Raw genomic sequence first — 111,418 nt, 5'->3', positions numbered from 1 at the left:
GGTCAGCGCGCCCGCGAGACCCAGCACGATGACGATCACGGGCTTGACCATGATCACCGCGATCATGATGCCGGCCCAGCGGCGGACGTGGCCCCACAGGTTCTTGTCGACCAGGCCGGCGTAGACGACGACACCGAGCAGCGCGCCGACGTAGAGCAGGACGGCGCGCAGGTACAGCTCCAGGTAGAGGACGCCGGCGGCGACGATCGACACGAACGACACCAGGATCAGCATGATCGGGCCGCCGCCGATGTCGTTGCCCTGCTTCAACGCGTCGGAGAAGGTCCCGAAGAACGTGTCGGTCTGGTCGCCGGTGCCCTTGGCCAGGACGTCGGTGACGGCGTCGGTGGCCGACACGACCGTGTAGAGGATCAGCGGGGTGAACGCCGAGGCCAGGACGGTGAGCCACAGGAACCCGACGGCCTCGGAGAACGCGGTGGTGAACGGGACGCCGCGCACGGCGCGCTTGGCCACCGCCAGCAGCCACAGGACCAGGGTGAGGAACGCGGACGCGGCGAAGACGACGGCGTACTGCTTGAGGAACGTGCCGTTCGTGAAGTCGACTTCGGCGGTGTTCTTCACGGCGTCGCTGAGCGTGTCGACGGTCCAGGCGGCGGCGTCGGCACAGCCCTTGGCGAGGGAGGAGAGGGGGTCGAGGGTGCTGGGGAGCGTGTCGGGGGTGGACCCCCCACTACCGGAGGCGCCGCGTTCGCCTCGTTCGCAGTACTTCTTGGCGGGGCCCGCGATGAGCGAGCAGGGGTCGTCTTCCGTCGGCGTCGGGCTGGGGTCGGCGAAGGCGCGAGTCGAGAACAGGACGGCGGCCGCCTGAGCGGTGGCCACCAAGGCAGCGAGTTTGAGCGCGCGGTGCTGGCTACCGTGCATAGGTGAAGCCTCCGAACTCCTGGACCGCCTTGCTCATCTCATCGGAACCAGAGACAGGGCTGTCCCCCGGTACGGGGGTCGGCCCGCTCTTCTGGCTGGTCTCCGCGACTTTCCAGTCGCTGCCGTCCCAGCTCAGTCGCATGGTTACCGTGAACCAGCTGTTCGTCACCGGATTGGTTGTCTTCTCACCAGTGAGTCCGAACAGTCCGTTGCACCACACCTCTACGGTTGCGACGTTGTCGCCGAAAGATGTCACCTTCGTGCCAGCCGGCAGTGTTCGGTTAACGAAGGTGACACCCGCCGGGGCCTTACCGTTCTCGTCGAGACCGATCTTCCTCAGGAAAGTCGCTGAGTAGTCGGCGTCGAAACCGGTCTGGAGACGGCCGACCGACCCGGAGTCGGCGAGAGCCTGCACAATCTCGTGCCGTCTGGCCTTGTCGAACATGCCGTCAGAACCCAGCGCCACCGCGTAGTTCGCCGCCGCGCTCTGGGCCCCCTGCTCGTCATGGGCGAAGCCCGCCCGTACCGGCTGGGTGCCCGACGGTGCCGTCGCCGATGTCTTCGGCTTGTCCGCGTCGCCGCCCTCCGAGGATGCGGAATCGCCTCCTCCACGGTTCGCGAAGGCGATCGCCGCGATGAGCAGGACGACGACGCCGACCACGGTGACCAGGCTCCGCGAGGAGGAGCGGCCGCTGCGTCGGGGAACGCCCTCCCCCTCCGGAAGCCGCACGCGGGTCCCGCCGGTGCCGCCGTAATCGCCGGACGACTGGTGATCGTCTCCGAGACTCATGCCGCGTACGCCCCCTCGACGTCGGGTCGGCCGTGTACGTACGACGGTAGCCGTGCTGGTTCCCGCTCGGGCGCGGTGTTATGACTCGACATCAGGGAAACGCAACCTCAGCCGGTTGGCACGACGGGCGTGTGGGGTGGAGGGGGACGGACGGATGGGAGCCGGGCTACACGGCCATCCCGTACACGATGGTGAAGAGCGTGCCGAGTGAGCCGATGATGAACACGCCCGTCAGCCCCGCGATGATCAGGCCCTTGCCCTGCTCCGCGCTGAAGGTGTCCCGCAGGGCGGTCGCACCGATGCGCTGCTTGGCGGCGCCCCAGATGGCGATGCCGAGACAGAGCAGAATGGCTACGGCCATCACCACCTCGATCATCACCTTGGCCTCGTTGCCCAGGCTGCCGAAGGGGCCCCAGTCCGGAGCGATCCCCCCGATGATGGTGTTGATGTCTCCCTCGTCGGCCGCAAAGAGCATGTAAGTCACCGCCCCTGTCGGGTAGTTCCGTGCCCTCTGCGGACATGCAGAGGTCAAGCCTCATTGTCGCCGACGATGAGGCCGTCGCATGTCGCCTTGGCGTCATTGTCTGGCGGGTTTCGTGCGAACAGCTTGCCACCGCACGGCGCCGGCTGGTCAGTCGGCTCCGAGACGGCTTCTGGTGGTCGTATCGTCACTCTGTGTATCACGGCGGGGCATGGCTGGCAACGATGTGTAAGCGAAACCTGCGAGGCGGTTCGGTCGTTAGGCCCTGATTCGGTGTCAGTGCCTGGCGCGGAGCCCGGGGGCTGACGGGGGATGGCGGACGACGACGGGGTCGGGCGGACGACATGGCCGGGAAACGTCACTGAACGGCACGCCCATGGGGGATGGTTGGGGCATGCGCAAGATGTGGGTCGGTGCCGGCGTCGCGGTCGCCTCGGGGATGGGCTTCGTGATGCTGCTCGTCGTGGGCGTCTACCTCGTCGCCGGGAACCTGGCCGGCGGAGCGGGCGGCGGGGCGAAGAAGCTCGCCAAGGGGAGCGTCCCCGCGGCGTACCAGCCGATCGTGCAGAAGTGGGGCAACCTCTGTCCCGCCATCAACCCCGCGCTGCTCGCGGCGCAGTTGTACCAGGAGAGCGGGTTCAACCCGAGGGCCCGGAGCGCGGCGGCGGCGCAGGGCATAGCGCAGTTCATCCCCGGGACGTGGGCCACCCACGGCATCGACGGGGACGGGGACGGGGACCGCGACGTGTGGGACCCCGCGGACGCGATCCCGTCGGCCGCGTCGTACGACTGCTCCCTCGCCTCGTACGTGAAGGACGTGCCCGGCGATCCGACCCGCAACATGCTGGCCTCCTACAACGCGGGGGCCTACGCGGTGATCAAGTACCAGGGCGTGCCGCCGTACAAGGAGACGCAGAACTACGTCAAGGTGATCACGACCCTGGAGAAGAGCTTCGCCGCGCCCACCACGCGGGTCGACCCGTCCGAGCAGGCCGCCGGGGCCATCGCCTACGCGCAGAAGAAGCTCGGGACGCCCTATCTGTGGGGCGGGAACGGGACGGCCGACCAGGGAGGGCGGTTCGACTGCTCGGGGCTGACCAAGGCGGCGTACGAGAGTGTCGGGATCAAGCTGCCGCGAGTCGCCAACGACCAGTACAACGCGGGGGCGCATCCCGCGCGGGACGAGTTGCTCCCCGGTGACCTGGTGTTCTTCTCGGACGACCTCACCAACTCACGGACCATCAGACACGTGGGGATCTACGTGGGCGGCGGGTACATGATCGACGCGCCGCGGACGGGTGCGGTGATCCGGTTCGACCCGGTCGACACGCCCGACTACTTCGGGGCCACCCGGGTGACCGAGGATGGCGCGAAAGCGCTGCCCACCACGGTGTGAATGGGAGGGTTTGGACACAGCGTGAAACCCTGCCCTGAGCTGCGGCGACGTGTCTCTCTTCGATAACGTCTGCGTGATCATTCAGTGGAGTGTGGAACGTATCAATGGGGACCGTGCGTTCCTGTTGACGTGTAGCTGACCACGGGGGTGGCAGAAGAGGCGCGCGCTGGGTGCGTCGGAGGACATGACGAAGGGGCCGCAGCACCATGGCTGGACTCGCCGAATCCGGGTCGAACCCCGACGTCGAGCTGCTCTACGACATCAACGGCCTGGCCAAGGACGCACCGCACTGGTTCGACCGGGTCATGGAGTTCGTCGGTGAGTACGGACTGCTGTTCGCGATCGTGCTGCTGGTGCTGGGGTGCTGGTGGGGTGTGCGGCGGCGAGGCGGTGAGGACGCCGCCTCGAACGTGGCCGCGCTGCTGTGGGCGCCGCTGGCCGCCGGAGTCGCGGTCCTGGTCAACGTGCCGATACGGGGCTTCGTCGAGCGGCCCCGGCCCTTCAAGTCCCACGAAGGGCTCGAAGTGCTCGTGGAGGGGAAGAACGACTTCTCCTTCGTGAGTGACCACGCCACCCTCTGCATGGCGCTCGCCGTCGGACTGTTCGTCGCCAACCGGAAGTTCGGGATCGCCGCGATCGTGCTGGCGCTGTTCGGCGGCTTCGCCCGGGTCTACATGGGCGTGCACTACCCGACCGACGTCGTGGGCGGGTTCGCCCTCGGTACGGCGGTCGCGCTGCTGCTGTCGCCGATCGCCATGGCCCTGCTGACGCCGCTGACCCGGGCCGTCGAGCGCTCGCCCCGGGTGGGGTGGCTGGTCAGCGCGCGAGGACGGGACGGCGTCGCGGGGCGCGGCGCCGTGATCCCGGGGGCGCGCAGCCGCGAGGAGAGTGCCGAGGCCGCCGGGGAGCGGGACCTCGCGGCCTAGGGGGTGTCGTTTGGATCTTGCCGTGGGTCGCGGGGTCCGGCAACAGGGCGCCGTCGCCCGGAGCCGGCCTGATCCGAACGACACCCCCTAGGAGGCCTCCGGCTCCTACAGCGCCTGCGGGTAGGTGAAGACGCGGTCCGGGTCGTACTGGTGCTTCAGACGCGCCAGACGCGGGGCCGCGTCCTTGTAGTAGGCCTTCCGCCAGTCCGTCAGACGCGGGTCCGTGTAGTTCTGGTAGGCGGCGCCCGAGGCGTACGGGCGCATCGCGCCGTAGGTGGAATCCAGCCAGGACTGGGCCGCCTTGCCGTTCGTGCCCGGCCCCCACGAGGCGAGGTACTGGGCCAGCATCCGCGAGCGCCGGTGCACGAACGCGGTGGCCGTGGGGGAGACGCGGTTCACCGCTCCGCCGAGCGCCGTGAACGCGACGCTGCCGGCGCCGCCGCGCACCTGAGTGAGGTGCGAGAGCAGGGCCTTGACGCCGGCCGCCGGGATCGAGCGGTCGAAGAAGTCCGAGCGGGCGGCGTACGTCTCGCGGCCGAGTGAACCCTGCGGCGAGTGGCCTGGGGTGGCGCCCGGGAGGTGGCAGCGGGCGTCCGTCGAGAAGGACGAGCAGCCCGCGTACATCTCCATCGACTCCGCGTACGTACGGCGCTTGAGGGAGACGCTGCTCGCCGGTGCGCCGATGCGGTCGGCGAGGCGGTCGACGGCGTTCTGGAGTTCACCGTAGGTGCCGAGGGAGAAGGCGGCGACCGACACGGAGGCGGTGTGGCCGGGGGCGGCGGCCAGGTGGAGGGAGGACCAGATCTCGTCGGGCTGGTCCGGGCCCCACTCCTGCCAGGCGCGGAGGACCGCGGCGGCCTTGCGCCAGGGCCAGGTCAGGTACGCCGACACGGCCCGGGGGGCGGGGTGGGTGCGGAAGTGGAACTCGGTGACGACGCCGAAGTTGGCGTTGCCCGCGCCGCGCAGGGCCCAGAAGAGGTCCTTGTGGTCGCCCGTCGCGTCGGCGGTGATCTCCTTGCCGTCCGCCGTGATCAGCGTGGCCCGGGTGAGGCTGTCGCAGGTCAGGCCGTAGGCGCGGGAGACGACGCCGTGGCCGCCGCCGAGGGTGAGGCCGGAGATGCCGACGGTGGGGCAGGAGCCGGCCGGGACGGTCACGCCCTTCGCCGCGAGGGCGCGGTAGACGTCGATCAGCTTGGCGCCGGCGCCGACGACCGCCTCGCCGGCGGAGGCGCGGACGCGGGCCAGTTTCGACACGTCGATGATCAGCCGGCCGTCGCCGGAGGACCATCCGGCGTAGGAGTGGCCGCCGTTGCGGATCGCCACGGGGACGTGGTGGGCGCGGGCGTAGGAGAGGGCGGTGCGGATGTCGTCGGGGTGGGCGGCGTAGGCGACGGCGGTGGGTTTGAGGCCGTCGAAGCGGGTGTTGTAGAGCTGGCGGGCCGTTTTCCAGGTGGGGTCGCCGGGGCGGACCAGGGGGCCGTCCAGGGACTTGGCGAGGGCGGCCCAGGTGGCGGGGGTGGGGGCGCCGCCTCTGCCGAGCTGGGTCTTGGTGGCCGTCGTCGTGGTCGCCGTCGTTGCCGTGGTCGTCGTGGTCGCCGTGCTTCTGGGCGTGGTGCCTTTGGGGTCGGTGCCGGGGGGTTGGTCCTTGCCCGTGCAGGCGGTCGTGGCTGCCGTCAGGGCGGCGGCTGTGGTGGTGGACAGGAATGTGCGCCGGTGCATGTCGCCTCCGCGTCCCGTGGGGGGTCGTGGAGTCAGACGGGGGTGCGGGGGGTGGGGTTCCCGGGGGCGGGGTGTGGGGGGTACGGCGGGTACAGGTGTACGGCGGCGGGGGTGGGAGCCCGGCGTGGGTGCGGGCGTGGGTGCCGGGTGGCCCGGTGTGGGTGCGGGCGGGGGTGGGTGCGCTGCCCGGCGTTGCGGGGTGCCGCTGCGCCCACCCGTGCCGCCCCAGCGGCACGACTGCCCGCAGCTACGGCAGCGCGACTGCCCGCAGCTACGGCAGCGCGACTGCCGCAGCTACCGGCGGCTGTTCGCGGCTACGCCGTGGTGGTGTGGGTGTGGGCGTCTGTGCGGGCCTGGCTTCTGGCTCTTCTGGCCGGGCCCCGCCAGCCGCAGGTGCAGCGGGCCAGGCAGAAGGGGCCCTGTTCGACCGTTGTCGTGAGGTGTTCCGAGGTGTCCCCGGGGGCTTCGAGACCGTCCTGCTGCGCCACGCCCACAACGTTACCGGGGTCGCCTGCCCCTCGTTAAGCGGGACGGCACGGGACTCGGAACGGGCGCGACGGCTGGGGATGGCAGGTGGCGATGGTCGGGCGGGAGAGGGAGCTGCGGAGTCGGCGCGCGGGCGGGGGGCTCGCGCTCGCCGGCGGTGTGGTCTGCGTCTGCCTGACCGCCGCCGGGTGTTCCGGTTACGGGGAGGCGGCGTCCGCCCAGGGCGCCGGGGGCGGTGATCCGGTCGACGTGCTGCACCGGGCCGCCGACCGGCTGGTGGCCGCCGGGAGCGCCAGGACGCGTACCGCGATGCAGATGGCCAGCGGTGGGACCCGGGTGACCATCCGGGGCGAGGGCGTGTACGACTTCGAGCAGCGGCTCGGGCAGTTGAAGGTGCGGCTGCCCCAGGACCCGGCGGGGTCGAGCGGGCATCGGCCGATCACCGAACTGCTCGCCCCGGGAGCCCTGTTCATGAAGAACCGGGGAGCAGGCGTCCCCGACGACAAGTGGGTGCGGGTGGAGACCGACTCGCTGTCCGACGGGAACCTGGTGACCGGCGGGGCGACGGATCCGTTCGCCGCCGCCGAGGTGCTGCGCGGGACGCGGACGGCGACGTTCGTGGAGCGCACCGAGCTGGCCGGGACCCCCGTGCGGCACTACCGGGGCACCGCCGATCTCGCGCGGGCGGCGCGCGGCGCCTCGGAGGGCAACAGGAAGGCGCTGGCCGCGGCGGCCGAGGGGTTCGCCACCGCGCGGGTGCCGTTCGACGCCTACCTCGACGACGAGGGCCGTGTCCGGAAGGTCCGGCACCGCTTCAGCTTCGCCAACGGGCAGGGGGACGGCACCGGCATCGTGGACGTCGCCTCGACGACGCTGCTCTACGACTTCGGCACCGCCGTCCGCGTACGGCTTCCCGAGGAGCGGGACATCTACGCCGGCAAGATCGCCGCGGGGCCGCACGGCAAGAACTAGCCCTTCCGTGCCATGCGCGGGGAGTATGCCGCTCCCTACTCTAGGAAGTCGGTGACGGCAGAGACGAGGTGACGCGTGTGGCTTCGGTCGGCGGTACGGCGGTTCAGGACCACGTGGCCCTCGCCGAGATCGAGCTGTGCGGCGAGCTGATCATCGCGGCGTCGGCCGCCCGGGAGCGGCTCAGCCTGGAGAGCATCGACGAGGTGCTGCGCGTGGCCGAGGAGCGCTCACGTGCGCAGTAGCCGGCCGATGGCCTTCGTCGCCTCCTCCACCTTGGCGTCGATCTCGGCGCCGCCCTTGAGGGCCGCGTCGGCGACGCAGTGGCGCAGGTGCTCCTCGAGCAGCTGCAGCGCGAAGGACTGCAGGGCCTTGGTGGAGGCGGAGACCTGGGTGAGTATGTCGATGCAGTAGACGTCCTCGTCGACCATCCGCTGCAGGCCGCGGATCTGGCCCTCGATGCGGCGCAGCCGCTTGAGGTGCTCGTTCTTCTGCTGGTGGTACCCGTGCACCCCGCGGTCGTGGTCGGTCACGACGTCCGTGCCGTCCGTCTCGACCTGGTTCACCGCCTGGTCCACGGCGGGGGAGGGCGCACCCGCGCCGGCCTCGGTGGTCGTCATCGCGTCCTCCTGGAGAGCTGGGGAGTCGGTGGGGATCGGGTGGGTCGGGCGGATCGAGCGGATCTGGAGGCTTCGGGAGGATCCGGGAGGGTCGGCCGGATCCGGGTCTTCCGCGTCTTCCGGGGGTTCAAGGGCTTTCAGGGGGATTGCGGACATATACCCCTGGTGGGTATATGGTAACGAACTTTCCCGGGTAGGGGGCCCTTGCCGGAGCGGCCGACGTCGCCCCCCTGCTCATCACTCTGCCTGATGGGCGACACTGGGGGACGGCCCGTTAGCAGTGGCCGGATGATGCGCCTAGCATCAGCCTGACCGAAACCGATGCACCCCGAGGACCCCACGTGCGCTTTCGTCTGACCCCCAGGGAGACGAGCTTCTACGACATGTTCGCCGCCTCCGCGGACAACATCGTCACGGGCTCCAAGCTCCTGATGGAACTGCTCGGGGCGGACGCATCCGCCCGGGCCGAGATCGCAGAGCGTATGCGGGCCGCCGAACACGCGGGTGACGACGCCACGCACGCGATCTTCCACCAGCTGAACTCCTCGTTCATCACGCCCTTCGACCGCGAGGACATCTACAACCTCGCCTCGTCCCTCGACGACATCATGGACTTCATGGAGGAGGCCGTCGACCTGGTCGTCCTCTACAACGTCGAGGAACTGCCGAAGGGCGTCGACCAGCAGATCGAGGTGCTGGCGCGGGCCGCCGAGCTGACCGCCGAGGCCATGCCGAACCTGCGGACGATGGACAACCTCACCGAGTACTGGATCGAGGTCAACCGGCTGGAGAACCAGGCCGACCAGGTCCACCGCAAGCTGCTCGCCCACCTCTTCAACGGCTCGTACGAGGCCATCGAGGTGCTGAAGCTGAAGCAGATCGTGGACGTGCTGGAGGAAGCGGCCGACGCGTTCGAGCACGTGGCGAACACGGTGGAGACCATCGCCGTCAAGGAGTCCTGAGCCGTTCATGGACACCTTTGCTCTGGTCGTGACCATCGGGGTCGCGCTCTTCTTCACGTACACCAACGGATTCCACGATTCGGCCAACGCGATCGCCACCTCCGTGTCGACGCGGGCGCTGACGCCCCGCGCGGCGCTCGCCATGGCAGCGGTCATGAACCTGGCCGGCGCGTTCATGGGATCCGGGGTCGCCAAGACCGTCAGTGAGGGGGTGATCCAGACCCCCGAGGGTTCGAAGGGGATGGGGATCCTCTTCGCGGCGCTCGTGGGCGCCATCGTATGGAACTTGATCACCTGGTACTTCGGGCTGCCCTCGTCCTCGTCGCACGCGCTGTTCGGCGGCATGGTGGGCGCGGCCCTGGCCGGGAGTACGACCGTGTACTGGCACGGGGTCGTCGACAAGATCGTCGTTCCCATGTTCGTGTCGCCGGTGATCGGCCTGGTCGCCGGTTACCTGGTGATGACCGCGATCATGTGGATCTTCCGCCGGGCCAATCCGCACAAGGCCAAGCGCGGGTTCCGCATCGCGCAGACGGTGTCGGCGGCGGGCATGGCGCTCGGCCACGGTCTGCAGGACGCGCAGAAGACGATGGGCATCGTGGTGATGGCCCTGGTCATCGCCGACGTCGAGGACTACGGCGACCCCATCCCGGTGTGGGTGAAGCTGGCCTGTGCGCTGATGCTGTCCGCGGGGACGTACGCCGGTGGCTGGCGGATCATGCGGACGCTGGGACGGAAGATCATCGAACTGGATCCCCCGCAGGGGTTCGCCGCGGAGACGACGGGGGCGTCGATCATGTTCGGCTCGGCGTTCATCTTCCACGCGCCGATCTCGACGACGCACGTGATCACCTCGGCGATCATGGGCGTGGGGGCGACGAAGCGGGTCAACGCCGTGCGGTGGGGGGTCGCGAAGAACATCATCATGGGGTGGTTCATCACCATGCCGGCGGCCGCCGTGGTGGCCGCGGTGTCGTTCTGGATCGTGGACCTGGCCGTCCTCTAGCGCGTGCCCGCGCCGCAGGTGGAAGGGCCCGCCCCCGGATTTCCGGGGGCGGGCCCTTGTGCTCCTCGCGGTGGCACCGCCATGCAGCACCGCGAGGGGATCGAGAGGGGACCGGGAGACTCCTAGCCGAAGCGGCCGGAGATGTAGTCCTCCGTCGCCTGGACCGACGGGTTGGAGAAGATGCGCTCCGTCTCGTCGATCTCGATCAGCTTGCCGGGCTGGCCCACCGCCGCCAGGTTGAAGAACGCGGTACGGTCCGAGACGCGCGCCGCCTGCTGCATGTTGTGCGTCACGATGACGATCGTGAAGCGCTCCTTCAGCTCCCCGATCAGGTCCTCGATCGCCAGCGTGGAGATCGGGTCGAGGGCGGAGCAGGGCTCGTCCATCAGCAGGACGTTCGGCTCGACCGCGATGGCCCGCGCGATGCACAGGCGCTGCTGCTGGCCGCCGGAGAGGCCGGAGCCGGGCTTGTTCAGGCGGTCCTTGACCTCGTTCCAGAGGTTGGCGCCCCGCAGGGACTTCTCGACGACGCCGTCCAGCTCGGACTTCTTGTACTTGCCGTTCAGGCGCAGGCCCGCCGCGACGTTGTCGTAGACCGACATCGTCGGGAACGGGTTCGGGCGCTGGAAGACCATGCCGACCTCGCGGCGCACGGCCACCGGGTCGATGCCGGTGCCGTAGAGGTTCTCGTCGTCCAGCATCACCTTGCCGTCGACGCGGCCGCCGGGGGTGACCTCGTGCATGCGGTTGAGCGTGCGCAGGAAGGTGGACTTGCCGCAGCCGGAGGGGCCGATGAAGGCCGTCACGGAGCGGGGCTCGACGGTCATCGAGATGTCCTCGATGGCCAGGAAGGAGCCGTAGTAGGCGTTGAGGCCGCTGACATCTATGCGCTTGGCCATGGCAATCACTGCTTCTTTCGGGTCAGGTCGCTGACTGTGTGCCGTCGGTCGCGTCAGCGACCCGTCTTCGGTGCCTTCCAGCGGGCGATGCCGCGGGCCGCGAGGTTGAGGATCATGATGAACGCGATGAGCGTCAGGGCCGCCGCCCAGGCACGGTCGTGCGAGGCGTCGGAGCCCGCGCCGTACTGGAGGTAGATGTACATCGGCAGCGACTCCTGCGGGTCCTTGAAGGGGTTCGCGTTGATGAAGTCGGTGCCCCACACCAGCAGCAGCACGGGGGCCGTCTCGCCGGTGATGCGGGCGACGGCCAGCATGACGCCGGTGACGATGCCGCCGATCGAGGTCGGCAGGACGACCTTGATGATCGTGCGCCACTTCGGCACGCCCAGGGCGAGGGAGGCCTCGCGCAGCTCGTTCGGGACGAGCTTGAGCATCTCCTCGGTGGAGCGGACGACCACCGGGATCATCAGGATGCACAGGGCGAACGAGCCGGCCACGCCGGACGGGCCCATGTCCAGGATCAGCACCCAGAGGCTGAGCACGAACAGACCCGCGACGATCGACGGGATGCCCGTCATGACGTCCACGAAGAAGGTGACCGCCTTGGCGAGCCGGCCGCGTCCGTACTCGACCAGGTAGATCGCGGTGAGCACACCGATCGGGACGGAGATCAGCGTGGCGAGGCCGACCTGCTCCAGGGTGCCGAGGATGGCGTGGTAGATGCCGCCGCCGGGCTCGGCGTCGCCGACCACGCCCATCGAGTGGGTCAGGAAGTAGCCGTCGAGGACCTTCACGCCCTGCTCGAGGGTCTCCCAGATGAGGGAGAGCAGCGGGATCAGGGCCAGCAGGAAGGCGACCCAGACCATGCTGGTCGCGACCCGGTCCTTGGCCTGCCGGCCGCCCTCGACACGCGCCGAGATGCCGTACGAGCCGGCGACGAAGAGGACCGCGGCGATGAGGGCCCACTGGATGCTGCTGTCCAGTCCGGCGGCGGCGCTGATGCCGAGGCCGAGGAGGACCGAACCGGCCGCGACGGCCCAGGGGAACCACTTGGGCAGGGTGGCGGCGCGCAGCGAGCTGCGGTTCCCGGGGGTCAGGGTTGCGTTGCTCATGCGTTGGCCCCCGAGTACTCCTTGCGACGCGCGATGATCATGCGGGCGCCGCCGTTGACCAGCAGCGTGATGACGAACAGGACGAGGCCGGAGGCGATCAGCGCGTCACGGCCCATCTGGGTGGCCTCGTTGAACTTGCTGGCGATGTTCTGGGCGAAGGTGCCGCCCCCCGGGTCGAGCAGGCTGGGGGTGATGTCGAAGGTCGGGGAGAGCACCATGGCCACGGCCATCGTCTCGCCGAGCGCGCGCCCGAGGCCGAGCATCGAGGCGGAGATGACCCCGGAGCGGCCGAAGGGGAGCACCGACATCCGGATGACCTCCCAGCGCGTGGCGCCGAGGGCCAGGGCGGCCTCCTCGTGCATGCGCGGAACCTGCCGGAAGACCTCGCGGCTGACGTTGGTGATGATCGGCAGGATCATGATCGCGAGGAGGATGCCCACGGTGAACAGCGAGCGGCCGGCGCCGCCGTTCCACTCGAGGATCCCGGTCCAGCCGAGGTACTCGTCCAGCCAGCCGTAGAGCCCGTCCAGGTGGGGCACGAGGACGAGGGCGCCCCACAGGCCGTAGACGATCGAGGGCACGGCGGCGAGCAGGTCGATCACGTAGCCGATCAGGCCGCCCAGCCTGCGCGGCGCGTAGTGCGTGATGAACAGCGCGATGCCGACCGAGACCGGGACGGCGATGGCCATGGCGATGACCGACGACACGACGGTGCCGTAGGCCAGGACCGCTATGCCGAACTGCGGCGGGCTGCCGGTCGGGTTCCATTCGAAGCTGGTGAAGAAGTTCGCCTCGTCGTCGCTGATGGCGAGGACGGCGCGATAGGTGAGGAAGGCCGCGATGGCGGCCATGATGACCAGCACGAGGATGCCCGACCCGCGGGAGAGCCCGACGAAGATCCGGTCGCCGGGGCGGGTGACGCCGCGGGCGGCGGCCGGGGAGGCGGAGGCGGGCTGCTGGGGTGTGCGGGAAGGGGCTGGCTTCTGGGTGTCCGTTGTCATGTCCATCGGGTTCTCCGGTCTGCGGAGCCGTCGGGGTCGGCGGCTCGGGCGGAGCCCCGGTCGGGGGCCCCTGGCGGCGGTGCACCGGACGGTGCGGCCCGGTCCCCGGGAGGACCGGACCGCACTCGGGTCAGCTCAGGCCCGAGATGGTCTCGCGGACCTTGGTGATGATCTCGGTGGGCATCGGGGCGTAACCGGCGTCCGCCAGCAGGCCCTGGCCGTCCTCCGAGGCCATGTAGTTCAGGAAGGACTTGGTGGCGGGCAGGGTGTCCGCCTTGTTGCCCTTGTCGCAGGCGATCTCGTACGTCACCAGGACGAGCGGGTAGGCGCCCGCGGCGTCCGGGGTGTAGTCCAGCTCCAGGGCGAGGTCCTTGCCGGTGCCGACGACCTTGGCCGCGCCGATGGCCGCGGTGGCGTTCTCGACGGTGGCCTTGACCGGCTCGGCGGCCGCGGTCTTGACGTCGACGGTCTTGATGCCGTCCTTGGCGTAGGACAGCTCGAAGTACGAGATGGCGCCGGACGTCTGCTTCACCTGTCCGGCCAGACCGGAGGAGCCCTGCGCGGACTGGCCGCCCTTGGCCTCCCAGGACTTGCCGCCCTCGTACTTCCAGTCGTCGGGCGCGGCGTTCTTCAGGTACTTGGTGAAGTTGTCCGTGGTGCCGGACTCGTCCGAGCGGTGGAAGGCCTGGATCTTCAGGTCGGGAAGCTGGGCGTCCGGGTTGAGCTTCTTGATCGCTTCGTCGTTCCAGTTGGTGATCTTGCTGTCGAAGATCTTGGCCATCGTCGGGGCGTCCAGGACGAGGGTGTCGACGCCGGGGACGTTGAAGCCGACCGCGATCGGGCCGCCGACCATCGGCAGGTTGATGGCCTGGCCGTCCTTGCAGACCTTCTTCGAGGCCTCGACCTCGTCCGGCTTCAGCGCGGAGTCCGAACCGGCGAACGCGGTCTGGCCCTGGGTGAAGGCGGTGATGCCCGCGCCGGAACCGGTCGGGTTGTAGTTGATCTGCACGCTCTTGCAGGCGGCGACGTACTGCTTGACCCAGGCGTCGATGGCGTTCTTCTGGGCGGAGGAGCCGGACGCCTGGAGCTGGCCCTTGGCGTCGTCGCACTTGATGTTGCTGTTGGCAGCGGCGGCGGTGCCGGCGTCGCTGCCGTTGCTGTTGCCGCCGGTGTCGTCGGAGCCGCACGCCGTGAGGGCCAGGGCGCCGGAGACGGCGAGAGCACCGAGAGCGAGGGCCCGCCGGTTCATGCGCTGAAGCTTCACTTGAGGGAGTTCCTTCCAGGAGCCGCCGTCCTGAATTCGGCGGCGTGCGAGGAGTGGTAAGGCCGAAATTAGGCAGATCAGATGAAGGCGCCGAAGGGCATAAATGAACGCGGGGTGAACCCCTGAGGACGGTGCGGTGAGGTCACGGAACGCTTACGTCGAGGGCACGGACGGGTTCCGGGGTGCGGCACGGAGCGGCGCGCTGCGGGGGTGGGGGCGGTGGCCGGTGCCTGGTAGTCGGTGGCCGGTGCCCGGCGGCTGGCGCTCACTACCCGGTGGCCGGTGGCCGGTGGCCGGTGGCCGGTTCAGGGTCAGTGGCTGGTTCCGAGGGGGCGTGTCGCCAGCAGCGCGTCGACGAGGTCCCGGTCCCGGGGCTCGGTGAGGCGGGCGCGAGCCGCGTCCGGGGGCAGCCACAGGATGCGGTCGACCTCGTCGGAGGGGGTGAAGGCACCGGCGCCCGCTGCCGCGGCCCAGTAGCGGACCTCCTTGGGGCGGCCGTTCGCCTCGTAACGCGCGGTGGGCAGCTCGGTGCCCGGCGCGGCGGCGTACCCGGTCTCCTCCGCGACCTCGCGCAGGGCGCCCGCCAGCGGGTCCTCGCCGGGCTTGAGCTTGCCCTTCGGGTGCGACCAGTCGTCGTACTTCGGGCGGTGCACGAGGCACAGTTCCAGGCCCGGGGGCGCAGCCGGGGGCGCGGGCGCGCGGCGCCACAGGACGCAGCCGGCCGCGCGGACCGTGGTGTCGTCGTCTGCGGGGCTCACGGCGCGCACGCCTCCTGTTCCTGCCGTCCTGCGGCGGTTCCTACGGCAGCCTGATCGGTTCCTTGCGCCAGCTGTGCTGGAACGCGTACCTCGCCGCCTCCACCTCATGCCGCTGGTCGGCGTGGAGCACGCCGAGCGCGTACGCCGTCGCCGGGGCGATGCGCGGTGTCCGGGCGGCCTGGGCGGCGGCCGCGGCGGCCTCCGCGGCGTCGCGGTGGCGGTCCAGGGCCTCACCGGCGGCGATGAGGCGTACGTCCGCCGCGTCCTCGGCGCTCCCGGTGTCCGCGCCGGCCAGCGCCTCCAGGGCGTAGCGGTGCAGGCGCAGCAGGAGGCGGACCTGGTGCCACGGGGCGTCCTGGGGGTGCGGTGCCGGGTCAGGGGAGAGGCCGTGGACCAGTGCCTGGGCGTTGTACGGGCTGCCGGCGGCGACCAGGGGCAGCGCGGCCACGGCGTCGGCGAGGCGTTCCCGGGCCGCGGCGGCGAGCGGGCGCAGGTCGTGGGACGCGGCACCGGAGTCGGAGGCGGAGACATGGACGGGGGCGGCGGGGGCGGCGGGGGCGCCGCCGCGGCCCGGGCGGCCGGGGACACGCAGCGGGACCTCGCTGGCCAGTAGGGCGACCTTGTCCGCCACCGCGTGGAAGCGGCTGCTGCCCAGCGCCTGGAGGGCCGTGGAGTGCGCCCGGGTGCGGGCCAGGGTCAGCTGCCGGTCGAGCAGCGCGCCCGCCTTGGCCGCGCCCACCGTCAGGTTGCCGCGGTCCGGGGACGGCGGGCGGGCCACGGCGGGCGTCCCGGCCGGCACGGCGGCGGTGGCCCGGCCGACCGGGCGCGGGGCGGGGAACGCCGCCGAGCCGGACAGCCGGTGGAGGGCCTGGAGCAGCCGTTCCAGACGGGACGCGTACGCGTGCTCCAGCGCCAGGGTGCCGGACAGCCAGGCCAGCTCGGGGCGCATCTCCTCCGCCCAGTCGGCGTCCAGCAAGGGCTGGAAGGTGTGCAGGGTGCCGCTGATGCGGCGGGCCGCGCGGCGCAGGGCACGGGCCGCGTCCAGGTCGTCCGCGGACGGAGCCGCCCGGCCCGGGCCCCGGCCGGACGTGCCGTCCAGACCCGTGGCCGTACCCGCACCCGTGGCCGTACCCGCACCCGTGCCCGCCGTCCCCGGGCCCGACTCGCGGTGCCTGCGCAGTGCGCGCAGGAACTCCGTGGCCTGGGCACGCAGGTAGTCCGCGAGGGCGTTGGTGTCCGCGGGCGCGTGGAGGACCGAGTTCGTGCCCGCCCCCGTGCGTGTGCCTGCGCCTGTGGCCGCGTCGGCGGCGGTGCGCGGGCCCGTGCTGCCGGTGTGGGGGACCGGGTTTCTGGTCGCGTTCGCGTTCGCGGGTCGGGGCGGTCCGGCGGTCGCCGTGGGGTCCGTCGGGTCAAGGTGTCGCTGTGCCACGCCGGCGCCTCCGGGCGTCTATGAGCATCTCCTGGACGTTGCGCAGGGGCTGGCCGTCCGTGTCCGTCGCGTGCCGGGTCCACTCGCCGTCCGGGCCGAGGTGCCAGGAGGCGGTGACATCGGACATGCCGTTCTCGAGCAGCCGGTTAAGGGCCGCTCGGTGGGCCGGGTCGGCGACCCGGACCAGGGCCTCTATCCGGCGGTCGAGGTTGCGGTGCATCATGTCGGCGCTGCCGAGCCACACCTCGGGCTCACCGCCGTTGCCGAAGGCGAAGACGCGCGAGTGCTCGAGGAAGCGTCCGAGGACGGAGCGGACCCGGATGTTCTCCGACAGGCCCGGCACCCCCGGCCGCAGCGCGCAGATCCCGCGCACCCACACGTCGACCGGCACGCCGGCCTGGGACGCCCGGTAACAGGCGTCGATCACGGCCTCGTCGACCATCGAGTTGACCTTGATGCGGACATAGGCGGGCCGACCGGCTCGGTGGTGCTGGATCTCCTTGTGGACGCGGGAGACCAGGCCGTCGCGCAGTGACTTGGGGGCCACGAGCAGGCGGCGGTAGGTCTCGCGACGGGAGTACCCGGAGAGGCGGTTGAACAGGTCGGAGAGGTCCGCGCCGACCTGCGGGTCCGAGGTGAGCAGGCCCAGGTCCTCGTAGAGGCGGGCCGTCTTCGGGTGGTAGTTGCCGGTGCCGACGTGGCTGTAGCGGCGCAGCGTCTCGCCCTCCTGCCGGACGACCAGCGAGAGCTTGCAGTGGGTCTTCAGGCCGACCAGGCCGTAGACCACGTGGCAGCCGGCCTCCTCCAGCTTGCGGGCCCACTTGATGTTGGCGGACTCGTCGAAGCGGGCCTTGATCTCCACCAGGACGAGGACCTGCTTGCCGGACTCGGCCGCCTCGATGAGGGCGTCGACTATCGGCGAGTCGCCGGAGGTCCGGTACAGCGTCTGCTTGATCGCGAGCACGTCCGGGTCGGTGGCGGCCTGCTCCAGGAACGCCTGCACGGAGGTGGAGAAGGAGTCGTACGGGTGGTGGAGCAGCACGTCCTTGGTGCGCAGGGCGGCGAAGATGTCCGGCGCCGACGCGGACTCGACCTCGGCCAGGTCACGGTGGGTGCCGGCGACGAACTTCGGGTACTTCAGCTCGGGCCGGTCCAGGCTGTGGATGCGGAAGAGGCCGGTGAGGTCCAGCGGGCCGGGCAGCGGGTAGACCTCGGCCTCGCCGATCTTCAGCTCGCGCACGAGGAGGTCCAGGACCTCGCGGTCGACGGACTCCTCGACCTCCAGGCGGACGGGCGGACCCAGGCGCCGCCGCATCAGCTCCTTCTCCAGGGCCTGGAGAAGGTTCTCCGCGTCGTCCTCCTCCACCTCCAGGTCCTCGTTGCGGGTGAGGCGGAAGGCGTGGTGCTCCAGGACCTCCATGCCCGGGAACAGCTCCTCCAGGTGGGCGGCGATCACGTCCTCGATGGGGACGTAGCGGCCCGGGGAGGCCTCCAGGAAGCGGGAGAGCAGCGGCGGGACCTTGACGCGGGCGAAGTGGCGGTGGCCCGTGACGGGGTTGCGGACGACGACCGCGAGGTTGAGGGAGAGGCCCGAGATGTACGGAAAGGGGTGGGCCGGGTCGACCGCGAGGGGGGTGAGGACCGGGAAGATGCGGTGCCGGAAGAGGGTGAACAGGCGGGCCTGCTCCTTCTCCGCCAGCTCGCTCCAGCGGACCAGGTGGATGCCCTCCTCGGCCAGGGCCGGGGCGACGTCCTCGTGGAAGCAGGCGGCGTGCCGGGCCATCAGCTCACGGGAGCGGGCCCAGATCATGTCCAGCACCTCGCGGGGCTGGAGGCCGGAGGCGGAGCGGGTGGCGACGCCGGTCGCGATGCGGCGCTTGAGGCCGGCGACGCGGACCATGAAGAACTCGTCCAGGTTGCTGGCGAAGATCGCGAGGAAGTTGGCCCGCTCCAGGAGGGGCGTGTTCGGGTCCTCGGCGAGTTCGAGCACCCGTTCGTTGAACGCGAGCCAGCTGCGCTCGCGGTCCAGGAAACGTCCCTGCGGGAGCCGGGCGCCGCCGTCCTGGGACTCCTCCGACTCCTCGTACGCGTCGAGGTCGGCGTCGATGTCCGGCTCCAGGCCGGAGACCGCGGCGGCCACGGTGTCGGGGCGGTGCGCCGCGATCGAGCCCACGGAGGGCTGCGCGTGCTGCGTGTGCTGCGTGGGCTGGACCTCTGCCTGGCTGTTCGGCTGCCTCATGAACCCATTCTTCCGCGCCACGCGCCGGTCAGGCGCGTCAGAGGGCCCGAAGGGCCCGGAAGGCTGTGGCTCGGTCGGCTTCATTCGCCGAGCCTCGCAAGGCTGTCTGAATCGATGGTTACGAGGACATGACGTGTGGGATAGCGGCGCCCCTCCGGAACTCGCGCACGGGTCGGCCGTGCGCCCGCGGGGCCACGTGTGCGGGTCGGCCCCTCCCTCTCGGAGTGTGCGTACGGCGAGGTCGGCGGCGCCCTGCAAGGCCCGCCGCGACCTCGCCTCGCCCGGGCCGCGCCCGGCCCGCGCCCGGTCCGCGCCCGGCCCGCGCCCGGTCCGCGCCCGGCCCGCGTACGGTCCGCGCACCGGCCCTGAGATCGTGTGAACCGATCGGGCGGGCTCGTGCGATGAGGAGATGTGAGCGAAACGAGAAGCGACGGGGAGCTGCTGCGGGCCGTCGCGGCGGATGCCGACCGGCGTGCCTTCGAGGAGCTGTACCGCCGGTACGCGCCCTGGCTGACCGCCCGCATGCGCGGGCGCTGCGCCGACGCCGCCATGGTCGACGACGTCGTGCAGGAGACCTTCCTCGCGGTGTGGCGCGGCAGCGCGCGGTACCGGGAGGAGGGCGACGTGGCCGGCTGGCTGTGGCGGATCGGCTCGCGGCGGCTGATCGACGTGCTGCGCGGCGACGGTGCGCGCGGGCGGCTGAGGCAGACGCTGGCGCGGCTGCGGCACCGGGACGAGGTCTCGGCGGAGGAGCGCGTCCTCGCCGGGGTGGAACACGGTGACCTCGCCGGCGCGCTCACCAGACTCTCGCCGGAGCTGCGCGCGGTGCTCCAGGCCACCGTCGTCGACGGGCTGACCACCCGTGAGGCGGCCGTCCTGCTCGGCATCCCGCCGGGCACGGTCAAGACGCGGGCGATGCGGGCCCGCCGGCAGCTGCGGGAGGCGCTGGCATGACGATCGACGACAGCCGTCGCCAGGACGGCAACACCTGGCACGTGGACGAGGACGACCTGCGGGCCTACGCCCGGGGCGAGCTGGCGGCGCCCGCGCTCTGGTCCACCGACGCCCACCTGACCGCCTGCGCCGCCTGCCGGGGCACCCTCGCCGAGGTGAGCGACGCCGCCGCACTGGACGCGGGCTGGGCCCGGCTCGACGCCGAGCTGGACGCGCCCCGGCCGGGCCGGTTCGAGCGGCTCCTGACGCGGTGCGGCGCGGGCGACGGCACCGCGCGACTGCTCGCGGCCACGCCCATACTGCGCCGGTCCTGGTTCGGTGCGCTCGCCACCGTGCTGTTCATGACCTTCCTCGTGGCCGTCTCGGCCGGTGCCGCCGGCAAGCCCACGGTGTTCCTGGTCTGCGCCCCGCTGCTGCCGCTGGTCTCGGTGGCGCTCGCCTACGGGCCCGCCCTGGACCCCACCCACGAGATGGCCGTCGTCTCGCCGATGCACGGCTTCCGGCTGCTGATGATCCGTACGGTCGCCGTGCTCGTCGTGGCCCTCGGCGTGGGCGGCCTGGCCAGCCTCGCGCTGCCCGGTTTCGGTCCGGGCGCCCTGGCCTGGCTGCTGCCGGGGCTGGCCCTCACCACGAGCGGGCTCGCGCTCACGCCGCGGCTGGGTCCGGTGGCCGCGCCCTCCGTGCTCGTGGGCGCCTGGGCCGCCGTCCTGCTGGCCGCGGACGCGGCCCGCGCGTCCACGGACGGTCCGCTGGCGCCGTTCACCGCGGCCGGGCAGGGCGTGTCCGGGCTCCTGGCGGTGCTGGGCGCCGGGCTGCTGTTCCTCTTCCGGGACCGGTTCGACGTCTCCGCCCGCGGCATGGCGTGACCCCGCCACCCTCCTGATCTCTTCCACGTTCCACTTGCACGCACGGGAGTGCCGTATGACCCCCACAGTTTCCGCGTCCGGGCTCAGCCTCCACTACGGGCGCACCCGCGCCCTCGACGACGTGTCGCTGCGGCTGACCCCGGGCGTCACCGGGCTGCTCGGGCCCAACGGCGCGGGGAAGACCACCCTGCTGCGTGTGCTCGCCACCGCCGTGCCCGCCGACCGGGGCGCCTTCACCGTCCTCGGGCACGATCCCGGGACCTCGCGCGGCCGGCAGGAGGTGCGGCGCCGGCTCGGTTACCTGCCGCAGACGCCGGGTTTCCATCCGGACTTCACGGCCTTCGAGTTCGTCGACTACGTGGCGATCCTCAAGGAGCACGCGGACCGCCGGGAGCGGCACCGCGAGGTGCGGCGCGTGCTGGAGGAGGCCGGCCTCGGCGACGTGCGCGGACGCCGGGTCAAGAAGCTGTCCGGCGGCATGCGGCAGCGGGTCGCGCTGGCCGCCGCGCTGGTGGGCGACCCCGGGTTCCTGGTGCTCGACGAGCCGACCGTCGGCCTCGACCCCGAGCAGCGGATGCGGTTCAGGGAGCTGATCGCCGAGGCGGGGGAGGGACGGACCGTGCTGCTGTCCACCCACCAGACCGAGGACGTGGCGATGCTCTGCCACCGGGTGATCGTCATGGCGGCCGGGACGGTGCGGTTCGACGGGACCCCGGCCGAGCTGACCGCGCGGGCCGCCGGGCGGGTGTGGAGCAGCGCGGAGAAGGATCCGGGCGCCAAGGCCGGGTGGCGCACCGGGACGGGCTCCTTCCGGAACGTGGGGGATCCGCCGGCCGGCGCCGAGCCCGCCGAACCCACTCTGGAGGACGGCTACCTGCTCGTCCTCGACGGCGCGGGCCCGGCGGGCGCGACCGGCTCGGAGGTGGCCGCGTGAGCACCGCACTGGCGGAGGACACCGTGTCCGGACAGGCGGCGACGCTCGAGCGCGGGGTGCGTCCCGTGCTCGCGCTGGCCCGGTTCGAGGCCCGCAGACTGCTGCTGAGCATCCCCGTCGTCATCGCCTTCGTGGCGTACGTGGCGTGGATCGTCTGGCGTACCCCGGACTCCTGGGACGGCTACCCCGCCCTCCAGGACGCCGACCGCGCCACCCAGTCCATGCCGATGCTCGTCGGCCTGGCCGTCCTGCTGTGTGCCAACCGTGCTGTGGTCCGTTCCGAGCGGCACGGCACCGAGCAGCACTTCTCGGTGCTGGTCCTGCAGCCCTGGCGCCGGGCGGCCGCCCACGCGCTGTCCGTGGTGCCGGCCGCGCTGCTCACCGCCGTGTGCGTGGCCGGTCAGTTCGGCTGGGAGGCGCTCAAGCCCGGCGCGATCGGTCATGGTTCGCCCGCCGAGCTGGCGGTGGGGCCGCTGACGGTGCTGGCGTTCGGTGTCCTGGGGGTGCTGATGGGCCAGTTGGTGCGGTCGGCGGCGTTCGCCGCGCCGCTGCTGGTGGTCGTGCTGCTGCTCACCCTCGTGCTCGGCACCGCGCCCGTCGGCGGGGACGGCCTGGCCTGGCTGGCGCCGGCCGTCTCGGGGTCCGGCCCGGACACCTTCCCCTCCGACCTGCTGGGGCGGCCCGCCGCCTGGCACGCCCTGTACCTGGCGGGCGCGGCCCTGTGCGTGGCCTTCCTCGCGACGGCCGTCGCCGGTGGGCGCGGTGTGTTCGTCCGGGCGGGCCTCGTCCTGAGCCTGGCGGCGGCGGTGACGGGCGGGGTGCTCCAGGCCGAGGGCGTGTCACCCTCTCCGGAGCTGACCGCGGCGCGCGAGCGCGCTTCGGTGCGCCCCGAGCTGACCTGCGTCGAGCACGGCCGGTCGAGGTACTGCGCCTTCCCCGAGTGGGAGCCGCGCACCGGCACCTGGGCCGGGGTGGTGGACGGCGTCCAGTCCCTGGCGGGCGGCACCGCGCACGACCGGCCCCTCCTCGTACGGCAGCGGATCGACGCCCGGTACGGGCCGGAGGCCGACACCGCGATCCCCGCGCTGACCGGCGCCCACCAGGTGACCGTGGGCACCGCCTGGGGCGGGAACCGGGTCCCCGAGTTCTCCAGTGCCGTCGCCGCCGTCCTCGTCGCGGGCTCGGAGGCGGCGGGCACCGAGATCTGCGACGGGCGGATGGTCACCGTCATGTGGCTCTCCCTGAGCTGGCAGGACGATCCGATGGACGCCCTGCGCCGGGTCCGCCTCGACGACAGCGTGACGGGCTCCGCGCTCGTCCTGTCGCCCACCGACGGGCTGACCATGACGGAGGGTCAGACGGACGTCGTGCGGCACCTGCTGGAAGACCCGCCCGCCGGTGTCGGGGCGCGGGTGAAGGAGCACTGGGCCGAGCTGACCAGGCCGGGCGTCACGACCGCCCGCGTCGCCGGGCTGCTGGGCGTCGCCGCACCGAAGAAGGCGGACTCGTGCGAGGACTGACGGCGGTGCGGGGAGTGTCGGTGGCCCTGGTCGGGCCGCTGTGGCGGACGCTTCCGTGGCGCGCGTCGGCGGCGGCGGGGACGCTCGGCCTGCTGATCGCCGGCACCCCGCTCGCCGTCGGAGCCGAACCGGCCCCCTGGCAGACGCTGTTGCTGCTGCGGTGCGCCGCCCTGACCGGCGCACTCGGCCTGGCCTTCCTGCTGGACGACCCGGCCCGCCACCTCACCACGCCCGTGCCGGTCCCCAGGCTCGTCCGGCAGGCGCTGCGGGTGGCGCTGGTCGCGCCGTTCGCCGCCCTGTGGTGGGCGGTCGTACTGCTCCTGGCCCCTTCGGCGTCCCGCCCTCCGGTCGGCGAGGTCACCCTGGAGGCCGTGGCGGTGGGCGTCCTGGCCCTCGCCGCCGCCGCCCTGGCGGTACGGGTGACGGACGAGGAGCGTCCGGGGCCGTTCGTCGCGGCGTCCTTGCTGGTCATGGCAGTCCTCGCGCCCCTGCTCGCCCCGGAGGGCTGGGCACTGTTCGCCCAGGCCGACGACCCGCGCTGGCCCGCCGCGCACGAGAGATGGGCGGTGCTGGCGGCGGCGGTGGCGGTGGTGGGGGCGGTGTGCGGACCGGAGCCGCTGGGCCGTCGGGCCGGCGGCCGCTGAGGGGACCGCACGCGGATCCCGAGCGGTCCGGGAGCAGACCCGGAGCAGACGCGGAGCAGACCCGGAACAGACGCGGAGCAGACCGGGAACGGTCCGGGAGCCGACCGGGAGCAGGCCCGAGCAGTCCTGAAGCGGCCCGGGTGCGGCCCGGGAGCGGCCTGGGAGCAGGCCCGGAGCGGTCCAAGAGCGCACCGGGTGCGGCCCGGGAGCGGCCCCGGATCAGTCCCAGAGCAGACCGGAAGCCGTCCGGGAGCGGCCCCGGAGCAGCCCCGAAGGGAAGACCGGAGCGGGCCCGGCGGCTCACGTCTCCGTGCGGTACATCAGGTCCGTCTCGTGGGTGACGAATCCGAGGCGCTCGTAGACGGACACGGCGGCCTTGTTGTCGGCGTCGACGTACAGCATCGCGGTGGGCAGGCCCTGCCCCTCCAGGTGCCGCAGGCCGACCGTGGTCAGGGACTTGCCCAGGCCGCCGCCCTGGACGTCGGGGCGGATGCCGAGGACGTAGACCTCGCCGAGCCCCTCCTCGGCGTGCACCTTGGTCCAGTGGAAGCCGATCAGTTCGCCGCCCCGCTCGGCGAGGAAGAAGCCCGCCGGGTCGAACCACGGCTCGGACGTGCGGTCGTCGAGGTCGCGCTGGGTGAGTGAGCCCTGTTCGGGGTGGTGGGCGAAGGCGGCCGCGTTCACGGCGAGCCAGGCCGCGTCGTCCTGGCCGGGCACGAAGGTGCGGACGCTCACGCCCTCCGGCAGCACCGGGTCCGGCAGGTCCAGGCCGGCCAACGGGCGCCGCATCTGCCGCAGTTCCCGGAACAGGGAGAGGCCGAGCACCTGGGCGAGGTGCCGGGCGGCGGAGTGCCCGCCGTGCGCCCAGATGCGCAGCCGCTTGCCGGAGGCGGCGAGCAGCGCGGAGCCCAGGGCCCGCCCGTGCCCCTGGCCCCGGTGCGAGGGGTGGACCACCAGCTCCGCGGCGGGCGGCTCCACCGGGTCGGTGCCCTCCAGCTGGGCGTAGCCGACCAGTTCACCGTCGCCGACGGTGAGCAGGAGGTGCGCGACGCCCTCCCGAGCGGGACCGCGCAGCTGAAGCCTGCCCTGCTCGGACACGGCGTGCTGCCCGTCGTTCCGGGCCGCCGCGGTGAGCAGGGCGAGGACGGCGTCGGTCTGCTCGGCGGTGAGTTCGGCGAGGGTCTCGATCGAGCGGGGGCGGCCGGGCCGCACGGTGTCGTCGCTGGTCATGCGTACGAGGGTAAAGGGCGGGCGCGGCAAAGCGGCGGCAGCGGACGGGAGCGGGGAGCGGCGGGCGGACGAGGGCGAAGTTAAACCAGGCTGTAACCCGGAAGCCCCTGTCGCGCTACGCGCGTTGACCATAGGCTGCTGCGCCGACGAGCCGTCTCCTCAGCGGCTCGCGCCACGCACACCCACAGGGGGGCGCATGCCAGCCACAGCACAGTCGCACCAGCCGCGTCGCAGACGCCGTACGAGCCGTCTCCTCGTCGCCGCCGCCACCGTCGTCACCGCCGGGGCGCTCGCCGCGGCGGCGCTGCCGGCCTCGGCGAGCGCGGGCGGGCACGACCGCGGACACGGCGGCCACGGACACGGTCACGGCCAGGGCCGCTACCAGGACGTCCAGCTCCTCTCCTTCAACGACCTGCACGGCAACCTGGAGCCGCCCGCCGGCTCCTCGGGCCGCGTCACCGAGGTCCAGCCCGACGGCACGAAGAAGACGATCGACGCGGGCGGCATCGAGTACCTGGCCACCCACCTGCGCGAGGCCCGCAAGGGCAACCGCTACTCCGTCACCGCCGCCGGCGGCGACATGGTCGGCGCGTCCCCCCTCCTCTCCGGCCTCTTCCACGACGAGCCGACCGTCGAGGCGCTGAACAAGCTCGACCTGGACGTGACGAGCGTCGGCAACCACGAGTTCGACGAGGGCGCCGGGGAACTGGCCCGCCTGCAGAACGGCGGCTGCCACCCCACCGAGGGCTGCTACACGGACCAGCGGTTCAAGGGCGCCGACTACCCCTACCTCGCGGCCAACGTCCTCGACGAGAAGACGAAGAAGCCGATCCTCAAGCCCTACTGGGTCTGGAAGCGCGGCGGCGTCAAGGTCGGCTTCATCGGCGTGACCCTGGAGGGCACCCCGAACATCGTCTCGGCGGAGGGCGTCAAGGGCCTGAAGTTCCAGGACGAGGTCGAGACGATCAACAAGTACGCCAAGGAGCTGCAGCGCCAGGGCGTGAAGTCGATCGTCGCGCTCATCCACGAGGGCGGCTTCCCGGCCTCGTCCGACTACAACTACGACTGCGACGCCCCGGGCGCCGGCGCCGGCGTCTCCGGCCCGATCGTCGACATCGCCAAGAACATCACCCCGCAGGTCGACGCGCTGGTCACCGGCCACACCCACAACGCGTACGTGTGCACGATCCCCGACCCGGCGGGCAACCCCCGCATGGTCACCTCGGCCTCGTCCTTCGGCCGCCTCTACACGGACACGACGCTGACGTACGACCGCCGCACGGGTGACATCGCCCGTACGTCGGTGAAGTCCGCGAACCACGTGGTGACCCGGGACGTCCCCAAGGCCCCGGACATGACCCGGCTGATCGGCAGGTGGAACACCCTGGCCGCGCCGATCGGCAACCGCCCCATCGGCTACGTCTCGGCCGACGTCAACCGCGACGGCACCGAGTCCCCGCTGGGCGACCTGATCGCCGACGCCCAGTTCGCGTACGGCAGGGCCCAGGACCCGGAGACCGACCTGGCCCTGATGAACCCGGGCGGCATCCGCGCCCCGCTGACCTACGCCGCCTCCGGCGCCGAGGGCGACGGCGTGGTCACCTACGCCGAGGCCTTCACCGTCCAGCCCTTCGCCAACACGGTGAACCTCAAGGACTACACGGGCGCGCAGCTGATCCAGGTGCTCAAGGAGCAGGTGAGCGGCCCGAACGAGGCGGCTCCGAAGATCCTCCAGATCTCGTCCGGCCTCACCTACACCCTGGACCTGACCAAGTCGGGCGCGGACCGCGTCGTCACGGACTCCATCCGCCTGAACGGCGCCCCCGTCGACCCGTCGGCCACCTACCGTGTCGCGTCCAACAGCTTCCTCGCGGGCGGCGGCGACGGCTTCACGACCCTCGGCCAGGGCACGAACGAGCGCGTCGGCGACGACGACCTGGCGGCCTTCGAGCAGTACCTGACGGCCAACTCCTCGGCCACCGACCCGATCGCGCCCCCGGCGGCGGACCGGATCACGGTCGTGCGGTAGCCGGACCCTGCGGTCCCTCCGGCTCCGGCCGGTCCCCGTCGGCGGCACCCGTCTCCGGCGGGGGCACCGGCGCCCCCGGCAGCCGCACGGTCGCCACCGTCCCGCCGCCGCCCTCCCCGGCCGGACCCGGCCCGGCCGGAGTCAGACTCACCGTGCCGCCCGCCTGCTGCACCGTCCGCGCCACGATGGACAGGCCGAGCCCCGAGCCGGGCAGCGCGCGGGCGCTCGGGGAGCGCCAGAAGCGGTCGAAGACGTGGGGGAGTTCGTCGGCGGGGATGCCGGGGCCGTGGTCGCGGACGGTGAGGACGCCGTCGGCGAGGCGTACGCCGATCGTGCCGCCGTCCGGGCTGAACTTCACCGCGTTGTCCAGGATGTTCACCACCGCCCGTTCCAGCGCGGCCGGTTCCGCCCGTACGTACCACGGGCTCACGTCCGCCTCGATCGTCAGCTCGGGGCCGCGCAGGCGGGCGCGGCGCAGGGCGGACTCGACGACGTCGTGCCAGGCGAGGATGCGGGTGCGGCCCTCCTGCTGGCCGGTGTCGGGGCGGGAGAGTTCCTGGAGGTCGCCGATGAGCGCCGCTAGCTCCGTCATCTGGGCCTTCACCGAGGCGAGCAGGGCCTTGCGGTCGGCCTCCGGGATCGGGCGGCCGGTCTCCTCGCTGCGGGTGAGCAGCTCGATGTTGGTGCGCAGCGAGGTGAGAGGGGTGCGCAGTTCGTGGCCGGCGTCGGCGATGAGCTGCTGCTGGAGGTCGCGGGAGCTGGCCAGGGACGAGGTCATGCTGTTGAAGGAGCGGGAGAGACGGGCGATCTCGTCGTCGCTGTCCTTTTCCACGGGGATGCGGACGGCCAGGTCCTCGGTGCGGGCCACGTGCTCGACGGCACGGGTCAGGTCGTCCACGGGCCGCAGACCGGTGCGCGCCACCCACAGGCCCGCCGCGCCGGCGCCGACCACTCCGATGCCGGAGACGAGGAGCAGGATCAGCGCCAGGTCGTTGAGCGTGGACTGCGTGCCTTTGAGCGGTACGGCGGCGATGAGCGCGGCGCCCGCCGTTTCCTGCGTGACCGGGTTGGTGATGGTCACCGGCAGCGTCAGGACGCGCAGCTCGGTGCCGTCCTCGGCCGTGCCGTTGCGGTAGCTGCCCTCCCGGGGCGACCCGTTGCCGATCACCTCGTGGTCGGCCTCGGTCACCTTGATCTCGCCCACCGAGGTGGTGAACAGGCAGACCGTCCCGTTCGCCGTGACCACCTGGGAGTAGGTCGTCCGCAGCCCGTTGACGCCTTCCCGGGGAGTCTGCGAGCAGTTGTTGAGCGCTTCCCTTGCCTGGTCACGCTGCTGCGGGTCGTTCAGCATCGTGGCCTTCTTGAGGTCGCTGTCGACCTGGTCGTACAGCCTCCCCTGGACGATGAACCAGCACGTCACCGAAACCGCCGCCACCGCGAACGCCACCGCCGCCGCCACCAGCAGCGACAGCCGCGCCCGGATGGGCAGGGCTCTGACCCGGCGGGCGAGGCCCGTCACTCCGCGCCGCCCTGCCGCAGGACGTAGCCGACGCCGCGGACGGTGTGCACGAGACGCGGCTCGCCGCCCGCCTCGGTCTTGCGGCGCAGGTACATGACGTACACGTCGAGGGAGTTCGAGGACGGCTCGAAGTCGAAGCCCCAGACGGCCTTCAGGATCTGCTCCCGGGTGAGGACCTGGCGCGGGTGCGCCATGAACATCTCCAGGAGGGTGAACTCCGTGCGGGTCAGTTCCACCGGGCGCCCGGCCCGGGTGACCTCGCGCGTCGCCAGGTCCATGGTCAGGTCGGCGAAGCCGAGGGTGTCGTCGTCCTCGGCGGCCGCCTCCACCGCCGCCGCGTAGGAGCTGCGGCGCAACAGCGCGCGGATACGGGCGAACAGCTCGTCCAGCTCGAACGGCTTGACCAGGTAGTCGTCCGCCCCGGCGTCCAGGCCGGTCACCCGGTCGCCGACCGTGTCGCGGGCCGTCAGCATCAGGATCGGGGTCGTGTCGCCCGCGCCCCGGATGCGGCGGGCGGCGGTCAGGCCGTCCATGCGGGGCATCTGGATGTCCAGGACGACCAGGTCGGGCCGGTACGCGGCCGCCTTCTCCAGCGCGTCGGCGCCGTCGACGGCGACCTGGGTGCCGTAGCCCTCGAAGGCGAGGCTGCGCTGGAGGGCCTCGCGGACCGCCGGCTCGTCGTCGACGATCAGGATGCGCTGGGTCTCACGGTCGCGGTCGCCGTCTGCGGGGCTCATGGGCTCGGGTCCTCGGATGCGGTAGGGATCGGGCGCGGCAGGCTGCGGGTCTGCCGGCGGACGCTTTCAGCGTCGCACGTCTTCGTACCCCGTCAGCCGCTCGCACCGGCTCGCAGGTCGGGCAGGTCGGCCTTGACCGTGTTGACCGGGATGGCGAAGCCGAGGCCCACGCTTCCCGCGCTCGCGGAGGACTCGGTCGCCGAGTACATCGCGGAGTTGATGCCGATGATGTTGCCGTTCATGTCGATCAGCGCACCGCCGGAGTTGCCCGGGTTGAGGGAGGCGTCGGTCTGGATCGCCTTGTACGTCGTCGTGGACGAGCCGGTGTCGCCGTTGAACTCCTGACCGCCGAACTCGAACGGCCACTGTCCGCCCTGCCGCTGCTGTTGCTGCTGCCGGCCCTCGTCCGTCGAGACGGTGACGTCGCGGTCGAGCGCGGAGACGATACCGCTGGTCACGGTGCCGGTCAGACCCTCGGGGGAGCCGATGGCGACGACCTGGTCACCGACCCCGACGCCGTCGGAGTCGCCGAGGGTGGCGGTCTTGAGGCCGGAGGCGTTGTTCAGCTTGATCAGCGCGAGGTCCTTCTTGCTGTCGGTGCCGACGACCTCGGCGGTGTACTGCTTGCCGTCGTTCGTCGTCACCTTGACGGACGAGGCGCCGGACACGACGTGGTTGTTGGTGATGATCTCGCCGTCACCGGTGATGATCACGCCGGAACCGGTGGAGGAGCCGGCGTTCGAGGTGGCGCTGATCTCGACGATGCTCGGGCTGACCGCCTTGGCGACCCCGGAGACCGTGCCCTTCTGGCTGGAGGGCACCACGTTGGTGCTGGTGGAGCTGGAGGCGACGGTGTCGCTGCCGGTCAGCTCCTGGATGCCGAACGCCGTTCCGCCGCCGACGGCCGCCGCGACGATCGCCACGGCCACGAGCAGGGCGGCGGGACGCCGCCGCCGGGCGGAGCGCTTCCCGTGCGGCGGCTCGAACGGCCCGCCCGGCCCGGGCTGCTCCGGCCGCATGCCGGTGGGGGGCTGCGTGGGGGCCGCGGGCGGCTGGGCCGGCGGGGGCGGCCATTCCGGGCTGACGGGAGAGGAGGCGTGCTGGGGGGTTCCCTGGTACGGGTTCGCGTGCTCGTACTCGCCGTTGTGGCGGAGGCTCTCGGTCATGTTCATGAGCTTCCCGCCCGCGGATGAGAGCGGCCTGAGTGCCGCCTGAGAAGCCCGGCAGAACCTCGTATGCCCGATATAAAGCCGCCCCTCGGCGAGCCGCCGGTCGGGGAGCCGCCGGTCGGGGAGCCGCCCGCCGGGGGAGCCGCCCCTCAGGAAGCCACCCCTCGGGAAGCCGCCGGTCGGGAGGCCGCCCGTCGGCAATGCGCCCGTCGGGAGACGCCCGCCGGGAGACGCCCATAGAGAAGCCGCCTGCCAGGAAGCCGCCGGTTGGGAAGCCGCCGGTCGGGAGGCCGCGGGTCGGGAGGCCGCGGGTCGGGAGGCCGCCGGTCGGGAAGCCGCCGGTCGGGAGACCGCCGGTCGGGAGGCCGTCGGTCGGGAGGCCGCCCGTCGGCAAGGCGCCCATCGGGAGACGCCCCTCGGGAGACGCCCATAGAGAAGCCGCCCGTCGGGAGAAGCCCCTCGGGCGGGCGCCCGCCGCGGAGACGGCTACGCGCAGCCGCAGGACTGCCGTACGACCAGCTGTGACGGGAACACCTTCAGCCGCTCGCGCCGGGAGCCCGCCACCCGCAGACCGTCGTCCAGCACCAGGTCCACCGCGGCCCGCGCCATCGCCGACCGGTCCGAGGCGACCGTCGTCAGCGGCGGATCGGCGAGATCCGCCTCCTTGATGTCGTCGAAACCGGCCACCGCCAGCTCGCCGGGCACGTCGATGCGCAGCTCGCGGGCCGCCCGCAGCAGGCCGATCGCCTGGTCGTCGGTGGAGCAGAAGATCGCGGGCGGCCGCTGCGGCCCGGAGAGCAGCTCCAGGCCCACGCGGTAGGCGTCGTAGCGGTTGTACGGCGCTTCGAAGAGCCGCCCCTCGGTGGAGAGCCCGGCCTCCTTCATCGCGCGCTTCCAGCCCTCGACGTGGTCGGAGACCGGGTCACCCACCGACGGGGTCTCGGCGGTGCCGCCCATGCAGGCCACGTACTCGTACCCGTGCTCCAGCAGGTGGCGCACGGCGAGCTGGGCGCCGCCCAGGTCGTCGGTGACGACGGCGACGTCGTCGATCGCCTCGGGGCGCTCGTGCAGCAGCACCACCCGGGCGTCCCAGGCGTCGATCTCGGCGGCGGCGTTGTCGTTCAGCGCGTGGCTGACCAGGATCAGGCCCGAGACCCGCATGCCGAGGAAGGCGCGCAGGTAGTGGACCTCGCGCTCGCCGACGTAGTCGCTGTTGCCGACGAGCACCATCTTGCCGCGCTCGGAGGCGGCCCATTCGACCGCGTGCGCCATCTCCGCGAAGAACGGCTGGCGCGCGTCCGGCACGATCAGGCCTATGAGATCCGTGCGCCGCGACGCCATGGCCTGGGCGACCCGGTCCGGCCGGTACCCCAGTTCCTTGATCGCGGCGAGGACACGCTCGCGCGTGGCCGGGGCGACCGGCCGGGGTCCGTTGTTGATGACGTAACTGACGACGGCGGTGGAAGTCCCCGCCAGTCGCGCCACATCATCCCGAGTCACCTTGGCCACGCGCGGAGTCTACGCGGATGGAACCCGCTCCGGGCAGGGCGTATCACACGTTGGATGCCCGTGCGCCCGCCGCCTCGGCCGCCGTGTCGGCCCGGTCCCGGTCGGCTCCCGGCTTCGCCCGGTCGGACCGCGCGTCGTCGTCGGCCTTCTCCGCCTTCTCGCCCTTCTCGGGCTTCTCCGGCGTCACGAAGCGGTAGCCGACGTTGCGGACGGTGCCGATCAGCGACTCGTGCTCGGGGCCGAGTTTGGCGCGCAACCGCCGTACGTGCACGTCGACCGTGCGGGTGCCGCCGAAGTAGTCGTACCCCCACACCTCCTGGAGCAGCTGCGCACGCGTGAACACCCGGCCGGGGTGCTGGGCGAGGTACTTCAGCAGCTCGAACTCCTTGAAGGTCAGGTCCAGGACCCGGCCCTTGAGCTTCGCGGAGTAGGTCGCCTCGTCCACCGACAGGTCGCCGTTGCGGATCTCCATCGGGGAGTCGTCGCCGCCGATCTGCTGGCGGCCCATGGCCAGCCGCAGCCGCGCCTCGACCTCCGCCGGACCGGCGGTGTCCAGCAGTACGTCGTCGATGCCCCAGTCGGCGGTGACGGCGGCCAGGCCGCCCTCGGTGACCACCAGGACCAGCGGACAGCTCAGGCCCGTGGAGCGCAGCAGCTGGCAGAGGCTGCGGATCTGGGGGAGGTCGCGGCGGCCGTCGACGAGGATGACGTCCGCGCCCGGGGTGTCGACGAGCGCGGGGCCCTCGGCGGGAGCGACGCGCACGTTGTGCAGCAGCAGGCCGAGAGCGGGGAGCACCTCCGTCGACGGCTGGAGGGCGTTGGTCAGGAGCAGCAGAGAACTCATCGCGCCCCACCTGCCTGGGACGGTTCGTGGTCGTGCCCGGTTCGCTCGCCCATAACGTCTGGTTCCTCCTGGGTCCCTGCGAGGACGTTTGCGGCACTGCTTCGTACAGGTCGTGCGGGTGCGGGTCCCGTGCCCGTGGGGCCCGCCGCGCGTCCGCGAGGTGAATGCCCGGCGACCGCCCGGCATCGCTCCCGGAAGCACAAAAGGACCCGGGGGCTACGTTGCCCGAGTCCTCTGCCCAGCAGAATAGCCGACATGAGCAACCGACCGCCGGGTCATGTGGCGCGTTCCACCCGTGGTCCAGCCAATCGTCCGCATCCCGAGACGCCCCGGGGAGCGCCGCGCCGCACACCCGCGCGCACCTTCCTCCGTACGGCCGACGGGGTCCCCATCGACGCCGTGTACGAGCCGGGACCGGCCGGGCGGGACCCCTCTGACCTGGTGTTCGTCGTCGCGCACGGTTTCACGGGCGACGCCGACCGGCCGCACGTGCGACGCATCGCGGCGGCGTTCGCGCGGCACGGTGCCGTCGTCACGTTCTCCTTCCGGGGCCACGGCGCGTCCGGCGGACGGTCCACCGTCGGGGACCGCGAGGTGCTCGACCTGGCGGCGGCGGTGACGTGGGCGCGCGGCTTCGGGCACGCGCGCGTGGCGACCGTCGGCTTCTCCATGGGCGGCTCGGTGGTCCTGCGGCACGCGGCGCTGTACGCCGGTGACCCCGGGGCGGGCACGGACGCCGTCGTGTCGGTCAGCTCCCCCGCCCGCTGGTACTACCGGGGCACGGCGCCGATGCGCCGGCTGCACTGGCTGGTGATGCGCCCCGCCGGGCGCGTGGTGGGCCGGTACGGCCTGCGCACCCGCATCCACCACCGGGACTGGGACCCGGTGCCGTTGTCGCCGGTGGAGGCGGCGGGACGGATCGCGCCGACGCCGTTGCTCGTCGTGCACGGCGACCGGGACGGCTACTTTCCCCTTGATCACCCCCGGATGCTGGCCGAGGCGGCCGGTGACCACGGTGAACTGTGGCTGGAGCCCGGCATGGGCCACGCCGAGAACGCCTCGGACGAGGCCCTGCTGCACCGCATCGGCGACTGGGCGGTGGCGCGGGCGGGCTAGCCTGACGTTGTTCACCGCCGATCGACGACGACGCCGACACCCACACGTCGCCGACGCCGATCGGCTCCGGCGACGAAGGAACCAGATGGCAAAGGTCACGGTGCGCTACTGGGCCGCCGCGAAGGCCGCGGCGGGGGTGGCCGAGGAGCCCTGCGACGCGGCGACGCTCGCCGACGCGCTCGACGCGGTGCGCGAGCGGCACCCCGGCGAACTCACGCGCGTGCTGCTGCGCTGCTCGTTCCTCGTCGACGGTGACCCCGTCGGCACGCGCGGGCATGAGACGGTACGGCTGGCCGACGGCGGCACGGTCGAGGTGCTCCCGCCGTTCGCAGGAGGGTGAGCGATGACCGACCAGCCGTATCAGCCGTACGGACAGCAGCCGTACGGGCAGCAGCCGTACGAGGGAGACGACGGGCAGGCGTGGCCCGGGCAGCAGCCGTACCAGCCGTACCCGTACGAGGGCTACGGGGAGCAGCCGGACCCGAACGCCGGCCAGTACACGCAGCAGTGGCAGGGGCAGACCTGGGAGACGCAGATGCAGCCGCCGGTCTCCGCGGAGGAGACGGCGTACCTGCCGCCGCACGCCCAGCCCCAGCCTGAGCCGTACCCGGCGCAGGGCTACGGACAGCAGCAGCCGTACCAGCCCCATTCCCAGCCGCAGCGCGCGCCGTACCAGCCCGAGCCCCAGCCGTACGCGCCGCAGCCGCAGCCCCAGCCCCAGCCCCAGCCGTACGCGCCGCAGCCCCAGCCGCAGCCGCAGACGTACGCGCCGCAGCCCGAGCCCCAGCCGTACGAGCCGCCCGCGCCCACGCCCGGACCCGCGCCCGCGGCCTCCGCCCCCGCTTCCGCGCCCGGGGACTCCGACGAGCCGGGCTACGGTCCCGCGACGGTCGCCGGGAACACGCGGATCACGGACGCGCAGCGGGCCCGGGCCGAGGGGCGTTCGCCGGTCATCGACCCGGGCATGCAGCCGGCCGGCCTCACCGCGCTGCTGGGGCTGCTGCTGTCCGGCGCGGCGGCGCTCGGCACGTACGCGCTCCTCGTGCCGCTCGTCGTGCTCCAGGCCGTCACCGCGGCCGGCTGGTTCCGGCTGAACGGCATGTGGCCGGCCCGGCAGGGCATCGCGCTGGGCTTCGCGGGCGCGCTCGCCGCCGACGTGGCGATGCTGGCGTCGGACCGCTCCCCGGCGGCGATCCTCGGCACGCTCGGGGTGTGGGTGCTGCTCTCGCTCGTCCTTCAGCTGCGCTCGCACGCCGACCCGGACGAGCGGATGTACGGCCTGATGGCGACCATCGCCGCGGCCGCCCTGGCCGTCGTCGCGGGCGGGTACCTGGCCGCCGACGCGGACGCGGTGACCGTCGGCGGGATCGCCGTCGCCGTGGCCGCCGTGGCCCGGGCCCTGCCGCTGCCGGCCCCGGCGTCGGTGGTGGTCGCCCTGCTCGCGGCGGCCGGTGCGGGGATCGCGGCCGGTTCGCTGACGGACTTCGGGGCGTCGGGGGCGCTGCTCGGCGCGGGCGCGGCGGTGTGCGCGCTGATCGGTCTCCGGGTCGCGGCCTACGACTACCCCTCCCGCTTCGTCCACTTCACGGCGGGCGTGGCCCTGCCCCTCGCGGCGGCGGCCCCGGCCGTGTACCTCCTGGGCCGGGCCCTGGCCTAGGGGGGTCTCGTTTGGATCTTGTCGTGGGTCGGCAACAGGGCACCGTCGCCCGGAGCCGACCTGATCCAAACGACACCCCCTAGCCGCGCCGGTACGGCACCCCCTGTCACAGCTGTTCGACAAAATCCGGGGGGTGCCCACGGCCCGCGTTACGCTCGCGCTGGACGGCCGCCGGTCGTCGGTCCGTCGCCGTCGAGCGTCCAGGGTTGGGGAATCACCGCATGCGCGCACTGCGAATACTGTTGATCGTCGTCGTGATCCTGGGCGGCCTCTTCGTGATCGCCGACCGTGTCGCCGTGAACTTCGCCGAGGACGAGGCGGCGGACAAGCTGCGCAGCACCGAGAACCTGGCCTCCACGCCGGACGTCTCCATCAACGGCTTCCCCTTCCTCACCCAGGTCGCCGGCGGCGAACTGGACGACGTGGAAGTCGGCATCGACGACTACGAGGCGTCCACCGGCAACGGCGACGAGAAGATCCGCATCGCCACCCTGCGCGCGCACATGAAGGGCGTCGAGTTCTCCGGCGACTACAGCTCCGCCACCGCGGCCAGCGCCACCGGCACCGCGACCGTCGGCTACGACGAGCTGATGAAGGCCACCAAGTCCGAGCCCACGCAGATCGCGCCCGGTGTCGACGCCAAGGTCGTCGGCCTCTCCGACGGCGGCAACGGAAAGATCAAGGTGTCGTTGCAGGCATCGATCCTGGGCGTCGAGGTGCCCGAGCCGATCGACGTGCTCAGCTCGGTCAAGGTCAAGGACGACGACGTCGAGGTCGTCGCCGACGGACTGCCCGAGATAGGCGGCAGGCAGCTCGCCGAGTCCCGGATCCGGGCCATCACCGACTTCCAGCAGACCATCGACGAACTGCCGGGCGGCATCGAGCTGGACAAGGTCGAGGCGGCGAAGGACGGCGTCGAGATCACGGTGAAGGGTTCGAACGTCAGGCTGGCCGGGTAGAGCTGGCCGGGTAGGACGTGGGTCGGCCGCCCGCAGGCGGCCCCCCGACGCCCCGTCCGCGGCGCTCTCGCCGCCATGACGGTGCCCGGCGTCGTCCGACAGGCGAGACGGCACCGTCCGTTCCGCAGATGCGCAGACGCCCGCCCCGGTCCGCGGGGCCCCCGGCGCCTGCCCGGATCCCGCTCCGATCCCACACTCCGGACGATCCCGTCTCATCATGCGACACGTCGGTGACACGACCCGCCTCCGATCCCTACGATCGGGACCTATGAAGCGACAGGCGGATCTCACGAAGCGGCGGGCAGTGGACCTGTGCCGCGTTGCCGCCATGCTCTGTCGCACCTTCTGAGGTGGACGGCGACGCCGCCGTCCGTGTCCCCTCATCCCTCACCCCGCCCTGCCCTGGGCATCCGCGCGCCGTGCCGCCGCCCGGCCCGGGCGCGCACCCCCTCGCACCATGCCCCGCCGCCAACTGCCCCGGAGGAGAGAACATGAGCCGCAGCGACGTCCTGGTCGACGCCGACTGGCTGCAGGACCACCTGGACGACCCGAACATCGCGATCGTCGAGGTGGACGAGGACACGTCCGCCTACGAGAAGAACCACATCAAGAACGCGATCCGGATCGACTGGACGCAGGACCTCCAGGACCCGGTCCGCCGCGACTTCGTCGACCAGGAGGGCTTCGAGAAGCTCCTGTCGGCCAAGGGCATCGCCAACGACACGCTGGTGGTCCTCTACGGCGGCAACAACAACTGGTTCGCGTCCTACGCCTACTGGTACTTCAAGCTGTACGGCCACGAGAACGTCAAGCTCCTCGACGGCGGCCGCAAGAAGTGGGAGCTGGACGCCCGCGAGCTGGTCGCCGGCGACGAGGTGCCGCAGCGCGCCGCCACCGACTACAAGGCCAAGCCGCAGAACACCGCGATCCGCGCCTTCCGCGACGACGTCGTCAAGGCGATCGGCGCGCAGAACCTGGTCGACGTGCGCTCGCCCGACGAGTTCTCCGGCAAGCTGCTCGCCCCGGCCCACCTCCCGCAGGAGCAGTCGCAGCGTCCGGGCCACGTCCCGTCCGCCCGCAACATCCCGTGGTCGAAGAACGCCAACGACGACGGCACCTTCAAGTCGGACGACGAGCTCAAGCAGCTCTACACCGACGAGCAGGTCGACCTGGCGAAGGACACCATCGCCTACTGCCGCATCGGCGAGCGCTCGGCCCTGACCTGGTTCGTGCTGCACGAGCTGCTGGGCGTGGAGAACGTCAAGAACTACGACGGCTCCTGGACCGAGTACGGCTCCCTCGTCGGCGTGCCGATCGAGCTCGGCGCCAACAAGTAAGTCCGCCCCCTCAACCCCTCAGGAGTACGACATGTGCGGAGCGAAGGCCGGCGGCCCCGACGCCTCGACGATCAAGCCCGGTGAGACCACCATCCAGGGCCAGGTGACCCGCGACGGCGAGCCGGTGACCGGCTACGTCCGTCTGCTGGACGCCACCGGCGAGTTCACGGCGGAGGTCCCGACCTCCGCGACGGGCCAGTTCCGCTTCTACGCGGCCGAGGGCACCTGGACCCTGCGCGCGCTCGTCCCCGGCGGCACCGCCGACCGCACGGTCGTCGCCCAGCAGGGCGGACTGGCGGAGGTCGCGATCGCCGTCTGACGGCCCACGCGCCGCGCGACGGCCGAGGGGCCGCACCCACCGGGTTGGACGCCTGGGGTGCGGCCCCTCCGGCATGCCGGGCCTACGCTGGAGACATGTACGCGCGGCGGCGCCACGTCTACTTCGCCATGATGGGGACCTGCATCGTCCTCTTCGTCCTGGCCTGGGCGGTCGTGCGCCTCTGGTCCGTCCCGGCGGCCGTGGGCCTGTGCGTCGTGGCCATGGTCATCCCGCCGGTCGCCGCGATGTTCGCGAACCGGCGCGGCCCGGACGACCGCTGGTGGGACGACCCGTCGGGCGACGCCCAGTCCGACGAGTGGTGGGACGAGCTGGACGGGAAGAAGCGCCCGCACTGAGCGCCCCCTCCGCGCGGCGCGGCGTCAGTAGACGAGCGCCTGCGTGTCGTCGGCCAGCGCCTCCTGCACGAACACCTGCGCGCCCGCGATCCGCACGCCCTCGATGACGTCCTTCTCGGTGAGGTCGCGGCGGGCGGCGCACTGGGTGCACAGGGTCACCCGGCCGCCCGCGAGGAGCGAGTCGAGCAGGTCGGGCAGCGGCGCGGCGTGCGGCAGGTCGAACTCGGCCGCGCGTCCCGGCACCGCGAACCAGGCGGACTCACCGGTCAGCCACAGCGACACGTCGACCCCACTGGCCACGGCCACCGCCGCCACCGTGAACGCCTGCGAGCACCGCTCGGGCGCGTCCGCCCCCGCCGTCACCTTGATCACGAGCTTCTTCGCCATGCCGGAAGCGTAGCCCGCGCGGGCGGCGTCACACCCCGAAGGCGATCGTCACCAGCAGCGTCGCCACGCACAGCACGGTGAGCAGGCCGCTCACGGTGGCACCGTCCAGCCGGCCGCGCCGCCGGTGCCGGGCCCCGGCCCCGTGCCTCGGCGCGGGCCTCGGCGGGTGGTCCGGGTGGAACGGCGGCATCGCGAAGCCGGGGGAGAGGGGAGCCCGGTCCCGCCGGGGCGAGAGCCGCTGCGCCCGCCGGCACTCCTCGTAGGGCAGTCCGCCGTCGCAGGTCATGCCTCGTGCTCCTTGCGCTGGTGCTGGCGCAGCAGGACGTTCGCGTCCGTCACCGCGCTGTGGTCGAACGCCGCGCGGGCGGCTTCCCGCCGGTCGGCGAGCCAGGCGCAGGCCGCGCAGTCGGGGACCGGCCGGGGCGGCCGCTCGGGGTCTCCGGGGGCCGGTGGTGTGGCGAGCGTGCGGTCGTTCGCGGCGCGCAGGCTCGCCCCGAGGCGCTCCCGGTCGGTCGCCGGGCGCAGCGCGGCCGGCTCCGCCTCCCACTCCCGGCCGCCGCCGAGGGGGCGCAGCATCACCCGCGCCCCGCTGCGGCCCCGGTACTCGCCGACCCTGGCGGCCGCGGTGTCGTAGAGCACGGTGCCGGGCTCGTAGGCGGCCGGTTCAGTTCTCACGCGGTTCGCTCCCTTACGTCAACATCTATACGGAATGCGACAGTTGCCATACTCTGCGTAGTGGTGCGCAGTACGAGCATGACCCACGACGGGGGTCGCCAAGCCCGGAACGGCCGCTAGTGCCACACCGGGCGCTCCAAATTCCACAAATTCCACAGCCGGGAGGGGTGCGGTGCCGCAGCGGAGGGCGATCACGGGTCGCAGTCAGGAACCGAGGGCGCGGTTCGCGGAGGAGCTGCGGCTGCTCCGGCAGGGGCGGGGCGTGTCCCTGCGGGGCATGGCGGAGGCGGTGGGGTGGGACGCGTCCCAGTTCGGAAAGATGGAGAACGGCCACACGCTGGGCGGCCCGGAGATCGTGGAGGCGCTGGACCAGTACCACGGCACGGGCGGCATGCTGCTCACCCTGTGGGAGCTGGCGGTGGCGGACCCGACGCAGTTCCGGGAGCAGTACCGGCGGTACATGATCCTGGAGGCCGAGGCGATCAGCCTGTGGTACTACGCGGTGAGCGCCCCGCCGGGGCTCCTTCAGACCGCCGGGTACGCGCGCGAGGCTCTTGCCGCAGGCTGGCTGACGGTCCCCGAGCTTGAGCAGCAGGTCGAGGCACGTCTCGGTCGCCGGCAGTTGTTGGAGGGCGACACCCCACCGCCGTTTCGCGTCATTCTCTCCGAGGCGGTGCTGCGTACGTTGCTGCGCGACATGGGTGCATGGCGTGAGCAGTTGACTCACTTGGTGGAGATGTCCGAGCGTGCGAACATCACCCTCCACGTGCTGCCGTTCACTGCCGGGCGGCACGGGCTGACCAACACCGACGTGATGTTTCTGCGGCTGCCGAACGGCCGCGTAGTGGCCTACATCGAGAACGATTTGCGCGGTGAACTGGTCGAGGAAAACGCCTCGGTTGAGCTGCTTCAGCGCAGGTACGATGCGACGCGTGACCTGGCGCTGTCACCGGCCGAGTCGCGCGAGTTCATCCTGCGGACGTTGGAGGAAGCGCCATGCGAGCCATCGACCTGAGCACCGTGTCTTGGCGCAGGAGCAGCTACAGCAACTCAAGCGGCGGCAACTGCGTCGAGGTCGCCCCCGGCCTCCCCCTCGTCCCCGTCCGGGACAGCAAGGACCCCGCTCGCGGAGCCCTCCTCTTCGCCGCCCCCGCGTGGGTCGCCTTCCTGGACGGAGTCCGGCGAGAAGAGCCGGGAAGGGCCGCGTAAGCTGAGGTCGGCCCTGTTTATGCCCCCCGCTCAAGGAGCACCCCGTGGAGATCTTCTTCGAAGCCCTGCTGGTCCTGGTCTGCGTCGGCGTCCTCGCCTTCGCCGGTCTGACCGTGAAGAAGCTGTACCAGGGCCAGCGCTGATCACCGACGCCAGGAAGTACCGCTCATGATCGAGATCCCGTCCGACCTGCACAAGGGCCTCGTCCCGCTCGCCTTCCTGCTCGGCGACTGGGCCGGTGCGGGCGTGCACGACTTCCCCGGCGCCGAGAAGTGCAACTTCGGCCAGGAGGTCTCCTTCACCCACGACGGCCGGGACTTCCTGGAGTACCAGTCGCACACCTGGGTGCTGGACAACGACGGCAACAAGGTCCGTCCCCTGGAGTCCGAGCACGGCTTCTGGCGCATCGACGCCGACCGCAAGGTCGAGGTCACGATGGTCCGCGACGACGGCGTCATCGAGATCTGGTACGGCGAGCTGGCCGACCAGAAGCCCCAGATCGACCTGGTCACGGACGCGGTCGCCCGGACGGCGGCTTCTGAGCCGTACACCGGCGGCAAGCGGCTGTACGGCTACGTCAAGAGCGACCTGATGTGGGTCGGCGAGAAGCAGACCCCCGAGGTCGAGCTGCGCCCCTACATGTCGGCGCACCTGAAGAAGGTCGTCACCCCGGAGGACGTCGAGCGCTGGGCCAAGGCCCTGCCGGACGACATGCCGGACGACGGGATCGCTTTCTTCAAGTAGTCCTAGACTCGTGGTGTGGTGAGCACCGACTGGAAGAGCGACCTCAGGCAGCGCGGCTACCGGCTGACGCCCCAGCGGCAGCTGGTGCTCGAAGCCGTGGACACCCTCGAGCACGCGACCCCCGACGACATCCTCGGCCAAGTGCGGAAGACGGCGTCGGGGATCAACATCTCCACCGTGTACCGCACGCTGGAGCTGCTGGAGGAGCTGGGGCTGGTCAGCCACGCCCATCTCGGGCACGGTGCGCCCACCTACCACCTGGCCGACCGGCACCACCACATCCACCTGGTCTGCCGGGACTGCACCGACGTCATCGAGGCCGACGTGTCGGTGGCCGCCGACTTCACCGCCAAGCTGCGCGAGCAGTTCGGCTTCGACACCGACATGAAGCACTTCGCGATCTTCGGCCGGTGCGAGAGCTGTTCCCTGAAGGGTTCAACTACCGAGTCGTGAGCGAGTCGTAGGCTGGGCGTATGAAGAGCCCCCTGCTGTCCCTGCCCGGCGCCGTTCCCGCCGAGGGTGTGGACGAAGGCGTCGCCGCCCACTACGGCGACCTGTTCCGCGAGCAGCGTGCCCTCGCCGACGGCACCGGCTTCGTCGACCTCTCCCACCGCGGTGTCGTCACCGTGACGGGCGACGACCGGCTGAGCTGGCTGCACCTGCTGCTCACCCAGCACGTCAGCGACCTGCCGGCCGGCCAGGCCACCGAGGCGCTGATCCTCTCCGCGAACGGCCACATCGAGCACGCCCTGTACCTCGTCGACGACGGCGCGACCGTCTGGGCCCATGTGGAGCCCGGCACCCAGGAGGCGCTGATCGCCTACCTGGAGTCGATGAAGTTCTTCTACCGGGTCGAGGTCGCCGACCGCACCGCCGACACCGCCGTGGTGCACCTGCCGGCCGGTTCGATCGCCCAGGCCCCCGACTCCGCCGCCGTCCGCGAGACGCCGTACGGCCGTGACCTGTTCCTGCCGCGGGAGGAGCTGGAGGCGTTCGCCGCCCAGGCCGGGCCCGCGGCCGGGATCCTGGCCCACGAGGCGCTGCGCGTCGAGCAGCACCGCCCGCGTCTCGGCTTCGAGACCGACCACCGGACCATCCCGCACGAGCTGGGCTGGATCGGCACGGCCGTGCACCTTCAGAAGGGCTGCTACCGCGGGCAGGAGACCGTCGCCCGGGTGCAGAACCTCGGCAAGCCGCCGCGCCGGCTGGTCTTCCTGCACCTGGACGGCAGCGAGGTGCACCTGCCGCCGAACGGCGCGGAGATCCGCCTCGCCGACGACGGCCCCGACGGCCGGAAGGTCGGCTTCGTCACCACGTCCGTACGCCACCACGAGCTGGGCCCGGTCGCCCTCGCCCTGGTGAAGCGGAACGTGCCGGTGGACGCCCGGCTGACGGCCGAGGACACGGCGGCCGCGCAGGAGACGGTCGTCGAGCCGTAGCGAGCCGGGCCGAGGAGGGCCGGGCCGAGAGCCGGTTCAGACCTCCAGGAGGACCGTGAACGGGCCGTCGTTCGTCAGGGACACCCGCATCTGCGCGCCGAAGCGGCCCGTCGCCACGGTCGCGCCCAGGGCGCGCAGCCGCGCGACGACCTCGTCGACCAGCGGCTCGGCCACGTCGCCCGGAGCGGCGGCGTTCCAGGTGGGGCGGCGGCCCTTGCGGGCGTCGCCGTACAGGGTGAACTGGCTGATGACCAGGAGCGGGGCGTCGAGGTCGCTGCACGACTTCTCGTCGTGCAGGATCCGCACCGACCAGAGCTTGCGGGCCAGCTGCGCCGCCTTCTCCTCGGTGTCGTCGTGGGTGACCCCGACCAGGACGCACAGGCCCTCGCCCTCGATCGCGCCCACGGTCTCGCCGTCCACGACGACGCTCGCGCCGTCCACCCTCTGCACCACTGCACGCATCCCGTCATGATGCCGTGCGTCCCCGGAGCCGGTACGGGCGGGCCCGTGCGGGGTTTCGTATCGCTCCGTAACCCCCCATCTGGGGCCGATCGGGGCCGATCGGGGGCACTCGGTCACATAGCGGCCATGCGGGGTGGCACCATGCTTCCAGGCGCCGGGCGAGGGGACGGTTGAGGCACATGAGCACACCGAGTACGGGGCAGTCGTTCGGGACTGCCGCGTTGACACGTCCGGGTGGCCCCGGGGGTCCGGTCGGACCGGGCGGCCCGGAGTCGCCCAGGCCGCCCGTGCAGCGCACGGACAGCCCCGCGCTGCCGGGGGATTCCGCGGAGCACGACCTGACCGCGCTGAGCCTGCCGGAGCTGCGCACGCTGCGCCGGGACGCCCAGCGTGAGGAGGCCGACCTCAGCTACGTACGGCGGCTGTTGCAGGGCCGTATCGACATCCTGCGCGCGGAGCTGGCGGGGCGCGGGTCCGCGTCGCCCTCGTCCGTGGTCACCACCGCGGCGACCGGGTCCGTGGTCGAGCGGCTGTCGGAGATCCTCGCCGACGCGCCGGCGCGGCAGCGCTCCTCCGCCCGTCACGTGACGCTGGCCACTCCGCGCAGCGAGGAGTGCCGGCGGCTGGCCGCGGAGATGCTCGGCGAGGTGGAGCTGTCCGACCTGACGGCCCGCACCGATCTGGAGCTGACCGCGGGGATGGGGCGGCTCGTGCGCTACGAGCAGCAGGTCTCCCGGAGCCGGCAGCGGTTGCAGCGCACCGCGGACGGCTGCGGCGCGGAGATCGCACGCCGGTACCGTGAAGGGGAAGCACAAGTCGACGACCTGCTCGTGTGACACGGGGGCGGCCTCGCGCCGCCTCCGGGGTCCGGTGATCCCGGGCCGTCGCCGCGGGGGGTCGCCCGTTCCGGAAGGCCACCGCCGATGCCCGCGCCCCAGTCGCCCCAGCCGTCGCAGCAGCCGCTTGCGAACCAGTCGTCACCCACCTCCGCCCTCTCGCCCGTCGTGCCGCCCGTCCTGGCCGAGGTCGTCCGGTCCGGGTTCGTCGAGGGGCGGCACCGGGGCAGCCTGGTCGTGCTGGGCGCCGACGGAGCGGTGGAGCTGGCGCTGGGGGAGGTGACGGCACCGGTCTTCCCGCGTTCCTCCAACAAGCCGATGCAGGCGGCGGGCGTCCTGCGGGCCGGTCTCGACCTCGCGGGGGAGCGGCTGGCGCTGGCTGCCGCGAGCCACTCCGGAGAACCGTTTCACCGGGACCTGGTCCGCAAGATGCTGGCCGAGTACGGCCTGGACCCGGCGCTGCTCCAGTGCCCGCCCGATCAGCCGCTGGACGCCGAGGAGCGCGACACGTACCTGGCGTCGGGCGCCGTGCCCGACCGCGTCACCATGAACTGCTCCGGCAAGCACACCGCGATGCTCGCGGTCTGCGCCCAGCGGGGCTGGCCGCTGGAGAGCTACCTCGACCCCGAGCACCCGCTCCAGCGGATCATCCACAAGGTGGTGGAGGACGCGGCGGGCGAGCCGGTCGCCGCGGTCGGCACGGACGGGTGCGGGGCGCCGCTGATGGCGATCAGCCTGGTCGGCCTGGCCCGCGCCTTCCGCTCCTTCGTCACCGCCGAGGCCGGCTCGGCCGAGCGCCGGGTCGCCGACGCGATGCGCGCCCACCCCGAGTACGTCGCCGGCAGCCGCCGCGCCGACACCTGGCTGATGCGCGAGGTGCCCGGCACCCTCTCCAAGATGGGCGCCGAAGCCGTCCAGGCGGTGGCCCTGCCCGACGGCCGCGCCCTCGCCTTCAAGATCGAGGACGGCGCGGGCCGGGCGCTGGGCCCGGTGCTGGCCCGTGCGCTGGCCCTGCTGGGCGTGGACGGCCCGGTCGTCGACCGCATCGGCCGGGCGCCCCTGCTGGGCGGAGACCGGGAGGTGGGGGAGGTCCGGGCGGCCTTCTGACTCTCCGGACGCCGCTAATCCCCGCGACGCCGACGGGGGCGCCGACCTACGGTGAGCGTATGAGCCGCCGCACCGAGATCGACGTACGCCCCATCACCGAGGCCGAGTTCCCCGACTGGAACCGGGCCCTGAACACCGGGTTCCTGCAACCGCCGCTCGTCGCCGCCGAGCAGTTGGACGCCCGGCGCCTGGAGTTCGTGCCGGGCCGGTCGCTCGGTGCCTTCGACGGGGAACGCTGCGTCGCCACCTTCCGGTCCTTCGACCAGGAGCTGACGGCCGTCGGGGGCCGCCCGGTCCGTGCCGACGCGGTCTCCAACGTCACCGTCACCCCGACCCACCGCCGCCGCGGCCTGCTCACCCGGATGATGGCGCAGGACCTGGCGGCGGCGAAGGAGCGCGGAGACGTCGTCGCGACGCTGATCGCGGCGGAGTACCCGATCTACGGCCGGTACGGCTTCGGGCCCGCCACGACGATGACCGAGTGGACGGTCGACGTGCCCCGCGCCGGTCTCGACCCGCGCCGGGCGGTCCCGGAGGACGGCGGCCGGATCGACCTCGTGGACGGTGACGAGGTGCGCAGGCTCGGACCCGGGCTGCACGAGCGGCTGCGCCGGGCCCAGCCGGGCGCGGTCAGCCGGACGGAGCGGTGGTGGGAGTACCGGACGGGCGTGGCGAACTTCAGCGGCGCGCCGTGGACCGAGCCCTACTACGCCCTGTACCGCTCGGCGGACGGCGAGGTCGAGGGCATGGCCTCGTACCGGACCGACGACCGCTGGGACGCCAAGCAGCCGTTGAACACGGCGACCGTCGACTGGCTGATCGGTGTGACGCCGGCCGCCGAGCGCGCGCTGTGGCACTTCCTGTGCTCGATCGACTGGGTCCAGACGGTGAAGAGCGGCTGGCGCTCACCGGACGACCTGCTCCCGCACCTGCTGCCGGACCCGCGCGCGGCCCGGATCACCACGCAGGCGGACTGGCTGTGGGTGCGGATCCTCGACGTCGCGGCGGCGCTGGAGTCCCGGACGTACGAGGGCCGGGGCTCGGTGGTGCTGGAGGTCGCGGACGGCGGAGGGCTGACCGGCGGACGCCGGCGGCTGGAGGCGGGCCCGGACGGGGCGTCCTGCACGCGGACCACCGAGAGCGCCGATCTCGCCCTCGACGTGGGGGACCTGGCGGCGCTGTGGCTCGGTGACGAGTCGGCCGTGCGGCTGACCGCGCTCGGCCGGGTGCGGGAAGAACGAGCGGGCGCCGCCCGTGTGGTCGACGCCCTGCTGCGTACGTCCAGGCGGCCATGGTGCCCGGACATGTTCTGAGGTGACCCCCTTCCGCCGGTGACGGGTGGACGTGCGCATCCGTAGCGCGTGCTGACGTGCTGTCGTGCTGGTGGTGCTCTTCAGTTGTGGTTGTGGTTGTGGTTGTGGTTGTCGTGCGTGGTGCCTGCCGACCGGCCGGGCTCCCGGCTCCCCTCCGGAAGGGGGCCCGGCCGGTCGGGACGTCGGTTCAGCCGGACTGGGCGAGCAGCATCACGAGGATCACCGCACCGACACCGCCGATCACGGTGTTCTTCGCCTTGATGCCGATGGAGAGCGCGACGAACGCGATGATGCCCATCGGCCCGTACCTCCATTGCACGAGCTGCTCGAACCCGATGGCCAGAGCGGCGACGACGATGGCGATGAGCGGCATGGTGGACCCCCTGTCACCGTGGTGGCCAACCCTTGTGAGGATCGACCACGTTGCCCAAGTTGGCTGCCAACTTACCGCTACGTATCTCCACTTGGAAGAGACTCGTAACCACCTTTCGGTGAACTACCGCAGGATGGCGAGAAGTTGTGGGTGGCGCGAAGCGCTGCGGGACGGGCGGGCCGAAGTCGTGTCCCTCCGGCCCGCCCGTCCCGGGTCACAGTGCGGAACCCGCGACCAGGAGAGCCAGCAGCACCGCTCCCGCGGAGCTGACGGAGGGGCTCTTGGCCTTGATTCCTATGGTGAGCAGGAGCAGGCCGACAATTCCGGTGACGCCGTACCGCCACTGGACGATCTGCTCGAAGGCGATGACGAAGACCGCGGAGACTAGGGTCAGGACGGGCATGGTCTTCCCCCCTTCGGGAAGTTCGGGCGGCCGGAAGTCCTCGGATTCGCGTCTTCGGGAAGGTAAACTTCCGCCAACCGGGATAAGTTGGCAACCAACTCTAGCTATGTTGTTCCCACTTGGCTTCCATCTGTAAACAAGTTTCAATCAACTCCCGGTAGGTAGGCCGAAGTTGTAGCGTTTGGTCGTGACTCAGGAGAACGTGTCCGTGAACGGCAGCAGAAGGCTTTCGTCCCAGGAGATCGCCGACGTCCTGCGGGAGCGGATCGGCGGGGGAGACCTCAAGGCGGGTGACCGCCTGCCGACCCAGGCCGAACTGGCCGAGGAGTTCGGCGTGGAGCGCGGCACCGTACGCCAGGCGCTGCGCGCGCTCCAGGAGGACGGGCTGCTCACCAACGTCAGCAAGGGCAGCCCGCCCCGGATCGCCGAGCCCGCCCCCGTCCGGGGCGATGAGCCGCAGCCGACGGCGGTCTCGCTCGGGCCGCGCCTGGCGGAGGCGTTCGCCGCGCCACGGGTGCGGATCGACGTCGTGTGCCACACCTCGGAGACCCTGATGATGGCGCTCAGCGAGCCGCTCCGCCTGATCCACGAGGGGCGGCTCCAGCCCGAGGCGATCGAGTTCCGGGTGCTGGTGCCGTCGAGCGCCATCGCCCTGGCCTTCCCCGTCCTGGTCGGGGAGGACGCGCACGACCCGGTCCACCGCCGCTGGCTGGAGATGCGCGACGCGCACGCCCGGGTGCTCCGGCACAACCTGCACGGCGTGCGGAAGGTCAGCCGCCAGGTCGACGTGCGGGTGGCCTTCCGCACCCTGCCGTTCACCCCGCCGACCAAGCTCTACCTGCTCAACGGCGAGGAAGCCCTCTTCGGCTACTACCGGGTGACGCGGCGCGAGGAGGAGTACGAGGGCCGGACGCTGGAGATGTACGACGCGCTCGGCTCCCAGTCGCTGCTGTTCTCGTTCCGCAGGCGCGCCGGTCACCGTGAGGCGATGTTCGTGGAGGAGTCGCAGAACTGGTTCGACGCCCTGTGGGACACCATCTCCATGGAGATGGCGCTCTCCTAGTGACGTCCGGGGCGGAGCGGGGGGAACCGGTGGGCGAGCGGGCCGGACGCGTCCAGGAGGGCGGACGGCCCGAGTCCCTGCGGGACCTGGTCATGGGCGCCCGCGTCGTCCTGTGGGACTTCGACGGCCCCGTCTGCAGACTGTTCGCGGGACACCCGGCCGACGACGTGGCGAGGGAGCTGGTGGACTGGCTGGCGGACGTCGGCCACGACGGGTTGCTGACCCGGGAGGAGCGGGTGCACCCGGACCCGTTCCTCCTGCTGGCCGCCGTCGACCGCGAGCGCCGTCACGGTGACGTGGTCGCCGAGTTCGAGGAACGGCTGACCCGGGAGGAGCTGCGCGCCGTCGCCACCGCCCGGCCGACCCCGTACGCGGACCCCCTGATCCGCACCTGGGCCGCGCAGGGCGTCGGCCTCGCCGTCACGACCAACAACTCGCCCCGCGCGGTGAGCGCGTACCTGGAGGCTCGCGGCCTGCTGGGCTGTTTCACCCCCCACGTCAGCCCCCACGTCACCCCGCACGTCTACGGCCGGACCCGCGACCCGCGCCTGCTCAAGCCCGACCCGTACACGCTGGAGCGCGCCCTGCGCGCGTGGGGTGTCGCCCCCGCGCACGCCCTGATGGTCGGGGACTCCCCCGCCGACGTGGCCGCCGCCGGGAAGGCCGGCGTGCCCTTCCTGGGCTACGCGCGCAACGACCGCAAGGAGCAGCAACTGCGGTCCGCGGGCGCGGAGGTGCTCGTCCACTCCCTCGAAGAGGTGCTGCGGACGGTGCGGGACGCCTCGGCCCCGGGGAACTAGACCCGGCGCCCGGCGCGCTGCTCGCAGGCGGCCAGGGCGTCGGCGGCCCGCAGGACCGGCAGGTACGAGGACATCACCGCGTCGGCGCCGCCCCGCGCCATCCGCAGCGCGCGTCCCGGGTGGCGGGTGAGTCCGAGGAAGCCGGTCCCGGCCGACCGGGCGGCCTCGAGGTCGGTGAGCTGGTCACCCACGAGCAGGCAGTCGGAGGCGGGCAGGTCCAGGTGGCGCAGGGCCCGGTGCACGCAGTCCGGGTGCGGCTTCATGAGCCGTGCGTCGTGGGGTGCCCGGCCGAAGACCCCGGCGAACACCGGGCCCGGCCCGTGGGTGCCGAGGTACTTCCGGATCGGCTCCTCCGCGTTGTTGCTGACGACGGCCAGGCGTTTGCCGCGGCCGAGGAGCAGGTCGACGAGGGCGTCCAGGTGCGGGGTGGGGAGCGCGGTGCGCACGGCCCGCCGCTCCAGGGCGGTGACGGCGGCCTCGGCGAGTTCCAGCGGGAGGGCGCCGGCGGCGGGTGCGGAGCGCTCGTACATCTCCCGGAGGGGACGGAGGACGCCGTGGGCGTCGTCGCACGTCTCGACCGCGGGGTCGAGCGGCCCCCAGTGCCGCCGGGCCGTCCGCTTGATCCGCTCCGCGGTGACGGCCGTGGTGGAGCCCGCGAACAGGTCGCAGACCGGACCGTCGAAGTCGAACAGCACCGCTCGGGCGGAGCCGAACGCGCGCAGCGCCGCGACCGGGTCGTCGAGGTCGTCGAGGACGTCGAGGCCGTCGAGGCCGGGGCCTGTGTCGGTCACCGAGGCAGTCTCCCGCACCCGGCGCGGAGGCGTCGCCGCGACGCGGACGGGTGCGGCGCGATGCCGCGTCCGGTCCACGTCGGCGCGCTCGACGGCCGGCTGGGGTGGTCCCGCGCAGGCTCTAGGCTCGCCCCATGAGCACCCCCGGTCTGCGCGAGCGCAAGAAGCAGCGGATGTATCGCACGCTGTCGGACGTCGCCGTCGCCCTCTTCCTGGAGAGGGGCTTCGACGCGGTGTCCGTCGCGGAGGTGGCCGCCGCGGCCGAGGTCTCCAAGCCGACGCTCTTCCGGTACTTCCCGGCCAAGGAAGACCTCGTCCTCCACCGCATCGCCGACCACGAGGACGAGGCGGCCCGGGTGGCGGGGAGGGGTCCGGCGCCGGTCGAAGCGCTGCGGCGGCACTTCCTGGCGGGGCTGGAGCGGTGCGACCCGGTGACCGGACTCAACGACCATCCCGCCGTACTCGCCTTCCACCGGCTGCTCTACGGCACCCCGTCCCTGGTCGCCCGCATGCACACCCAGCTGGAGCGGTCCGAGGCCGCGCTCGCCGAGGCGCTCGGCGGCGACCTGGAGGCCAGGCTGGCCGCCGGGCAGATCATCGCCGTGCAGCGCATCCTCGCGCTGGACAACTGGCGGCGGATCGCCGACGGGGAACGGGTCGAGGACGTACGGCCGGACGCGGTGGCGGCGGCCGAGCGGGCGTTCGCGGGGCTGGCGGCAGGACTGCCGCAACGCATGACGAAGTAAATAATGTAACCGAGTAACGCCTTTCCTCTATGCTTGCTGGAATGACGTCGACCGATCTCGCCCTCCAGCGCGCCCTCGATGGGGAACGCGCCCACCACGAGCACTGCCGTGCCGTCCTCACCGCGATGGTCGAGGGCGCCCAGGAACACGTCGTCACCGGCGAAGACGTCTCCGCCTCCGGTGCCGACGCCGAGGTCCTCGGGTACCGGCTGCGCAGCCGGGCCAAGGAGATGCGCGAACTGCCCGAGGGGCCGCTGTTCTTCGGCCGGCTGGACTTCACGGAAGCGGAAGCGGAGGGGGAAGGGGAGGGGGAACGGGACGGAGCGGCGGAGGTGGAGGCGGAGGGCGGGGACGCCGTGCGGGCGCTGCACATCGGCCGGCTGCGGATCACCGAGCACCCGGCCGCCCCGCCCCTCGTCGTCGACTGGCGCGCCCCCGTATCCCGCGCCTTCTACCAGGCCACCCCCGGCGACCCCCGCGGCGTCGCCGTCCGCCGCCGCTTCGGATGGGCACCGGGCAGCCGGGGCGACCGCGCCGACCTCACCGGCATGGAGGACGAACACCTCGGCCGGGGCGAGTCCCGGGCGAGCACGATCGTCGCGCGGGAGATCGAACGCCCCCGGGTCGGACCGATGCGGGACATCGCCGCCACCATCCAGCCCGACCAGGACGACCTCGTCCGCGCCGGACTCGGCGACACCGTCTGCGTCCAGGGCGCCCCGGGCACCGGCAAGACCGCCGTGGGCCTGCACCGGGCCGCGTACCTGCTCTACACCCACCCGCAGCGCATCCAGCGCGCGGGACTGCTGATCCTCGGCCCCAACCCGACCTTCCTCGCCTACATCGCCGAGGTGCTCCCCGCCCTCGGTGAGAGCGGCGTACGGCAGTCCACGCTCGCGCGGGAGATCGCCCGGCACCCGGTCACCCGCACCGACGACGCCCGGACCGCCGCCCTCAAGCACGACGCCCGGACGGCCGAGGTGCTGCGCCGCGCCCTGTACGCGCGCGTGGACCCCGGCGCCGCGGACGACCTCGCCGTACCGGACGGCTCCTACCGCTGGCGCGTCCCGGCCGAGGCGCTGGCCCGCATCGTCGCCGACGTACGGGAGGAGGAACCGCCGTACACCGTCGGGCGCGAGCGGGTGCGGGCCCGGATCGTGCGCCACGTCCAGAGGCTCGCCGAACGGCGCGCCGGGCCGCAGACCAACGCCTGGCTGCGCCGCGTCGAACGGGCCCGTCCGGTCGGCGCGGCTCTCGACGCGGTGTGGCCCCGGGTACGTCCGGAGGAGGTGCTCGCACCGCTGCTCGGCGACCCCGCCGAACTGGCGCGGGCGGCCGAGGGCCTGCTGGACGGCGACGAGCAGCAGGCCCTGCTGTGGCCGGGCCGGCCCCCTCGGTCGTGGAAGTCGGCGCGCTGGTCCGCCGCCGACCAGGTCCTGCTCGACGAGGTCGCCGGACTCCTCGACCACCCCGAGGGCTACGGCCACATCGTCGTCGACGAGGCCCAGGACCTCTCCCCGATGGAGTGCCGGGCCATCGCCCGCCGCTGCGCCTTCGGTTCGCTCACCGTCCTCGGTGACCTCGCCCAGGGCACCACGCCGTGGGCCGCGCGCTCCTGGCGCACCGTCCTCGCCCACCTGGGCCGCCCCGGCGCCGCCGTGGTGCCGCTCAGCACGGGGTTCCGGGTGCCGAAGGAGGTCGTGGGCCTCACCAACCGGCTCCTGGCACGGCTCGACGTGGACGTACCGCCGGCCCGTTCCCTGCGCGGCGACGGCGAGCTGACGCTGCGCGAGACCCCGCCCGACGCCCTGCCGGACACCGTCGTGGACGCCGTACGGCACGCACTCACCCGGGAGGGCTCGGTGGGCGTCGTCGCCGCCGACCCGGACGTGCCCCGGCTGCGGGCGGCCCTCGACGCGGCCGGCGTCGCGGCGTCGGGGGACGAGACGCCGGGCGCCCGGGTGGCCGTGGTCGCGGCGAGCGTGGTCAAGGGCCTGGAGTACGACCACGTCGTCGCCGTCGAACCGGCCGAGATCGCGGCGGCACTGGGCCCGGGAGGCCGGGGCCTGCACCTCCTGTACGTGGTGCTCACCCGGGCCGTGTCCCGCCTGGACGTGATCCACGCGCGTCCGCTGCCGTTCTGAGGCGCCGCGCCGCGCCGCCCCGGTCAGCGGCCGGTGATCACGTCCGCGACGCGGGTGTACCCGTCCGAGCCGTGCCCCCGGGCGACGACCCGGCGGGCCTGCCCCTCGATCACCCGCATCAGGCTCGCGTCGATGCCGTGCGCCTCGGAGGCGTGGACGACGTGCGCCATGGTCGAGACGGCCGAGGTGATCGGGTTCAGTTCGCCCGAGTACGTACCGGCGTCGGTGTCGGCGGCGAACTCGGTGAACAGCGGCGGCAGGATGGCCGCGATGCCCTGCGCGAACGGCGCCAGCTCCGCACCGGTCACGCCCTCCGCCCGGGCCACGGCGAGGGCGTGCGTGTAACCCGCCATCGCCGTCCAGAAGATGTCGAGCAGCGCGATGTCGTAGGCGGCGGCCCGTGCGGGGTCCTCGCCCAGGTGGGTGTGGGTGCCGCCGAGTGCCGCCAGCACCGGCCGGTGCTCCTCGTACAGCTCCCGGGGGCCGCTGTGCAGGAACACCGCGTCGTCCGTGCCGATGGTCGGGGTGGGGGTCATGATGGCGCCGTCCAGGTAGCGGACGCCGTGCCGGGCGGCCCACTCGGCCGTGTCCCGGGCGCGGCCGGGAACGTCGGCGCTCAGGTTCACGACGGTCCGGCCCTTGAGCGCGGAGGTCACGGCCTCCTGGCGCAGTACGGCGTCCGAGGCGTCGTAGTTCACCACGCAGACGACCGTCAGCGGCGAGGCGGCCACCGCCTCCTCGGGCGACGCGGCGGCGACCGCGCCCCGGGCGGTCAGATCGGTGTCCCGGCCCGGCGTGCGGTTCCAGACGGTGGTCGCGAGCCCGGCGTCCAGGAACGCGGCGGCCAGCGTCCGGCCCATCGGGCCCAGACCGACGACGGTGACGGCGGAGGACCGCCCGGTGTGTGCGGACATGCTTCAACTCCCGTAATGTGACGAACAATTGCTCATGAATGGGGGCACCTCATGGCACACCGGCGCCACGACCCGAACGTCTGCGGAGTGACCGCCGCGATCGCCGTGATCGAGGGCAAGTGGAAGACCACGCTGCTGTGGCTGCTGGAGTCCGGCCCGCACCGTCCGGCCGAGCTGCGCCGGAGGGCGCCGGGCCTGACCGAGAAGGTGCTGACCCAGGCGCTGCGCGAGATGGAGGCGGACGGCCTGGTGGACCGCCGGGTCTACGACGTGTTGCCGCTGCGGACCGAGTACTCCCTGACGGCGTTCGGACGAGATCTCGCCGAGGCCCTCTCTCCCCTCTCCGACTGGGGCCACCGCCGCCTGGACCGGCTGACGGACCCCGGAACCGCCGCCCGCGCGACCTCCTGACCCCCGCCTGCCCCCACAGTCTCCGACGGGTCCGGCACGGTGCCCAGTACGCACAAAAAAGTGGGTACGGCGGCCGGGGGGAGGGCCGGGAAAACACTATTGCAAGCAGGTTGCTTGCAATAGTTAGCGGGATGTCGCATGCTGGAGTCATGGCATCGCTCAACGTCGGCAATCTCGGTGAGTACCTGCGCGAGCAGCGGCGCAACGCGCAGCTGTCGTTGCGGCAGCTCGCCGACGCCGCGGGCGTTTCCAACCCGTACCTGAGTCAGATCGAGCGCGGGCTGCGCAAGCCGAGCGCGGAGGTGTTGCAGCAGGTCGCCAAGGCGCTGCGCATCTCCGCCGAGACCCTGTACGTCCGTGCGGGGATCCTCGACGCCGAGCGGGACCGGGACGACGTGGAGACGCGTGCGGTCATCCTCGCCGACCCCTCGCTGAACGAGCGGCAGAAGCAGGTGCTGCTCCAGGTCTACGAGTCCTTCCGCAAGGAGAACGGGTTCGTGACCGAGGCGGACTCGGGTACCGAAGACGATGCCGATGCCGCTGTCGACGGGGCTGCATCCGTACGAAACCCTCATCCGTAAGCAATTCCGGAGGACCATCACCATGGCCATCACCGACGACCTGCGCAAGACCTTCAGCGACCCCACCCCGCTCTACTTCGCCGCCGGCACCGCCGACCTCGCCTTCCAGCAGGCCAAGAAGGTGCCGGTGCTGGTGGAGCAGCTGCGGGCCCAGGCCCCGGCGCGGATCGACGCCGTACGCAACACCGACCCGAAGGCCGTCCAGGAGAAGGCGACGGCCCGCGTCAAGGAGACCCAGGGGAGCCTCCAGGCCAAGGCCAACGAGCTCTTCGGTTCTCTCGACGCCGACTTCAAGAAGCTCGGCGAGAGCGCGCAGGACCTCGCGCTGCGCTCCGTCGGCGTCGCCGCCGAGTACGCCGTCAAGGCCCGGGAGGCCTACGAGAAGGTCGCCGAGCGCGGCGAGCACGCGGTGCGCACCTGGCGCGGCCAGGCCGCCGACGGCATCGAGGACCTCGCCGTGGACGTGGAGGACCTCGCGGTGGCCGTCGAGCCGTCCAAGCCGGCCCCGGCGAAGCCCGCGGCGTCCACCTCCGAGCCCGTCCGCGTCACCGAGGACAAGTCCGCCGCGGCGAAGAAGACCACCCCCGCCCCGCGCAAGGCCCCGGCGAAGAAGCCCACCACCGCCAAGAAGACGACGCCGCCCGCCAAGTAGTGGGGCGCGTCACGAGTGGGGAGCGGCCGGGCACCCTCGGGGTGTCCGGCTCGTTCTGCGGGTACGGTGACCGCGTAATGAAGAACCGAGTCTGGTGGTGGACGTTGTGCTGATGCAGGGGTTCGCGAACTTCCTGGGGCTGCTGAACATCGCCCTGATGGTTTTCACCGGCTTCGCGTTGATCGACGCCGCCACGCGCCGTGAGGACGCCTACCGCGCGGCGGACAAGAAGACCAAGCCGTTCTGGCTGATCATCCTCGGGCTCGCCTTCGTGGTGAGCCTGATCTTCCCGATCCTGGCGTTCCTGCCGATCATCGGCCTCATCGCGACGATCGTGTACATGGTCGACGTGCGGCCCGCCCTGCGCGGCCTGTCCGGCGGCGGCCGCAGCAGCCGCCGCGGCTCCAGCAGCGACGGCCCGTACGGGCCGTACAACGGCGGACGCTGACGGACCTCCCCGCCCGCGGGATCACGCTGACGGGCCTCCCCGCCCGCGGGGTCACCGGGACCGGGCGGCTCAGGCCGTCCGGTCCAGCAGGACGACCGCCACGTCGTCGGCCAGTTCGCCGCCGTTGAGTTCGCGGACCTCGTTGACGGCGGCCCGCAGCAGCTCCTCGCCGCCCAGGCCCGCGGCGCGCTGGCGGCGGACCATCTCCACCATGCCGTCCTGGCCCAGCCGCTCGCGGCCCTCACCGATCCGGCCCTCGATCAGGCCGTCGGTGTAGAGCATCAGGCTCCACTCGGCGCCCAGCTCCACCTGCATCCGCGGCCAGCGGGCGCCCGGCAGCAGCCCCAGCGCCGGGCCGTTGTTGTCGTAGGGCAGCAGCCGCGCCGGCACGCCCGGAGCGGCGATCAGCGGGGACGGGTGTCCGGCCAGGCACAGGCCGGCGCGGCGGCCGTCCGGGGAGATGTCCACGGCGCACAGGGTCGCGAAGATCTCGTCGTCCGAGCGCTCGTGCTCCAGCACCTGCTGCAGCGTGCCGAGCAGCTCGTCGCCGCAGAGCCCCGCGAGGGTCAGCGCCCGCCAGGCGATCCGCAGCTCCACCCCGAGCGCCGCCTCGTCCGGGCCGTGCCCGCAGACGTCGCCGATCATGGCGTGCACGGTGCCGTCCGGGGTGCGCACGACGTCGTAGAAGTCGCCGCCGAGCAGCGCGCGGGAGCGGCCCGGACGGTAGCGGGCGGCGAAGCGCAGCGAGGAACCGGCCAGCAGCGGGGTCGGCAGCAGACCGCGCTCCAGGCGGCGGTTCTCCTGCGCCCGCAGCCGGCCCTCGGCCAGCCGCCGCTCGGCCGAGTCGGACCGCTTGCGCTCGACGGCGTAGCGGATCGCGCGGCTCAGCAGGCGCCCGTCCAGCTCGTCGCGGAACAGGTAGTCCTGCGCGCCGACCGCCACGGCCTCGGCGCCGCGCTCGGCGTCGCTGGAGGCGGTCAGGGCGAGCACGGCGTGCCGGGGCGCGAGCTCCAGGACGTGCCGGAGCACCGCCAGCTCGTCGGTGCCCGCGCCGGCACCCTCACCGTCGCCGGAGCCCTCGCCGCTCGGGCGGGCCGGGGCGGGCGCCGACAGGGCGAGGTCCAGCAGGATGCAGTGGACGTCGTCGGTCAGCAGCCGCCCGGCCTCGGTGAGGTTGCGCGCGGTGCGGACGCGGATCGGCTTGCCGGCCTGGTCCTGCAGCTCGGGGACGATCGGCGAGCCGGCCGGGTCGTCCTCGATCAGCAGCACCGTCAGGTTCGTGGGGACCGCGTTGTCCTTGCGGCCGCCGACCGTACGGCCGGTGCCGGTGCCGGTGCCGGTGTCAGGGCCCGTGCGGTCGATGCCGGTGCTGGTGCCGCTGCTGGTGTCCGTGGGCTTCTCGCGCTTCTCCGTGGTGGTCTCTCGGGCGGGTGCTCGCTGGATGGTGGGGTTCTCGGCCGGGTTCGTCCCGGACGGGGCCTGTTCCGTGGAAGGGCCGCTGTCCGGGAACGCGACGGGCGCCTGACCACACTCCACGGCCGGGATCGCCCTCTGCCGCGGTACGGGTACGGGCATCGTCTTGGTTTCCTTCCCTCCCCCCGAGGGCATGGCGGGGCGAGGGACCTCGACCCACCGACGGGGACCATAGCGGGTGACCGCACCGCTGCGGAATGGTCCAGAACACGTCGGACGGCCGTCGGCCACTGTCATATGGCGCGTTTTCCCCCGCAGTTGGACAGGACGTCCGGACCCCGGGGATGACGAACGTCACGCGGGTCGGGGCGCGGGGCGTGGACTGGGTCACGTGGGCCGCCTCACGTGCCCGGCACGGGGCACGGGGCACGGGGCGCGTAATCCGGGTCACTCCTTCGGCGCGGTGGCCTGTTCCTGCGCCGGGTCCGGGCGGACCACGCCGAGGATCGGCATCGAGCCCGCGCCCGCGACGGTGATCGAGCGCCCCGGGCGCGGGGCGTGCACGACCGAGCCGTCGCCGACGTACATGCCGACGTGGCTGGCGTCGTCGAAGTAGATGATCAGGTCGCCGGGGCGCATGTCCTCGATGTCGACGTGCTCCAGCCGCTTCCACTGCTCCTGCGAGGTGCGGGGGATCGTCCGCCCCGCCGACACCCAGGCCTGCGAGGTGAGGCCGGAGCAGTCGAAGGACTTCGGACCCTCGGCGCCCCACTGGTACGGCTTCCCGATCTGGGCGGTGGCGTACTCGACCGCCTTGCGGCCCCGCTCGGTCGCCTGGGTGCCGAGGTCGTCGAGGATGCCGGAGCCGAGCCAGGCGGTCTGGGCGTCGGCCTGCGCCTGCTTCTCCAGGCGGGCCAGGCGCTCCTTCTCCTCCTTCTCCAGCTCGGACTCCAGCTTCTCGGCCGCCGCGACCTGCTTCTCGATCTTCTTCTGGGCGGTGGCCTTGACCTTGCGGTTCGCCTCCAGCTCCTCGAGACGGGCGGAGGCGTCCGCCCTGTAGGTCTTCAGGTCCTCCTGGGCGCGGGTCAGCTCGCCCAGCAGACCCTTGGTGGCGCGCTGCCCCTGGATCACCCGGCCGGTGCCGTCGAGGAAGTCCTCGGGGTCGTCGCTCAGGACCAGCTTGGCCCCGTCGGGCAGGCCGCCGGTGCGGTACTGGGCGCGGGCCGCGGCTCCGGCCCGGTCCTTGAGGCGGTCCAGCTTCTTCTGGCCCGCGACGACCTTCTTGCCCAGCTCGACGATCTCGGCGTTCTGCTTCTCGGCCTTCTCCTCGGCGGCGTTGTACTCCTCCGTGGCCGAGGCCGCCGCGCGGTAGAGCCCGTCGAGTTTCTTGCGTACGGCTTCCAGGTCCCTGCCGGGCGTGGCGGCGGGGGCCGTCGGCGCGGGGGAGGCGGCGGAGGCGCCCGGCGACGTGGACGGTGAGGGTCCCGGGTCGGCGAACGCCGTACCCGGTGCCGCCAGCACGGTGACCGTGCAGACCACGGTCACGGCGGCGGTCGTCCAGCCATGCTTCCCCGTGCGCATACCTCGCCCCCAACCTGATTAACCGTCAGTAACATAGGCCGCTCGGGGGATCGTGCCATGCCGGCGCGGAAAGCGACAGAGGCCGTGCTGTCCTCTTGTGTCCCCTCGTACGCCTCCGGCGGTGTCCTCGGCGGTGTGACGAGCGCCGCACGGGAATCGTTCCCCGGCCGGGGTGCGGCCGGGGGGGGCCGGTTCCGGCTCGGGATCCGGCTCCCGTTTCGGGGTGCGGTTCCGGTTCGGGGTCCGGGCCCTGCCTGGTTCCGGCGCCGGTTCGGGGTCCGGGTCCCTGCCTGGTTCCGGTCCCGGACCGGCTTCCGGCCCCGGTTCCGGCTCGGGAGTCGTGCCGTCCGGCCCGCCGCCGGTTCACGCGCGGGGCGCCAACGCCTCCCACCGCACCGTCACTTCGCCCTGCCGCCACCGCACCGGCCCGTCCGACACCGGCCAGTCGGCCGTCAGGTCCCGCACGGCCCGTATCCAGCGCTGGCGGGCGCCGTACGAGGCGTAGGGCGCGGCAGCCGCCCAGGCGCGGTCGAAGTCCCGCAGGAAGGCGTGCACGGGCTCGCCGGGGACATTGCGGTGGATGAGCGCCTTAGGCAGCCGTTCGGCCAGGTCGGAGGGGCGTTCCAGGGAGCCGAGCCGGGTCGCGAAGGTGACCGTGCGCGGCCCCTCGGGCCCCAGCGCCACCCACACGTGCCGGCGCCCGATCTCGTCGCAGGTGCCCTCGACCAGTAGCCCGCCGCGCGAGTGCCCCGAGTGCCCCGAGTGCCCCGAGTGCCCCGACGGGCTCGACGCGGATCCCGCCCTCGGTGACGGCGAGGGTGACGGCGTCGAGGCCGACGCGAGCCGCGCGCACAGCCGCTGCCAGACGGCGGCGACCTCGCCCTCGTCGTACTGGCGCAGCACGTTCGCCGCGCGGATCAGCAGCGGGGGCCCGGCGACGGGGACCTCGAAGCCGCCGTGCCGGAAGTCGAGCCCCTCGCGCGCGTACGGCTGGGCCGCCGCCACCCGCGCCGGGTCGATCTCGACGCCCACCACGCGCGCGTGCGGCGCGACCGTGCGCAGGCGGTGCAGCAGCTCGACGGCGGTCCAGGGGGCCGCGCCGTAACCGAGATCGACGGCGACGGGATCGGCGGCCCGGCGCAGTTCGGCGCCGTGCGTGGCCGCGATCCAGCGGTCCATGCGGCGCAACCGGTTGGGATTCGTCGTGCCGCGCGTGACCGTGCCCACGGGGCGGGTGGCGGCGGCACGGGGTGGCATGCCTACGAGGGTATTGCGTCCGGCCCTCCGGCATTCGTCCACGGGACGGTGGTACCCGCACCCCGGAGGCAGGGCGCCCGCCGCTCGCCGCCGCACGCCGGGGACCCGTCCGGTCATCGAACGGTTGAGCGACAGGAGGTAATGATTCGGCAAAGGTCGGAAAAACGGAATGGAGCACCGCCCGCCCGGTGTTCCCACCCCTTGGAGGGCAGTCCAGGTCCTCCGACCGGCATGCCCGCAGCGAGGAGGAACGGCTCGTGAGCCAGTACGTCAGCAGGCTCGGGCGCCGCTCACCGGCGGCCTCCCCGCGGCTCCGGGTGCTGCGCAGGCCCCGCCGCGTCGCCATGCTCTCCGTGCACACCTCACCGCTCCACCAGCCCGGCACCGGCGACGCCGGCGGCATGAACGTCTACATCGTCGAGCTGGCGCAGCGCCTCGCCGCGATCAACATCGAGGTCGAGATCTTCACGCGGGCGACCACCGCGGCCCTCCCGCCGGCCGTCGAGCTGGCCCCCGGCGTCCTCGTCCGGCACGTCGACGCGGGCCCGTACGAGGGCCTGGCCAAGGAGGAGCTGCCCGCCCAGCTCTGCGCCTTCACGCACGGCGTGATGCAGGCCTGGGCCGATCACCGGCCCGGCCACTACGACCTCGTGCACTCCCACTACTGGCTCTCCGGCCACGTCGGCTGGCTCGCCGCCCAGCGCTGGGGCGCCCCCCTGGTGCACGCGATGCACACCATGGCCAAGGTCAAGAACGCCAACCTCGCCGAGGGCGACACCCCCGAACCGGCCGCCCGCGTCATCGGCGAGACCCAGATCGTCGCCGCCTCCGACCGCCTGATCGCCAACACGGCGGAGGAGGCCGACGAACTCGTCCGCCACTACGACGCCGACCCCGGCAGGGTCGCCGTCGTGCACCCCGGCGTGAACCTCGACCGCTTCCGCCCCTTCCCCCGGGGTACCGTCCCCGGCCCCGGCCGGCAGGGCAACGCCCGCGCCGCCGCCCGCGCCCGCCTCGGCCTGCCCCAGGACGCGCTGATCCCGCTCTTCGCCGGCCGCATACAGCCCCTGAAGGCGCCGGACATCCTGCTGCGCGCCGTCGCCGTACTCCTCGACGAACGCCCCGAGCTGCGCTCCCGCATCGTCGTCCCCGTCGTCGGCGGACCCAGCGGCAGCGGCCTCGCCAAGCCGGAGGGCCTGCAGAAACTCGCCGCGCGGCTCGGCATCGCCGACGTCGTGCGCTTCCGCCCGCCCGTCGGGCAGGAGCAGCTCGCCGACTGGTTCCGGGCCGCGTCCGTGCTGGTCATGCCGTCCTACAGCGAGTCCTTCGGGCTGGTCGCCATAGAGGCTCAGGCGGCCGGTACGCCGGTGCTGGCCGCCGCGGTGGGCGGGCTGCCGGTCGCGGTGCGCGACGGGCACACCGGCCGGCTCGTCGAGGGCCACGACCCCGTCGCGTACGCGCGCGTGCTGCGCGACTTCGCCGACAACCCCGACCTGACGCCCCGCATGGGCGACGCCGCGGCCCGGCACGCCCAGTCCTTCGGCTGGGACAGCGCCGCCGCCGCGACGGCCGACGTCTACACGGCCGCGATCCAGTCGCACCGCCGTCGCGTACGCTCGCATCATGGCTGAGGCACCGGACAAGGCAGCACAGGTCGTCGAGGGAGCGCTGAAGGACGCCGAGCTGGAGTGGGAGAGCCCCGAGCCCGGCAACTTCGTCGTCAAGCTCCCCGGCACCCGCAAGCTGTCCACGACGGTCTCCCTGCTCGTCGGCCGGCACTCCCTCTCCCTGAACGCCTTCGTCATCCGCCACCCCGACGAGAACGAACCGGCCGTCCACCGCTGGCTGCTGGAGCGCAACCTCAAGCTCTACGGCGTCGGTTACGCCGTCGACCGCCTCGGCGACATCTACGTCACCGCCAAGCTGCCCCTGGCCGCCGTCACCCCCGACGAGATCGACCGCATCCTCGGCCAGGTCCTGGAGGCCGCCGACGGCGCCTTCAACACCCTGCTGGAGCTGGGCTTCGCGTCCGCCATCCGCAAGGAGTACGCGTGGCGGACCTCCCGCGGCGAGTCCACGCGGAACCTGGAGGCGTTCCAGCACCTGATCGAGCGCTCCGGCGACTGAACCCCGCCCGGCCGCCTCGGCGGGTTCCGGCGCCTCAGCTCCGGGCGCCGCTCGACCGGTACCGCCCCGGCGTGACCCCCACCAACCGCTTGAAGTGCCGGGTCAGATGGGCCTGGTCGTAGAAGCCGGTGGCACCGGCCACGTCCGCCGGGGACCGTCCGGCCAGCAGCAGCCGCCGGGCCCGGTCGACCCGGCGTGACATCAGGTACTGGTGCGGCGCGATGCCGTAGGCGCCGCTGAACGCCCGTACGAGATGCGCCGGGTGGGCGGGCACGAGCGCCGCCGCCTCGTCCAGGCCGATGCCCGCGACGATCCGCTCGTCGAGCAACTCCCGCAGCCGCCGGGCGAGTACGGGATCCCGGCGCGCGGCCCCGCCGTCCCCGGCCGGGCGCAGATGGGTGCGCAACCGCTCGCCGATCAGCGTCAGCCTGCTCTCCGCCTCCAGCTCGTCCCCGGGCAGCGCGAGCGCGGTGTGCAGTTGCCCGACCCGCCGGCGCAGCACCGGATCACGCAGGTCGGGGGTGTCGACGGCCGGTCCGATCAGCTCGTCGCCCAGCCGGGAGGCGTCCAGGTACAGGACGCGCTTGCGGAAGCCGTCCGGGGTGGCGGGGGAGCCGTTGTGCGGCACGTGCGGCGGCAGCAGCGACACCGTGTCGTGCGGGGTGCCGTGCTCGTGCCGGTCGAGGTCGTACCGTACGGCGCCGGCGTCGACGATCAGCAGCGTCCAGGCGTCGTGGACGTGCATCGGGTAGGCGTACTCGGTGTAGTGCGCGTGGAAGACCTCGACGACGCCGGGGACGCCGGGCCGCCAGGCGGAGACGTTCCGCTGGGCGCTGTGCTGGTCCCTCCGTCGGCCGGCCATGCAAAAAACGTACAAGACCGGGCGGGGAGCGGGACGGCAATCTCACCGTATGAGCACGCACGAAGCAGCCCCCGAGGCACCCGAGGCATCCGACGCACCCGAGGCTCCCGGAGCCGGGACCCCCGTCCGCTTCGACACCAAGATCGCCGTCCTGCTGCGCGAGGACCTGGAGACCTGGCAGCGCCTCAACGTCACGGCCTTCCTGGTCAGCGGCCTGGGCAGCCGGTTCCCCGAGGTGATCGGGGAGCCGTACGAGGACGCGGACGCCGTCGGCTACCTGCCGATGTTCCGCCAGCCGGTGCTGGTCTTCGAGGGCACGAAGGAGACGCTGACGGCCGCCCACGCGCGCGTACTGTCCCGTGCCCTGCCCCGCGCCCTCTTCACGTCCGACCTCTTCACCACGGGCAACGACCGCGACAACCGGGCGGCGGTACGGGCCGTCGCGACGGCGGACCTGGACCTGGTCGGCCTCGCGGTGTACGGCCCGAAGAACGCGGTGGACAAGGTGCTGAAGGGGACGCGGATGCACCCGTGAGCGGGCGGCGGGTCAGACGGCGCGGGCAGCGGGTCAGACGGCGCGGGCCTCGGCCTCGGGGTCGCCGGCCGCGCGGCCCGGGCCGGTCACGGGCGTCCCGGCCAGGGCCGGTGCGTCGGAGGCGACCGATGTCTTGGACAGGGCCGGTGCATCGGGCGCGGCCAGGGCCTCGGACGGCGCCGGCGTCTCGGACAGGGCGGGACTCTCGGACCCGGCCGGGCTCGCGTCGTCGGGCAGGCCCCGCATGAGCCCCCAGTACCCGGCCGCCGCCACCGTGCCGACGACGGCGCAGACGCCCCACAGCCACTCGGCGCCCCAGCGGTCGATGACGAAGCCCGACATCAGCGGGGCGACCAGGGAGGCAACCGCCCAGGACATCGTGTACATGCCCTGGTAGCGGCCGCGCCCGTGCACGGGGGAGAGGCGGACGACGAGCCCGGTCTGGGTGGGCGCGTTGACGATCTCGGCCAGCGTCCACACGCACACCGTGAGGGCGAAGACCCCGACCGACCCGGCGAAGGCGGTGAGCCCGAAGCCGTACCCGGCCAGCAGCGAGGAGCCGACGAGCAGCAGCCGCGGATCGCGGTGCTCGATGAACCGCGTGACGGGGATCTGCAGGACGACGATCAGGATCCCGTTGACGGCGATGGCCAGCCCGAAGTCGGCGGGAGTGAACCCGGCGTCACCCATGGCGACGGGCAGCCCCACGTAGGCCTGCTGGAAGATCACGGCGATCAGGAAGGACAGCCCGACGACGCTCATGTACCGCCCGTCGCGCACCACGGTCCCCAGGGACACGGCCGCGTCCTTGTCGCCCGCGTCGGCGCTCCCGGTCCGCTGCGGCCTGGACTCGGGCAGCTTCACGAAGACGAGGACGGCGCACACGAGCGTCATGCCCGCCTCGATCATGAACCCGGCGAGATAACTGACCTCGGCGATGAACCCGGCCGCCATGGAGGAGACCGCGAAACCGAGGTTGATCGCCCAGTAGTTCAGCGAGAACGCCCGGATACGGTCCTCGGGCCGCACGATGTCCGCCATCATCGCCTGCACCGCGGGCCGCGACGCGTTGCTCGCCATGCCGACCAGGAAGGCGACGGCGGCGATGGCCACCGGGTCCCGCATGAAGCCGAGCAGCGCGACCGACAGCGCGGTCGAGGCCTGCGCCACGAGCAGCGTCGGCCGCCGCCCCAGCCGGTCGGTCATCACCCCGGCGCCCAGCGAGGACACGACCCCGCCGAGCCCGTGCAGGGCGGCGACCAGACCGGCGTACGTCGCGGAGTAGCCGCGGTCGATGGTCAGGTACAGCGCCATGAAGGTGGCGACGAAGGCACCGAGCCGGTTGACGAGGGTGCTGGTCCACAGCCACCAGAACTCGCGGGGGAGCCCGGACACGGTCTCGCGTGCGGCACGTCTGAGTCCGGCGACTGGCATGGGTCCCCCGAGGGTGGGTGTAAGCGGCTGATGCGGTGAGCACAACTTACGAAGCCGTGGGGGCGGGGGCCACTCGTTTAACACTTCCCGTCAACCGTCCGCCCAGCGGGCGCGCCGAGCACGGGGTCCGGGGGTTCGATTACGCTCGGGAGCATGGCCGACGCACCGTACAAGCTGATCCTCCTCCGCCACGGCGAGAGCGAGTGGAACGAGAAGAACCTGTTCACCGGCTGGGTGGACGTCAACCTCACCCCGAAGGGCGAGAAGGAGGCGACGCGCGGCGGCGAGCTGCTCAAGGACGCCGGCCTGCTGCCCGACGTGGTCCACACGTCCGTCCAGAAGCGCGCGATCCGCACGGCCCAGCTCGCGCTGGAGGCCGCCGACCGCCACTGGATCCCGGTCCACCGCCACTGGCGTCTCAACGAGCGCCACTACGGCGCCCTCCAGGGCAAGGACAAGGCCCAGACCCTCGCCGAGTTCGGCGAGGAGCAGTTCATGCTGTGGCGCCGGTCCTACGACACCCCGCCGCCCGCGCTGGACCGCGACGCCGAGTACTCCCAGTTCTCCGACGCCCGCTACGCGACCCTCCCGCCGGAGCTGCGCCCGCAGACGGAGTGCCTCAAGGACGTCGTCGGCCGCATGCTGCCGTACTGGTTCGACGCGATCGTCCCCGACCTCCTCACCGGCCGCACCGTCCTGGTCGCCGCCCACGGCAACTCGCTGCGCGCCCTGGTCAAGCACCTCGACGGCATCTCCGACGCCGACATCGCGGGCCTGAACATCCCGACGGGCATCCCGCTGTCCTACGAACTCGACGCCGAGTTCAAGCCGCTGAACCCCGGCGGCACATACCTCGACCCGGACGCGGCCGCAGCCGCCATCGAGGCCGTGAAGAACCAGGGCAAGAAGAAGTAACCGCCCACGCGTAAGCCCCCTGCCCGCGGTTTCTCCGCCGGTAGGGGGCTTTTCGCTGCCTCTGGGCCGTCTCCGGCCCCGTAACCGGATGCCCGGCCGTATCAGGAAGACGGTGGCCAGGCGTCGGCCATCGTGAAGGAGACCACCGTTCCGCCGAAGTGGCTGGGACCGGAGTGCCACGAGTCGGCGACGGTGTCGACGAGCAGGAGCCCGCGCCCGTGCGCGTCGTCGGCGTCGGGGCACCTCTGTCGCACGTTCTCCGGGAGCCCCGGATTGTGCACCTCGACCCGGAGCGAGGTCCCGACGCGGAACCACTCCACCCGGACGAGCCAAGGGGCGTCCGACGTGCCGTGAACGACGGCGTTGGTCACCAGCTCGGAGAGCAGCAGCACACAGTCGTCGACCGAGCAGGCCGGCTGGTAGGGAGTGAGGAACTTCCGGAACCAGCGCCGAGACAGGGGCACGGACTCGGCGACGGGGTGCAGGGTCATCGCGCCGAGGCGTGGTGATTCCTCACACGGGTGGCGGTCGATCGCGAATGCCACGGACCTTCACTCCCCGCCGCTGAGGCCGCAAGGGAGGTGATGCCGCTCCCACCCGTCCGCGCCGACGAGCTGCCGAGCCGACGCTCTCGCCGCCGACACCGCGGCAGCCGCCGAAGGACCCATCGCGTATGACCTCATGCAGCACCCCTCATCCAGACCAGTGGAACATCTCTAGACAGGTACTGTGGTCAACATCTCTAGAGACGTCAAATCTCCAGTGTAGAGGCGGCTTTGAGGGGCTCGGGCGCTACTCGCAGCGAGCGGACGGACAACCTGTGGCCTAAGGTGTCTAGAGAAGGAGAGGAGGTCTACGGGATGGCCAACACCGGAGGCGACCGTCGCCCCAAGTACCAGCGGATCGCCGACGCGTTGCGCGAAGCGATCCGGTCGGGCGAGTACGGTCCCGGTGATCGACTCCCGGGGGAGAACGACCTCATGGCCACGCACGGCGTGGCCCGCATGACGGCCCGCCAGGCCTTGAGCGTCCTCAGGGACGAAGGCGTCGCCGAGGCCCGCAAGGGTGCCGGCGTGTTCGTCCGCGAGTTCCGCCCGCTGAGGCGTCGGGGCATCCAGAGGCTCGCCCAACAGCAGTGGGGCAACGGCCGGTCCATCTGGTCGGCCGACGTCGAGAACCGCTCCCTCGAAGTGGACCGGGTCAGCGTGACCGAGGAGGTCGCGCCCGACGGTGTGGGCGCGGTCCTGGACCTGGCCGACCAGGAGACGGTGTGCGTGCGGCGCCGCCGCTTCGTCCTGGACGGCAAGCCCGTCCTGCTGGCGACGAGCTACCTGCCCACTTCCCTGGTGGCCGGTTCCGCGATCACGCAGGAGGACACCGGCCCCGGCGGCACGTACGCCCGCCTCGCCGAACTCGGCCACGGGCCGGTGCACTTCCGCGAGGAGATCCGCTCACGCATGCCGTCGCCGGACGAGGCAACCCAGCTGAGCATGTCCGCGGGCACCCCGGCCATCCTCATCTGCCGCACCGCGTTCACGGAGGAGGGCCGCCCTGTCGAGGTCAACGAAATGACGCTGGACGCGGCCTCGTACATCCTGGAGTACGACTTCGATGCGTGAGCCCCGGGTGCTCCTGACCCGGAGCGAGTTATAACCCTCTTCACGGGCATCAAGGCGGCTCGCTCCGCTCACCGCGCGCGGCCCGGCCCCCGGCCGGGCCTGCGCTCCTGTCTCCGCCCCGCTCCAGCCCGGCCGGCGCCCGTGCCGCGTTCTGCAGCGATCAGCCGCTTGAAGTCAGGAAAGGGATTCGTCGCGGCTAGGGCGCGGTCGGCTCCACGGCTCCAGGCAGCGACTTCGGGACGAGCCTCCAAGATGCTGGCGCCAACGCCGTGATGCACCGAGCAGGACCACAGACTGCCCGACTCGCCGTCAGCTTACGGAGCCAAGGGCACTCGCCCCGAAGCAACTCCAGCCTAAAGCCTCTCCGCCGTCCTTACGTCGTCTCCAGGCCAGCATGCTGCCCAAGAACTTCGACGTCGAGAACAGGAGATCGTCGCAACTCGTCCCTGAAGAGAGTGCTCTTCAATTTCTTCAGCGTATTAGCCTTTCCACTCACCCGAAGAGTCCAGTTTCCATCCTCAAGGTCAAGTACGTGCAGTCCCCGCTTCAATCGCACGTCCGAGTACTGACTCAGATCGAGAATGTACGCCTCATACTTGACTCCCTGACGGTGCTGGTCCGAGAGCGTAGCCTGAATCAAGTGCGCGAACCGGAGGTCGACGAGTCGCGCAAGCGTTTCATAGGCTGGATGAGATTTTTGAGCAACATTGACACGGAAGTAAGTATAACCCTCCCCCCGCACATATGAAGAGAGATATTCGAGTGCCGATGTCAAAGAATCCGCACTATCGGCAGAAACATCTTGCTCAAGATCTCTCAACTTACCTCGCGCCGCCTTCCCGGCAGCATTCGCGACGTCCTCCTGCCCAACTTCACGCGCGTTGCTACGAGATCTAGCTGCCACGATTGAAGAAGCGAAAAGGTTCAGGTAGTCCCTGGGCACGCCACCTGATCCAAGAATCAACCTGCCGAGTGCTGCGCCACGGGTAATACTCGCCGGCTTGGCGATCCCTACGGTATCTGTGTAGTTAGTTAGCACGGACTCCAAGAATTTTTGGGTAGCTTCAGGATCCTCCAAAGTCACATCTAGGTCGATCTTTGAGACGTCATGTGGAATTTCGATACCAATACGCGACGAAGGCTCGAACGGCCGAGTAAGACGCTCGATACTCGTGATTTTGAGCCACCCATCGCAGTCGCGCAGCATGCCAGCCAGGTGATCCAGCAGATGCGGTTGAGACGAGATCGGAAAAAGATAGAAATCATCGAGGTAGAGATACAGTCGAACAATGTCCGCACGCAAAACGGCACGCAAGGCCTTATTCAGGTCGGCAATGACATCGCCGAGGACTACACTTCCTTCCCTTTTTCGAAGGGATGCTACTTCGTCAGCAAGATCTTTCAATCGAGCGAACGAATCTCCCTGGGAGGTGCCTGCATGCTGAACCAGCGAAGACAACACACTCTCCGCAATCATAAGGAATGCCGCGGAAGGGTCCATCAGCCGCAGAGTATGCGCATTCATCCACGTTGTTACATGTCCATCCTTCTCCGCAAGGCGCTTCGCTTCAAGGAGGAGCGCGGTTTTACCAACGCCCCGTCGACCGTAGACGAGGTGATGACGCGACGCGCCGATAGCAGCCAGGCTTGCGCGCGGGTCCTCCATGTATTTCAAACTGGGAAGCGCATCCGATGTGCGTGACCGGGCTTCCAGTAGCTGGATGAGCTGGTCAATCTTCGGCGACGCAAGGACGCTGTTTGACGTAGGAGTTCGAGGCTTCTCAACATCGGTACGATGCGGCCTGAAGGTGACAGCTAGAGACTCACCTTCCGTGTTATGGACTGAATTTAGCTCCTGCTCAATGGTTCCGGCCAGACTCTGAGCAGCCGCTATCGAGTCCTCATTCACCCAGATGAGGACCCACCGTTCCCCTGGGAACGATCGTTCTTCGACGCGCACAATGGAGATGTCTGCGTCGGTAAGTACCCGAGCGATATGCGATTCGTAGTCACTTGCCGACATCAGATATATCCATTCGTTAGAGCGAAAGACTCACAAATCTGGAGGAATTGCGCCGCAGTTACTGAAAGAGCACGGGCATCATCCTCCCAATCAGACTCTTTGATTGGGTAGATATCGTAATCGGCCTGATTTCGCAGCAGGCGGGCGTCCACAAGCTCAGTCTCGCGAAGAGCCGAATTCTCAATGGCCCCCGGAAGATTGCGTGGCAGTACGTTATGGCGCTCATGGTCGTCGCCTTTAGTATCTGCGAAAGTGATGGCGCGCGCGGCCTGGTACATCGCGTAATAGAAGCGACTGATAGCCGATCTGTACTGTGCTGCAAAAAGGAGGGCGTCACCAGCTCGAAGATGCCCTCCTGCTAGAAGTAGGCGATCCGAGACTATCTGCTGAAGCAGCTGAGCGGTAGGAAACGGATACTTGCTTCCTCCTACTGGAAGTGCAGATATAGTCGCACTCTTACTAGTGGAAATATGCAACAGCATTTGATCGGTAAGCGTGACTGTTGGCATTGGTCTGCGCTACCCCCCACCGGTGTGACCCTCACCAGCGGCCAAGGTTAGTCGGCTTTGACTCTCCACACTACCCGTCAAGCAGTCGGCTCACCCTCGCTCCGCGAGAGCGCTTAGAGGGCTCCTCCGTTGGGGCAGAGGTCGCCGATTCACCGGAGGTGCAGCTGCTCTCCAGGGCTGGACAACTCGGGAGCCGACCGCACAAGAGGAACTTGAGGTGAGCACTGACCACGCGCTGCGTGGCACAGCTCGTGCCTTCGTGAAGTTTGCCGCGCAAGCGCACCGGATCGAGCGGGGAACCAGGTGCGCGAGCACGCCTGACGAGACCGGCGCCCAGCCGTGTGCCGAAGTCAGCGCCCGAACCAGTCGCGCGTGATCGCGGCTTCCCAAGCTGAGGGCTTCAGCGCCGTCGTCACGGGCCGGCCGCCGTGGCTCGCTCTGGCGACGGCATCAATGGTGTGGCTGAGGCAAGTGGGGGTGCAGCGAGGCACACGCGCGCCCGGTCGGTCGGCGTCCTCGCCGTCGTGGCTGACTGTCGCCAACTGAGGCCCAGGCGGGCCACATCGAGGGAACCCGCCGCTGTCGAGCGCGGCGAAGCTGGGCCGTCCCTGGGCCGTCCGAGGCCGCTCGGCGGCGGCCAATGACGACTAACGACGACCACCAGGCGCACGAACCCACCGCTCCTGAGCAGCGAAAACGCAGGCCACCAAGATCCCCGGCAAGACCCAGGGCAAGAAGAAGTAGCCTCCTGTGTACAGCCCCCGTTCTCCGTCGAGGGCGCTGTTCGCTGCTCAGCGGGTTGGGCGCTTCGCCGAGCCCGCTACGTGTTCCCGCAATGTGCCGACGCGGACGAGGGCTCCCTCAGGGCGCAGTGCGGTCTCCGCTGATGCGTAAGTCCTTTCGCATGCGTGCCCGAAGTGCGGCAAGGGCGTCGTCGTAGGTTCGGCGCGCCTGGAGATAGGCCTGGTCGGTGACCAGGACTCCATCCATCACGCGGTCGCGGAGGTCACGCAGGCTGCGGAACGTGACCTCCGAGGCTTCCCGACGCGATCGGGCCCGCTGATGGTCATCTGGCACCTCAGGCCGATGCACGGCCCGAACGCCTCGCGAGCCGTGGTGCGGGGCGTCGAGGGGGCGATGTCGGGATCTCGGGGCATGTTGCCGCAGGCGTGCCGTGCCTCGGAGAGGGTGGCCAGGTAGTCCCCGTACAGAATGCGCCGCGCTTGCGCCTCGCGGTCCAGGCGCTCCCGCTTCCCCCGTTGACGGTCCAACAGCATGGCGGAGCCCGTGGCGATGGCGGCGCCGACTACGGTGCTGATCAAGGTGAGCCACTGCATGGGCCGACCGTAATCACCGTCTCGGTGTCCGCGGCCCCCGTGCACGGTCGGCTCTGGCAGGTCATCTGCTGGCCATCGACGTAGCCCGACCGTCGGTTAGGTCCCGGACGATGCTCCGGGCCGCCCCCGTACAGGCCGGGGATGCAACCATTCCTTACAGAGCTGGAACCCCCGGAAGCCGACCGCGCACTTGGGAGCGTAGAGGTCGGCACTGACAACGGGCCCGGGGATGGCGGCCGTAGAACGTTGCCGTGACCGATGGTGGGGGCAACCCCGCGCCTCGGTGGCGGAGATGTCGTCGCGCCGACGGTCGGCACCGACTGCCCCTTGTGGGAAGGTCAGAAAGCCCACCGTTTGATGACCGCGGGCGGGGAGTCCGGGGCCGCCCATACCTGGATGCGGATCTTCTCCATGGTTTCGGGACTCGCCGCTGAATCGACGTCGGCCTGAGCTGCCCGGGTCAGGTTGCTCCGGGAGACGCGGACGCGGTTCAAGCCGGGCGGGACCTCGAACGTGGCTGCGCCCGGGCCGTAGTCCGTGCAGCCCAGAACCATCAGGCGACCCGACGACACCTCCAGGCCGGCCTCGACGACGTGGTCGAACTCCGAGCTGTCGTCCTCCGGTTCCTGAGGCAGGAGGACGACCGTGACGGACACGTCGACGTTGACCACCGTGCCGATGCCCAGCGCGTCCTGCGCGACCGCCAGGTGATCGGCGACGGCCTGGCCCGTCCAGGCATCGCTGAGGTCACCGTCCGCATCCGCGTCGCAGACGTGTATCTGGAAGTAGTCGGCGAAGAGGGTCAGCTCTGTCGATGTGGTCATGGCGGCACGGTGTCACGCGGCACCGACAGCCGCCGGATCAGAAAGCCGGATCAGGGCGCCGGATCCGACGGCTCCACGATCGCGCGTAGTGCCGCCAGGTGCCCCTGGTACGCCGCCCGGCCCTGCCGCGTCAGCCGGAGCCACACGCGTTGGCGCGTGTCGCGGACGGCCTTGCGTTGGTCGACGTAGCCGGCGTCCATCAGGACCGTGACGTGTTTGCTCAGCGCGGAGGCGGAGAGGGCGAGGTTCTTCTGGACCAGGCCGAACTCCGCCTCGCCCGCCGCCTCCAGCAGGGCGCAGATACGCAGGCGGTGCGGGGCGTGGATGGTGGTGTCGAAGCCCTCCAGCGGGTCGCCGCTCCCGGCGCTCGCGCGGTCCTCCGGTGCAGGCGTACGAAGGTGAGGTGGAAGCCGACGGACACGGCCGCGCCGATCAGGGAGGCCGCGATCAGCCACGCAGGCTGCCCCGTGGTGCGGAAGGCGTACGGGCCGCCGGCCAGCAGCAGGGGGAGGCCGATCATGAGCGGCAGGTGTCGCCCGCTTCGGCAGGACGTCCGTGCGCAGGGCCACGCCGGTCCGCTCGCGCCACGCCTTCGCCGCGACGGAGAAGAGCGCCGCGTAGAGCGCGGTGATCGCCAGCAGGGTGGCCATCCAGGCGGGGCGCGGCAGCAGCCGGTCGCGGTCGGCCATGATGCCGCCGAGGATGACCGGAAGTGCCGGGTGTAGAGCGTCAGGGTGAGGAAGAACCAGGTCGGCCACGGCGTGGCCGTCAGTGCCGTGGCCGAGATCCGGACTCGGTCGGTGTCGGCGAGGGCGGCGCGGGCCTGCTCCGGCGTGAGGGATACCCCGTTGCTTTCCATGCCGGAAACAGCAGCAGTCTGTTTCCGGCGTGGAAAGTATCGGGTTTCCGGGGCGGCAAGTGACGGGTCCGCCGCCGGTGTCGGGGAGCGGTCAGTCGGACGGGGCCAGGGTGCGCAGGACGCAGAACTCGTTGCCCTCGGGGTCGGCCATGACCACCCAGCTCCGGCCGGAGCCCTGGCCCACGTCCACCTTGGTGGCGCCGAGGCCGAGGAGTCTGGTCACCTCGTCGTCGGTGCTGCCGTCGATGGGGCTGACGTCCAGGTGGAGCCGGTTCTTCGCGGACTTGCCCTCGGGCACCTGGATGAAGACGAGCGTGGGCGGCATCTGGCGGGCCCGGACCTCCTCCGCGGTCGGCTCCCAGGAGCCGATCTCGACCTTGTCCTCGCCCCGGTCGATCACCTCGAAGTCGAGAACCGCGCACCAGAAGGCCGCGAGCAGCTCCGGATCGTGGCAGTCGACGGACAACTCCGTGAATCTGCTGGTCATTTCTCCCCCATGCTGTGTGGACGGGTGCTCAGCCTAGGGGGCCGGACACGGACACCACAGCTCAGGTGCCGTTGCGGGCACCACAGCTCAGGTGCCGGTGGCCCGCGGAGCGCCGTCGTCCTGGCCGGCGACCGCGTACCCGGGCACGGACGGCCACCGCACCGTGAGGACGACGGACTCCTCCTCGGCGTACCAGGAGTGGTCGACGCCCCTGCCCCACACGACGTAGTCGCCCTGTTCGGCCAGGACCACGCTGCGGCCCGGCAGTTCCACCCGGAAGCGGCCGCTGATGAGGACCTGCAAGGCGGTGCGTTCCTCGCCGTGGACCCAGTGGGCGCGCTCGTCGCCCTTCGGGTGGACGCCCCACTTGATCTCGACGTCCTCACTGTGCCGGGGGTCGGAGGCGTCCTTGAAGTGCCCCAGCAGCCACCCCCGGTCCAGTGCCGCGTCCTTGCCCGCGTTGCCGACGTACACGCTGTCGTTCATGGCTCCGGATGCTAGCTTCCGGAGCCGCGGGACCCGCCGCCGTACGGCACTCGGGCCCTGACCTCAGGCCGGTTCCACCGGCAGCCACAGTTCGGTCGTCGCCGTCGTGAAGTCGTCCGACCGGTCCAGGACGGTGACGATCGACGGGCCGGGGCGCAGCCGCCAGGGGTTGGAGGGGAACCACTCGGCCGCGGTGGCCGCCCAGGTGGTCTGGAGGGCGTCCGGGTAGGCGCCCGCGCTGCGGAAGACCGCCCACGTGCCGGCCGGGACCTCGATGGCGTCGAGGTCGTCGGGGGCCGGGGCGCCGGCGGAGACGGCCACGCCGTGCAGGTAGGTCAGTTCGGTGCCCTCCGCGCTGTCCTGGGCCACGTCGTCGCTGACCTGGAGCAGACCCGCCGGCTCCGTGTCGCCGAGGGCCTTCAGGCGGGCGTGGGCCTCCTGGGGGAGGGCGGCGATGTGCTGCCGGATGTGCGGGTTGACGCCCTCGTGGATGAGGGGGACGCGGGTCGCGTGTCCGATCAGGCGGAACGCGGGGCGGTCGGTGAAGCGGGTGTCCATGCGGGTGTGCCCTTCGACGGTCAGGCGGAACCTGAGCTGCGGTTGTGTCCGAAGGGGACCCCCGTCACGGCGTACGTCGCGCGGGGCGGAGCCGTGGACCGACCGGAACGCGCGTCCGAACGCCTCCGTGGAGCCGTATCCGTACCGGACGGCGATGCCCAGCAGGTCGTCCTCGCCCCGTACGACGTCGGCGGCGGCGACCGTCATGCGGCGCCGGCGCACGTACTCCGACAGCGGCATGCCCGCCAGCGACGAGAACATCCGGCGCAGGTGGTACTCGGTGGTGCCGAGCTTCGCGGCCAGGGCGGGTACGTCCGGCTCCTCGCCGAGGTGGTCCTCGACCAGGTCGACCAGGTCGTTCAACGCGGTGATCATGGGGCCTCCCTTCGGCATCCACCGTGTCAGGGAGCGCCCCGGCGGCGCCCGATCACCGCGGTCCGGTCCGGTCGGTGACCGTGTGCCGGCCACGCGCACTGCGGCCCGGGCGGGCTACACGGACAGCGGGACCTCGTGGATCTCGTCCGCCTTGTGGCCGGTGCGTTCGTGAACGCGCTGGACCGCCTCGGCCGACGGGCCTTCGGAGAGGCAGTAGATCGTGCCGGAGTCCGGGTCCGCCCACGCCTGCCGGAAGTGGACGTCCTCGTCCTTCTCCACGGCGAGATCGGCCTGGTGGGCCCGGTGCAGCTGGTCCGCTGTGATGCCGTGCATTCCGCGGTGTACGTCCATGAAGTGAGCCATGGTGCGTCGCACCCCCTTCTGCTCTCTCCTTCCAGGGTGCGCCTGTGGGACGGCCGGGGCGAACCCGGCCGTCCCACCGCTCTCCACCGGCCCGCTGCCCGCCGCTACCGCGTCAGCCGCACTGGCAGGGATTGCCCGACTGACAGCCGCAGCCGCAGCCCGAGCCGCAGCCGCACGCGGCGATCAGTGGCAGGCTGCGGATCTCGGGGGGCTGCTCGGTGGGGCGTTCCTGTGCGGGGTCGGGCTTCGTGCGGGGGGAATCGGCCATGGTTCCTCCTGGAAGCGGGTGCCTGGGTCCATTGCACGCCCCCGCCGGCCGTCGCATCAACGGCGCACTGGAGTGAACGTGCGCCCCCGGCCCGCCCCCGCACGCGCGGGGACTCAGGCGCCCTCGGCCTGCGTCACGGGCTGGAAGTCCGACTGGAGGTCGTCCGCGTGCTCACCGGTGACCAGGTAGACCACGCGCTTGGCGACCGCGACGGCGTGGTCGGCGTAGCGCTCGTAGTACCGGCCCAGCAGGGTCACGTCGACCGCCGTCTCGATGCCGTGCTTCCAGCGGTCGTCCATCAGGTGCTGGAAGAGGGCGCGGTGCAGGAGGTCCATCGCGTCGTCGTCCTGCTCCAGCTGGAGGGCCAGGTCGACGTCCTTGGTGATGATCACCTCGGCGGCCTTCGCCATCAGGCGCTGCGCGAGCTGGCCCATCTCCAGGATGGTCGCGTGCAGGTCGTGCGGCACCGCACGCTCCGGGTAGCGCAGCCGGGCCAGCTTGGCCACGTGCTGGGCCAGGTCGCCCGAGCGCTCAAGGTCGGCCGACATCCGCAGCGAGGTCACGACGATGCGCAGGTCCGTCGCGACCGGCTGCTGCCGGGCCAGCAGGGTTATCGCCCGGGCCTCCAGCTCGTGCTGGAGGGTGTCGACCCTCTGGTCCGCCTCGATGACGGCCTCCGCCAGCTTCAGGTCGGAGTCGAGGATCGCGGTCGTGGCGCGTCCGATGGCCGACCCGACCAGCCGGGCCATCTCCACCAGACCGTCACCGATCGAATCAAGTTCCTCGTGGTACGCGTCCCGCATCAGGATTCCCTCTCGTACGTCCAGTTCGGGGGTTCGAGGACCGGCCTCACGCCCTCGCCGTGCCCCCACGCTTACACGGTCCGGCCCGTACGCGTCCGTTTCCGGCACCCCAAATGAACCGTCACTGGCTCCAAGGTGAACTCTGGGCGACGAGTGTTCGAGGTCGCACCCCGATGGCTGGGGCGGGACGGTTCACCATGCCTAACCTGGAGACATGGACGTGAACGCGGCGGTCGCCGCAGTGGCAGCGATCGCCGGAGTACTCACCGGCGTCATCGCCGTGCTGGCGTTCCGCTGGAGCGAGCGCGACCAGAAGCGCCCCACCCGCACCTCCCTGCACACCGACCCGGTGCTCCCGCCCGGCGTGGACACCGTCCTCTCGGTGCTCAGGTCGTCCGCGGTCGTCCTCGACGAGGCCGACGCGGTGGTCAAGGCCAGCTCGGCGGCGTACGCCCTCGGCCTGGTCCGGGGCGGCAAGCTCGCCGTCGAGCCGATGCTGCAGATGGCCCGGGACACCCGGCGGGACGGGGAGATACGGCAGGTCGAGCTGGACCTGCCCAGGCGCGGGACGGGACGCGGGGAGGCGCTCGCCGTCTCCGCGCGCGTCGCGCCCCTCGGGTCGCGGCTGGTGCTGCTGCTGGTCGAGGACCTCACCGAGGCCCGCCGCATCGAGGCCGTACGGCGCGACTTCGTCGCCAACGTGAGCCACGAGCTGAAGACACCGGTGGGGGCCCTCTCCCTGCTCTCCGAGGCCGTCATGGACGCCGCGGACGACCCCGAGGCCGTGGAGCGGTTCGCCGGGCGGATGCAGATCGAGGCGACCCGGCTCACCAACCTCGTACAGGAGCTCATCGACCTCTCCCGGGTCCAGAACGACGACCCCCTCGACGACGCCGAGCCCGTCCGGGTGGACGAGCTGGTCGCCGAGGCCATCGACCGCTGCCGGCACGCCGCCGGCACGAAGCAGATCACCATGGCCGCCGGAGGTACGGCGGATCTGCACGTGCGCGGCAACCGCGGCCAGCTCGCCGCCGCCCTCGGCAACCTCGTCGAGAACGCCGTCAACTACTCGCCCGCCCGCACCCGGGTCGGCATAGCGGCCCGCCGCATCGCCGCGCCCGGCGGCGACCTGATCGAGATCGCCGTCACCGACCAGGGCATCGGTATCTCCGAGAAGGACAAGGAGCGCGTCTTCGAGCGCTTCTACCGCGTCGACCCGGCCCGCTCCCGGGCCACCGGAGGAACCGGACTGGGTCTCGCGATCGTCAAGCACGTGGTCGCCTCGCACGGCGGGGAGGTCACGGTGTGGAGCGCCGAAGGCCAGGGCTCCACCTTCACCCTGCGACTGCCGGAGGCGGGCCTCGCCCGCGACCGCGCCCAGCAGCGGTCCGACCGCGCCGGACTCAGCGACGAGACCGAGCGGTCGTCCTCATCCCCCCATACATCCGCGTACGAAACGTTTCCCGCCCCGGAGGTCCTTCCGTGACCCGTGTGCTCGTCGTCGAGGACGAGGAGTCCTTCTCCGACGCCCTGTCGTACATGCTCCGCAAGGAGGGCTTCGAGGTCGCCATCGCGACCACCGGCCCCGACGGACTCGACGAGTTCGAGCGCAACGGCGCCGACCTCGTGCTCCTCGACCTGATGCTGCCCGGCCTGCCGGGCACCGAGGTCTGCCGCCAGCTGCGCGGCCGCTCGAACGTTCCCGTGATCATGGTGACCGCCAAGGACAGCGAGATCGACAAGGTCGTCGGACTGGAGATAGGGGCCGACGACTACGTCACCAAGCCCTTCTCCTCCCGCGAGCTGGTCGCCCGCATCCGCGCCGTACTGCGCCGGCGCGGCGAGCCGGAGGAGGTCACCCCGGCCGCCCTGGAGGCGGGGCCCGTCCGCATGGACGTGGACCGGCACGTGGTGACGGTCGGCGGCACCAAGGTCGACCTGCCGCTCAAGGAGTTCGACCTGCTGGAGATGCTGCTGCGCAACGCGGGCCGCGTGCTGACCCGCATGCAGCTGATCGACCGGGTGTGGGGCGCGGACTACGTCGGCGACACCAAGACCCTCGACGTCCACGTCAAGCGGCTGCGCGCCAAGATCGAGCCCGACCCGGGGGCGCCGCGCTACCTGGTGACGGTGCGCGGGCTGGGCTACAAGTTCGAGCCGTAGACCGGCCCGCCGGCGCGGGCGTGGGGGCGCCCGACCGGACACGCCGAAGGGCGGGCCTCACGGAGAGGCCCGCCCTTCGGCGTGTGCGCGTACGCGCAGGTGCGTACGGTGCTCAGTGGCCGGCTTCGGTGCCCGTGCCGGTCTCCTGGGAGCCGGCGTCGTCCGAGCCGCTGCCGGCCTCGTCCGCCTCGCCGGAGGCCGTCGCGCCGGCCGACGGGCCGCCCGAGGACTCCTCGCCGGCCGGAGCGCCCGAGGACGCGCCGTCGGACGGCTCGCCCGAGGTCTGCGCGGAGGCTTCCCCGGAGGGCTTTGCCGACGCGCCCGGAGCCGCCGGGACGTCGCTGGGGCCCCAGTCGGTGAAGTAGCTCTCGGCGGGAACGACGAGCGCGCGCAGGCTCACGTCGCCGGTCTTGCTGAAGGTGAAGGTGATCTTCTGCGCGTTGCCGTCCTGGAGCGCCTCGCGGCTGCTCGGGAGGACGGCGGCGGCGTTGTCCTTGCCGCCGAGGATCAGCCGGCCGCCGGCCGGGACGGTCAGGTCGCCCTTCTCGCCCTTGGCGGGCTTGAGCTCGGCGGACTTGCCGGTGCCCGGGACGGTGACGGAATCGAGGGTCTGCGGCGTCGTCCCGTTGTTGAAGAGGGTGACGGCGACCACGGCCGGGCCGGTCGACTCCAGATCCGGCTGCGTGATGACGACGGCGTTCTGGACCTCGATGTCGCCGACGCTCGTCGCGGCGTGGTCCGGCTTGATCTCCAGCGTCTGGGCGTTGTGACCGGCACCGCACGCGGCGAGCGAGGCGATCGAGAACGCGATGGCGGCGGCGGCGAGGGCACCGCGTCGAAGGCTGCTGCTCACGGCGGCGGCAACTCCTTGGACTCGAGCGGGGTGGCGGCAACGGATAAAGCCGCCCTAAGTGGCTGTCAGCGGCCTTAGGCTACCGAGCCGTTCTCGGGCCGCCGCACCCGACCCTCCCCGAAGAGGCCCGGCTTCGCCCGGCAGGCGGTAGGGCGCGGACCCGCCACGGGGGCGGTCGCGGTGCGGTGCGCCGCCCCGCCGGGGCTCGTTTTGCGGCGTGTACTCGTCCGACATTCAGCTATGAAGCCTCCGCCATACCGGTTGTGGATCGGCACGCGAAATCTTCGTGAAGGAATGCGCGGACGGCCGCGGAATTGATCACCGGCGGGTCGGGCGGCGCCCCTCGTGATCAATTCCGGATTCGACCGGAACCCCGCCACGGCCACCGAACGGAGTAGCGGGAGTCGCACACGCGGAACCGGACATATCGGGATCTTCAGGCGGGTGTCGGGGGCTCCGGTTGTGTGTGACGCGCGTGTTTCGCCCGGCCTGAAGAGCGGCTCCGACCTGCGAATACTTTCTTCCGCTCGCCCGCCGCAGCACGTTCCTGTTGCTGTTGTCAAGCCCCGAGATATGCCCTGACCTGCGAAAACGCCATTCAGAAGACGCCGTTTCCGTGTTACTCTGGATAGCCACGGAAGGGGTACCTGTCACATGACGTTCAAGGTTGGCGACACCGTGGTCTATCCCCATCACGGGGCCGCGCTGATCGAGGCTATCGAAACTCGCCAGATCAAAGGCGTGGACAAGACCTACTTGGTGCTGAAGGTCGCCCAGGGCGACCTGACGGTACGTGTGCCAGCGGACAATGCGGAGTTCGTCGGCGTACGTGATGTGGTCGGTCAGGACGGGCTGGACCGGGTCTTCGAGGTACTGCGCGCGCCGTACGCCGAAGAGCCCACGAACTGGTCGCGTCGTTACAAGGCAAACCTGGAGAAGCTCGCCTCCGGCGACGTCATCAAGGTCGCGGAAGTCGTACGCGACCTGTGGCGCCGCGAGCGCGAGCGCGGACTCTCCGCAGGTGAGAAGCGCATGCTCGCCAAGGCCCGCCAGATCCTGGTGAGCGAGCTGGCTCTCGCGGAGAACACCAACGAGGACAAGGCGGAGGCCCTGCTCGACGAGGTGCTCGCCTCCTGATCCGACTGGATCCGAGGCGAGGCGCAGACCGTCAGCCACTCGGTTCAGCGCACTGAAATGCCGCGGTGCCCGATGACATCCTTGCTGTCGCCGGGCGCTGCGGCATGTTCGTACCCGGATCCGGTCCGCGGCATCCGGACGTCCGGATGCCCATGATCCTCGTACGCTCATCCCGGGAAGGCTCTCCCCGGGTCCTGGCGTGCCGGGCCCGGGCTGCTGGCTCGACCAGGGTCACGGAAGGGTCCGGTCAAGGCATCGCGCCCGGCACGGTGAGGCCATACCCAACTAGGTCGAGCACACAAACCTGACAGGAACCGATGTCTGACGAATCGCGTCCCTCGCCCACCGACACCACTGCCGAGGCACCGGCCGAGACCGCTGCCGGGGCGCCCGCCGCGGACCGTACGCGGGCCAGGACCGCCGCGGTGATCCCCGCCGCCGGCCGGGGCGTACGGCTCGGTCCGGGCGCGCCCAAGGCCCTGCGCGCACTGGGCGGCACGCCCATGCTCATCCACGCGGTCAGGGCGATGGCCGCCTCCCGCGGCGTCTCCCTCGTCGTGGTCGTCGCCCCGCCCGACGGCGCGGCCGAGGTCAAGAACCTCCTCGACGTGCACGCCCTGCCCGACCGGACGGACTTCCTCGTGGTGCCCGGCGGCGAGACCCGGCAGGAGTCCGTACGGCTCGGCCTGGACGCGCTGCCGTCCGAGTACGACATCGTCCTCGTGCACGACGCGGCCCGGCCGCTGGTGCCGGTGGACACGGTGGACGCCGTGATCGAGGCCGTACGCGAGGGCGCGCCCGCCGTGGTGCCGGCGGTGCCGCTCGCCGACACCGTCAAGCAGGTCGAGCCCGCCGCGGTGCCGGGCGGGCCGGAGCCGGTGGTGGCGACGCCGGAGCGGGCGCGGCTGCGCGCGGTGCAGACCCCGCAGGGCTTCGACCGCGCCACGCTGGAGCGGGCCCACGAGACGGTGACCGACGACGTCACCGACGACGCGAGCATGGTGGAGGGGCTCGGGCTCGCGGTGGTGGTGGTGCCGGGGCACGAGGAGGCGTTCAAGGTGACGCGCCCGCTGGACCTGGTGCTGGCGGAGGCCGTACTGGCGCGCAGGAGGCTGAACGATGGGTTCTGAGGGTTCTGAGGGCTCTGTGAGGTCTGAGGCTTCGGGCGGGTCCGCGGGTTCCGGGGCGGACGGGACCGTGCTGCCGCAGGTCGGGATCGGGACGGACATCCACGCCTTCGAGGACGGGCGTGAGCTGTGGTGCGCCGGGCTGAAGTGGGAGGGCGAGGGGCCCGGGCTCGCCGGGCACTCCGACGCGGACGTCGTCGCGCACGCGGCGTGCAACGCGCTGTTCTCCGCGGCGGGGGTCGGGGACCTCGGGCAGCACTTCGGCACCGGGCGGCCGGAGTGGTCCGGGGCGTCCGGGGTGACGCTGCTGACCGAGGCGGCGCGGATCGTGCGGGCGGCGGGGTTCCGGATCGGGAACGTCGCGGTCCAGGTGGTCGGGGCGCGGCCGAAGATCGGCAAGCGGCGGGACGAGGCGCAGGAGATCCTCTCCGCGGCGGTGGGGGCACCGGTGTCCGTGTCGGGGGCGACGACGGACGGGCTGGGGTTCCCCGGGCGGGGGGAAGGGCTGATGGCGGTGGCCACGGCGTTGGTCGTACGGGTGTCTTAGCGCCGGGCGCGGTGCCTTGCTGCGGATGCGCTGAGGGTGCCTTGCCGGTGCCGGTGCCGGTGCCGGTGCCCGGTGCCCGGTGCCCGGTGCCCGGTGCTTGACGGTGCCCCGGGTGGCCCAGCCGTGCGGGGCTCCGCCCCGCGCCCCGCCAGGGGCTCCGCCCCTGGACCCCGCCTGTACCCACCCGCCGCCCGGCTCGCGGGGACAAGAGGTCGCCCCCTCGGCGTCGCGGCTCGGGCGACGAGCGGTCACGCGTGCGTGTCGCGGCTCGCGGGGACAAGAGGTGGCCCAGCGGCGTCGCGGCTGGCGTGGGCGAGGGGGCGGGGCGGTGGCGTGGGTCGGGCGACGAGTGGTCACGCGTGTGCGTTGCGGCTTGCGGGGACAGGAGGGCGCCCCCTCGGCGTCGCGGCTCGCGCGGGCGAGGAGGCGGGGGCGGTGGCGTGGCTCGGGGGAAGGCCGTCCCGTGTTGCGACTCGGTCCGGCAACAACGCGGGATGTGTGCCCTTGGCACTGCCCGGCGCCTACTACCCTGGACGCGTGACTATTCGCCTGTACGACACCAGCGCCCGGCAGATCCGTGACTTCGCCCCCCTCACGCCGGGCTGCGTCTCGATCTACCTGTGTGGCGCCACCGTGCAGGCCGCCCCGCACATCGGGCACATCCGGTCGGGGCTGAACTTCGACATCATGCGCCGCTGGTTCGCCTACCGCGGCTACGACGTCACGTTCGTCCGCAACGTCACCGACATCGACGACAAGATCATCTGGAAGGCGGCCGAGCAGAACCGCCCCTGGTGGTCCATCGGTTACGAGAACGAGCGGGCGTTCAACGACGCCTACGACGCCCTCGGCTGCCTGCCGCCGACGTACGAGCCCCGCGCCACCGGGCACATCACCGAGATGGTCGAGATGATGCGCGGCCTCATCGAGCGCGGGCACGCCTACGAGGCCGAGGGCAACGTCTACTTCGACGTACGGTCCCTGCCGGGCTACCTGTCCCTGTCCAACCAGGACCTCGACGAGCTGCGCCAGCCCGCCGGGGAGGGCGAGACCGGCAAGCGGGACCCGCGCGACTTCGCCATGTGGAAGGCGGCCAAGCCCGGGGAGCCCAGCTGGGAGACGCCGTGGGGCCGGGGGCGGCCCGGCTGGCACCTGGAGTGCTCCGCCATGGCGCACAAGTACCTGGGCGAGGAGTTCGACATCCACGGGGGCGGGATCGACCTGATCTTCCCGCACCACGAGAACGAGATCGCGCAGGCCAAGGGCTTCGGCGACGCCTTCGCCCGCTACTGGGTGCACAACGCCTGGGTCACCATGAGCGGCGAGAAGATGTCCAAGTCGCTCGGCAACAGCGTGCTCGTGAGCGAGATGGTGAAGAAGTGGCGGCCGGTCGTGCTCCGGTACTACCTGGGCACGCCGCACTACCGCTCCACCATCGAGTACAGCGAGGAGTCCCTGCGCGAGGCCGAGTCGGCGTACGGGCGGATCGAGGGCTTCGTGCAGCGCGTCACCGAGCTGGCCGGCCACGTCGTGGAGCCCGCAGCCGAGGTGCCGCCCGCCTTCGCCGAGGCGATGGACGACGACCTGGGCGTCCCGCAGGCGCTGGCGATCGTGCACACCACCGTCCGGCAGGGCAACAGCGCGCTGGCCGCCGACGACAAGGACGCCGCCGTCGCCCGCCTCGCCGAGCTCCGCGCCATGCTCGGCGTCCTCGGCCTGGACCCGCTGGACACGCGGTGGGCCGGCGAGCAGGAGCAGGGCGAGGACCTGCGGCACGTCGTCGACAGCCTCGTACGGCTCGTGCTCGACCAGCGCGAGGCCGCCCGGGCACGCAAGGACTGGCCGACCGCGGACGCCATCCGCGACCAGCTCGGGCAGTCCGGACTGGTCATCGAGGACAGCCCGCAGGGGCCCCGCTGGAGCCTCGGCTCCCGCTGACCCGGCCGCCCGGCGCGAGCCGGACCGTAGATCGATTGTGCCGCCCGGCCCTCCGGGCGGCACACTGCATAAGACACGAACACCGCACAAGACGAACAACACCGCAGAAGACGCAAGCACCACCCCGAAGACGCGAAGAGCGGAGACAGGTACTCATGGCCGCGAACAACCGCCGCATGTCCGGCAAGAAGGGCGCGCAGGTCGGCAGTGGCGGCCAGCGACGCCGGGGCCTGGAAGGCAAGGGGCCCACGCCTCCCGCCGAGATGCGCAAGGGGCACGCCAAGCAGCGCGCCGCCAACGCCAAGGCGCGCCGCGCCACGGGCCGCCCGCAGCAGCGGCGCGGCGGCGGCCGCTCCACGTCCGAGCTGGTCGTCGGCCGCAACCCGGTCTACGAGGCGCTGCGCGACGGCGTGCCCGCCTCGACGCTCTACGTCCAGCAGTTCATCGACAACGACGAGCGGGTGCGCGAGGCGTTGCAGCTCGCCGCCGAACGCGGTGGCATCAACCTCATGGAGGCGCCGCGTCCCGAGCTGGACCGGATGACCAACGGGCTCAACCACCAGGGGCTCGTGCTCCAGGTGCCGCCGTACGAGTACGCCCACCCCGAGGACCTGGTCGCCGCCGCCCACGACGAGGGCGTGGACCCGCTGATCGTCGCCCTCGACGGCGTGACCGACCCGCGCAACCTCGGTGCCGTCGTCCGCTCCGTCTCCGCCTTCGGCGGCCACGGCGTCGTCGTGCCCGAGCGGCGCGCGGCCGGCATGACGGCGGGCGCGTGGAAGTCGTCCGCCGGTACCGCCGCCCGTACGCCGGTGGCCCGTGCCACCAACCTCACGCGGGCGCTGGAGTCGTACCAGAAGGCCGGCATCACGGTCGTCGGCCTCGCCGCCGACGGCGAGGCCGAACTCGGCGACCTGGAGGCCCTGGGCGGCCCCGTCGTCGTCGTGGTCGGCAGCGAGGGCAAGGGCCTGTCCCGGCTCGTCGGCGAGACCTGCGACTTCCGGGTGCGGATCCCGATGCCGGGTGGCGCCGAGTCGCTCAACGCCGGTGTGGCGGCGGGGATCGTGCTGTACGAGGCGGCGCGTCGGCGTCCCTGAACGCGTGTTCGGCGTATAGCTCGAACGGGGTGTTCGAGGCTGTCCGGACATGCTTGACGCGGTCCGGACAGATCGGGGCGGTCAAGGCAGTGTCCTAACGACACATCACTCGGTTAGATGAGTGTGGACACCAGAACACCCCGCACACCCACGGGGGACCGCTCGTCGGGATACGACGACGTTCCCGCGCTGAGCATGGTGAAGGTGCCGAGCGATCCGGCCCAGGTCATCGTCAACCACGCGAGTTTCCGCGTGCAGTTCGGTGCCTCCGCGCGGCGGACCCAGTCCCCGCGGATCGCGCGGCACCTGAGCGCCACCCAGGACACCGCCCGCATGCCCGCCGCCCCGGGCCGCCGCCGTGCCGTCGTGTGGAGCGGACGCTCCGACCCGGACGACACCGGCGCGCACCGGCTGCTCCAGGCGGTGCGGGCGGGGGCCGGCCACCACGCCGACGAGCCGGTCGCCGACGCCGGGGCGACTCAGGTCATCCCCCGGGTGGGCCTCGACGGCGGCCCCCTCGGCTACGACGACGGTCCCGCCACCCAGACGCTCGAAACGCCCCTCGTCGGCGCCCAGCGCGGCCCCGTGCCCGACGGCACCCGGCTGCTGCCCGCCATGCGCACCGTCGGCAGCGCCTACGACGAGCCCGCCTACGACGGGCCTCCCTACGACGGCGCCGCCTACGGCGACGACTTCGCGTCCGCCGACGGCTACCGCACCGACGGCCACGACCCCGACGGTCTCGAGGACACGGAGCAGGGCGGGCCCCGCAGCAGGCGCCGCACCGACGACCCGGCCCGGCACGCCTACTTCCCCGGCCGCCGCATGAACCTGGGCGTCGTCCTGCTGCCGCTGCGGGTCTTCCTCGGCTTCATCTCCATCTACGCCGGCATGGGCAAGCTCTGCGACCCCGTCTACTTCGACGGCGGCGAACGCGGCTCCATGGTGAAGTGGCTCAACACCCTGCATCCCTGGGACGTCGCCGAACCGCTGCGCCAGTTCGCCCTCGGCCACCCCGTGGGCGCCGGGCTGGTCATCGCCTTCCTCCAGGTGCTCGTGGGCGTCCTCACCGTCCTCGGCTGCTGGCAGCGCGTGGCCGCCGTCATCGGCGCCGCCCTGTCCGCCGCGCTGCTCGTCACCGTCAGCTGGAAGAGCGTCCCGGTCTACGACGCACCCGACATCATCTACCTCGCCGCCTGGTCCCCGCTGATCATCGCCGGGGCCCCCGTCTACTCCGTGGACGGCAGGCTCGCGGGCAGCGCCTGGCGCCGGCTCGGTCCCCGCTCCGACATCTGGGACCTGCGCCGCTACGTCCTGCGCCGCGGCGCCGTCATCACCTTCCTGGTCGCCGGGGTCACCCTCCTCGTCGGCTCCGTCCTCGGCGGTGCCGTGCGGGACGCCGACCGCGTGGTCGTCCCCGGGCCCGGCGAGGCCCCGCGCAACGAACTGCCCGGCTCGCCGCTCCCGCAGGAGCCCGGCGCCCGCAAGACGAAGACCTCCTCCCCGGAGGCCTCCGCCTCGCCCACCCAGGGCGCCACCAGCGGCGCGTCCGCCCCCGCCGAGGACGACGCGACCGCGCCGGGAGCGACCCGCGACAGCAGCGGCACTGCCACCGGCGGCGGCATGCCCAGCCAGACCCAGGGCACCACGGGCCAGGCCCCGCCCCGCCACTCCGCCCCGGCCGGCCAGGCGCCGAGCACCACGGCGGGACCGACCTCGGGCGGCACCTCGTCCGGCGGCGGCGGCTCCACCGGCGGCTCCGGCGGCTCCGGCACCGGGAGCGGTGACGGCGGCGGCTCGTCGACCACCGGGGAGCCCGGCGGTCGTCTGGTGGGCGGCCTCCTGGGCTGACGCCCGCCGTCCCCGCGCTCGCCGCCCCTCGCGGCCAGGGCACACAGCAGGGGCCCCGCACCACGCGTGCGGGGCCCTGCTCCGTCGTCGTACCGCCCGGCTGCGGGGCGCTCAGCGGCCGCTCAGGGCCGCCAGTTCCCTGGCCGCCTCCGTCAGGTCCTTCGCGGTGTCGATCGCCCGCCAGTAGGACCCCTGCGGGATCGGGAAACCGGCCAGCCGACGCTCACGGGCCAGCCTCGGGAAGGTGGTGCGCTCGTGGTCACCGCGTTCCGGGAGCATCGCGGCGAACTCCGGCGAGAAGACGTACACGCCCGCGTTGATCTCGACCGTCGACGGCGGCGCCTCGATGAAGTCGGTGATGTGGCCGAAGCCGTCCGTCTGCACGGCGCCCCACGGCAGCCGCGGACGGGCCAGGGCGAGGGTCGCGACGGCGTCCCGCTCGGCGTGGAAGTCGGCCATGTCGCGCAGCGAGAAACGGGTCCAGATGTCGCCGTTGGTCGCGTACCAGGCCCGGTCCGGGTGCGGGAGGTGGGCGGCGGCGTACCTGAGGCCGCCGCCGCGGCCCAGCGGCTCGGTCTCGACGACGGTGGTGACGGAGAGCGGCAGGTCGGCGCTCTCCAGCCACTTCTGCAGCACCCCGGCCAGATGACCGCAGGAGACCACGACGTCGGTGACGCCCTCCTCGGCGAGCCAGGCGAGCTGATGGCCGATGATCGGAGTCCCGGTGCCCGGGATCTCGACCATCGGCTTCGGCCGGTCGTCGGTGTAGGGGCGCAGCCGGGAACCCTGTCCGCCGGCCAGGACGACGGCTTGCACGGGGCGGCGGGACGCGGCGCTCGGATCGGTCATGCCCGAACTGTACGCGGCGCCCGGGCCCGCCCCCGAAGGGTGCTCAGCTGTGCGCGGCCAGGACGCCCGAGGCGAAGGCGGTGTCGCAGACGGGGCGGGCGTACGACTGGGCGCGCGTCGGGCCGTACACCTTCACCGCGGCGCGGCCGAGGGCGCGGGCGATGGTCGCGCAGTGGTCGGCCAGCGACGGGCGCTCGTTCACCGCCTGCTGGAGGTGGGTGAGCGCGACGCCCGGGTCCTCCTCCTGCAGCTCGGTCAGCAGCCGGTCGCGCAGCACCTCGTGCGGGGCGCGGGCGACGCGGGCGGAGGACGCCTTGGAGGACGAGGCCTCCGACGCGGCGAGCACCGAGTCCGAGGGATCCCCGGACCAGTCGACGCGGGTGACCGCGAGAGTCCCGGAGAGCACCAGGACGACGGGCAGGACGAAGGCGAGAGAGCGGCCGATCCGGCGGGCGGGGCCCCGGCCGCGTCGCGTCTGTCGGGTGGTGGAGTGCTTCACGGAGTGCTTCACGCGAGTGAGGGTAGCGCCCGGTAATGATTTGGCGACATTTAGTCACCCTATCGGGGGATGAAGAGCGGGCGAGAACGGGATAGGGGGTTGACGAACACCGGTCGAAACGTCCGTTGTGCCGGGGTAATTGTCGACAACGAAAAGAGCCCCGCAGCAGGCCGCGGGGCTCTTTTCGTCAACGCGGGCGGAATCACCCGGTCGCGTGGTTTCTCAACGGGAGGTTTCCCAGGGGATTCTCCCGCCCGGACGCCGTCAGTCGGTGAGACGCTCGCCCGTGGAGGACGAGAACACGTGCGTCTCGCCCGGACGCGGCACCACGTGGACGGTCGCGCCCTTCTCCGGCACCGCGCGGCTGCTGACGCGGACCACGAGGTCCTTCGTCTCGCCGCCGACGTCGACCGTGCCGTAGATGTAGCCGTCGGCGCCGGTCTCCTCGACGACGTTCACCGAGACCGCGAGACCGGCCGGGGCGTCCGCCGAGTCCTTCGTCAGGGTCTTCGACACGCCGCCGTCCAGCTCCACCACGTCGAAGTGCTCCGGGCGGACACCGACGGTGACCGTGCGGTCGCCCTTGTCCGCGGCGGCCTTCAGGGCGTCGCGGTTGACCGGGACGACGCTGTTGCCGAACTTCACGCCGCCGTCGGTGATCGGGACCTCGACCAGGTTCATGGCCGGGGAGCCGATGAAGCCGGCGACGAAGAGGTTCGCGGGCCTGTCGTACATGTTCCGCGGGGTGTCGACCTGCTGGAGCAGACCGTCCTTGAGGACCGCCACCCGGTCGCCCATCGTCATGGCCTCGACCTGGTCGTGGGTGACGTAGACGGTCGTGATGCCCAGACGGCGCTGGAGCGAGGCGATCTGCGTACGGGTGGAGACGCGGAGCTTGGCGTCCAGGTTGGACAGCGGCTCGTCCATGAGGAACACCTGCGGCTCACGCACGATCGCGCGGCCCATCGCCACACGCTGGCGCTGACCGCCGGAGAGCGCCTTCGGCTTGCGGTCCAGGTACTCGGTGAGGTCGAGGATCTTCGCGGCCTCCTCGACCTTCTGCCGGATCTCCGCCTTGTTGACGCCGGCGATCTTGAGCGCGAAGCCCATGTTGTCGGCGACGGACATGTGCGGGTACAGCGCGTAGTTCTGGAACACCATGGCGATGTCCCGGTCCTTCGGCGGCAGGTGCGTCACGTCGCGGTCACCGATGCGGATGGCACCGCCGTTCACGTCCTCGAGCCCCGCGAGCATCCGCAGCGAGGTGGACTTGCCACAACCGGACGGGCCGACCAGGACGAGGAACTCACCGTCCGCGATGTCGATGTCGAGACCGTCGACGGCGGGCTTGGTGGAACCCGGGTACACACGGGTCGCCTTGTCGAACGTAACTGTGGCCATGGTGAAAGGGCCCCCTTCTACCGGCAGGAACGTGCCGGACGATCCGTTGTAGGAAGGTGGTGGTGTAGTCCACACGGGTGAAGCTGAGCAGGACGGTACCCGGCGTTCACCTGATCTGTCAGTAGCTGGAGGACTGTGAACTTCGCTGAAATTTTCGAGAGAGGGCTCTGAGGCAGAGCGACGCACTTTTGACCCTGCCGCGAGGCTTCCTGCTTCATCGCCCGGTGCCAGCCGAACACAGCCCTCACGAACTGCGCCCGACCGGTCTTACACGGGCTCCACAGGCATTCCGGCCGACGGCCCGTCGGTCCGTACCGCGTCAGCGGCTGCTACACGAGCAGGGAGCACTCCTCCGACTCAGAGGCCCTGATCACTGCCGCCGTCTTCCTGCCCGGGGGCAGCCTCGACTCCACCAGCCAGTACAGGCGCATCCCCTCGTCCCGCAGGTTCACGGCGGCATTCACGTCCCGGTCGTGGAGCACGCCGCACTCGGCGCACGTCCACTCCCGGACCGAGACGTCCAGCTTCGGTCCCCTGTAATGACATGCCGAGCAGCGGCGGGTCGAAGGGAAGAAGCGGTCGACGATCACCAGTGTCCGTCCGTACCACTCGCACTTGTAACGCAACTGCCTCAGCAACTCGCCCCACGAGGCATCGGTGATCGCCTGATTCAGTCGTGCCTTCCGTCCCCTGCCCGTACCCCGGGCCGCACGCAAGAGCGTCACCACCGACAGATCTTCCACTACGAGCACTTGGTTCTCGCGCACGAGGCGGGTCGTCAGTCGGCTCAGCATGTCTTGGCGCGCGTCCGTGATGAGCGCGTACAGGCGGGCGATCTTCTGCCTCACCCGGTTCCGGTTGCCCGACCCTTTCACCTTCCTGTGCAGCTCCCGCTGCAACCGGGTCAACCTTTGCGCATACCGCTTCAGCAACCTCGGGTGATCAGCCTTCGTCCCGTCGTCCAGCGTGACGAGCGAGGCCAGGCCGACATCGACACCCACCGCCCTCGGCTCGCGCGAACCGGGCACTAGGGCGGCCGGAAGCGGCGCGATGCGTTCCTCCACCAGCACGGACACGAAATACCGCCCGGCCCGATCCCGAGTCACCGACAACCGCACCGGGGTCACGCCGGCGGGCAGGGCCCGGGACCACCGGATGTCCAATGCCCTGGACTGCTTCGCGAGCGTGATCCGCCCCGTACCCGGCGCCTCCGGATCCTCGGCCCATCTGAACCCCGTCCGCACATACGTCGCCGTGTCCCCCGAGCGCCCCTTCCTCTTCCGCTGTGGATGCTCCGTCCCACCCTGGAAGAAGCGGCCGAACGCCTGGTCGAGATGGCGCAGAGCCTGCTGCAGCACGGTCGACGACACCTCCGCCAGCCAAGTCGTATCCGCCCGTCGCTTCCAGCCCGTCAGCGCCCGGCATGTCTCTGCGAAACCCACCCTCACCCGGTGTCGTTCCCAAGCTTCCGAACGCAAAGCCAGCCCTTCGTTGTAGACCCACCGGCACGCCCCGAACGTCCGCTGCAACTGCCCCGCCTGCTCCCCGGTCGGATAGAAGCGGAAGCGGTAGAAGCGGTGGTGAGTGTCCGCTTCCTTGGCGTGGCTCTTCGGCGCGGTCGCCTTGCGGGTGCGGTGCTTGCGGCGGTCGCCGATGCCGAGAGCCTCGCGCTTGATACGCGCGGCTTCCTCGCCTCGTACCGCTTTCGGCTTCTCCGCCGTCCCTCCCATGGATCTCCTTCCCGCACGAGCCGATCTGAACAGCACGTCAGATCGATCAACGAACAGGTGCACGGGTGGTTACGGTCGATTGAGAATTCGAGGGTGGCAGGGAAGTCCGTGGCTTGGGGATATGGGGCTGTGTACAGTGGAGCAGCCTCGCGCGCGGCACCGCGCGCTGTGCCTCCTTAGCTCAGATGGCCAGAGCAGCTCACTTGTAATGAGCAGGTCGTCGGTTCGAATCCGACAGGGGGCTCCAGCACGGCAGGACGACGCCCCCGCGATCTCTGGATCGCGGGGGCGTCGGCGTGTGGGTGGGTCAGGAGGAGCGGTTGGCGCTGGAGGGGCCGAAGAACTCGATCTCGGAGATGGCCACCTGCTTGTCGGCGGAGGCCGCGTGGGCGGATTCGATGGTGAAGCGGACCTTGGTGACCTCGCCGACGCGGAACGGGCGTCGCTGGCCGCCCGCGCCCTGGTCGAGGGTGAGGTCGCGGGTCTTGACCGACCCGTCCTTCATGGTGATCGTCGCCTTGATGCGGTGGGGGAGGGCGGACTCCTGCAGTTTGTTGGCGCGGGAGGAGACGCCGGGGGTGATGATCACGTCCAGCAGGCGGGTCGGTTCGGTGAAGGTGGCCTCGACCCACTCGCCCTGGCCGGACTGCGAGATGCCGGGACCCCACCAGGTGTTGCTGAGCTTGTCGATGAGGAGCTCGGGCTTGTGGCCGGGGAAGGAGTGCGAGGCCTTGATGCCGTCGGGGGAGACGGGCGCGCGCTTGGCGAAGTGGTCGCGGGTGTTGTCGATGCCGTCGGGGATGTACATGAAGCCGAGGACCGCGAGGACGGCGACGACGGCGACGGTGATCCAGGTGCCGATGCGGTCGAAGACGCGGCGCAGGCGCGGCCGGTCGCCGGCCCACGGTGTCTCGCGGCGGCGTCCGCCGAAGAGCCGGCGCCACCAGGGGGCGCGCACGGTGGCCTGGTCGCCGCTCGCGACCAGGGGCATGGCGCAGCGGGCGCAGTAGTGGCGGTCGGGGCGGTTGGGGGTGGAGCACCAGGGGCACGGCGGGCCGTTGGCGATGTCCGGCTGGTGGCCGGGGGCGCGGACCTGTGGCCGGTCGGCGTCGGGGCGGCCGGGCAGGACGGGGGCGACGGCGGGGGGTGCGGCCGGTGCGGGGGCCCCGGGTTCGGCGACGGGGACGAGGAGGGAGCGGGCCCGGTCGGACATGGTGTCGCTGAGGCCGTTCGGGGCGGGTGCGGTGACCGGGGGCACCGGGGCGGTGGGGGCGGTCTCGTCGGTGTCGCGGGTGCGGGCGGCCGCGGTGGGTGCGGTGTCCGCGGTGGCCGCGGTGGCGGGTGGGGCGGCCGGGGCCGGGGTGTCCGCGTGGCCGGTGTCGTCCGGTGCGGCGTCCGGCGGGGTGCCGGTGCCGGCCGGGCCGCCGGGATGCGGGTCGGCCGACGGGGCCGCGGTGCGGTGGGGCTGGGGCAGGGTCGGGTCGTCCCCGAGGGTGCCCGACGGTTCGGCGGCGGGCGCGGGCGCGGTGCGGCCGGTGCGGGCGGGGGGCGTGCCGGAGCCGGCGAAGGCGTCGAAGCCGGGGTTCTGGTCGGTGGTGGCGGCCGCGGGCTGCGCGGTGCGGGCGGCACCGGTCTGCTCCCAGCTGAGTACGGCGCCGCACGCGTCGCAGAAGGACTGGCCCGGTTCCGCGCGGGTTCCGCACTCGGCGCAGTTCTGCGTGGTCATCTCTCCGGGGTCCTTTCGGAGGCGGTCACTTCGACCGTGTAGGGCATGTGGGCGGGACGGGCGGCGGCGACGAGGGCGTCCAGGCGATGGGTGTCGGCCGGTTTCGGGTCGGGCAGCCGGAGGGTGACGTGCAGGTACGGGCGGGGCCGGCCGGGGAACGGTCCGAGGGGCCGGGCGTTCCATTCGGCGCCGCCGCTCTCGGTGATCTCCGGCTCGACGCCGAAGGCCAGCCGGACGGCCTCGGACAGGCCCTGCCGGGTGCCGCGTACGCGGTGCAGCCGGGCGGCGGCGGCGACGGCGGCGCGCAGCCGGTCCTCGGGTTCGGTGCCGTCGGTCTCGGCACCCACCCAGGTGCCGAGCCACTGGGCGAAGTCGGCCGGGGTGAGGGCGGGGTCGAAGTAGGTGTCGAGGCAGTCCAGGACGCTGAGGATGGGCGCGAGGACGTCGTCGAGGCCGCCGACGAAGCGCAGGGCGAGGTCGTCGTCGGCGAAGACGGCGGGCAGCATCGAGCTGATGGGCAGGGAGGAGCCGAGCCCGTCGACGGAGCCCCGGTGGGAGGCGGGGGCGGCCGTCACGCGCCGTCCCCGATCACGCGGACCCGGTGGTCGTAGGAGAAGACCAGGGCGGGTGCTTCGAGGTCGATGCGGTCGGTGGGGTCGCCGCGTTTGCCGGTGAGCGGGTCGGCGGGGTGCAGGACGACCTCGTCGACGAGTTCGACGCCGGGCACGCGCTGGAGCACGGCGAAGACCTCGCCGGTCTGCACGGGCCGTCCGAAGGGCCAGCCCTTGCCGTCGGCGCCGCCGGTGAGCGGGTCGAGGTGGCGGTAGAGGGCGTCGTGGGCCTGGCGGCGGACGCGGTCGGCGTCGACGCCGCGGAAGGCGTGGATGGTGGCGACGACGGTGACGCCCTGGTAGTAGGGCGGGCCGACGGACAGGCGGGTGCCGATGAGGCGGCGTTCGTCGAGGTGGCGGGTGATGCGGTGGAGGAGGGCGTCGCCGGGGACGAGCTGTTCGAAGCGCAGGCGTCCGCCGGGGTCGGGCACGGCCTGGGGGACGACGAGGACGCGGACGGCGTGGGCGCCGTATTCGTTCTCCTTGCCCTCCAGGCAGGTGATGCGGGCGGTCTCCGGCGCGGCGCGGCGGGCGAGTTCCTCGTAGTCGCGCAGGGTGACGGCGCGTTCCTGGGCGCGCAGGGTGATCGGCGCCCGGAGTTTGGCCTCCTCGACGGTCTCACCGTCGACGCCGCCGCGGGCGGCCTCGCGGTTGACGACCTCGGAGACGTACGGGATGGAGGTGCGCAGGACCTGGACGGCGCCCCGGGCGACGTTGCCGGCCCTGCCGCCGCCGGTGCGGTAGCGCAGGGCGCGGATGACGGCGCCCTTGGGCGGGACGGTGCCGTACTGGCGCAGGGTGCCGTCGGCCTCGCGGACGGCGGGGCCGAAGGAGATCTCGCCGGTGGCGGCGTCGAGGGTGATGTGGTGGTCGTCGGGGCGGGAGCCGGCGAAGTGGGGGACGACCTGCCAGTCCTGCCAGCCGTCGTCGTAGGCGGTCTGCAGGAGGACCGAGGGGTCGTCGGCGACGACGGGGGCGTGCTGGAGCCTCAGGCGCTGGCCGGGCAGGCCGGTGGACTCGCCGAGGGCCTCGTCGTGCACGGTCTCGGCGTGGACGGTGCCGGTGGTGCCGCCGATGGTGTAGGCCTCGGCGGAGCGGATGGTCGGTGAGGCGGTGTAGAAGGGCTGGCCGGGCAGGGCCTCGGTGACCCGGCAGCGGATCCAGCCAGCCTCGTGGCCGCCGTTGCGGGACAGGACGTGCCCGCCGGGTATGTGCAGCACGACGTCGCCGGGGCGGTTGAGGCCGCCGGTGCCGTCCCGGTCGACCTCGCAGGGCTGCCAGCCGTCCTCGGTCCAGGCCTCCCACACCATCGGCGGCTGCCGGGGGTCGACGCCGACGCCGTCGACGCGGCTGTCGAGTTCGAGGGCGAGCGCGCAGTGCGGGACGGCGTTGCTGAGGCCGATGAGCATGCAGTCGCCGGGGGCGGGGGCCTCGGCGAAGCACATCAGGTCCTTGCCCTCGGCGAGGTCCGTGGTCCGGTCGGTGACGGCTTCGCCGCTGTGCTGCACCACCAGGCGGCTCAGTTGGCACGGTACGACGGTCAGGTCGCCGACGGTGCTGAAGACGACGGCCTCGTCCCGTTCGGTGCGCAGGGTGGCGACCTCGGTGCCGACCGGGACCAGGATCGCGTCCTCCTGCGGGGCGGACAGCCAGAAGGTGACGTCGGTGCGGGCGGCGGACGGCGGGAAGAGCGTGATGCCGACCAGGTCGAGGAAGGCTAGGTGGTTCTTCTCCGGCACCCGGTTGAGGCGGTAGACGATCTGGTCGGCCATGTGGGCGACGGTCTCGACGAGGGTGACGCCGGGGTCGGAGACGTTGTGGTCGGTCCACTCCGGGGCGCGCTGCTGGATATAGCGCTTGGCGTCGTCGACGAACTGCTGGAAGCGGCGGTCGTCGAGGTTGGGGGAGGGCAGGGGCATCAGCGGTCGCTTTCGGGTGAGCCCGGGAGGCCGGCCGGACCGTCGGGGAGGTCGGGCTCGTCGTGGGACGGGATGACGTAGAACGGGAAGACGAGGCTGCGCGGGTTGTTGGTGCCGCGGATCGAGTAACGCACGTCGATGTAGAGGACGTTCTGGCCGGCGCCGGTGGTGACCTCGACGTCGTGGACCTCGATGCGCGGCTCCCAGCGGTCCAGGCTGACGTACACCTCGTGCTGGATGCGGCCTGCGGTCTGCTCGTTGACCGGGGCGAAGACCAGGTCGTGGATGGCGCAGCCGAACTCGGGCCGCATCGGCCGCTCGCCGGGGGCGGTGGCGAGGACGAGCCGCATGGCCTCCTCCACCTCCTGCTCGCCGCTGACGAGGGCGATCCCGCCGGTGGGTCCGATGCGCAACGGGAACGACCAGCCGGAGCCGACGAACTGTTCGGCCATCAGGGAGCCACCTGCCTTCTTCTCTCTTCGCGCCCCGTGCGTCGGTGCGGCTGCCGCCCGTTCACGCGGGGAGGGGGTACTTGACGGTGTTGACGAAGACGGCGCCCATGAGGTCGACCTTGATGGCCTTGATGTTCACGTTGGCCACGGAGGTGACCGAGACGAGTCCCGTGGCGGTGAGCGTCATGACACCGGTCGCGTTCATGAGGAGGGCCCCCGTCGCGCTGACGTTGACCGTGCCGGCCGTCGACTTGAGGTTGACCAGGCCGCGGCCCTGGAGGAGCAGCGGCCCGCCGCTCTTCACCGTCACCGACCGGCGTCCCTCCAGGGTGAGGTCCGTGCCCGCCTCCACCGACACCGAGCGGCTGCCGGTGATGCTGACCGTGCCCTTGCTGTCGACGGTGATCTCGGTCTTGGTGCGGTCGAGGTTGATGGTCAGCTTGTCGTTGCCGCTGGCGATGCGGACGCCCTGCTTGCGCCCGCCGGTCTGCTGGCTGAGCAGGTCGACGCGGTTGCCCTGGCGGTCGGAGAGGGTGTGCCGGACGGCCTTCTTCTTGAGGCCGTCGTGCAGGGGCACGTCCTTCACCTTGGTCGGCAGGTCCCGCCCGTTGTAGAGCCCGCCGATGACGAAGGGGTGGTCGAGGGCGCCCCGGTCGAAGGCGACGAGGACCTCGTCGCCGACGTCCATGGGGAAGACGCCGCCGCCGCCCTTGCCGCCCATCTGGACGCTGCGCGCCCAGTCGCTGACGTAGGTGTCGTCGAGCCAGGGGAACTGCAGCTTGACCCTGCCCTGTTTGAGGGGGTCCTGTACGTCGGTGACGATGGCGTTGGCGACGCTGGGCAGCCGGGCGGCGCTCGCCGGGTCCGTGCCGCCGCTGCCGCCGGAGGCCAGCCCGTACAGGGAGCGCCACTGGCGGCCGCTGACCGTGATCCAGGACTCGTAGGGGACGCCGTCGCCGAAGTGGTGGCGCACCGAGGTGACGGTGTACTTGCCCTCGAAGGGCTTGCCCACGTCGGAGAGGGCGACGGGGACGCCGGGCCGCAGGTCGGGGTGGCCGTAGGCGGCGACCTCCAGCTCGGCGAAGGAGGAGGTGACGTCGGCGGCGAGGGCCACCGCGGCGTTCTGGACCTCGTCCTGCTTGTCGTAGGGGTTGGCGGTCTCGACGAGCTTGCCGGGCTTGAACTTGCCCGCGGCCGTGCCGGGGGTCGAACCGATGCTGATGCCGGGGTCGGTGGTGGCCGGCGCGATCTCGGTGATCTTCTTCTTGGTGGTGACGTTCCAGCCGCGCGACTCGACCTTGCCGATCTGGTCGGCTGCGGTGACGGCGGCGCGCAGCCGCAGGATGTCGTGGCCCGCCTGGAGGACGAAGGCGCTCTTGTCGCCGTCCGTGCTCGGGGAGGGCGCACCCGCCGACGGCTTCGGGGTGACGAAGCGGAACTTCCCTTTGGCGTCCAGGTACATGACCATCTTGTTCTCGTCGGCCAGCCGCGCGAGGAAGTCCCAGTCGGTCACGTTGGACTGGCTGATGAAGCCGTAGGTGCCCTTGGTGGGCTGGATGCGGCCGATGGACACGCCGTCCATGGCGACGAGCTTGCGGGCGATGTCGGAGGCCTTCTGGTTGCGGTACGCGGCCACCCGGCGCTGGCGCATCAGGCGGTGCCCGTAGTCGTATCCGCGGATGACGGTGAAGCTGCCGGTGCCGTCGTAGTCGGCCTCCATGCCGGTGACCTCGCCCGTCAGCAGGGGCTTGCCGATGCCCTGCCCGTCGGCGATCGGGGTGATGACGACCCTGGTGCCGAACTGCACGCCCAGCTTGCCGAGGACGAGGTGGTAGGGGTCGCGGAAGGTGAGCCGGAACGCCGCCGGGACGTTCATGCCCTGGTCGACCCAGCCGTCGGTGAGCATCGGGGCGATGTCGTCGGGCAGCTTCGCGCCGCCGATCTTGACCTCGACGATGCTGGAGAACGCGGGACGCACCATCAGTGAGGCACCTCCTCGGCGGCCGGGAGCATCAGCTGGGTGCCGGTCGGCAGGTGGGACGGGTCGTCGATGCCGTTGGCCTCGGCGATCACGCGCCAGGCGTTGGCGTTGCCGTACTCGCTCCACGCCAGCGACTGGAGCGAGTCCCCGGCGACGACCCGGTGCACGCGCTGGGCGGTGAGGGCGCCGGAGGTCGGGTTCTGGCCCAGGGTCGGGCCGGGGATCTCCACCAGCGCCACCTGGCAGGTGGCGCGGATGGGGACGCCGGTGGTGCCGAAGAGCGTGTACTGCGTCTCGATGGAGGAGACGTACGCGGTGAAGCGCGCCGTGGAGAACGAGCCCCACTCGAAGACCACCCAGGGCGGCGACGGCTGCTTGGCGGCCAGGCTCTTGGCGGTCACCTCGCAGCACAGCAGCAGCGACTCGACCTTCTTCATCACGGTGTTGCCGTCGGGCTTCATCGAGGAGTCCAGGAAGATCTCCAGGGTCATCTCCCGCGGCTCGGCGCCCATGAACTGCGGCTTCACGGCCTCCCGCACGGCGGCCGTCGGGGTCGCCTTCCACTGGGTGCGCTGGCTGATGGACAGCTGCGCCGGGTTGAACTCGAAGGCGAACGTGCGGATCAGGGCACCGGGGGTGACGGTGGTGCCGGTGGGCGGCTCGTGGATGGCGAGGTTGGCGCGCACGAGGCTCTTGCTGGTGGCCATGGGTGTTCCTCTCTGCTCTGCGGCGCCGTCAGTCCGTGAACCCGTGGTGGGCGATCTCCAGCACCTCGTTGGCCACGGACAGGTTGCCGGGGTCGAGGCTGGGTCCCTGCCAGCTGACGGGCAGGACGTCGATCAGCCCCCAGCGGGCGACCAGCGACCCGTCCGCGCGCAGGGCGGAGATCTGCGCGGTGGGCCGCTTGATGCCGGTCTGCACGGACGAGATCCACTTGGCGACCTTCGCCGTGTCCGGGGTCAGCGGGCGGGTCAGCCGGATGTTGGAGAAGGTGACGCGGGTGGGCAGTTGCCACACGAAGCCGTTGTTGCCGCCCTCCTGGCGCTGTTCCACCTCCACCTGGGTCGACAGGCCCTCGCACCCGTTGAAGTAGCCGAGGCTCTCGCCGTCGATGGCGAGGCTGAACCAGATGGAGGAGCCCGGGTCCTGGCGGGTCATCGGGTCGGCCTTTCTGTCGGTGGCGGGTGACGGTGGCGGGCGGGTGCGGCGGTCGGGGCGAGCGGGTGCGGCCGGCGGGTCGGGCGGGGCCGGTCAGCGGGGGTCGCGCAGTCTGCCGATCCGTTCGCGGTCCATACGGAGTTCGGTGCGGACGAGGCGGGTGACGCGGCCGATGATCCGGTGCACCAGCTCGTCGAGCTGGAAGTCGGTGAGTTGCCGCGGGTCGAAGCCGCCGGCCGGGACCGCCGTGTACCCGGGCAGTTCGTCGTCCGCCCCCGAGGACGGCTGCCCGGTGCTCGCCGCGTACGACGGCGGGTTGCCGGACGGACCGGACTCGTACGGCGGCGGCGGTTCGCCGGGCCCGTGTTGGGAGCCATGCGAGGACGGCGCGGAGTGGGACGAGGGGGCCCGGAAGCGGGTGAGGGTGTCGGCGACGGCGGCCGCGGCGCTCGCGGCCAGGGCGCTGGTGCTCCGCCCCGCCCGGCTGCCGCGGCCGAACACCCGCTGGACGGGCAGCGCCGAGGCGTCGCCGGACGCGGTGGGGGCGGAGTCCCCGGCGGGCGGTGCCGGTGCCGTCGTCGCGCCGACGGGGAGCGCAGGGTGGGACGCCGGTGCCGCGGGCGGCGTGAGGGGAGCCACCGGGAGGGGTGCGCCGGCGGCCCCGGGGGGAGCGGGCCGGCGCAGGGGCACCACCTTCGCGGCGGCGCGCTGGACGGGGGGCGGCTTGGGCCCGCCGCCCGGGGTCGGAAGGAACGGCGGCGTGAAGGGCGGCAGGGAGGCCGTCACGGGCGCGCCGGCGGGTGCGCCCGTCCGGGGCGTCGGGACGGACACCGGGAGAGGGGAAGGGGCGGCCGGGGAAGGGGCCGTGGCCAGGAAGGGCGGCGTGGCCGTGAAGGGCGGCACGGCCGAGGAGGACGCCGCGGGGCTCGTCGTGGGCGGGGCCGGCGGGACGGGGACCGGCGGGTTCGGGACGGCCGGCGCGGTGGCCCGCTGGACGGGCGGGGCCGTACGGGACTCGGTGGGCGCCGGGCCGGGGGCCGCCGCCGGGCGGGGCAGGACCGGCGGTGCGGTGTCGGCCGGGGGCAGGGGGGCGCCGAGCGCGGAGGTGCGGCGCGTGGGCTGCACGGGCGGTGCCGTCGGGGAGGGGGCGGCCGGGCGTACGGGGGCGGCCGGTCCGGAGGAGGTGGGGGCACCGAGTCCCGGGCGGCGCGCGGCGGTACTGCGCTGTACCGGGTGGGCGGGCGCGGACGGGCCGCCGGTCCCGGGGCGGGGGGTGCCCGTCCGGCCGGTCGCCGACTGGTCCGCCCCCGCCTGGCCGGTGCGCGCGTGGTCGCTCTGCGGTCGGGAGGGCGGTACGGCGGGGGCCGGGCCGGAGGGCGCCGGGCCGGAGGGTGTCCCGGTCCCGGTCGGGGTGGCCGGGCCTTCGGCCGACCGCTGGACGGCGGGCGTCGAGGGCGTCGAGGGCGTCGTGTGCGTGGCGCCGTGCGGTGCGCGCGCCGGGGCGGGGGCGGGCGTGCCGGGAACGCCGGCCGACCGGTCCACGGTGCGCTGGACGGGGGGCGTGGGAGTGGCGGGAGGCACCGCGGCGGACGTGCGGTGGGACACCGGCGGGGGCGTACCGCCGGAGGCCGGTGACGTCCGCGTCTGCGTCGGCTCCGGCCGCGAGGGGGTCGCCGCCCGGCGCTGGACCGAGGGCTGGGCGCCGGTCGGAGTACCGGGCCGGCCGGTGGGCGCCGAGGGGCGGTTCGCGGGCCGGGCGGGGAGCACCGCGTCGCCCGAGACCGGGGGTGGGGTGACGTGGGCGACCGCCCGCTGCACCGGCGCGGTCGGAGTGCTCGGCGCCGGGCCGTCGGCCGGGGCTCCGGCGGGGGACGCCGACGAGCGGGCCGGAGGTGCGTCGCCGGTGCGCTCGGTGCGTTCGGTGCGCTGGACCGGGGACGCGGCCCGGGAGGCTCCGGCGGCAGGCGTCGGTGCCGGTGCCGGTGCCGGTGCCGGTGCCGGAGACGACGAGGACGCGGGCGCCGGGGACGGTGCCGCGGGACCGCGCGCCGCTCGCTGCACCGGGAGGTCGGACGCCGCGCTTCCGGTGGCCGGGGCGGACGGGTTCCCGAGGGCCGGTGCGGGTGCGGGTGCGGCTGCCGGGGCGGTGCGGGGAGGCGTGCTGGACCCCGGGGTGGTTCCGGAGTCGGGCCCGGCGGCGGAGACGGCGCGCTGCACGGGGAGTTCGCCCGCGGCGTCGGCCGGTGCGGCGCCGGACCGGGGCACGGCTCGCTGGGCCGGGGCCGGGGCCGGGGCCGGGGCCGGGGCCGAGCCGGGGGCGGGGTTGCGGGAGGCCGTGTCGCCGTCGGCGCCGGAGCGCGAGACAGGGGGCCCGAGGCCCGCCCGGGGCCGCGTCGCCCGCTGGACCGGCGGCCCGGGTGGCGCGGAGTCCGGCGCGGTCGGGCGGCGTTCACCCGAAGGGGCGGGTTGCGCGGCAGGCGCGGAGGAGGTCCGGGCCGTCGACGCGGGACCGGACGGCGGGGTCGCGGCACGCCGGGCGGCCGGGTCGGAGGCGGCCGGTGTGCCGCTGCCGGACTCGTGTGCGCTTCGCTGCACCGGCGTACCGGACGACGAGGAGGCGGGACGGTTCCGCACCGGTGCGGATGCGGGTGCGGGTGCGGTACCGGGCTCGTCCGCGGCTCGCTGCCCGGACGTTCCGGAGGGCGGCGTGGGGCGGTTCTGCGCGGCAGCGGCAGCGGCAGCGGCAGCGGAGGCGGGGGCGGAGGGCGCGGCGGTGGGGCCGGGCCGGCGCGCGGCCCGCTGGACCGGCGTTGCGGACGGCGACGTGCCGCGGTCCTGAGCCGGGTCCGGTGTCGCGGCGGCCGAGCCGGGCTCGTGGGCGGTCCGCTGCACCGGCGTACCGGACGGCGACGTGCCGCGGCCCTGAGCGGCAGCGGAGGCGGAGGGCGCGGCGGTGGGGCCGGGCCGGCGCGCGGCCCGCTGGACCGGCGTTGCGGACGGCGACGTGCCGCGGTCCTGAGCCGGGTCCGGTGCCGCGGCGGCGGGGCCGGGCTCGCGTGCGGCTCGCCGCACCGGCGTTCCGGGCACCGACGGAGTGCCTTCGCGTGCCGGGGGCGGGGTCACCGGGACGGCGCCGCCGCCGGACTCGCGCAGAGCCCGCTGCACCGGCAAGGCGGACGGCGTGTCCGACGCCGCACCCGGTGCCGTACGGCCGTCCTGTGCGGGCGCCTCGGCGTCGGCGGGCCGGGGCGTGGCTCGCCGCGCCGGGACGTCACTGCTCGCGCCGGTGCCCGGCAGAGGGCCGGAACCGTCCCCCGGTGCCGGGGTGTTCGCGCCCGGCGCCGCCGTCGTACCGGCGGCGGCCGCGCGCTGGACGGGCGGGACGGACGGGGCCGGCGCGTCGGCGGTCGCCGGGGGCCGGTGCTCCTGACGCGGGGCACGCTGCACCGGAGCGGCGGGAGGGCCCGCTCGGTCGCCGTCCGTCGACGTCGGTGCCGTGCCGGAGGACTCCGGCGGGGAGTCGGTGGTCCGGCGGCTCGCGGGCAGGGAGCGGCGCTGCACGGCCGACGCCCCGGACGGGGCCCTGGTCAGGGCCTGCCGCGGCTGGGGCGTGGCGGGCGGTACCGGCGTCACCCGGACCCCGCGCGCGGACCGGGAAGGCGTGCTCGCCGGGGCGCCGGACGACGACGACGGCGCCGCTCCGGCGGAGCGTGCCGCCCGCTGGACCGTGGGCGTGGACGCCGACGGCGGGGTCGGCGCGGGCGCCGACGCGCCTCTGCGCGTCCCGGGCGCACGCGGCGGCGCACCCGAGGCGGAGGTCCGCGCGGGTGCCATGGAACCGGTGGAAGGGCCGGGGGCGCCGGGCTCGGCGGAGTCCGCAGGTATCGCGCGCAGCGGCGCGACCGGCATCCGCTGCACCGGCGGGGTGCCGCGCGGCGGGGACAGCGGTGTGGACGCCGTCCGGCGGTCCGGCGCGTCGAAGGCGCCCGACAGCAGGCTGTCGCCGGCCGCCGGGTTCAGTACGGCGGGGGACGGCGCCCTCGTGAACGACGGGTTCTGCCACGTCGGAAGGCGGCCGCCGAAGCCGGCGTCCGCCACTCCCGTACGTGCCGCGCCCGTCGCCCGCTGGATCGGCGGCAGACCCGTCCAGGCGGCGACGGCCACGGGCACCGGGCTCCCGCCCGTACCCGAGTCCGGAACGCCGCCCGGGCCCGAGGCGGCGGCCGGAGCCCCACCCGGCCCGGAAAGCGCGCCCGGATCCGATTCCGGGGACCCCGGGCCCGCGGCCGGGCCGGAACCCGACCCCGCGGCCGGGCCCGGGAGCCGGCCGGCCGGCGCGGCCCCGTTCTCCTCGCCGCCGTCCCGACGGCTCCGCAGCCGGTCCAGGAATCCCACCGATCAGCCCTCCGACGTGCCACGCGTCACGAGGGACGCGATCTGGTCCGTGTACCGGCGGCGGTCCTGGTGTTCCAGGTCCAGGATCGCCTCCAGGCTCCAGTGGAAGTGGTAGGCGACGTACGCGATCTCCTCGTGCAGCCGGTCGGTCGCGTACGTCACGATTCCCCCAGGCGGCTCCCGCCGAGTTCCACCTCGAAGGCCTCCGAGCAGTGCGGGCAGGCGACGGCCGCGCGGGTGTGCCCCTCCGCGTTGATCTGGCGGTAGAAGTCCTGGAGGAACGCCAGGTCGGAGGCGAACATGTTCTCCACGATGCCGTCGTGCACCGAGGGCAGCGTGCCCAGCCGGGTGATGACCCGGCCGAGCAGGACCACCGACAGGTACGCCGGGTTCTCCTGCACCCGCACGTCGCGCAGCGGGATCAGCTCGTCCCGGGCCGTCGACAGGCGCATCACACCGTCCCGGTGGACGGTGCCCGCGTCGTCGACGTACCCGCGCGGCAGCTCGAAGGGGAACTCGGTCCGCAACTCCCGCCGCGGCGCCGCCTCGACGGGGGGCGCCGGAGGCCCGGCGGGCGTGTCCGCCGGTGCGGCGGCGGGAGCCGAACGGGGGAAGTCCGCTCCCGCCGCCGCGGTCTGGGGTGCCGCCGCGGGTGCCTTGGCAGCCGTGCGCCGCATTACTCGATGACCAGTTCTTCGAACACGATGGTGACGGTCTCGGTCAGCGCGGAGGCCTCGCCCGCCTTCACCGGGCTCATGTCCAGCTTGCTGCACCAGGCGTTGCGCAGGTTGTACCGCTTGACCGGGTTGTCCTCGTAGTCCATCACGATGATCGAGGCGTTCTTGCGGGCGGAGGACATCCGGCCCTCCAGCGAGTCGTTGATCCACTGGGTGAACGCGGACGACTGCGTCATACCGCGGACGACGGTGCAGGACCCGTCCTTCGCGGAGCCCGGCATCACGGCGATCTCGAGCTTGCCGGTCGCGCCGTTGTTCTGCGGGTACTTGATGACGTCCTGCTCGAGGGTGATGCCGTTGACCTCGGAGAGGTACTCGATCATCACACCGTCGATCTGCAGACCGAAATTGTGTGAAGTGAGGGAGTCACCCGGGTTGAGACTCATGTGTTCGCTGTCCTTCTGACGCTGCTTGACGTTGGCGTGCGGGGCGGCCGCTCCGGGCGGCGCGCGGGAGCCGTGCGGAGGCGGCGGGCGCGGGGCCCGCTACTCCTCCAGCTCCCCGCCGCCGCTGGAGAACTGGGCCAGCCGGAAGATCACGAACTCGGCGGGCTTGACCGGTGCGATGCCGATCTCGCACACGACGCGGCCGAGGTCCACCGACTCCGGCGGGTTGGTCTCCTCGTCGCACTTGACGTAGTACGCCTCGGAGGGGCTCTGGCCGAACAGGGCTCCGCTGCGCCACTCGTTGACCAGGAACGCGGAGATGTTGCGGCGGATGCGGGCCCAGAGGTTGTGGTCGTTCGGCTCGAACACCACCCACTGGGTGCCGATCAGGATCGACTCCTCCAGGTAGTTGAAGTACCGGCGGATGTTCAGGTAGCGCCACGCCGGGTCGGAGGAGAGGGTGCGCGCGCCCCAGACGCGGATGCCGCGGCCGGGGAAGGAGCGGATGCAGTTGACGCCGATCGGGTTGAGCAGGTCCTGCTCGCCGCGGGTGATCTGCAGCTCCAGGTCCACGGCGCCGCGGACGACCTCGTTGGCGGGGGCCTTGTGCACGCCGCGCTCGGCGTCGTTGCGGGCCCAGATGCCGGCGACGTGGCCGCTCGGCGGGACCAGGCGGGACTGGCCGGTGGCCGGGTCGAAGGACTTGATCCAGGGGTAGTACAGGGCCGCGTACTTGGAGTCGTAACCGGCGGTCTCCTGGCGCCAGACGCGGATCTGACGGGCGTTCTGGCTGGGCGGCGGGTCGATGATGGCGACGCGGTCGCCCATCAGCTCGCAGTGGGCTATGAGGCCGAGCTGGACGGCCTTGACGGCCTCCAGGTCGATCGCGCCGCGCTGGTAGGCGGCCATCAGGTCGGGCACCGCGACCATGGAGATCTCGTCGATCGCCTCCAGGCCGCCGAAGCCGGTGCGGTCCGAGGAGTCGCCGATGTACTGGGTCGGGCCGGCCTGCGCGCTCTCGGCCTGCCCGGCCGGGACGGCGGGGGCGGCGGCCGGCGGCGCGGGCAGCGCCACGGTCTGGTTCTCCGGCCGGACCAGCTGCGCGGCCGGCGCGGCCTCGGTCACGGTGATGAGCTTGGAGCGCTCCTTGACCTGGGTGACGACGTAGGAGCGGTTGCCCTTCTTGGCGCTCACGTCGAAGGTCTCGACCGGCTTGTCGCCGTCCTTGACGATCAGCTTGAAGCGCTCGGCCGGGCCCTCGCCCTCGGGGTCGGCGACCTCGACGGTCAGCGGGCCGCTCTGGCCGGCGGCGGTGGCCGTCACGGCGAACGTGCCGAGCTGCCGGGGCTCGGCGGCGGGCAGCGCGGCCTTGGCGGGCGCGCCGGTGACGGCGGCGGGGGCGGAGGTGCCGTTCGCGTCGTCGCCGGCGTCCTCGGCCGAGCCGCCGACCCGGACGACGTAGGCGGCGGAGCCGCCGTTGTTGAAGAACCCGTAGACGGAGTGCGCGAGGTAGTACCCGCCGGTGAAGTCACCGAAGGCCGCGACGTACTGCGTCCAGTTGGTCACGAGCGTGGGCTCGTTCAGCGGCCCGGTCGGAGCGAGACCGACGAAGGCCGCCACCGACGTGCCCACTCCCTCGATCGGGCGCGAGCCGCTGGCCACCTCCTCGACGTAGACGCCGGGTGACAGGTAGGACGGCATGCTCTGCTCTCCTCGGGGTACGAGACAAGACGCCCCTCAGCCTCACGCGCGCGTTGCCGTCGGCGAAACGTCCCCGGGTGCCGGGGCGGGGGCATCTTCCCTGCCCCCGGTCGTGCCCGTAGGGGCAGACTCCCGGCCCTTCCGGCGCCTTTCCCCGGTGGACCCCTGGTGGACGCCTGGCGTTTCTGCTTCACATCGTGTGTCGAGTGTCAGTTCGCCAGAATGTCATCTTGCGATCACGCCCCGTTCCGGGGTGCGCCGTCCCGCCGCACCGGGGCGCCGCCCCACGCGGGCGGGGGACGGTGACGGCGCGTCAGGAGGGGTTGTCCGTGTCGGACCGCTTGCACGCATCGCAGACCCGCCGCACGGATGCCGTCCCGGCGGCGCGGCTCCGCTCCCGGTCACCGCAGGGGCCGCTGGGCGCGTGGCAGACCCAGGCGGGGAACCGGGCCGTCGCTTCGGCGATCCGGGGCGGAGCGGGTACGGCCGTCCAGCGCGCCTCCGGTACGGCGCAGCTCCCCGCGACCACCTCGTCGTCGGCGGACGACCTGCGGATCATCCCGGTGACGGAGACCGCGGGCACGGGCGGCGGGACGGGCCGGGAAGAGGCCGCGACGACCGAGCGGCGGGCGGCCGTGGACGAGGTGGCGGCGCAGAAGGCGAACGTCGCGGCCGCGTCACTGGCACGCGCCGGGGCCGAGGCCGAGGTGTGGAAGTCGTCCGGTGAGGTGGTCGAGTCGCGCAGGAAGGCGGCGGCGGCCCGGGGCGAGGCGGAGCGGCTCACGGAGGAGGCCGAGAGCGCGGAACGCGGGCGGACGACGTCGCTGGAGGCGGCGCACCACCACACCGAGGCGGCCGGCAGGGCGTCGGGGGACCGGCGGGCGGCCGAGGGCAGGGCCCGGACGCACCAGGAGACCGAGGTGGAGAAACGCTCGGCGGCCGACGAGGCCCGCGCCCGGGAGCAGGAGTTCACCCGGCAGGCCGAGGCGGCGGAGCGGGAGCGCGGGCTCGCCGCGGCCAGGGTGGCCGAGTTCACCGAGAAGGCCGAGGAGGCCAGGAAGAAGCAGAAGGCCGCCGAAGCCAGGGTGGCCGAGCTGACGAGGCAGGCCGAGGAGGCCGGCCGCGAGCAGAAGGCCGCCGAGGCCGCGGCGAAGGCGAAGGCGGGGGCCGAGGACCAGGCACTGCAGCAGGCCGCCAGGGCCGAGGCCGAGGCGGAGGCCGAGGGCGAGGTCGCGAAGAGCGTGGCGAAGTGGGCCGAGCAGGCGGCCCGCGCACTGCGGCAGGCGGGGGACGCCGAACGGGAGGCCCGTGAGCGGGGCGAGGAGGCCACGGGCGCCGACGCGTCGCGGTCGGAGGCCGAGCGCGAGGCGGAGGACTGGGCCGAGACCCGCAGGACGGCGCAGGAGCAGGCGGAGAAGGCCAGGGACCTGGCAGCGCTGCGGGACAAGGAGGCCGACGCCGCGGCGAAGGAGCGCGGCGAGGCCGAACACGAGGCGGCGGAACACCGGAAGACCGCGGCCGAGGCGCTGAAGAAGGCCGAGAAGGCCCGGGGCGACGCGGAGACGTACGCGCGGACCGCGACGGAGCTGCGGCAGCAGGCCGAGTCGGCCCGCGCGCTGGAGCTGGAGCAGGCGGGCATCGCGGCCGGCGCACAGCGGAGCGCGGCGGGCGCGGCCCGGACGCAGGCGGCCCGGGGGACGGAGCAGACCGGGGCGACCGCGGCGCTGACCGCGGCGAAGGCGGCCAGGGAGGCGGAGCAGAAGGCCGCGGACGAGAAGGCGGCCGAGGCCGCGAAGAAGAGCACGCAGGAGGCAGCGAAGAAGAGCGCGGCCGAGGCCGGAGGGAAGAGCACGGCACAGGCCGCCGGGCCGACCGACGAGGCCGGGCCGGCCGACGCCTCCGGAGCGGGCACGGCCCTGCGCAAGGGCGCCGATCGCGTCGTGAAGGGCGCCGAGCGTGCGGCCAACGGGGTCGGGCACGCGGCCAAGAAGGTCGCGGCCAAGGTCAAGCCGTGGGTCGACGGCCCCGACACGGCGATCCTCCGCGGCAGCGCGCCGCCCGGCGGAGTGCTGCGGGCGGAGGCGTCGAAGACCGGGGACACCGGGCGGCTGCACGGCACCGTGCTGCAGCAGAACGCCGAGAACCCGGTCAACCTCATCAGCGACGCCACCGGCGCCGTGAACGACGTGGCGGCGCTCAAGGACGCGGCCGGCAAACGCCATGAATCGGGACCCGCCTCCCACGCGCACCGCAAGAACTGGGTGGGCAAGCCCCTGGGTCTGACGACGAACTCCCTCATGACCGTCAACGACGCCGTGAAGATCACCGACAACAGCATCAGGACCGCCAAGGACATGGCGGGAGTGGCGGCGCTCGGGGACGCCGGCGGCGCCCTCACCATGACGTTCTCCACCCTGATCGCCGCCCGCGACGTGAAGGTCCTCAAGGACACCCATGCCCGGCGCAAGGAGCTGAAGGAGCACTTCAAGGGGGTGGTCGCGAAGCGCGACCGCAAGCTCCAGGACGTACTGAACGAGCTGGGGACGGCCAGCGACCGGCTGGCGCAGGGATCGGTCACCCTGGCAGCCGCTCCGGCCGGCGCCGACGCGGAGGCCCTGCGGGCGGTCGGGGACGAACGTGCCCGCATCGAGGGACTCAGGCAGGAACTGATGGGGCACCTGGCCGCCGCACGGGACTACGCGGTGGACAAGAAGAAGAGGAAACTCCGGCACCGCGCCACCAACCTGGGCGGCAACGTCGCGCGCACCGCCGCCGGCAGCCTGGCGATCGCGGCCGCCGCCGGGGCGGTCTCCGGAGGGATCGCGCCGGCTGTGGCGGGCGGCGCGACGGCGGCGGCCCTGGGCGGACTCGCCGTCAAGAAGGCCGTGAAGAAGGGCAGGAAGCGCTACACCTCGGTACGGGAACCCGAGAGGTACGCCCGTACCACCCTGCCGCAGGAAGGGACGCCGGATCCCGAGGCGCCCGTGATGTCCAAGGACGGGCAGGGCGGCAGGAAGCGCGACGCGTGGAAGGAGGCGTTCATGGTGACGCACTCCATCAAGCAGGGGAAGCGGCAGCTCAGGGCCCAGGAGATCTACGCGCTCGCGGCCGGCCCGGCCGTCCCGGCGAGCAGGAACGTGCCCGATGACGTGCGGGAGGAGACGCGCGCCTTCCTCAAGTCCCTCAAGTGCGGTCCGGACAAGCACAACCAGTCCGAGGACGAGTGGCTGGCGTCGCTCAACGACCCCGAGAAGCAGACGGAATGGGAAGAGGCGATCGCCAAACAGCTCGCCTCGGTCTGAGCGCTCCCCGCCGGGTCGGGGGCGACGCCGCCGTGCTGCCCCCGGCGTTGCCCTCACGGACCTGTCGGCGGCGGGGACGCTCCGGTAAGGCTGGTGGCCGGACGTCCGGCGTCGAAGGGAGCAGGGTGCGCGCGCACGAGGAAGCCACCGAGCAGAAGGCCGTGCGGGGTGCTCGGGCTCCGCACCGGGCCGTGACCGCGCCCACCACCGCGGTGAGCGGCGGACCGATGAGCCCCGCGACGGTCCTGGCCCTCCAGGGTTCCGCGGGCAACAACGCCGTCCAGCGCGTCATCGGCCGGGACACGCACCAGCACGGCGCCGGGTGCGGGCACGACGGGATCGACGACCGGAGCCCGGAGGGGCAGAGCCAGTTGCTGGCCGCCGCGCAGAACACGCCCAGCTCGCCGCTCCCCGGGTCCTTCCTCGCCAAGGCGACGACGTTCTACCAGAACCCCAACCTCGCCCACGCGCGCGTGCACGCCGACCCCGTCGCCCAGCGCGCGACGGCGGCCATGGGCGCCGAGGCCATGACGATCGGCATGGACGTGTACCTCGGTCCGTCCGCCATCGGCAACGAGGGGATCCTCGCCCACGAGGCCAGCCACCTCGACAAGAACAGCAGGGGCATCACGGAGACGGGCAGCCGGAGCGGTGCCGGCGGCCCCGCCGTCACGGACCCCGGGCAGGGCTCCGAGGTCGCGGCGGTGAACGACTCGGCGGCCTTCAAGGCCGGGCACGAGGTCGCCCCGTCCGTCGCCGTCCAGAGAGCGGCCGCGGACCACGAGGACGACACGGAGTAGAACGGTACGGATCCGATGAGCCTGTGGACTTCCCTGGAGCCCGCGTCCGCGACCGTGGACCCCGGCAGCAGTACCCGGGTGCGCCTGAGGGTGCGCAATACCGGTGACGTGGTGGACGAGTACCGGTTCGAGCCGGTCGGGGACATCGCGCCCTGGACGACGGTGGAGCCGCAGACCCTGCGGCTGTATCCGGGGACGACCGGCACCGTGGAGCTGACCTTCGCCCCGCCGCGCACGCCGGACGCGACGGCGGGCCCCAACCCGTACGCGGTGCGGATCACCCCGAC

112 protein-coding genes, 1 tRNA gene and 1 pseudogene (1 of these 114 cut by a window edge) are annotated in these 111,418 nt (G+C 72.3%); 54 read left to right on the top strand and 60 right to left on the bottom strand.

What is annotated here, in order from left to right:
- The 3 genes from EV562_RS34060 to EV562_RS34050 all read right to left on the bottom strand — a co-directional run.
- Positions 1-882: the 5' portion of a hypothetical protein gene (locus EV562_RS34060; RefSeq protein WP_166662136.1), read on the bottom strand. 459 nt of this gene lie to the left of the window's left edge; the window shows 882 of its 1,341 coding nt (coding positions 1-882); its start codon is at positions 880-882; its stop codon lies beyond the left edge, outside the window.
- Positions 872-1,672 carry a hypothetical protein gene (locus EV562_RS34055; protein WP_133890724.1) on the bottom strand — a complete coding sequence of 267 codons (801 nt, stop codon included), beginning with the start codon at positions 1,670-1,672 and terminating at the stop codon, positions 872-874. The genes EV562_RS34060 and EV562_RS34055 overlap by 11 nt, the downstream gene beginning before the upstream one ends.
- A 166-nt stretch (positions 1,673-1,838) precedes the next feature.
- Positions 1,839-2,147 carry a hypothetical protein gene (locus EV562_RS34050; protein WP_019526682.1) on the bottom strand — a complete coding sequence of 103 codons (309 nt, stop codon included), beginning with the start codon at positions 2,145-2,147 and terminating at the stop codon, positions 1,839-1,841.
- Positions 2,148-2,529: 382 nt separating this feature from the next.
- On the opposite strand from EV562_RS34050, the gene EV562_RS34045 reads away from it, so the two are divergent.
- Together EV562_RS34045 and EV562_RS34040 are read left to right on the top strand one after the other, a co-directional pair.
- Complete coding sequence (locus tag EV562_RS34045) at positions 2,530-3,549, top strand: bifunctional lytic transglycosylase/C40 family peptidase (RefSeq protein WP_133890723.1); 1,020 nt, start codon at positions 2,530-2,532, stop codon at positions 3,547-3,549.
- A 206-nt stretch (positions 3,550-3,755) separates the two neighbouring features.
- Complete coding sequence (locus EV562_RS34040; protein ID WP_133890722.1) at positions 3,756-4,475, top strand: phosphatase PAP2 family protein; 720 nt, start codon at positions 3,756-3,758, stop codon at positions 4,473-4,475.
- 105 nt (positions 4,476-4,580) lie between these two features.
- On the opposite strand, the gene EV562_RS34035 is transcribed toward EV562_RS34040, so the two are convergent.
- Entirely contained in the window at positions 4,581-6,194 is a 1,614-nt protein-coding gene (locus EV562_RS34035; RefSeq protein ID WP_133890721.1) for an FAD-binding oxidoreductase, read from the bottom strand.
- A gap of 579 nt (positions 6,195-6,773) precedes the next feature.
- On the opposite strand from EV562_RS34035, the gene EV562_RS34030 reads away from it, so the two are divergent.
- Both EV562_RS34030 and EV562_RS35250 read left to right on the top strand, forming a co-directional pair.
- Positions 6,774-7,652, top strand: a complete 879-nt coding sequence (locus tag EV562_RS34030) for a hypothetical protein (protein ID WP_133890742.1) — start codon at positions 6,774-6,776, stop codon at positions 7,650-7,652.
- A 77-nt stretch (positions 7,653-7,729) separates the two neighbouring features.
- Complete coding sequence (locus EV562_RS35250; RefSeq protein WP_166662134.1) at positions 7,730-7,894, top strand: hypothetical protein; 165 nt, start codon at positions 7,730-7,732, stop codon at positions 7,892-7,894.
- On the opposite strand, the gene EV562_RS34025 is transcribed toward EV562_RS35250, so the two are convergent.
- On the bottom strand, positions 7,880-8,269 hold the full coding sequence (locus EV562_RS34025; RefSeq protein ID WP_133890720.1) for a metal-sensitive transcriptional regulator: 390 nt from the start codon (positions 8,267-8,269) through the stop codon (positions 7,880-7,882). The two genes, EV562_RS35250 and EV562_RS34025, sit on opposite strands and share 15 nt — an antisense overlap.
- A gap of 341 nt (positions 8,270-8,610) precedes the next feature.
- Between EV562_RS34025 and EV562_RS34020 the strand changes: the two genes are divergently transcribed.
- Positions 8,611-9,231 carry a DUF47 family protein gene (locus tag EV562_RS34020; protein WP_007451048.1) on the top strand — a complete coding sequence of 207 codons (621 nt, stop codon included), beginning with the start codon at positions 8,611-8,613 and terminating at the stop codon, positions 9,229-9,231.
- 7 nt (positions 9,232-9,238) lie between these two features.
- Positions 9,239-10,237 (top strand): low-affinity phosphate transporter PitH, encoded by a 999-nt coding sequence (gene pitH / locus EV562_RS34015; RefSeq protein WP_133890719.1) that lies wholly within the window; start codon positions 9,239-9,241, stop codon positions 10,235-10,237.
- A gap of 122 nt (positions 10,238-10,359) precedes the next feature.
- On the opposite strand, the gene pstB is transcribed toward pitH, so the two are convergent.
- The 7 genes from pstB to EV562_RS33980 form a co-directional block, all read right to left on the bottom strand.
- On the bottom strand, positions 10,360-11,136 hold the full coding sequence (gene pstB, locus EV562_RS34010; RefSeq protein WP_133890718.1) for a phosphate ABC transporter ATP-binding protein PstB: 777 nt from the start codon (positions 11,134-11,136) through the stop codon (positions 10,360-10,362).
- 53 nt (positions 11,137-11,189) lie between these two features.
- Positions 11,190-12,248 (bottom strand): phosphate ABC transporter permease PstA, encoded by a 1,059-nt coding sequence (gene pstA, locus EV562_RS34005; RefSeq protein ID WP_133890717.1) that lies wholly within the window; start codon positions 12,246-12,248, stop codon positions 11,190-11,192.
- On the bottom strand, positions 12,245-13,255 hold the full coding sequence (pstC, locus tag EV562_RS34000) for a phosphate ABC transporter permease subunit PstC (protein ID WP_133890716.1): 1,011 nt from the start codon (positions 13,253-13,255) through the stop codon (positions 12,245-12,247). The genes pstA and pstC overlap by 4 nt, the downstream gene beginning before the upstream one ends.
- 124 nt (positions 13,256-13,379) lie before the next feature.
- On the bottom strand, positions 13,380-14,513 hold the full coding sequence (gene pstS, locus EV562_RS33995) for a phosphate ABC transporter substrate-binding protein PstS (protein ID WP_208298482.1): 1,134 nt from the start codon (positions 14,511-14,513) through the stop codon (positions 13,380-13,382).
- 311 nt (positions 14,514-14,824) lie between these two features.
- Complete coding sequence (locus EV562_RS33990; protein WP_133890715.1) at positions 14,825-15,271, bottom strand: NUDIX hydrolase; 447 nt, start codon at positions 15,269-15,271, stop codon at positions 14,825-14,827.
- A gap of 40 nt (positions 15,272-15,311) precedes the next feature.
- Positions 15,312-16,484: a CHAD domain-containing protein gene (locus tag EV562_RS33985; RefSeq protein ID WP_133890740.1), complete on the bottom strand. Its 1,173-nt coding sequence runs from the start codon at positions 16,482-16,484 to the stop codon at positions 15,312-15,314.
- 196 nt (positions 16,485-16,680) lie between these two features.
- The gene (locus EV562_RS33980) at positions 16,681-18,939 is read right to left on the bottom strand and encodes an RNA degradosome polyphosphate kinase (protein ID WP_166662132.1); all 2,259 of its coding nucleotides are present in this window, start codon (positions 18,937-18,939) and stop codon (positions 16,681-16,683) included.
- Positions 18,940-19,350: 411 nt separating this feature from the next.
- Here EV562_RS33980 and EV562_RS33975 point away from each other — a divergent pair, with 411 nt between their 5' ends.
- The 5 genes from EV562_RS33975 to EV562_RS33955 are packed head-to-tail and all read left to right on the top strand — an operon-like array spanning position 19,351 to position 23,857.
- On the top strand, positions 19,351-19,893 hold the full coding sequence (locus EV562_RS33975) for an RNA polymerase sigma factor (protein ID WP_133890713.1): 543 nt from the start codon (positions 19,351-19,353) through the stop codon (positions 19,891-19,893).
- The gene (locus EV562_RS33970; RefSeq protein WP_133890712.1) at positions 19,890-20,759 is read left to right on the top strand and encodes a zf-HC2 domain-containing protein; all 870 of its coding nucleotides are present in this window, start codon (positions 19,890-19,892) and stop codon (positions 20,757-20,759) included. The genes EV562_RS33975 and EV562_RS33970 overlap by 4 nt, the downstream gene beginning before the upstream one ends.
- Positions 20,760-20,814: 55 nt before the next feature.
- Positions 20,815-21,693 carry an ABC transporter ATP-binding protein gene (locus EV562_RS33965; protein WP_133890711.1) on the top strand — a complete coding sequence of 293 codons (879 nt, stop codon included), beginning with the start codon at positions 20,815-20,817 and terminating at the stop codon, positions 21,691-21,693.
- Positions 21,694-21,716: 23 nt separating this feature from the next.
- Positions 21,717-23,213 (top strand): ABC transporter permease, encoded by a 1,497-nt coding sequence (locus EV562_RS33960; protein ID WP_243860314.1) that lies wholly within the window; start codon positions 21,717-21,719, stop codon positions 23,211-23,213.
- Positions 23,201-23,857 carry an ABC transporter gene (locus tag EV562_RS33955; RefSeq protein WP_166662131.1) on the top strand — a complete coding sequence of 219 codons (657 nt, stop codon included), beginning with the start codon at positions 23,201-23,203 and terminating at the stop codon, positions 23,855-23,857. The genes EV562_RS33960 and EV562_RS33955 overlap by 13 nt, the downstream gene beginning before the upstream one ends.
- 300 nt (positions 23,858-24,157) lie before the next feature.
- Here the strand turns inward: EV562_RS33955 and mshD are convergent, their stop codons facing one another.
- A complete protein-coding gene (gene mshD / locus EV562_RS33950) occupies positions 24,158-25,087 on the bottom strand; it encodes a mycothiol synthase (protein ID WP_133890709.1) in 930 nt (309 codons plus the stop codon).
- Between the two features lie 196 nt (positions 25,088-25,283).
- Here mshD and EV562_RS33945 point away from each other — a divergent pair, with 196 nt between their 5' ends.
- The gene (locus EV562_RS33945; protein WP_133890708.1) at positions 25,284-27,116 is read left to right on the top strand and encodes a bifunctional metallophosphatase/5'-nucleotidase; all 1,833 of its coding nucleotides are present in this window, start codon (positions 25,284-25,286) and stop codon (positions 27,114-27,116) included.
- Here EV562_RS33945 and EV562_RS33940 read toward each other — a convergent pair.
- From EV562_RS33940 to EV562_RS33915, 5 genes are all read right to left on the bottom strand, one after another.
- Positions 27,100-28,635 carry a HAMP domain-containing sensor histidine kinase gene (locus tag EV562_RS33940; RefSeq protein WP_133890707.1) on the bottom strand — a complete coding sequence of 512 codons (1,536 nt, stop codon included), beginning with the start codon at positions 28,633-28,635 and terminating at the stop codon, positions 27,100-27,102. The two genes, EV562_RS33945 and EV562_RS33940, sit on opposite strands and share 17 nt — an antisense overlap.
- Positions 28,632-29,372: a response regulator transcription factor gene (locus EV562_RS33935; RefSeq protein ID WP_133890706.1), complete on the bottom strand. Its 741-nt coding sequence runs from the start codon at positions 29,370-29,372 to the stop codon at positions 28,632-28,634. The genes EV562_RS33940 and EV562_RS33935 overlap by 4 nt, the downstream gene beginning before the upstream one ends.
- A 92-nt stretch (positions 29,373-29,464) precedes the next feature.
- Positions 29,465-30,538, bottom strand: coding sequence for a trypsin-like peptidase domain-containing protein (locus EV562_RS33930; protein ID WP_208298481.1), 1,074 nt, complete (start codon positions 30,536-30,538; stop codon positions 29,465-29,467).
- 489 nt (positions 30,539-31,027) lie between these two features.
- Positions 31,028-32,050, bottom strand: a complete 1,023-nt coding sequence (locus tag EV562_RS33920) for a LacI family DNA-binding transcriptional regulator (protein WP_115743311.1) — start codon at positions 32,048-32,050, stop codon at positions 31,028-31,030.
- A 43-nt stretch (positions 32,051-32,093) separates the two neighbouring features.
- Complete coding sequence (locus EV562_RS33915; RefSeq protein ID WP_133890704.1) at positions 32,094-32,894, bottom strand: response regulator transcription factor; 801 nt, start codon at positions 32,892-32,894, stop codon at positions 32,094-32,096.
- 255 nt (positions 32,895-33,149) lie between these two features.
- Between EV562_RS33915 and EV562_RS33910 the strand changes: the two genes are divergently transcribed.
- The 7 genes from EV562_RS33910 to EV562_RS33875 all read left to right on the top strand — a co-directional run bounded on the left by EV562_RS33910 (position 33,150) and on the right by EV562_RS33875 (position 38,638).
- Positions 33,150-34,010, top strand: coding sequence for an alpha/beta fold hydrolase (locus EV562_RS33910; RefSeq protein ID WP_208298480.1), 861 nt, complete (start codon positions 33,150-33,152; stop codon positions 34,008-34,010).
- 85 nt (positions 34,011-34,095) lie between these two features.
- Positions 34,096-34,350, top strand: coding sequence for a MoaD/ThiS family protein (locus EV562_RS33905; protein ID WP_133890703.1), 255 nt, complete (start codon positions 34,096-34,098; stop codon positions 34,348-34,350).
- 3 nt (positions 34,351-34,353) lie between these two features.
- On the top strand, positions 34,354-35,667 hold the full coding sequence (locus EV562_RS33900; protein ID WP_133890702.1) for a hypothetical protein: 1,314 nt from the start codon (positions 34,354-34,356) through the stop codon (positions 35,665-35,667).
- A 221-nt stretch (positions 35,668-35,888) separates the two neighbouring features.
- Positions 35,889-36,626 carry a DUF2993 domain-containing protein gene (locus tag EV562_RS33895; protein WP_133890701.1) on the top strand — a complete coding sequence of 246 codons (738 nt, stop codon included), beginning with the start codon at positions 35,889-35,891 and terminating at the stop codon, positions 36,624-36,626.
- A gap of 491 nt (positions 36,627-37,117) precedes the next feature.
- A complete protein-coding gene (locus EV562_RS33885) occupies positions 37,118-37,963 on the top strand; it encodes a sulfurtransferase (RefSeq protein WP_133890700.1) in 846 nt (281 codons plus the stop codon).
- A 31-nt stretch (positions 37,964-37,994) separates the two neighbouring features.
- On the top strand, positions 37,995-38,282 hold the full coding sequence (locus EV562_RS33880) for a DUF1416 domain-containing protein (RefSeq protein ID WP_115743318.1): 288 nt from the start codon (positions 37,995-37,997) through the stop codon (positions 38,280-38,282).
- Between the two features lie 95 nt (positions 38,283-38,377).
- A complete protein-coding gene (locus tag EV562_RS33875; RefSeq protein WP_133890699.1) occupies positions 38,378-38,638 on the top strand; it encodes a DUF3099 domain-containing protein in 261 nt (86 codons plus the stop codon).
- Between the two features lie 24 nt (positions 38,639-38,662).
- Here the strand turns inward: EV562_RS33875 and EV562_RS33870 are convergent, their stop codons facing one another.
- From EV562_RS33870 to EV562_RS33860, 3 genes are read right to left on the bottom strand one after another with little or no spacing between them, the layout of a single operon-like run.
- The gene (locus tag EV562_RS33870) at positions 38,663-39,025 is read right to left on the bottom strand and encodes a DsrE family protein (RefSeq protein WP_104635647.1); all 363 of its coding nucleotides are present in this window, start codon (positions 39,023-39,025) and stop codon (positions 38,663-38,665) included.
- A 28-nt stretch (positions 39,026-39,053) separates the two neighbouring features.
- Positions 39,054-39,311: a hypothetical protein gene (locus EV562_RS33865; RefSeq protein ID WP_133890698.1), complete on the bottom strand. Its 258-nt coding sequence runs from the start codon at positions 39,309-39,311 to the stop codon at positions 39,054-39,056.
- Entirely contained in the window at positions 39,308-39,700 is a 393-nt protein-coding gene (locus EV562_RS33860; protein WP_133890697.1) for a hypothetical protein, read from the bottom strand. The genes EV562_RS33865 and EV562_RS33860 overlap by 4 nt, the downstream gene beginning before the upstream one ends.
- Positions 39,701-39,872: 172 nt before the next feature.
- On the opposite strand from EV562_RS33860, the gene EV562_RS33855 reads away from it, so the two are divergent.
- The 5 genes from EV562_RS33855 to EV562_RS33830 all read left to right on the top strand — a co-directional run bounded on the left by EV562_RS33855 (position 39,873) and on the right by EV562_RS33830 (position 43,092).
- Positions 39,873-40,715, top strand: a complete 843-nt coding sequence (locus tag EV562_RS33855; RefSeq protein WP_133890696.1) for a helix-turn-helix transcriptional regulator — start codon at positions 39,873-39,875, stop codon at positions 40,713-40,715.
- On the top strand, positions 40,697-40,909 hold the full coding sequence (locus EV562_RS33850) for a DUF397 domain-containing protein (protein ID WP_133890695.1): 213 nt from the start codon (positions 40,697-40,699) through the stop codon (positions 40,907-40,909). The genes EV562_RS33855 and EV562_RS33850 overlap by 19 nt, the downstream gene beginning before the upstream one ends.
- A 168-nt stretch (positions 40,910-41,077) precedes the next feature.
- Positions 41,078-41,653: an FABP family protein gene (locus EV562_RS33840; protein WP_133890694.1), complete on the top strand. Its 576-nt coding sequence runs from the start codon at positions 41,078-41,080 to the stop codon at positions 41,651-41,653.
- 15 nt (positions 41,654-41,668) lie between these two features.
- Positions 41,669-42,106 (top strand): transcriptional repressor, encoded by a 438-nt coding sequence (locus tag EV562_RS33835; RefSeq protein WP_133890693.1) that lies wholly within the window; start codon positions 41,669-41,671, stop codon positions 42,104-42,106.
- A 20-nt stretch (positions 42,107-42,126) separates the two neighbouring features.
- The gene (locus tag EV562_RS33830; protein WP_133890692.1) at positions 42,127-43,092 is read left to right on the top strand and encodes a folate-binding protein YgfZ; all 966 of its coding nucleotides are present in this window, start codon (positions 42,127-42,129) and stop codon (positions 43,090-43,092) included.
- Between the two features lie 36 nt (positions 43,093-43,128).
- Here EV562_RS33830 and dtd read toward each other — a convergent pair whose 3' ends face one another.
- Positions 43,129-43,554: a D-aminoacyl-tRNA deacylase gene (gene dtd / locus EV562_RS33825; RefSeq protein ID WP_133890691.1), complete on the bottom strand. Its 426-nt coding sequence runs from the start codon at positions 43,552-43,554 to the stop codon at positions 43,129-43,131.
- Between the two features lie 179 nt (positions 43,555-43,733).
- Between dtd and EV562_RS33820 the strand changes: the two genes are divergently transcribed.
- The 3 genes from EV562_RS33820 to EV562_RS33810 all read left to right on the top strand — a co-directional run bounded on the left by EV562_RS33820 (position 43,734) and on the right by EV562_RS33810 (position 46,810).
- Positions 43,734-44,390: an aerial mycelium formation protein gene (locus tag EV562_RS33820; RefSeq protein WP_133890690.1), complete on the top strand. Its 657-nt coding sequence runs from the start codon at positions 43,734-43,736 to the stop codon at positions 44,388-44,390.
- An 87-nt stretch (positions 44,391-44,477) separates the two neighbouring features.
- Positions 44,478-45,497: an asparaginase gene (locus EV562_RS33815; RefSeq protein ID WP_133890689.1), complete on the top strand. Its 1,020-nt coding sequence runs from the start codon at positions 44,478-44,480 to the stop codon at positions 45,495-45,497.
- Between the two features lie 59 nt (positions 45,498-45,556).
- Positions 45,557-46,810 (top strand): GNAT family N-acetyltransferase, encoded by a 1,254-nt coding sequence (locus tag EV562_RS33810; RefSeq protein WP_133890688.1) that lies wholly within the window; start codon positions 45,557-45,559, stop codon positions 46,808-46,810.
- A 187-nt stretch (positions 46,811-46,997) separates the two neighbouring features.
- Here the strand turns inward: EV562_RS33810 and EV562_RS33805 are convergent, their stop codons facing one another.
- Both EV562_RS33805 and EV562_RS33800 read right to left on the bottom strand, forming a co-directional pair.
- The gene (locus EV562_RS33805) at positions 46,998-47,183 is read right to left on the bottom strand and encodes a hypothetical protein (protein WP_133890687.1); all 186 of its coding nucleotides are present in this window, start codon (positions 47,181-47,183) and stop codon (positions 46,998-47,000) included.
- Between the two features lie 214 nt (positions 47,184-47,397).
- Positions 47,398-47,586, bottom strand: coding sequence for a hypothetical protein (locus EV562_RS33800; protein WP_133890686.1), 189 nt, complete (start codon positions 47,584-47,586; stop codon positions 47,398-47,400).
- 181 nt (positions 47,587-47,767) lie between these two features.
- Between EV562_RS33800 and EV562_RS33795 the strand changes: the two genes are divergently transcribed.
- On the top strand, positions 47,768-48,649 hold the full coding sequence (locus tag EV562_RS33795; RefSeq protein ID WP_133890685.1) for a winged helix-turn-helix domain-containing protein: 882 nt from the start codon (positions 47,768-47,770) through the stop codon (positions 48,647-48,649).
- Positions 48,598-49,449, top strand: a complete 852-nt coding sequence (locus tag EV562_RS33790) for an HAD family hydrolase (protein ID WP_133890684.1) — start codon at positions 48,598-48,600, stop codon at positions 49,447-49,449. Before EV562_RS33795 ends, EV562_RS33790 begins: the two co-directional genes overlap by 52 nt.
- Here EV562_RS33790 and EV562_RS33785 read toward each other — a convergent pair.
- Positions 49,446-50,240, bottom strand: coding sequence for an HAD-IA family hydrolase (locus EV562_RS33785; protein WP_133890683.1), 795 nt, complete (start codon positions 50,238-50,240; stop codon positions 49,446-49,448). The genes EV562_RS33790 and EV562_RS33785 overlap by 4 nt on opposite strands.
- A gap of 134 nt (positions 50,241-50,374) precedes the next feature.
- Here EV562_RS33785 and EV562_RS33780 point away from each other — a divergent pair, with 134 nt between their 5' ends.
- Both EV562_RS33780 and EV562_RS33775 read left to right on the top strand, forming a co-directional pair.
- Positions 50,375-50,986 carry a TetR family transcriptional regulator gene (locus tag EV562_RS33780; protein WP_133890682.1) on the top strand — a complete coding sequence of 204 codons (612 nt, stop codon included), beginning with the start codon at positions 50,375-50,377 and terminating at the stop codon, positions 50,984-50,986.
- A 41-nt stretch (positions 50,987-51,027) separates the two neighbouring features.
- Positions 51,028-53,130, top strand: a complete 2,103-nt coding sequence (locus EV562_RS33775; protein WP_133890681.1) for an AAA family ATPase — start codon at positions 51,028-51,030, stop codon at positions 53,128-53,130.
- A 23-nt stretch (positions 53,131-53,153) separates the two neighbouring features.
- On the opposite strand, the gene EV562_RS33770 is transcribed toward EV562_RS33775, so the two are convergent.
- Positions 53,154-54,044 carry an NAD(P)-binding domain-containing protein gene (locus EV562_RS33770; RefSeq protein WP_133890680.1) on the bottom strand — a complete coding sequence of 297 codons (891 nt, stop codon included), beginning with the start codon at positions 54,042-54,044 and terminating at the stop codon, positions 53,154-53,156.
- Positions 54,045-54,095: 51 nt separating this feature from the next.
- On the opposite strand from EV562_RS33770, the gene EV562_RS33765 reads away from it, so the two are divergent.
- The 4 genes from EV562_RS33765 to EV562_RS33750 all read left to right on the top strand — a co-directional run bounded on the left by EV562_RS33765 (position 54,096) and on the right by EV562_RS33750 (position 56,136).
- Positions 54,096-54,455, top strand: a complete 360-nt coding sequence (locus EV562_RS33765) for a helix-turn-helix domain-containing protein (RefSeq protein WP_133890679.1) — start codon at positions 54,096-54,098, stop codon at positions 54,453-54,455.
- 149 nt (positions 54,456-54,604) lie between these two features.
- On the top strand, positions 54,605-55,036 hold the full coding sequence (locus tag EV562_RS33760) for a helix-turn-helix transcriptional regulator (protein WP_133890678.1): 432 nt from the start codon (positions 54,605-54,607) through the stop codon (positions 55,034-55,036).
- Positions 55,037-55,058: 22 nt separating this feature from the next.
- Positions 55,059-55,688, top strand: a complete 630-nt coding sequence (locus EV562_RS33755) for a hypothetical protein (protein ID WP_133890677.1) — start codon at positions 55,059-55,061, stop codon at positions 55,686-55,688.
- A gap of 112 nt (positions 55,689-55,800) precedes the next feature.
- Positions 55,801-56,136 (top strand): DUF2516 family protein, encoded by a 336-nt coding sequence (locus tag EV562_RS33750; RefSeq protein WP_208298484.1) that lies wholly within the window; start codon positions 55,801-55,803, stop codon positions 56,134-56,136.
- A 69-nt stretch (positions 56,137-56,205) separates the two neighbouring features.
- Here EV562_RS33750 and EV562_RS33745 read toward each other — a convergent pair whose 3' ends face one another.
- From EV562_RS33745 to EV562_RS33735, 3 genes are all read right to left on the bottom strand, one after another.
- Positions 56,206-57,711 carry a fused response regulator/phosphatase gene (locus EV562_RS33745; RefSeq protein WP_166662130.1) on the bottom strand — a complete coding sequence of 502 codons (1,506 nt, stop codon included), beginning with the start codon at positions 57,709-57,711 and terminating at the stop codon, positions 56,206-56,208.
- 285 nt (positions 57,712-57,996) lie between these two features.
- Positions 57,997-59,130, bottom strand: coding sequence for a C40 family peptidase (locus tag EV562_RS33740; protein WP_133890676.1), 1,134 nt, complete (start codon positions 59,128-59,130; stop codon positions 57,997-57,999).
- Between the two features lie 363 nt (positions 59,131-59,493).
- On the bottom strand, positions 59,494-60,387 hold the full coding sequence (locus EV562_RS33735) for a class I SAM-dependent methyltransferase (protein WP_133890675.1): 894 nt from the start codon (positions 60,385-60,387) through the stop codon (positions 59,494-59,496).
- 257 nt (positions 60,388-60,644) lie between these two features.
- On the opposite strand from EV562_RS33735, the gene mshA reads away from it, so the two are divergent.
- The gene (gene mshA / locus EV562_RS33730; protein WP_133890674.1) at positions 60,645-62,018 is read left to right on the top strand and encodes a D-inositol-3-phosphate glycosyltransferase; all 1,374 of its coding nucleotides are present in this window, start codon (positions 60,645-60,647) and stop codon (positions 62,016-62,018) included.
- Complete coding sequence (locus EV562_RS33725) at positions 62,011-62,514, top strand: YbjN domain-containing protein (protein WP_133890673.1); 504 nt, start codon at positions 62,011-62,013, stop codon at positions 62,512-62,514. The genes mshA and EV562_RS33725 overlap by 8 nt, the downstream gene beginning before the upstream one ends.
- 34 nt (positions 62,515-62,548) lie before the next feature.
- Here the strand turns inward: EV562_RS33725 and EV562_RS33720 are convergent, their stop codons facing one another.
- A complete protein-coding gene (locus EV562_RS33720) occupies positions 62,549-63,376 on the bottom strand; it encodes an AraC family transcriptional regulator (protein ID WP_133890672.1) in 828 nt (275 codons plus the stop codon).
- 49 nt (positions 63,377-63,425) lie between these two features.
- Here EV562_RS33720 and EV562_RS33715 point away from each other — a divergent pair, with 49 nt between their 5' ends.
- Positions 63,426-63,911, top strand: coding sequence for a DUF2000 domain-containing protein (locus EV562_RS33715; RefSeq protein ID WP_133890671.1), 486 nt, complete (start codon positions 63,426-63,428; stop codon positions 63,909-63,911).
- 33 nt (positions 63,912-63,944) lie between these two features.
- Here the strand turns inward: EV562_RS33715 and EV562_RS33710 are convergent, their stop codons facing one another.
- Positions 63,945-65,345: an MFS transporter gene (locus tag EV562_RS33710; RefSeq protein WP_243860313.1), complete on the bottom strand. Its 1,401-nt coding sequence runs from the start codon at positions 65,343-65,345 to the stop codon at positions 63,945-63,947.
- Positions 65,346-65,498: 153 nt separating this feature from the next.
- On the opposite strand from EV562_RS33710, the gene EV562_RS33705 reads away from it, so the two are divergent.
- Positions 65,499-66,260 carry a phosphoglyceromutase gene (locus tag EV562_RS33705; protein ID WP_133890670.1) on the top strand — a complete coding sequence of 254 codons (762 nt, stop codon included), beginning with the start codon at positions 65,499-65,501 and terminating at the stop codon, positions 66,258-66,260.
- 101 nt (positions 66,261-66,361) lie between these two features.
- Here the strand turns inward: EV562_RS33705 and EV562_RS33700 are convergent, their stop codons facing one another.
- Positions 66,362-66,805 (bottom strand): ATP-binding protein, encoded by a 444-nt coding sequence (locus EV562_RS33700; RefSeq protein WP_133890669.1) that lies wholly within the window; start codon positions 66,803-66,805, stop codon positions 66,362-66,364.
- Between the two features lie 315 nt (positions 66,806-67,120).
- Between EV562_RS33700 and EV562_RS33695 the strand changes: the two genes are divergently transcribed.
- On the top strand, positions 67,121-67,879 hold the full coding sequence (locus EV562_RS33695) for a GntR family transcriptional regulator (RefSeq protein WP_133890668.1): 759 nt from the start codon (positions 67,121-67,123) through the stop codon (positions 67,877-67,879).
- Between the two features lie 373 nt (positions 67,880-68,252).
- On the opposite strand, the gene EV562_RS33690 is transcribed toward EV562_RS33695, so the two are convergent.
- The 11 genes from EV562_RS33690 to phoU all read right to left on the bottom strand — a co-directional run bounded on the left by EV562_RS33690 (position 68,253) and on the right by phoU (position 76,771).
- Positions 68,253-69,902, bottom strand: a complete 1,650-nt coding sequence (locus tag EV562_RS33690) for an ATP-binding protein (protein ID WP_133890667.1) — start codon at positions 69,900-69,902, stop codon at positions 68,253-68,255.
- Positions 69,902-70,180 (bottom strand): hypothetical protein, encoded by a 279-nt coding sequence (locus EV562_RS33685; RefSeq protein WP_133890666.1) that lies wholly within the window; start codon positions 70,178-70,180, stop codon positions 69,902-69,904. The genes EV562_RS33690 and EV562_RS33685 overlap by 1 nt, the downstream gene beginning before the upstream one ends.
- Before the next feature lie 1,220 nt (positions 70,181-71,400).
- Entirely contained in the window at positions 71,401-71,748 is a 348-nt protein-coding gene (locus EV562_RS33680) for a hypothetical protein (RefSeq protein WP_133890665.1), read from the bottom strand.
- A 338-nt stretch (positions 71,749-72,086) separates the two neighbouring features.
- On the bottom strand, positions 72,087-72,572 hold the full coding sequence (locus EV562_RS33675; protein WP_133890664.1) for a hypothetical protein: 486 nt from the start codon (positions 72,570-72,572) through the stop codon (positions 72,087-72,089).
- Positions 72,573-72,622: 50 nt separating this feature from the next.
- Positions 72,623-72,919 carry a transcriptional regulator gene (locus EV562_RS33670; RefSeq protein WP_133890735.1) on the bottom strand — a complete coding sequence of 99 codons (297 nt, stop codon included), beginning with the start codon at positions 72,917-72,919 and terminating at the stop codon, positions 72,623-72,625.
- 603 nt (positions 72,920-73,522) lie between these two features.
- Positions 73,523-73,918, bottom strand: a complete 396-nt coding sequence (locus EV562_RS33660) for a VOC family protein (protein ID WP_133890663.1) — start codon at positions 73,916-73,918, stop codon at positions 73,523-73,525.
- A gap of 87 nt (positions 73,919-74,005) precedes the next feature.
- Positions 74,006-74,404, bottom strand: a complete 399-nt coding sequence (locus tag EV562_RS33655; protein ID WP_133890662.1) for a signal peptidase I — start codon at positions 74,402-74,404, stop codon at positions 74,006-74,008.
- 63 nt (positions 74,405-74,467) lie between these two features.
- Positions 74,468-75,337: an AraC family transcriptional regulator gene (locus EV562_RS33650; protein ID WP_166662129.1), complete on the bottom strand. Its 870-nt coding sequence runs from the start codon at positions 75,335-75,337 to the stop codon at positions 74,468-74,470.
- Positions 75,338-75,451: 114 nt separating this feature from the next.
- Positions 75,452-75,700 carry an SCO4226 family nickel-binding protein gene (locus EV562_RS33645; RefSeq protein ID WP_133890734.1) on the bottom strand — a complete coding sequence of 83 codons (249 nt, stop codon included), beginning with the start codon at positions 75,698-75,700 and terminating at the stop codon, positions 75,452-75,454.
- A gap of 112 nt (positions 75,701-75,812) precedes the next feature.
- Positions 75,813-75,968: a hypothetical protein gene (locus EV562_RS33640; protein WP_166662128.1), complete on the bottom strand. Its 156-nt coding sequence runs from the start codon at positions 75,966-75,968 to the stop codon at positions 75,813-75,815.
- 113 nt (positions 75,969-76,081) lie between these two features.
- Positions 76,082-76,771 (bottom strand): phosphate signaling complex protein PhoU, encoded by a 690-nt coding sequence (phoU, locus tag EV562_RS33635; RefSeq protein WP_133890660.1) that lies wholly within the window; start codon positions 76,769-76,771, stop codon positions 76,082-76,084.
- Positions 76,772-76,985: 214 nt separating this feature from the next.
- Here phoU and EV562_RS33630 point away from each other — a divergent pair, with 214 nt between their 5' ends.
- Together EV562_RS33630 and EV562_RS33625 are read left to right on the top strand one after the other, a co-directional pair.
- On the top strand, positions 76,986-78,257 hold the full coding sequence (locus EV562_RS33630) for an ATP-binding protein (RefSeq protein WP_133890659.1): 1,272 nt from the start codon (positions 76,986-76,988) through the stop codon (positions 78,255-78,257).
- Entirely contained in the window at positions 78,254-78,934 is a 681-nt protein-coding gene (locus EV562_RS33625; RefSeq protein ID WP_133890658.1) for a response regulator transcription factor, read from the top strand. The genes EV562_RS33630 and EV562_RS33625 overlap by 4 nt, the downstream gene beginning before the upstream one ends.
- Before the next feature lie 112 nt (positions 78,935-79,046).
- Here the strand turns inward: EV562_RS33625 and EV562_RS33620 are convergent, their stop codons facing one another.
- Positions 79,047-79,787, bottom strand: a complete 741-nt coding sequence (locus tag EV562_RS33620) for a DUF461 domain-containing protein (protein ID WP_133890657.1) — start codon at positions 79,785-79,787, stop codon at positions 79,047-79,049.
- A 654-nt stretch (positions 79,788-80,441) separates the two neighbouring features.
- Between EV562_RS33620 and EV562_RS33610 the strand changes: the two genes are divergently transcribed.
- The 6 genes from EV562_RS33610 (at position 80,442) to EV562_RS33580 (ending at position 87,484) form a co-directional block, all read left to right on the top strand.
- Positions 80,442-80,924 carry a CarD family transcriptional regulator gene (locus EV562_RS33610; protein WP_003953493.1) on the top strand — a complete coding sequence of 161 codons (483 nt, stop codon included), beginning with the start codon at positions 80,442-80,444 and terminating at the stop codon, positions 80,922-80,924.
- 317 nt (positions 80,925-81,241) lie between these two features.
- Positions 81,242-82,054 (top strand): 2-C-methyl-D-erythritol 4-phosphate cytidylyltransferase, encoded by an 813-nt coding sequence (gene ispD, locus EV562_RS33600; protein WP_133890656.1) that lies wholly within the window; start codon positions 81,242-81,244, stop codon positions 82,052-82,054.
- Positions 82,044-82,598, top strand: coding sequence for a 2-C-methyl-D-erythritol 2,4-cyclodiphosphate synthase (ispF, locus tag EV562_RS33595; protein WP_243860312.1), 555 nt, complete (start codon positions 82,044-82,046; stop codon positions 82,596-82,598). The genes ispD and ispF overlap by 11 nt, the downstream gene beginning before the upstream one ends.
- Positions 82,599-83,135: 537 nt before the next feature.
- A complete protein-coding gene (gene cysS, locus EV562_RS33590) occupies positions 83,136-84,536 on the top strand; it encodes a cysteine--tRNA ligase (RefSeq protein WP_133890654.1) in 1,401 nt (466 codons plus the stop codon).
- A 155-nt stretch (positions 84,537-84,691) separates the two neighbouring features.
- The gene (gene rlmB / locus EV562_RS33585) at positions 84,692-85,633 is read left to right on the top strand and encodes a 23S rRNA (guanosine(2251)-2'-O)-methyltransferase RlmB (RefSeq protein WP_133890653.1); all 942 of its coding nucleotides are present in this window, start codon (positions 84,692-84,694) and stop codon (positions 85,631-85,633) included.
- Between the two features lie 117 nt (positions 85,634-85,750).
- On the top strand, positions 85,751-87,484 hold the full coding sequence (locus EV562_RS33580) for a DoxX family protein (RefSeq protein ID WP_166662127.1): 1,734 nt from the start codon (positions 85,751-85,753) through the stop codon (positions 87,482-87,484).
- Between the two features lie 111 nt (positions 87,485-87,595).
- Here EV562_RS33580 and EV562_RS33575 read toward each other — a convergent pair whose 3' ends face one another.
- The 4 genes from EV562_RS33575 to EV562_RS33560 all read right to left on the bottom strand — a co-directional run bounded on the left by EV562_RS33575 (position 87,596) and on the right by EV562_RS33560 (position 91,963).
- Entirely contained in the window at positions 87,596-88,333 is a 738-nt protein-coding gene (locus tag EV562_RS33575) for a nucleotidyltransferase family protein (RefSeq protein ID WP_133890652.1), read from the bottom strand.
- A gap of 43 nt (positions 88,334-88,376) precedes the next feature.
- Positions 88,377-88,844 carry a hypothetical protein gene (locus EV562_RS33570; RefSeq protein WP_243860309.1) on the bottom strand — a complete coding sequence of 156 codons (468 nt, stop codon included), beginning with the start codon at positions 88,842-88,844 and terminating at the stop codon, positions 88,377-88,379.
- A 252-nt stretch (positions 88,845-89,096) separates the two neighbouring features.
- A complete protein-coding gene (gene msiK, locus EV562_RS33565; RefSeq protein WP_133890651.1) occupies positions 89,097-90,233 on the bottom strand; it encodes a diacetylchitobiose ABC transporter ATP-binding protein MsiK in 1,137 nt (378 codons plus the stop codon).
- Positions 90,234-90,562: 329 nt separating this feature from the next.
- Entirely contained in the window at positions 90,563-91,963 is a 1,401-nt protein-coding gene (locus EV562_RS33560) for an RNA-guided endonuclease TnpB family protein (RefSeq protein ID WP_133890650.1), read from the bottom strand.
- A gap of 170 nt (positions 91,964-92,133) precedes the next feature.
- On the opposite strand from EV562_RS33560, the gene EV562_RS33555 reads away from it, so the two are divergent.
- A tRNA-Thr gene (locus EV562_RS33555) sits at positions 92,134-92,210 on the top strand.
- Positions 92,211-92,270: 60 nt separating this feature from the next.
- On the opposite strand, the gene EV562_RS33550 is transcribed toward EV562_RS33555, so the two are convergent.
- The 8 genes from EV562_RS33550 to EV562_RS33515 form a co-directional block, all read right to left on the bottom strand.
- Positions 92,271-93,689: a zinc ribbon domain-containing protein gene (locus EV562_RS33550; protein ID WP_133890649.1), complete on the bottom strand. Its 1,419-nt coding sequence runs from the start codon at positions 93,687-93,689 to the stop codon at positions 92,271-92,273.
- On the bottom strand, positions 93,686-94,195 hold the full coding sequence (locus EV562_RS33545; protein ID WP_166662138.1) for a phage tail protein: 510 nt from the start codon (positions 94,193-94,195) through the stop codon (positions 93,686-93,688). Before EV562_RS33545 ends, EV562_RS33550 begins: the two co-directional genes overlap by 4 nt.
- Before the next feature lie 65 nt (positions 94,196-94,260).
- Entirely contained in the window at positions 94,261-96,219 is a 1,959-nt protein-coding gene (locus EV562_RS33540; protein WP_133890647.1) for a putative baseplate assembly protein, read from the bottom strand.
- Entirely contained in the window at positions 96,219-96,671 is a 453-nt protein-coding gene (locus EV562_RS33535; protein ID WP_133890646.1) for a GPW/gp25 family protein, read from the bottom strand. Before EV562_RS33535 ends, EV562_RS33540 begins: the two co-directional genes overlap by 1 nt.
- 61 nt (positions 96,672-96,732) lie before the next feature.
- Positions 96,733-98,652 carry a VgrG-related protein gene (locus EV562_RS33530; protein WP_133890645.1) on the bottom strand — a complete coding sequence of 640 codons (1,920 nt, stop codon included), beginning with the start codon at positions 98,650-98,652 and terminating at the stop codon, positions 96,733-96,735.
- Positions 98,652-99,359 carry a LysM peptidoglycan-binding domain-containing protein gene (locus tag EV562_RS33525; RefSeq protein WP_133890644.1) on the bottom strand — a complete coding sequence of 236 codons (708 nt, stop codon included), beginning with the start codon at positions 99,357-99,359 and terminating at the stop codon, positions 98,652-98,654. The genes EV562_RS33530 and EV562_RS33525 overlap by 1 nt, the downstream gene beginning before the upstream one ends.
- A 28-nt stretch (positions 99,360-99,387) precedes the next feature.
- Positions 99,388-99,810 (bottom strand): phage tail protein, encoded by a 423-nt coding sequence (locus EV562_RS33520; protein ID WP_102927666.1) that lies wholly within the window; start codon positions 99,808-99,810, stop codon positions 99,388-99,390.
- A gap of 93 nt (positions 99,811-99,903) precedes the next feature.
- Entirely contained in the window at positions 99,904-100,641 is a 738-nt protein-coding gene (locus EV562_RS33515; RefSeq protein ID WP_133890643.1) for a hypothetical protein, read from the bottom strand.
- A 34-nt stretch (positions 100,642-100,675) separates the two neighbouring features.
- Here EV562_RS33515 and EV562_RS33510 point away from each other — a divergent pair, with 34 nt between their 5' ends.
- A complete protein-coding gene (locus EV562_RS33510; RefSeq protein ID WP_133890642.1) occupies positions 100,676-102,649 on the top strand; it encodes a hypothetical protein in 1,974 nt (657 codons plus the stop codon).
- Between the two features lie 342 nt (positions 102,650-102,991).
- Positions 102,992-103,240, top strand: coding sequence for a hypothetical protein (locus tag EV562_RS33505; RefSeq protein WP_133890641.1), 249 nt, complete (start codon positions 102,992-102,994; stop codon positions 103,238-103,240).
- Positions 103,241-104,208: 968 nt separating this feature from the next.
- Here EV562_RS33505 and EV562_RS35245 read toward each other — a convergent pair.
- The 4 genes from EV562_RS35245 to EV562_RS33490 form a co-directional block, all read right to left on the bottom strand.
- Entirely contained in the window at positions 104,209-104,367 is a 159-nt protein-coding gene (locus EV562_RS35245) for a DUF6760 family protein (RefSeq protein ID WP_166662126.1), read from the bottom strand.
- Positions 104,364-104,882 (bottom strand): hypothetical protein, encoded by a 519-nt coding sequence (locus EV562_RS33500; RefSeq protein ID WP_133890640.1) that lies wholly within the window; start codon positions 104,880-104,882, stop codon positions 104,364-104,366. The genes EV562_RS35245 and EV562_RS33500 overlap by 4 nt, the downstream gene beginning before the upstream one ends.
- Entirely contained in the window at positions 104,882-105,328 is a 447-nt protein-coding gene (locus EV562_RS33495) for a phage tail protein (protein WP_030405220.1), read from the bottom strand. The genes EV562_RS33500 and EV562_RS33495 overlap by 1 nt, the downstream gene beginning before the upstream one ends.
- Before the next feature lie 99 nt (positions 105,329-105,427).
- A complete protein-coding gene (locus EV562_RS33490) occupies positions 105,428-107,029 on the bottom strand; it encodes a phage tail sheath subtilisin-like domain-containing protein (protein ID WP_133890639.1) in 1,602 nt (533 codons plus the stop codon).
- A 329-nt stretch (positions 107,030-107,358) separates the two neighbouring features.
- Here EV562_RS33490 and EV562_RS33485 point away from each other — a divergent pair, with 329 nt between their 5' ends.
- The 3 genes and pseudogenes from EV562_RS33485 to EV562_RS33475 form a co-directional block, all read left to right on the top strand.
- Positions 107,359-110,331: a hypothetical protein gene (locus EV562_RS33485; protein WP_208298479.1), complete on the top strand. Its 2,973-nt coding sequence runs from the start codon at positions 107,359-107,361 to the stop codon at positions 110,329-110,331.
- 125 nt (positions 110,332-110,456) lie between these two features.
- Positions 110,457-111,131, top strand: coding sequence for a DUF4157 domain-containing protein (locus EV562_RS33480; RefSeq protein ID WP_133890638.1), 675 nt, complete (start codon positions 110,457-110,459; stop codon positions 111,129-111,131).
- Positions 111,132-111,146: 15 nt separating this feature from the next.
- Positions 111,147-111,418, top strand: a pseudogene (locus EV562_RS33475) (peptidoglycan-binding protein); the annotation flags it as partial.

The sequence above is a fragment of the Streptomyces sp. BK208 genome (genome assembly GCF_004364245.1).
GTDB lineage: Bacteria > Actinomycetota > Actinomycetes > Streptomycetales > Streptomycetaceae > Streptomyces.
The sequence above is the reverse complement of the archived record's forward strand: the minus strand, read 5'-3'. Positions and strand labels throughout refer to the sequence as shown.

Coding starts and splice junctions, on each gene's coding strand:
- EV562_RS34055 (WP_133890724.1), bottom strand. CDS start 1,672: ATGAGTCTCGGAGACGATCACCAGTCGTCCGGCGATTACGGCGGCACC.
- EV562_RS34050 (WP_019526682.1), bottom strand. CDS start 2,147: ATGCTCTTTGCGGCCGACGAGGGAGACATCAACACCATCATCGGGGGG.
- EV562_RS34045 (WP_133890723.1), top strand. CDS start 2,530: ATGGGGGATGGTTGGGGCATGCGCAAGATGTGGGTCGGTGCCGGCGTC.
- EV562_RS34040 (WP_133890722.1), top strand. CDS start 3,756: ATGGCTGGACTCGCCGAATCCGGGTCGAACCCCGACGTCGAGCTGCTC.
- EV562_RS34035 (WP_133890721.1), bottom strand. CDS start 6,194: ATGCACCGGCGCACATTCCTGTCCACCACCACAGCCGCCGCCCTGACG.
- EV562_RS34030 (WP_133890742.1), top strand. CDS start 6,774: ATGGTCGGGCGGGAGAGGGAGCTGCGGAGTCGGCGCGCGGGCGGGGGG.
- EV562_RS34025 (WP_133890720.1), bottom strand. CDS start 8,269: ATGACGACCACCGAGGCCGGCGCGGGTGCGCCCTCCCCCGCCGTGGAC.
- pitH (WP_133890719.1), top strand. CDS start 9,239: ATGGACACCTTTGCTCTGGTCGTGACCATCGGGGTCGCGCTCTTCTTC.
- pstB (WP_133890718.1), bottom strand. CDS start 11,136: ATGGCCAAGCGCATAGATGTCAGCGGCCTCAACGCCTACTACGGCTCC.
- pstA (WP_133890717.1), bottom strand. CDS start 12,248: ATGAGCAACGCAACCCTGACCCCCGGGAACCGCAGCTCGCTGCGCGCC.
- pstC (WP_133890716.1), bottom strand. CDS start 13,255: ATGGACATGACAACGGACACCCAGAAGCCAGCCCCTTCCCGCACACCC.
- EV562_RS33980 (WP_166662132.1), bottom strand. CDS start 18,939: ATGAGGCAGCCGAACAGCCAGGCAGAGGTCCAGCCCACGCAGCACACG.
- EV562_RS33970 (WP_133890712.1), top strand. CDS start 19,890: ATGACGATCGACGACAGCCGTCGCCAGGACGGCAACACCTGGCACGTG.
- EV562_RS33965 (WP_133890711.1), top strand. CDS start 20,815: ATGACCCCCACAGTTTCCGCGTCCGGGCTCAGCCTCCACTACGGGCGC.
- mshD (WP_133890709.1), bottom strand. CDS start 25,087: ATGACCAGCGACGACACCGTGCGGCCCGGCCGCCCCCGCTCGATCGAG.
- EV562_RS33945 (WP_133890708.1), top strand. CDS start 25,284: ATGCCAGCCACAGCACAGTCGCACCAGCCGCGTCGCAGACGCCGTACG.
- EV562_RS33935 (WP_133890706.1), bottom strand. CDS start 29,372: ATGAGCCCCGCAGACGGCGACCGCGACCGTGAGACCCAGCGCATCCTG.
- EV562_RS33930 (WP_208298481.1), bottom strand. CDS start 30,538: ATGACCGAGAGCCTCCGCCACAACGGCGAGTACGAGCACGCGAACCCG.
- EV562_RS33915 (WP_133890704.1), bottom strand. CDS start 32,894: ATGAGTTCTCTGCTGCTCCTGACCAACGCCCTCCAGCCGTCGACGGAG.
- EV562_RS33910 (WP_208298480.1), top strand. CDS start 33,150: ATGAGCAACCGACCGCCGGGTCATGTGGCGCGTTCCACCCGTGGTCCA.
- EV562_RS33905 (WP_133890703.1), top strand. CDS start 34,096: ATGGCAAAGGTCACGGTGCGCTACTGGGCCGCCGCGAAGGCCGCGGCG.
- EV562_RS33900 (WP_133890702.1), top strand. CDS start 34,354: ATGACCGACCAGCCGTATCAGCCGTACGGACAGCAGCCGTACGGGCAG.
- EV562_RS33895 (WP_133890701.1), top strand. CDS start 35,889: ATGCGCGCACTGCGAATACTGTTGATCGTCGTCGTGATCCTGGGCGGC.
- EV562_RS33885 (WP_133890700.1), top strand. CDS start 37,118: ATGAGCCGCAGCGACGTCCTGGTCGACGCCGACTGGCTGCAGGACCAC.
- EV562_RS33880 (WP_115743318.1), top strand. CDS start 37,995: ATGTGCGGAGCGAAGGCCGGCGGCCCCGACGCCTCGACGATCAAGCCC.
- EV562_RS33875 (WP_133890699.1), top strand. CDS start 38,378: ATGTACGCGCGGCGGCGCCACGTCTACTTCGCCATGATGGGGACCTGC.
- EV562_RS33870 (WP_104635647.1), bottom strand. CDS start 39,025: ATGGCGAAGAAGCTCGTGATCAAGGTGACGGCGGGGGCGGACGCGCCC.
- EV562_RS33865 (WP_133890698.1), bottom strand. CDS start 39,311: ATGACCTGCGACGGCGGACTGCCCTACGAGGAGTGCCGGCGGGCGCAG.
- EV562_RS33850 (WP_133890695.1), top strand. CDS start 40,697: ATGCGAGCCATCGACCTGAGCACCGTGTCTTGGCGCAGGAGCAGCTAC.
- EV562_RS33840 (WP_133890694.1), top strand. CDS start 41,078: ATGATCGAGATCCCGTCCGACCTGCACAAGGGCCTCGTCCCGCTCGCC.
- EV562_RS33830 (WP_133890692.1), top strand. CDS start 42,127: ATGAAGAGCCCCCTGCTGTCCCTGCCCGGCGCCGTTCCCGCCGAGGGT.
- dtd (WP_133890691.1), bottom strand. CDS start 43,554: ATGCGTGCAGTGGTGCAGAGGGTGGACGGCGCGAGCGTCGTCGTGGAC.
- EV562_RS33820 (WP_133890690.1), top strand. CDS start 43,734: ATGAGCACACCGAGTACGGGGCAGTCGTTCGGGACTGCCGCGTTGACA.
- EV562_RS33815 (WP_133890689.1), top strand. CDS start 44,478: ATGCCCGCGCCCCAGTCGCCCCAGCCGTCGCAGCAGCCGCTTGCGAAC.
- EV562_RS33810 (WP_133890688.1), top strand. CDS start 45,557: ATGAGCCGCCGCACCGAGATCGACGTACGCCCCATCACCGAGGCCGAG.
- EV562_RS33805 (WP_133890687.1), bottom strand. CDS start 47,183: ATGCCGCTCATCGCCATCGTCGTCGCCGCTCTGGCCATCGGGTTCGAG.
- EV562_RS33800 (WP_133890686.1), bottom strand. CDS start 47,586: ATGCCCGTCCTGACCCTAGTCTCCGCGGTCTTCGTCATCGCCTTCGAG.
- EV562_RS33780 (WP_133890682.1), top strand. CDS start 50,375: ATGAGCACCCCCGGTCTGCGCGAGCGCAAGAAGCAGCGGATGTATCGC.
- EV562_RS33775 (WP_133890681.1), top strand. CDS start 51,028: ATGACGTCGACCGATCTCGCCCTCCAGCGCGCCCTCGATGGGGAACGC.
- EV562_RS33770 (WP_133890680.1), bottom strand. CDS start 54,044: ATGTCCGCACACACCGGGCGGTCCTCCGCCGTCACCGTCGTCGGTCTG.
- EV562_RS33765 (WP_133890679.1), top strand. CDS start 54,096: ATGGCACACCGGCGCCACGACCCGAACGTCTGCGGAGTGACCGCCGCG.
- EV562_RS33760 (WP_133890678.1), top strand. CDS start 54,605: ATGGCATCGCTCAACGTCGGCAATCTCGGTGAGTACCTGCGCGAGCAG.
- EV562_RS33755 (WP_133890677.1), top strand. CDS start 55,059: ATGGCCATCACCGACGACCTGCGCAAGACCTTCAGCGACCCCACCCCG.
- EV562_RS33750 (WP_208298484.1), top strand. CDS start 55,801: ATGCAGGGGTTCGCGAACTTCCTGGGGCTGCTGAACATCGCCCTGATG.
- EV562_RS33745 (WP_166662130.1), bottom strand. CDS start 57,711: ATGCCCGTACCCGTACCGCGGCAGAGGGCGATCCCGGCCGTGGAGTGT.
- EV562_RS33740 (WP_133890676.1), bottom strand. CDS start 59,130: ATGCGCACGGGGAAGCATGGCTGGACGACCGCCGCCGTGACCGTGGTC.
- EV562_RS33735 (WP_133890675.1), bottom strand. CDS start 60,387: ATGCCACCCCGTGCCGCCGCCACCCGCCCCGTGGGCACGGTCACGCGC.
- EV562_RS33725 (WP_133890673.1), top strand. CDS start 62,011: ATGGCTGAGGCACCGGACAAGGCAGCACAGGTCGTCGAGGGAGCGCTG.
- EV562_RS33720 (WP_133890672.1), bottom strand. CDS start 63,376: ATGGCCGGCCGACGGAGGGACCAGCACAGCGCCCAGCGGAACGTCTCC.
- EV562_RS33715 (WP_133890671.1), top strand. CDS start 63,426: ATGAGCACGCACGAAGCAGCCCCCGAGGCACCCGAGGCATCCGACGCA.
- EV562_RS33710 (WP_243860313.1), bottom strand. CDS start 65,345: ATGCCAGTCGCCGGACTCAGACGTGCCGCACGCGAGACCGTGTCCGGG.
- EV562_RS33705 (WP_133890670.1), top strand. CDS start 65,499: ATGGCCGACGCACCGTACAAGCTGATCCTCCTCCGCCACGGCGAGAGC.
- EV562_RS33695 (WP_133890668.1), top strand. CDS start 67,121: ATGGCCAACACCGGAGGCGACCGTCGCCCCAAGTACCAGCGGATCGCC.
- EV562_RS33690 (WP_133890667.1), bottom strand. CDS start 69,902: ATGTCGGCAAGTGACTACGAATCGCATATCGCTCGGGTACTTACCGAC.
- EV562_RS33685 (WP_133890666.1), bottom strand. CDS start 70,180: ATGTACCAGGCCGCGCGCGCCATCACTTTCGCAGATACTAAAGGCGAC.
- EV562_RS33680 (WP_133890665.1), bottom strand. CDS start 71,748: ATGCAGTGGCTCACCTTGATCAGCACCGTAGTCGGCGCCGCCATCGCC.
- EV562_RS33675 (WP_133890664.1), bottom strand. CDS start 72,572: ATGACCACATCGACAGAGCTGACCCTCTTCGCCGACTACTTCCAGATA.
- EV562_RS33660 (WP_133890663.1), bottom strand. CDS start 73,918: ATGACCAGCAGATTCACGGAGTTGTCCGTCGACTGCCACGATCCGGAG.
- EV562_RS33655 (WP_133890662.1), bottom strand. CDS start 74,404: ATGAACGACAGCGTGTACGTCGGCAACGCGGGCAAGGACGCGGCACTG.
- EV562_RS33650 (WP_166662129.1), bottom strand. CDS start 75,337: ATGATCACCGCGTTGAACGACCTGGTCGACCTGGTCGAGGACCACCTC.
- EV562_RS33645 (WP_133890734.1), bottom strand. CDS start 75,700: ATGGCTCACTTCATGGACGTACACCGCGGAATGCACGGCATCACAGCG.
- EV562_RS33640 (WP_166662128.1), bottom strand. CDS start 75,968: ATGGCCGATTCCCCCCGCACGAAGCCCGACCCCGCACAGGAACGCCCC.
- phoU (WP_133890660.1), bottom strand. CDS start 76,771: ATGCGGGACGCGTACCACGAGGAACTTGATTCGATCGGTGACGGTCTG.
- EV562_RS33630 (WP_133890659.1), top strand. CDS start 76,986: ATGGACGTGAACGCGGCGGTCGCCGCAGTGGCAGCGATCGCCGGAGTA.
- EV562_RS33610 (WP_003953493.1), top strand. CDS start 80,442: ATGACGTTCAAGGTTGGCGACACCGTGGTCTATCCCCATCACGGGGCC.
- ispD (WP_133890656.1), top strand. CDS start 81,242: ATGTCTGACGAATCGCGTCCCTCGCCCACCGACACCACTGCCGAGGCA.
- ispF (WP_243860312.1), top strand. CDS start 82,044: ATGGGTTCTGAGGGTTCTGAGGGCTCTGTGAGGTCTGAGGCTTCGGGC.
- rlmB (WP_133890653.1), top strand. CDS start 84,692: ATGGCCGCGAACAACCGCCGCATGTCCGGCAAGAAGGGCGCGCAGGTC.
- EV562_RS33580 (WP_166662127.1), top strand. CDS start 85,751: ATGAGTGTGGACACCAGAACACCCCGCACACCCACGGGGGACCGCTCG.
- EV562_RS33575 (WP_133890652.1), bottom strand. CDS start 88,333: ATGACCGATCCGAGCGCCGCGTCCCGCCGCCCCGTGCAAGCCGTCGTC.
- msiK (WP_133890651.1), bottom strand. CDS start 90,233: ATGGCCACAGTTACGTTCGACAAGGCGACCCGTGTGTACCCGGGTTCC.
- EV562_RS33560 (WP_133890650.1), bottom strand. CDS start 91,963: ATGGGAGGGACGGCGGAGAAGCCGAAAGCGGTACGAGGCGAGGAAGCC.
- EV562_RS33550 (WP_133890649.1), bottom strand. CDS start 93,689: ATGACCACGCAGAACTGCGCCGAGTGCGGAACCCGCGCGGAACCGGGC.
- EV562_RS33545 (WP_166662138.1), bottom strand. CDS start 94,195: ATGCTGCCCGCCGTCTTCGCCGACGACGACCTCGCCCTGCGCTTCGTC.
- EV562_RS33540 (WP_133890647.1), bottom strand. CDS start 96,219: ATGCCCCTGCCCTCCCCCAACCTCGACGACCGCCGCTTCCAGCAGTTC.
- EV562_RS33535 (WP_133890646.1), bottom strand. CDS start 96,671: ATGGCCGAACAGTTCGTCGGCTCCGGCTGGTCGTTCCCGTTGCGCATC.
- EV562_RS33530 (WP_133890645.1), bottom strand. CDS start 98,652: ATGGTGCGTCCCGCGTTCTCCAGCATCGTCGAGGTCAAGATCGGCGGC.
- EV562_RS33525 (WP_133890644.1), bottom strand. CDS start 99,359: ATGGCCACCAGCAAGAGCCTCGTGCGCGCCAACCTCGCCATCCACGAG.
- EV562_RS33520 (WP_102927666.1), bottom strand. CDS start 99,810: ATGACCCGCCAGGACCCGGGCTCCTCCATCTGGTTCAGCCTCGCCATC.
- EV562_RS33500 (WP_133890640.1), bottom strand. CDS start 104,882: ATGCGGCGCACGGCTGCCAAGGCACCCGCGGCGGCACCCCAGACCGCG.
- EV562_RS33495 (WP_030405220.1), bottom strand. CDS start 105,328: ATGAGTCTCAACCCGGGTGACTCCCTCACTTCACACAATTTCGGTCTG.
- EV562_RS33490 (WP_133890639.1), bottom strand. CDS start 107,029: ATGCCGTCCTACCTGTCACCCGGCGTCTACGTCGAGGAGGTGGCCAGC.